The following is a 112,417-nucleotide window of genomic DNA, read 5'->3' as shown; positions in this document are numbered from 1 at the left end:
AGTCCCTGGCGGCGCACCTCGATGAAGGCCTCCCACGGTTGTGGGGGGCCTTCACGCATGGTCCGGGCCGTCACGCATGGGCCGTCGGAGCTCGCCCTGCGCGCTCCTCAGAACGTGACGTCCGAGCACGCGTAGAACGCGTTCGCCGTGTCGGCGATCGTCCACACGCCGAGGATGATGTGGTGTCCGCTCTTGCCGGTCGGCAGGCTGCCGGTGTGCGAGAACGTGAACGGGGGGCGCTGTCCGTTGTAGGGGACCGTCAGGAACGGGGTGGTCTCCAGGTCCGCGCGGGTCAGCGCATGGTTCTGGTTCCAGCCGTTCTTGGTGACGAAGTACTTGAAGTCGGTCGTGGCGTGCGAGGCCGTGAACTGCCAGCGGAAGGTGTAGTTCTGACCGGACGCCACCCTCGTCGTCGGCCAAGCCGCGCCCGAGGGCGTCCTGGGCTGGTCGAGCTGGCCGAAGTTGGTGTGGTTCCCGGAGCAGATCCGGCCGTCGGCCGGTCCGGCGGCAGGGAAACCCTTGGGGCCCTCGACGCTCTGGGGCTCCCACTGGATGTCACCGCAGTTGGGGACGGTGCCGCCGTTGGCGGCGCACATCTTCTGCCGGCTGAGGGGCTGGTCGGTGTAGCCGTGTGCGGTGGCACCGCCCGTCGAGAGCGCGAAGGTACCCGCGGTGGCGAGGCCGAGCGCGGCCGCGTACACCTTGGTCGTCCTGCTCAGCCGTGCCTTGGCCGTCCGCATCTTGATCGTCTGCGTCTCTGCCGTCTGCGTCTTGGTCGTCCGTATGCGCATCCTGCTGCTCCTGGAGGACGTGGGGGAGGTTCTCGTGAGCTGTGCGCGTGCGATGTTCAGGTCTAGACCAAGTCCCAGATTATTGCCGGCAGTTGGCTGTGTCCATATCAAAAGACGGGTCCATCCCCACCGGGAGGCGTTTCCGGACAGCCCCTCACGCGGTGGCACTTGAGGACAGGCTCGTCACGCGGAGACCCCTGAGGACAGCCCCCTCACGACGACGCCTCCCCCCGCCCCGTGTAGAACGCCACCGTCAGGTCCTTCACCAACGCCTTGCGCTCGTAGTCGTCGAGCTCGACAAGCCCCCGTGTGGTCAGCCGCGTCACCGTGTCCTCGACCGAGTCGACGACCGAGGAGAGCACGGCGTCGCGGTGCTGCGCGTCCAGCGCCGCGATACGGCGGCGCCGCATCAGGGCGGCGACCTCGGGCGCGTACTCGATCCGGGTCGGCTGCGCCGAGAACACCTCCAGGCCGACGGGTGCCGTGTCCGCGGCGACCAGCCGGGTGAGTTCGTCGCCGACCGCGTCCGTGTTGCGCAGGGTCGCCGTGTCCCTGACGACGGCGGGCGGCATCTCGGCCGGGAGTTGCGAGAGCACCCGAGTGAGCGCCGCCTCCACACACTCGCGCAGATACCTGTGGTGGTCCTCCACCCCGAGCAACGCGCGCGCGGTGTCCTTGACGCGCCAGACGACGAGCACCACCACCCGCAGTTCGACCCCGTTCGCGTCGACCACGGACATCGGCTCGCTGCGCCAGTGCCGCAGCCGTACGTCGACCTGGTGGCGCAGCGCCAGCGGGTTGACCCACATCAGCCCGGTGCGCCGGACCGTGCCGCGATAGCGCCCGAACAGGTCGAGCACCCAGGCCCGCCCGGTCCCGCCGCGGGCGAGACCGCCGAAGCCGACCAGGCCGAGCGCGCCCGCCCCGGCGTACGCCGCCCACTGGGCGGGCCCGAGCCCGGCGCCCGCGTGCCCGGGCAGCTCCAGTGCGTGCACCACGGGAGGCGGTAGCGCGCCGGCCCACCATGTGGTGAGTGCACATCCGGCCACCCCGCACGCCCCGGCCAGCACTCCCGCCACTCCGGACAGCACCCGGGCGGGGCGCTCCACCAGCTCGGGGGCGACCTCCGGCACCGGGCGCGGGGGCCTGCCGGGCGCGGGCCGCCGGATCCGCGGCTGCTCGCCCGTGCCGCGCCGGCGGCCCACGACGGCGGGCGCGAGAGCCACCGGGACCCGCTCGGCATCGTCCCGGAAGAGCAGGTGGAGAGGGATCTCCGTGGTCGACTCGTTCTGGATCAGCCGCGCGGCCCGCGTACCGCCGCCCTCCGGAGTGCCCTCCGGCTTGCCGGGCCGGGACGAGCCCCCTTCGGACTCCGGGGTGGGTGAAGTCGTCGTACTCATACATGCCTCCAGGCCTCCGCGCGTGGACGTGGGATGACGAGGTGCGCCGGCAACGACGCGGTGCGCCGGGCGGGACGAGGTACGTCAGGAGAAGAGCCGCCGCCATGTCTCCGGCCCCGGAAAACCGTCCGCCGCCCCGCCCCGCCAGCCCTGGGAGCGCTGGAACGCCTCGACATTGCGCCGGTCCGCCTCGCCCCAGCGCGACCCGGGGTCCGCTGTGTAGTACGTGCCGAACCCCTTCTTGACCAGTTGCTTCCCGAGCTGAGTGACATGGACGTTGTCCGCCCCGGGCCGGAACATCGCGCGCCCCGGATAGCCGGGCACGCCGTGCGAAGAGGCGTCCGAGGACTGCGGGGCAGGATTCTCCGACGACTTCGGTCCGGAATCCGCCGACGACTTCGGTCCGGAATCCGCCGACGACTTCGGTCCGGAATCCGCCGACGACTTCGGTCCGGGGTTCCCGGCCGCGGCGGCCGGAATGTTCCTTCCCTTCCTCTCCACCAGGTACGACCACGTCCCGGGCCCCGGCAGCCCGTCCGCGTCCGCCCCGGCCCAGCCCTGCGCCCGCTGGAACGCCTGGGTGGCCCGCCGGTCCGCGTCCGACCAGCGCGGTCCCGGGCCCGTGGTGTAGAAGCGGCCCGCGCCCCGGTCCACGAGCATGCGGCCCAGCTGGGTGACGTACGCGTTGTCCGCGCCGGGCCCGAAGTACGCCGCCCCCGGGAAGCCGGTGGTCTTCGTACCCGGCGAGGACGCGCCCGGGGCGGACGGGCTCGCGCCGCTCGTCCCCTCCGCCAGCCCCTTGTAGCGGTAGGCCACATAGCGGTTTGAGTTTTTCCAGTACCGGTACGGGGTGGCCTGTCTGCGGCTGTGCGGCGGAGTCTGCTCGTACGCGAAGTAGTAGGTGTGCGTGTAGTCCGTCCAGCCGCCGAAAATGACGACGTGCGAGCCGTTCGCCGGGTTCGCCGCATTATGGAAGAGAAGGATGTCGCCCGGCTGCAGCTGATCGCGGGAAATCCGTACGCCGAAGGTGCCGAGGCTGCCCGTCCATTCGTTCCCCGGCAGGTTCCAGGCCATGGAGACGAAGCCCGAGCAGTCCTGCCGGTAACCGTCGGACCAGTACGCGGACACGCTGTACGGCACCTTCGCGGCGACCCAGGCCTTGGCCCGCTTGATGATCGCGGCCCGGGTGGTCGCGGGCGCTCTGACGGCGGACCCTGGCCTCACCTGCTTCCCCGCCGGACCGTGCAGCGGGGCCTTGCCGCCCTGCGGGGTGCCGGGCTCGTCACCTGCGGGGTTGCCCGGCCGGGCGGGCCCGTGCACGGCCGCGACCGCCGGCATCGACGGGCCCGCCGCGAGAACGGTGCCCGCCGCGGCGGCGAGGACGAGGGCCAGGGGGGTCCTTCCGAAGGAAAGCCGGGAATACGGCGTGACGCGCCGCCAGTGAACGCATCCGGGGCAGTCGCAGTCGCCCGCGGGCTCGAATTCCTCGAAGACCGGAGTCTCCATGCGATTCCCCTCACACTCCAGGTCGAAATGTCCGCGGTTCTGCACAGTCGTCAGTTTCTCAACTGTCCTCCGGTGTCGCATGTTGACGGTCCGAATGATGTACGGGGCGTCCCCGGCGCCCCGCCGGCACCTCCCTGACCAGGCCAGAAGGTCTCGGCGCGGTTCGGAGCACCGCTTCCGGTCGGGTAGAGTTCCCGGGTCAGCAGGCGCCGCTAGCTCAGTTGGTTAGAGCAGCTGACTCTTAATCAGCGGGTCCGGGGTTCGAGTCCCTGGCGGCGCACCGACACCGAAGGGGTCCTCGCAGCGGCGAGGGCCCCTTCGTCGTACCGACGCCCGCGACCTCCGCATAACCCGGGGCCCGCGATCCCGTCGTACCCCACGCCCGTCACCTCCGCCGCACGGCACCCGCCGCCTCCGCCGTAACGGTCGGCCCCGGCCTCTTGCAGCACGCGGGCGCACGCCCCATCCTCGTACACGCGTCCCAATTAGCGCGTATGACCGGTTAACACCGCGTTTCGCATCTTGCGATCAAGATGAACACCGTAGAACCCTGGGCTTCAAGGGACTGTCGATACTTGGCAGTTGGGGGTCCGGACCGGTTGCGGCCATGGGGGGTTGGGGGCCCCGTTCATGAAACGGATGCCGAGGGGGGCATCATGCAACCGGAAGGTCGTCGTTCCATGTCTATAGGGTGTTGATGATGTGGTAGCGCTGGCCAGCCAGTGAGGCGCCTGTGACGGTCAAGGGGGACCTGAGCGGGGGCTAAAGGAACCGACGAACACGCACCTGAGCGTGCGTGCGGGGGGATGACTCATGACGTCGACGCCGACGGGCGCCCGGCATAACTTCGACCCGTCAGAGACGACCCAGCTCCGCGTGCCGTCGCATCGGACGGGCGGCTTCCGCAGGATCAAGAAGAGCCTGCCGAGATACGACTACGAGCATTACAGCCGTCTCGCGGGACCCCTCACACAGCCGGATCCGAACAAGCCGTACAAGGTGCAGTACCGCTCGCTGCTGTCGCAGGAGCCGCACCGCCTGCGGGCCGCGCTCATGCTGGGCGCCGCGCCCCTGCTCTCGCTGATCCTGCTCGGCTGGCTGCTCCAGCCCGCGCACTGGACCGAACGCGACTATCCGGCCTATGACTTCCTGCCGGCGCTCGACATAGTCATGCTGGTCTCGATCGGTCTGATCGAGTTCTTCCGCTGCATGAACGTGCTGTCGAACGCGCACGCCACCCTGGTCGCCCGCGACCCCATCCCGGTGGTGCCCGAGACCGGCACGAGAGTCGCCTTCCTCACCTCCTTCGTGCCCGGCAAGGAGCCGCTGGAGATGGTGACGAAGACACTGGAAGCCGCGGTCAGGATCCGACACCGCGGCCTCATGCATGTCTGGCTCCTCGACGAGGGCGACGACCCCGCGGTGAAGACGGTCTGCGAGCGCCTCGGTGTGCACCACTTCACCCGCAAGGGCGTCGCGAAGTGGAACCAGGCCAAGGGCCCGCACCGCGCCAAGACCAAGCACGGCAACTACAACGCCTGGCTGGAAGCCCACGGCGACGAGTACGACTACTTCGCCTCGGTCGACACCGACCACGTGCCGCTGCCCAACTACCTGGAGCGGATGCTCGGCTTCTTCCGCGACCCGAACGTCGGCTTCGTGATCGGCCCCCAGGTCTACGGCAACTACGACAACCCGATCACCAAGGCCGCCGAGTCGCAGCAGTTCCTCTTCCACGCGCTGATCCAGCGGGCGGGAAACCGTTACGGCGCCCCGATGTTCGTGGGCACCTCCAACGCCGTACGCATCAAGGCGCTCAAGCAGATCGGCGGTCTGTACGACTCGATCACCGAGGACATGGCGACCGGCTTCGAGATGCACCGGCACAAGAACCCGGCGACGGGCAAGAAGTGGCGCTCGGTGTACACGCCGGACGTGCTCGCGGTCGGCGAGGGCCCGAACGCCTGGACGGACTTCTTCACCCAGCAGCTGCGCTGGTCGCGAGGGACGTACGAGACGATCCTCAAGCAGTACTGGAAGGGCTGGTACTCGCTGCCGCCGAGCAAGCTCTTCAACTACACAATGATGATCATCTTCTACCCGATGTCGGCCCTCAACTGGATCCTCGCGGCACTGAGTTGCGCGCTGTTCCTCGGCCTGGGCGCCTCGGGCGTGAACATCGACCCGACGGTCTGGCTGATGCTGTACGGCAACGCGTCCGCGCTGCAGATCGGCCTGTACATCTGGAACCGCCGCCACAACGTTTCCCCGCACGAGCCGGAGGGCTCGGGCGGCGTGGCGGGCATGGTGATGTCGGCGCTGTCGGCCCCCATCTACGCCCGCTCCCTGATGGACGCCGTGCTGCGCCGCAAGAGCAAGTTCGTGGTGACCCCCAAGGGCGATTCGGCCAGCCCCGACACGCTGTTCGGGACCTTCCGGATCCACCTGTTCTTCATCCTGGTCTTCGCCGCCTCGATCGCCGCGGGCTTCACGCTCGGGCACTCCCACCCCGCGATGATCATCTGGGCCTCGTTCGCCCTGCTGGTCACCGCGTCGCCGATCTTCGCCTGGCGCTGGGCGATGCGCCAGGCGAGGAAGAAGCCCGCGGCGCCGCCCGAGTCCGTCCCCGTTCCTCCGCAGGCCTCCGTGCCCCAGCAGGAGCAGCACGCGCCGCACGCGCCGCAGCACAAGCCCCGTTGGGCGGCGGCCGGGGGCAACGAACAGACCATGCAGATCACCCTTGGGGGAAGTAAGAAATGAAGGACGGTGCCCGCCGCCGCCGTGTCCGGCGCCTCGCGATAACGGGCGTGGTGGTGCTCGCGCTTGCCGGGATGAACGGGCCGTGGCTGTATCGCGTCGGCACGGAGAAGTACCACCAGTACACGATCAACAAGCCGGAGTACAAAGCGGCCAACGGCCACTGGGACATCGTCGATTTCCCCGAGGAATACCGGCTGAACACGATCCACGCGGCCCTGCTGCACACCGGCAAGGTCCTGCTGATCGCGGGCTCGGGCAACAACCAGGACAACTTCGACGCGAAGAAGTTCGACACGCGGATCTGGGACCCGGTCAAGGGGACCATCAAGAAGGTCCCGACGCCGAGCGACCTGTTCTGCACGGGGCATACACAGCTGTCCAACGGCAATCTGCTGATCGCGGGCGGCACGAAGCGCTACGAGAAGCTGAAGGGTGACGTCACCAAGGCCGGCGGCCTGATGATCATCCACAACGAGAACCCGGACGAGCCGATCACGCTGCCCGCGGGCACCAAGTTCACCGGCAAGTCGAACGGCAAGACGTTCGTGTCGAAGGACCCGGTGCTCGTCCCGCGCGCCAAGAAGGTCTTCGACAAGGCGACCGGCACGTTCCTGCGCAACGACCCCGGTCTCGGCCGTATCTACGTCGAGGCGCAGAAGAGCGGTCAGAAGTACGAGACGGGCACGCAGGACAACTACCGGGTCCAGGGCCTGACGGGCGCGGACGCGCGCAACACGTACGGCATCGCGCAGAAGCTCGCCCTCGACAAGAAGGACTTCCAGGGGATCCGGGACGCCTACGAGTTCGATCCGGTCGCCGAGAAGTACATCAAGGTCGACCCGATGAAGGAGGCCCGCTGGTACCCGACGCTGACCACCCTGTCGGACGGCAAGATCCTCTCACTGTCCGGCCTGGACGAGATAGGCCAGCTGGTCCCGGGCAAGAACGAGGTGTTCGACCCGAAGACCAGGAAGTGGACGTACACCAAGGGCATCCGGCAGTTCCCGACCTACCCGGCGATATCCCTGATGCAGAACGGCAAGCTGTTCTACTCGGGCTCGAACGCCGGTTACGGCCCCGACGACGTGGGCCGCGACCCCGGTGTCTGGGACCTGGACACCAACAAGTTCAGCAAGCTCAAGGGCCTGAGCGACCCGGCCCTGATGGAGACGTCCGGCACGGTGCTGCTGCCGCCCGCGCAGAACGAGAAGTACATGGTGATCGGCGGCGGCGGGGTCGGCGAGTCCAAGCTGTCCAGCAAGAAGACCCGGCTCATCGACCTGCTGGCGGACAAGGCGCGGTTCGTGGACGGGCCCGAGCTGGACAAGGGCACCCGCTACCCGCAGTCCTCGATCCTGCCCGACGACACCGTCCTGGTGTCCGGCGGCTCCGAGGACTACCGCGGACGCGGCGACTCCAACATCCTCGAGGCACGGATCTACCAGCCGAAGACCAACACCTTCGACCGGGTGGCCGACCCGCTGGTGGGCCGCAACTACCACTCGGGCTCGATCCTGCTGCCCGACGGCCGCGTGATGTTCTTCGGCTCCGACTCGCTCTACGCCGACAAGGCCAACACCAAGCCCGGCGTGTTCGAGCAGCGCATCGAGATCTACACCCCGCCGTACCTCTTCCGCGACGCGCGGCCCTCGCTCTCCGGCGGCCCGAAGACGATCGCCCGCGGCGCCTCGGCGACGTTCACCTCGGCGCACACCTCGAGTCTCAAGACGGCCCGGCTGATCCGGCCGAGCGCGTCCACCCACGTCACCGACGTCGACCAGAAGTCCATCGCGCTGGACTTCACGAAGACGAAGAACGGGATCACGGTGACGGTCCCGAAGAACCGCAATCTCGTCGGGTCCGGCTGGTACATGCTGTTCGTGACGGACGACCAGGGGACGCCGAGCAAGGCCCAGTGGGTCAGGGTGCCGTGATGCGTCGAGAGCGCCGTGATGCGTCGGGCGTTACGTGACTGGGGGCGCCCTCCGCTTCGAAGCGGAGGGCGCCCCCAGTCACATACGGGAAGCCGCTACCGGGACGCCTTCGCCAGCTTCAGCGCGTAGTCGGCCCACCATTCACCGGCCTTCGGCCCGCCCTTGCACTCGCCGTCCGACTCGCCGGGCCGCTTGACCCACAGGTAGGCGTCGACGAGCGGATCGGCGGTCTTGGTCGTCGGGGTCTCGCCCAGGGCGCGGCCCGGCGGGTTGCACCAGTTCTCGTCGGCCTTGCCGCCCGTGTACGGTCCGTTGCCGTTGCGGCTGGTGTCGATGACGAAGTGCTTGCCCCCGATCTTCGCGGACAGCTGCTTGCCGTACGCGATGGAGTCCTGCGTCGAGTAGAAGTTGGAGACGTTGACCGAGAAGCCGTCGGCCTGGTCGATGCCGGCCCACTTCAGCGGCTCGAAGATCTGGTCGGGGTGGCCCCAGCCCGCGTTGCCCGCGTCCACGTACACCTTGGTGTTCTTCAGGGCCTTCAACTTGGTGATGGCGCCCTTGATGAGGTCGTAGCGCTCCTCGTGGTACTGCTCCGGGGTGCACTGGTTGACCAGGTGCAGGATCGCGTCCGGTTCGAGTATCACCGTGGCGGGGCGGTCCTCGATGCCCTTGGCGACGCCGTCGATCCAGGCCCGGTAGGCGTTGCCGTCGGCCGCGCCGCCCTGCGAGAACTGGCCGCAGTCGCGGTGCGGGATGTTGTAAAGGACCAGGATGGCGGCGCGGTCGGCCTTCTCGGCGGCCTCGGTGAAGCCGCGCGCCTCCTGTTCGGGGTTCTCCGCGCCGATCCACTCGCCGGTCGGCTGCTGAGCGATCTTGCGGATCAGCTCGGCGTCGTCCTTCCGGCCCGCCTTCATATAGGTGGCGACCTGCTCGGCCGCGTTCCCCTCCGGATTGACCCAGAACGGGTCCGAATTCTTGGGCTGTTGTGTGACCTTGGACCCGGTACCGGGACCGTCGCCGTTGTCGCTGTCGCCCCCGGAGGAGAAACACCCCGCGAGCAGCAGTGTCGCCACCGCCACGGACGCCCGGGTCGCCGCCATAGTGGCGGAAAAGGTCACAGCCCCCCTCGTGCCGTACATCCAACTCCCCCTTGGGTGCACTGTCCTAAGTCTCAATCCTGACATACGTGTCGCGCGTCCCACGAGGTCGCCCGACCCTTGTCGGAGAGCTGTTACAGCCCTGGGGGATCGGAAGGATCGGGGTAGGGGACATGCACCTGGGCACCCGGGAAGCACAGCTGGCTGCGGCCCTGCTGGAGGCGTCGGACACCCTGTCCGACGGTTTCGGCGCCGAGCGGTATCTGCAGCGCCTGTCCGATCACTGCGTGGAGATCCTGGACGCGCGGGCCGCCGGGATCATGCTGATCGAGGGCGGCGAGGCGGTGTCGCTCGCGGTGAGCAGTCGCCAACAGGAGGCCGCGCTCGACCTGTTGGCCGTCCAGCAGCACGGCGGCCCCTGCCTCGACAGCTACGCCACCGGACGGCCCGTCCCGCCCGTCTCCGTCAGCGCCGCCCATGCCGCGTCCCGCTGGCCCGGCTTCACAAGGGCGGCGCTCCGCCACGACATCGCCGCGACCTTCGCGGTCCCGCTGCGCCGCCGCGAGACCCTGCTCGGCGCGCTCAACGTCTTCCTGCCCGAGCTCCCCGCGCCCGAGGACGACGGAAGCGTGCGCGTCGCCCAGCTCCTCGCCGACGCGGCGGCCGTCGGGCTGCAGAACCACCGGGTGTACGCGCAGTACCGGACGCTGGCCGAGCAGTTGCAGGTGGCCCTCTCCAGCCGCGTACGCGTCGAGCAGGCGAAGGGGATGCTCGCGGAGCGCTGGGACACGGGGGTCGACGAGGCGTTCATGGCGCTGCGCCGGTACGCGCGCCGGCACCGGCTGCCGCTGGACGAGGTCGCGACGAGGGTACTCGACGGCTCGGTGGACCGGGACGATCTGGGCGGCCATCTGCGGGAATGACAGAGAGCCACGAGTGGTCGACTTGGCGTGCATCACCCTCTAGGCCACGACGCCCATCCGTTCTAGAGTTGCCTCAAACGGCCCCAGCCCCCGGCCAGTTGCCTCCGCCCGCGCACTCCCGCGGAGCGGACCCCCAGACCTCCCGTGCCGGTCGCCGGGTTACTCCCGCAGCCCGTGCGCGCGCGGTTGAGGACCAGCCCGGTCGGCGGCTCCGGGGGGAGCGGGTCGTCGACCGGGCCCGGTGCGCTCCCCGTGAGCCTCACAGGCCGGTTCCCGTGCGCTACGCGGGCCTCACAGACCGGTTCCCGTGAGGTACGCCGACACGATCACGTTCGCCGTGTACGTGCGGCTCGCCACGTCGAAGGCGCCGCCGCAGGTGATGAGCCGCAGCTCGGCCCGCCCCGACTTCCGTACGCCGTACGCCTGTTGGGCGTCGAAGTTCTCGTGCGAGAGCACCTGGACGTCGTCCACGGTGAACTCGGCGACCGTACCGTCGTCGCGGATCACGCGGACGGTGTCGCCGCGCGTCGTCGAGCTGAGCTTGTAGAAGACCGCAGGCCGGGTCTCGGTGTCCACATGCCCCACGAACAGCGCGGTCCCGGCCGCCCCCGGCTTCGCCCCGGCGGCGTACCAGCCGACCACACCCGGCTGGTCGAACGGCGGCGGATCGATCGCGCCGTGCGCGTCGAGCCCGCGCGCCACGACGGGCGCCTGCACGCCCAGGGACGGGATGTCGACGCGCTGCGGCCGCGCGTTCCCGAGCGGCTTCAGCGCGGGCGGCAACCGCACCTCGGGCGGCCGTCCGACGGCCGCGATGTCCCCCGTGGTCGGCGCCGATATCCCCTGCCGTACGTCCGTCACCTCATGGCCCCACAGCCACAGCCCGAGCAGCAGCACCACCCAGGCGACACCGGTCATCAGGCGCCCGGAACCGGACGGGCGTTCGCGCTCGGCCATGTCACTCGCGGGAATCCCGGCCCCGGCGTGCGCTGCGCACCGCCACGGCCACGGCGGCCACGCCCGCGAGGACGAGGCCGATCACCGCCTGCAGGGTGCCTGGGCCGGTCGCCCGGGCATCCGCCGTGTCCGCGCCGTCCGCGGAGGCGAGGTGCGCGGTGCCGCCGCCGCCCGCGTGCACGGGCGCGACCGGCGAGGCGTTCCCGGACGCGTTCGCCTCGCCCTGCGGTACGACGACGATCGCGCCGTTGACCTTGCCGTCGGCGCCGTCGCAGCTGACCTTGACCTCGTACGTGCCGGGCGCGAGCGAGGTGGGCACGCGCGTCTCGCCGGTGAGCGCGCCGCCGCCCGGGCCCGTGAGCTGCGCGTCCGCGACGAAGGCGACCGAGTGCGCGGTGCCCGTCCGGCCCGTACAGCCGTTGGCCCGCAGTTGGATGTCGCTGCCGGGGGCGGGGGAGGCGGGCGACACGGATACGTCCGCGTCAGCCGCGTACGCCATCGGTGTGCACGCGGCCGCGACCACCGCCCCGGCACAGAGAGTGAGTCGCAATGAGCGCATCGTGAACCTCCAGATACTTGGAGGCTCCCCCCAGCGGGGCCTGCGCGCATCTCCAGAGGGGGTGCTACTGCTCCGTACGAGTACTGAATGGTTTATCCGCGTACTGAATGGTTCATCCGGGTGGAGAAGGTCCTCCTGGGGCACCTTCAGCAGCAAACCCTCAATGTGAGTACCACCGAGGCGGAAGACCCGGAACTGGCGAAGGCCAAGGAGACGCTGAGGCAGATCCAAGCGGACAAGGCCGAGGCCCGGCGGCTCCGCGCCGAGGATCTGTTGTCGCTGGCCGAGTTCGCACGGGAGATCAAGCGCCTTGAGGCGAAGGAAGAGCTCACCAGGGAGAGGGTCTCCGCCCTGTCCACGACGCCGGTGCGGGCAAGCTCCACTGCCATGCGCATCGTCCGCGATTGGGGGAACTACACCGTGGACATGAAGCGACAGGAAATCGAGCGAAGCATCGAAGCTGTAGTGATCAAACCAGCCGGCAAGGGAGGCTCGCAGCGAGGGATATTCCGACCCGAACTGATCGAGATCGTATGGAAGTGCTGACGTTGAACTCACCGGGGCGTTTCACGTGATCGCGGCGTCGCGACGAAGGCCCTGGTCCAGCCGACGGCCTTCACCCTGATGAATGAATACCATGGTCATCCCGTAGCCAGACAGGGCAGGAGTCCGCACCCATGACAGAGCGCAAGCCCATCGAATCGTGGCTCACCGACATGGACGGGGTGCTGATGCACGAGGGCGTCCCGGTGCCCGGCGCGGACGCTTTCATCAAAAAGCTCCGTGAGTCGGGTCGTCCGTTCCTGGTCCTCACGAACAACTCGATCTACACCGCGCGTGACCTCCACGCCCGGCTGAACCGGATCGGTCTCGACGTGCCGGCGGAGAACATCTGGACCTCTGCCCTGGCCACCGCCAGCTTCTTGGACAACCAGCATCCCGGCGGCACCGCCTACGTGATCGGCGAGGCCGGCCTGACCACAGCACTGCACGACGCCGGTTACGTGCTGACCGACTCCGCCCCCGATTTCGTGATCTTGGGTGAAACCCGGACGTATTCCTTCGAGGCTCTGACCAAGGCCATCCGATTGATCAACGACGGTGCCCGCTTCATCGCCACCAACCCGGACAACACCGGGCCCTCCGCAGAGGGCGTTCTCCCGGCGACCGGATCCGTCGCCGCGCTGATCACCAAGGCGACCGGCAAGGAGCCGTACTTCGTAGGCAAGCCGAATCCACTGATGATGCGGACCGGCCTGAACACCATCGGGGCGCATTCGGAGACCAGCGCCATGATCGGCGACCGGATGGACACGGACGTACTGGCCGGCCTGGAGGCCGGGATGGAGACCTTTCTCGTGCTCACCGGACTCACGACCAAAGCCGACGTCGATCGATACCCCTACCGGCCGACCAAGGTCGTGGATTCCATCGCGGATCTTGTCGACCTCGTTTGACCGCCACAGCACCACGGCCCGCTGCAGGAGCGGGCCGTGGTGCCTGTGAGGTTGAACATCAGCTGCCGGTGCGGTGGTCTTCCCGGACCCGGACGGCGAGCAGCGCCATCACCTCGCCGGGCTCGACGGTGAGGTCGAGCGAGTCGAGGACCGTGGTGTCGCCGTACGCGACGGACACGCGGTCGAAGCGGATGCCCATCATCCACCTCCGTTGAGGAGGGCGGGCAGTTCGGCGACCGACCCGAGCACAGACGTGGCCCCCGCCGCGCGCAGCGCCTCGTCCCCGTGCGCCCCGGTGAGCACCCCGGCCACGACCCCGGCCCCGGCCCGTACGCCGCTGAGCATGTCGTACGAGGTGTCGCCCACGACGGCGACCTGCCGTACGTCCTCCGCGGCCTTGGTCCGCAGGAACGCCTCCAGCACCATGTCGGGGTACGGCCGCCCGCGGCCCCCCGCGTCCGCCGGGCACAACGTGTGCGGCACGAGGTCACGCCAGCCCAGGGCGTCGAGGATGGCGTCCTGGGTGACCCGGGCGAACCCGGTGGTGAGCACCACCGTCCGGCCGCCGGCCGTGAGCTCCTCGATCGCCTCGCGGGCTCCGTCGACCGGGGCGATGTGCCCGCCGTCGACGAGTTCGCCGTATGCCTTCTCGAAGGCGGAGTTGGCCCGCTGGGCGCGCTGCTCGTCCCCGAACAGGTGCCGGAAGACGGAGATCTTGGACTCGCCCATGGTGGCCCGGACGTAGTCGAGCTTCTCGGCGTGGTCGGCGGATCCGGGCTCGACGCCCAGTTCCCCGGCGGCCGCGGCGAAGGCACGCTCGACGAGTCCGCCGTCGGCGACGGTGGTACCGGCCATGTCGAGCACGACAAGTCGTATGGGGGTCAACTCGCTCACCATCCCAGTTCGTCGGCGGTTGTCTCGGCGATGGCGGGCGAGCAGGTCATGCCGCGCCCGCCGGGCCCGGTGACCAGCCACACCCCGTCGCGCACGCGCTGCCGGTGCACGACCCGGCTCGGGTCCACGCACTGCGCGTACACGCCCGCCCAGCGGCGCCGGATCTTCGGCAGCGGCCGCCCGAGGAAGGACTCGACGACCTCGGTGAGGTGGTCGTAGGGGTCTTCGAGGGTGTCGAAGGCGAAGGGGTGCTCGTACTCGTGGGTGTCGCCGATGGTCAGCCCGCCGTCCGCGCGCTGCACCATGAGCAGCTGCATCCGGTGCGCGGCGGCGGTCGCGGACTGCGGCTGGTGCGCGTCGAGCGCGTCGAGGGCGGGGCTGCGGTATGCGGGGTAGTACCGGAAGCTGTCGGCGTCGGCGACGGATGTGGTGAGCGGTTCGCCCAGCGGATCGGTCTGCATCATCTGCAGCCGTACGCGCCGCACGGGCAGCTCGGGCCCCGCCAGCTCCCGTACGAGACCGCCGAGCCAGGCCCCCGTGCACAGGACGACGACGTCACCGGTGTGCACATCGCCATGATCGTCGCGCACGGCGCCCTCACCGACGACGTCACGCACTTCGCGCCCGGGCAGGAAGGTGTAGTTCGGGGACTTCAACAGCTCGGCACGGAGGGCGAGCTGGGCGGTGCGCGGCTCGACGGCCGCGTCGCGCTCGCAGTACAGGGCGGCGTCGAACGCGCCCCGCAGCGCCGGGTTCACCGCGCGCGCCTCGTCCGCCGTGAGCAGCTTGTAGCCGCGGGCGGCGGCGTCCGGGCGGGCCAGGGCGGCCTCGGTGACGGCGAGTTCGAGGGCTCCCCGGACGGGGGTCAGCGACCCGTTGGCCCGGAAGCCGACCGCGGGCACGCGGGCTCCGATCTCCTCCCACAGCTCCCGCGCCCGCAGGGCGGTTTCCAGCTCCTCTCCTCCCGCGCGACCACTCACCCAGATCTGCCCGAAGTTGCGCAGCGAGGCCCCGCGGGCCTCCGCCTCACGCTCGATCTGTACGACCTCGTGGCCGCGCTCCACTGCGTGCCAGGCATGCAGGGTGCCCACCACTCCGGCTCCGACAACTATCACTCTCACGACGGCAACGCTCCTTGGGACGGGGGAATCGGACGGGTCCGGACAGCAACCAGATGGTGAACTGCCCGTCACGTTTGGGCTAGACCCGTTATTCGCTCGTTATAAAAAGAGGCGGGCCGCGAAAAACGCACCCGCCCGGAGCCGGCCTCGGAAGTGAGCCCTGTATCAGCCGGGGAGGTGAGTGGTGAACGAGAAGCGATCCCCCCGGTAGAGGGTCCGCACCCGTTCCAGCGGACGCCCCTCCGCGTCCCGCGAGACCCGGTGGATCAGCAGCATCGGCAGGGCGGGCGGGGTCCCGATGAGCAGCGCCTCGCGCGGGGTCGCGAGGACGGTCTCGATGCGCTCGTCGGCGGAGCCGAAGGCCATGCCTCGCTCTCGGAGGTAGGCGTAGAAGGAAGAATCGGGGTTGAAGTCGCTGTCGAGGCCGGGCACGCGGGCCACGGCGACGTACGTGCTCTCCAGCCCGACCCGCTCGTCGTCCGCGAGCAGGACGCGCTCCATGTGCCAGACGGGTTCACCGCGCGTGAGCCCGGTCTCGGCGGCGAGCGCCTCCGGGCAGGGGAACCGGTCGAGCGAGACGAGCGTACGGCCGGGGGTGCGCCCCTGCCGCCGTACGCCCTCGGTGTAACTGGCGAGCGAGAGCGGCTGCTCCAGCTTGGGCCCGGCGACCACGGTCCCCCGCCCCTGCCGCCGCAGCTTCCCTTCGAGCAGCAGCTCGCGCAGCGCCTGGCGCACGGTCTCACGGGCGACGTCGTACTTCTCGGCGAGGTCCCGCTCGGTGGGCAGGAGCCCCCCTTCGCCCAACTCCTCGATCAGCAGGGCGATGTGCGCCTTCACCGCGTAGTACTTCGGGATACGGCCGTGCTCCGGGATGCCGGAGCGGACGGGGGCGCCGGGGGCTTGGTCGTTCGGGTAGTCCACGGGGGGATCGTCGCAGATGGGGTTTCCGCTACGGGTTCCAGGTGCCGGCGGCGACGCTGTCAGCGGGCACGGCGCGCCCGGCGGGCTCACCGTCAGCGGAGGCGGCGCGCCCGGCGGGCTCGCGGTCAGCGGAGGCGGCGTGCCCGGCGGGCTCACCGTCAGCGGAGGCGGCGCGTCCGACGGGCGGCCCTCAGCGGAGGCGGCGCGCCCGACGGGCCGACCCTCAGCGGAAGCGGCGCGTCCGGCGGACTACGGCGAACAGGGCGGCGCCGGTGACGAAGAGCGCGAGGGCGGCTGTGACGCCGAGCGGGGGCGGGGTGCCGGGGCCCGTGCTGGCCAACTGGTCGGGGGCCGAGTCCTTGTCCCTGCCGCCACGGCCGCCGTCCGCACGCGCTTCCTGGCCACTCCCCTCGTCCCCTTTGCTCTTCTCACTCTCCTCGTTCTCTTCGCCGTCTACGTCCTCTACGTCCTCGATACGGAACCGGTAGTCGTTTGACTGCCCCACCCAGTCGCCGTCGTCCTTGTGCCGCTGCACGACGGCCGCGTTCGCGACCACGTCGTTCGGCGCGACGGCGTCGGAGGTCACGGCGAGCCGCACCTTCACGGTGAGCGTCCGCCCGGCCTCCACGGTGAACCCCGGGAACCCGTCGTCGAACGCGCCCACGTTCTCGGTCTGGTCGCTCGTCTCGAACGTCACCGGATGCGGCCGCTCCCCCTCGTAGAACTCCAGCCGCGCCTGCTCCGGCCGCAACACCCGCTTCTCGTCCACGAGCACGACGATCGGGTGAATCGCACCGCAGGCGTGCGCCGTGGTGTTGGTGAGGTCGATGTACCAGGTCCGGAAGTCATCGCCGGTGTCGTAGGCGGCGGGGCCACCGTGGATCCGGGTCTCGATGGGGAAGTCCTGGTTGTCGGGGGCGGCGCAGGCGGGGCTGGGGCTGGGGCTGGTGGGGACGGTGAGCGCGTGGGCGGGGGGTGGTGTGAGGACGGCGGCGGTCACGGCGAGAGGGAGGGGGAGGAACGTACGCAGTCGCATGAGGGGCCTTGCCGATCGAGGGCGGTCGAGGGCGATCGAGGACGGTGGTAATCGGGATCGGGACCGGAAGCGTCAGGCGCTATTGGGCAACGGCGCTTGTGACGCTGCCACGCCCTGGCGACGACGTACGGCCGCCACGCCCGCCGTACGCCCCGTTCAGCCCTGGAGTTCCTCATTCTTAGCCCGTCCGGAGATTCTCAACCCGTTCGGCGTTTGAGGACGAGCGCGAAGCGCGACAGCGGGGGTCTGGGGGCGGCAGCCCCCAGGTACGGGACGGGCAGGGGCGGAGGGGGCGAAAAACCCTCGCCAGCCGAACCCCGCTTCAGCCCTCACCCCGCCCGAACAACGGCGCCAACAACAACTGGGCGGCCCCCTCCGCAACCCCCCGAGCCCCGCCGGGAGCGACCCGCACCGGCACCACCGACGCCACCCCTTCCCGAAGGGCCCGCTCCTCCAGCACCGCGCCGACCCCCCGGACAAACGCCTCCTGATGGGCCGCCACCGTCCGCCCACCCAACAGCACAAGATCGATATCCAGCAGCCCCACCAGATTCGCCGCGCCCGCGCCCAGCACCCGCGCCGCCTCCTCCACGGCCCCCCGCCCCACCGCATCCAGACACAGCACCTCGATGCACCCCCGGTTCCCGCACCCGCACACCGGCCCGTCCAGCTGGATGACCTGATGCCCGAACTCCCCCGCCCCGGTCCGGGCCCCCCGATGCACGCCCCCACCGATCACGAGCCCGGCCCCCAGCCCCGTACCGAGGTGCAGATACGCGAAGGACCCTCCGACAGCCCCGGCCGAGCCGGCCGAGGCCGACCCGGCGGAGCCGCCGCCCCCCACCGCCACCCCCAGCGCGGCCGCATTCGTGTCCTTGTCCACCACCACCGGCACCCCGAGCCGCCCCGCCAGCGCGTCCCGCAGCGGAAACCCGTCCCACTCGGGAAACCCGGTGACCCGGTGCAACACCCCCCGCGCGTGATCAAGAGGCCCCGGCAGCGCGACCCCCACCCCGAGCACGGACGCCACCCCCGCGGTCAGGGACTCCACCTCCCCGACGGCCCCTTCCACCACCGCCTCGGCCCCGGCCCCCAGCCCGAGCCGCGCACTCCGCTCGGCGACCACGGCCCCCGTGAGATCGCAGAGGACCGCCGTCAGCTCGTCCCGGTCGAGGTGGAGGCCGACCGCGTGACCGGCCTCGGGGACGAGGCGGAGCACCGTACGGGGCTTGCCGCCCGTGGAGGCGCGGCGTCCCGCCTCCGCCGCGAGGCCGTCGGCGCGCAGCCGGGCGGTGATCTTGCTGACGGCCTGCGGGGTCAGCCCGGTGCGCTCGGCGAGTTCGAGCCGGCTGATGCCGGACGGCCCGGCCGTGCGCAGCAGATCGAGCACAAGGGCGGCGTTGTGGCTGCGCAGGGCGAGCAGGTTCACACCGGCGCCCGGCGCGACACCTCCGGCGGTTCCCCTGACCGCAGGGGTTCCCCCGACGGCTCCGGCACTTCCCCTGGCCGCGGCGGCACTCCCGGAGATGCCGCCTGAAGCACCTCCGGAGATGCCGCCGGAGCCACCTCCGGAGATCCCCCCAGTCATCCCGGCCCCGCCCGCACTGGTCCTGTTCACGTACGCCATTGTCCCCCGCGCTTGCACTTTGGCAACAGCGTTGCGAAAGTAGGACTCATGACTGGTACTCCCCTCCGTGTGGGCCTCGTCGGCTACGGCCTCGCGGGCTCCGTCTTCCACGCCCCGCTGATCGCCGCGACCGAGGGGCTGACCCTCGACACGGTCGTCACGTCCAGCCCGGAGCGGCAGGAGCAGGCCCGCGCCGAGTTCGGCGACGGCCTCCGGGTCGCCGCGACGCCCGACGAGCTGCTGGCGCGCGCCGACGAGCTGGACCTGATCGTCATCGCCTCCCCGAACAAGACCCACGTCCCGATCGCGACGGCCGCCCTCAAGGCGGGCCTCCCGGTCGTGGTCGACAAGCCCCTCGCCGGTACGGCGGCGGAGGCCCGCGAGCTGGCCGCCCTGGCCGACGAACGCGGCCTTCTCCTCTCCGTCTTCCAGAACCGCCGCTGGGACAACGATTTCCTGACCCTCCGCAAGCTCCTCGACGAGGGCGAGCTCGGCGACGCCTACCGCTTCGAGTCCCGCTTCGAGCGCTGGCGCCCGCAGCTCAAGGGCGGCTGGCGCGAGTCCGGCGACCCGGCAGAGGTCGGAGGTCTGCTGTACGACCTCGGCAGCCATGTCGTCGACCAGGCGCTCGTCCTCTTCGGCCCCGCGACCTCGGTGTACGCCGAGTCGGACATCCGCCGCCCGGGCGCGCAGACCGACGACGACACCTTCATCGCGATCACGCACGAGAACGGGGTCCGCTCCCACCTCTACGTCTCCGCGACGACCGCCCAACTCGGTCCGCGCTTGCGGGTCCTGGGCTCGCGGGCCGGTTACGTGAAGTACGGCCTCGACCCGCAGGAGGCCGACCTGCGCGAGGGCAAGCGCCCCGGCACGACGGCCGAGTGGGGCGTCGAGCCCGAGTCCCTGTGGGGCCGCGTCGGCTCTGGCGAGTCCCCGCTCACGGGCGGCGGTCGCCCCGAGCCCACGCTCCCGGGCGCGTACCCCGCGTACTACGCGGCCGTCGCCGCCGCCCTCCGCGACGGCGGCCCGAACCCGGTCACCGCGCTCGAGGCCGCGGCCGCCCTCGACGTCCTGGAGGCGGCCCGCCGCTCCGTCCACGAGGGAATGGTGGTGTCCCTGTGAACGCGCCGGAGATCGCCGAACTGGAGGAGCAGGAGCGCCGTCTGACGCTCCCTCACTTCACGCACGACGACGCCTGGGCCCTCGGCACGCTCCTCGTCGAGCTCGCCCGCGAGCGCCGCGCCCCCGTCGCGATCGACATCCGCCGCGGCGGCCAGCAGCTCTTCCACGCGGCGCTGCCCGGCTCGACCCCGGACAACGACGCCTGGATCGACCGCAAGCGCCGCGTCGTGGAGCGCTACGGCTGCTCCTCGCTCCTGGTCGGCTCCCGCTTCCGCGCCAAGGGCACGACGTTCGAGGACTCCTCGCGCCTCGACCCCGACGCCTACGCGGCGCACGGCGGCGCGTTCCCGATCGCCGTCGATGGCGCGGGCGTCATCGGCACGGTGGTGGTGTCCGGCCTGCCGCAGGTGGAGGACCACGCGATGGTGGTGGAGGCGCTGGAGCGCTTCCTGGCCGATTGACTTGCTCCTCGGGCTGAAGCCCGAGGATTCTGGCCTTCTCGTCCGTTGCTGTGCCGCTACGCGGCACAGGGTTCGGGCGGGAATCCGTGGCTTCCTGTTTCTTCGCGCTGTGCCGGGACGAGTCCTGGTCTTACCGGCGCTCCGCAGGCTGTCACCGCCCGTCCGGCGGCCGTTTTGACGTTCTTCGCGGCATTGTGGTCCCGGTCGTGGACGGTGCCGCAGGCGGTGCAGGTCCATTCCCGGACGTTCAGGGGCTTGGGGCCGTCTTTGATACCGCAGGCCGAGCAGGTCTGGGAGGTCGGCTCGAACCGGCCGATCTTGACCAGGGTCCGCCCGTACCGGGCCGCCTTGTACTCCAGCATGTTCACGAACGCCGACCATCCGGCGTCATGGACACTCCTGGCCAGCCTGGTGCGCGCGAGTCCTTGGACCGCCAGGTCCTCCACGCCGATCGCTTGGTTGTCGCGGATCAGCTGAGTGGAGAGCTGGTGGTGAAACTCGCGGCGGGCATCGGCCACCTTCGCGTGGGCGCGGGCGACCTTCAGACGGGCCTTCTCCCGGTTCTTCGATCCCTTCTGCTTGCGGGACAGCTCCCGCTGGGCCTTCTTCAGTTTCTTCTCCGCCCGGCGCAGAAACCGAGGAGAGTCGATCTTCGTCCCGTCGGAGAGGACGGCGAAGTGGGTCAGGCCCAGGTCGATGCCGACCGTCTGGTCGGTGCCGGGCATCCGGGCGGCGTCCGCGCCCGGGTCGGTGTCAACGACGAACGAGGCGAAGTACCGTCCGGCCGCGTCCTTGACCACGGTGACCGAGGAGGGCCGCGCGGGCAAGGTCCTCGACCACTTCACCTTCACCGCGCCGATCTTCGGGAGGTTCAGCCTCCCGGAACCAGTGATCGACCAGCGGGCATTGGCCGTGAAGCGGATCGACTGACGGCTGTCCTTGCGGGACTTGAAGCGGGGCGCACCGGTCTTCGCGCCCTTACGCTCGCCCTTGAGGGAGGCGAAGAAGTTCTTGTAGGCGGTCTCCGCGTCGCGCAGGGACTGCTGGAGGACGACCGCGGAGACCTCGCCCAGCCAGGACCGCTCGGGTGTCTGCTTGGCCTGGGTGATCAGCTTCTGGGACAGCACACCCGCCGTGGGGAAGGGTTCGCCCGCCCCGCGGGCGTCCTCGCGGGCGCGCACGGCATCGTTGTACACGACGCGGGCGCACCCGAACGCCCTGGCCAGCGCGAGGCGTTGGCCAGGTTCCGGGTACAGCCTGAAGGCGTACCGAAGCTGCATGCGGTGATCGTACGAACGAGCGCCGCCCGCTACCAGAGGGAACGTATGAACGGTCGGTACTCCCTTGAAACCAGGCAGGACAGAGCGGGCCGAACGGGGGAGGCGTTGCCCGGCCTCTCCGGATCGGACCCCGTGACGCTCCGCGCCGGCCGTGGTGGCGCCTGCGCTCTCATGCTCCGCAGGACAGCACCCGTGACGCTCCGCGCCACAGTCACAGATTCGCTTCACCACCGGCCTGAAGGCCGATGCACTGCGAATGAATCCCGGTAGCACCGACGGGTCAGGCGGGACTAGGCGGGATTAACGGGAGGTTCCCTCCGGTTGAGGGTGTCGTACCAGACGGCGATCATGGAACGACATCCGCCCGGAGGGACCCGAACCCATGAGCACCGCCCTGAAGGAAGCAGTCGGCCGGTACGGCATCTGGAGCGTCGGACTCCGCTCGGAGGAGCCGGCCCGGCGCACCGACATCGCCGAGGCCGCCGCCGAGCTCGAGGACCTCGGCTACGGCGCCGTCTGGCTGGGCGGCAACAGCGCCGCCCCGAACGCCGTGCCCCTGCTCGAAGCCACCTCACGCCTGGCCGTCGGCACCAGCATCCAGAGCATCTGGCAGTACGACGCCGACGCGAGCGCGGCGGCCTTCGCCGAGGTGGAGTCGGCCCACCCCGGCCGCTTCGTGCTCGGCCTCGGGGTGAGCCACGCCAAGCGCGAGAGCCAGTACCGCCGCCCGTACTCGGCCCTGGTCGCCTACCTGGACGCGCTGGACGCGGCCGGAGTCCCCGCCGGGCGACGGGTCCTGGGGGCGCAGGGCCCGAAGACCCTGGAGCTGTCCCGTGACCGGGCGGCGGGCGCGATCCCCTACCTCGTCACCCCCGAGCACACCGCCCGGGCCCGCGAGATCCTGGGCGAAGCCCCGTTGCTGGCACCGGAGTTCAAGGTCATCCTCGAGACCGACCCGACCCGCGCCCGCGCCCTGGCCCGCGAGGCCCTCGCCTTCTACCTCACCCTCCCCAACTACACCAACAGCTTCCTGCGCCTCGGCTTCACCGAGGAGGACCTGGACGCCGGCGGCAGCGACCGCCTGATCGATGCGCTGTACGCGTGGGGCGGCGAGGACCGGATCCGTGACCGGATCAATGCCTTCTTCGAGGCGGGCGCGGACCATGTGGCTATCCAGGTGGTGGACGGCGGAGACAGGGACGACCTGCCGCGCGAAGCGTGGCGCCGGCTCGCGTCACTGCTGACGTGACCGGCGCGAGACGTGACGCCGGCTCGCGTCACTGCCGACGTGACCGGTCCGCCCTCCCGGCGGACCACTCACGCGTCCTTGAGCTCCTGCCGCTGCCGCCCCAGCCCCTCGACTTCCAGCTCGACAACATCCCCGGCCTTCAAGTACGGCTTCGGCTCGGGCTGCCCGAGCGCGACCCCCGCCGGCGTACCGGTGTTGATGACGTCACCGGGGTACAGGGTCATGAACTGGCTGACGTACCGCACGACTTCCGCGACCGGGAAGATCTGCTCGGCGGTCGTGCCGTCCTGCTTCAGCTCGCCGTTGACCCAGAGCCTGAGGGCGAGGTTCTGCGGGTCGGGCACCTCGTCGGCGGTCACCAGCCACGGCCCCAAGGGGTTGAACGTCTCGCAGTTCTTGCCCTTGTCCCAGGTGCCGCCGCGCTCGATCTGGAACTCCCGCTCGGAGACGTCGTGCGCCACCGCGTACCCGGCGACGTGCGCGAGCGCCTCCGCGTGGGACTCCAGGTAGCGGGCCGTACGGCCGATGACGACCGCCAGCTCCACCTCCCAGTCGGTCTTTACCGACCCGCGCGGCACGAGCACCGTGTCGTTCGGCCCGACCACGGTGTCCGCCGCCTTGAAGAAGATCACCGGCTCTGCGGGCGGCTCGGCGCCGGTCTCGCGGGCGTGGTCGTGGTAGTTCAGCCCGATGCACACGACCTTGCCGATGCGGGCGAGCGGCGGCCCGACGCGCAGCCCGGCCGCGTCCAGCGCGGGCAGCTCGCCACCCTCGGCGGCGGAACGGATCCGGCCGAGCGCCGCGTCGTCGGCGAGCACTGCCCCGTCGATGTCCGGGACAATGCCCGACAGATCCCGGAGCGTCCCCTCGGCGTCGAGCAGCGCGGGCCGCTCCGCCCCCGCCGTACCGACTCGCAGCAGCTTCATGATCAGAACTCCCTCGATCGCGGGCGGTCGACCGCTGGATACGGCCGGAGTGCGGCCGGCGCGCAGCCATCGGAGGACTGGTCGATCCTCCAAGCGCGGCGTCCAGTCCGCAAGACCCTGTTCACGGACTGGACCGGTAGCCCTCGTTCAGGAGGCCTGCACGGGTCCGGGGTGCACGGGTCCGGGGTGCACGGGTCCGGGGTGCACGGGTCCGGGGTGCACGGGTCCGGGGCAGAGCAGGGCCAGCTCCACCACGCTCCACGTCGCGTGGGCAGGCTGCCCCATAAGGTGGCTGATCATGGACTCCACCGCCCAGTACCAACGCGGCAGCGAGCTGTTGCGTCAAGGCCGCCGCGAGGAAGCGAAGCGATGGCTCGTACCGCTGGCCGAGGCCGGGCATCCGGAGGCGGTGCGCGAACTCGCCTGGACGGCGAGCGGCCTCGCGTACACGGACCCCGGCTACGAGGCGGAGGCCGAGCACTGGCTCCGCCGCGAGGCCGAGGTACGGCGGGACCCCGACTGGCTGGTCACGCTGGCACAGGAGATGCGCCGCTGGGCCTCGGGACGAGTGGCCGAGGCCGAGGACCTAGTGGCCGGGATGGCACGCTCGGGCAGCGCACGGGCCGCCGGCCAACTGGGCTACTGGAGACGGCGGGACGGCGCCCTGGAAGCCGCCATGGACTGGTACCGCCTCGCGATCGAGCTGGGCCACCGCTTCGCCTGGCGGGACCTCGGCTGGTGTCTGGTGGCACTCGGCCGCCACGCGGAAGCGGAGGCGCTGTACCGCTCGCACGCCGAAGCGGGCGATGTGGTCGCCCAGCACGAACTCACGGTGCTGCTGCACGCCCGGGGAAGGGGACCGGCGCCGAGGCGGCCCCAGCTCTAGTCTTCACTCGGGTACTTGCGGCCTTGCGGCGAGCGCTAGCGGGGCCGCATGGACCGCAGCTTCCCCCACACCACGAGCCGGTACTTGGACGAGTACTCGGGGGTGCAGGTGGTGAGCGTGATGTAGTACGCGGGCTCGCCGTACCCGTACGACGGCCGCACCCCGCTGCGCGGCACGCTGCGGATGACCCCACCGTCCCCCGCCGAGGTCTGCGGAAGGGTCTTGTCGACGGCGTACGTGTAGACCGCGCCCTTGGTCTCCACCGTGATCGTGTCGCCGCGCCGGAGCCGGTTGATGTACCGGAAGGGTTCACCGTGGGTGTTCCGGTGCCCGGCGACCGCGAAGTTCCCTGCCTGGCCCGGCTGTTGGGTGCCCTGGTAATGACCGACGTACCCCTTGTTGAGGACGCTCGGCTTGCTGATGCCCTCGGCGACGGGGACGCGGAGGGAGAGGCGGGGGATGGTGAGGATGGCGTAGGCCTGGGAGAGGTCGGGGCGGGCGCGCGGCGTGCCGGTGGTGTCGGTAGTGCCGGTGGTTTCGCCCTGCCGCCGCTGACCGGTGGGGCTCGAAGCCTCCCGCCCGTCAGAGCCATCCGAACTCCCAGCGCTCTCTTCGCCGTTCACCCCCTCCGCCACCGACGGACTCCCCCACTCACGCTCCAGCGCCAGCACCTTGCGCTCGGCGTTGTGCTGGGCCTGCCGGTTGGTCCACCACAACTGGTGCACGACGAGGAGCAGCAGCACCACCCCGACGGTGACCAGCGCCTCGGCCCCGCTCCACACCGCACGCCGGTACGCGGCCCGCCGCCGCCGAGTGCCATGGTGCACGATCCCCGGAGCCCGCATCCGTACGCCTCCTTCGCCGGGCGCACGATAAGGGCCACCGCTTCAGGTCACCAGCCCCGTACACGCCCGTACGCAGCCGAGGGGACTGGAACTGGGCGCCCCTCACCCCTCTGGCCTGCAGGTCTCTCTCCTTACCGCCCCGGCGGCAGTACGGTGTCCCCCATGCGCCCCGACACGCCTGCCGAGCACGTCGACCACAACGCCGAAGCAGCACGCCTGGAGCGGACTGCCGGCCTCTACCCCGAGGACGCCGAGGCCCTGCTGCTGCAGGCCGCGGCCCACCTGGAACTGTCCGGCGACCGCCCCGCCGCGACGACCCTCTACGACCGCCTGCTGTCCTCACCCGACAGCCTGGAGAACCCCCACCTGGTACGGGCCCTGAAGGCGTCGAACCTCTGGGAGTACGGCCACGAGGCGGAGGCCGGGGCGATCATCGAAGGCATCCGGGGCGCATCCCCGCGCGACCCGGCCCCCTGGGTGATCGTGGCGGAGGCCCTGGAGTCCCACGACGAACTGGAACAGGCGCAGGAAACCTTCACCGAGGCCGCAACCCTCCTCCTGACGGACGCACCCGAGCCCCCCTACGCCACCCGCCCCCTCCTCTTCGGCCGCCACCGGGTCCGCCGCATGCTGGGCGCACCCCACGACGCCTGGGACACCCTGGCGGACACCCTCCACTCATCCCCCATCTCCCTGGACGAACTCCACGACCCGAAGAGGGTCTGGTCCCTGGGCTCGGACAACCCGGCAGAACTCCAGGCGGAAATCACCCGCCTACGAGCAGAGCTGGGCACATACAGGGAGGCGCTCTCCCGCCCGTTTCCGGTGGCGGTCCTGCACTGGCCGGCAGAGGAACTGACGGAGCTGGTAGCGGCGTACCCGTCGCTGTCCTCGGAGTACCCGTCCCACGAGACCCACCTGTCGACGATAGAGGCATCCCTCCGGGAACTGTCCGCCTCCGGCACCCCAAACCTCGGCATCGTGACAGGCACGGTCCCGTCCTACGAAGCCTTCGCCGCCTCGGAGGCATCGTCCCCGGCCGACGCCACCTTGCTACCGCAGTACGCGACGACGCTGGCGGCGCGGGGGCGGGCGGTCACCTGGCCGCCGCAGCGGGGGGCGGCTTGTTGGTGTGGGGCGAGGCGGGTTTATGGGGAGTGTCACGGTACGGAGGCCTGAACACCGCGAGCGGGCGGCTGCCTGAAAAAGATCATCTTTCGGCACAAGACCTTCGATTGTCAGTGGCTGCTGTTAGAACTGATCCCTATAGGCACGAGAAATCGTGCGGGGAGAACCCACGCTGGATCGAAGGGGAGCGGCAGTGGCGGAATCGGGGGACTTGGCGCAGCCGGTCGCGGGAGTCTACGAACAGCTCATCACCGAGGGCCTGCACAATCGGATGGGGGAGCTCGAAGCCGCAGGCTGGAAAGCCATCGACGCAGAGGTCAGCGCGGAGTCCTCACCACACGTGCTGGCACGCCACGTCGGCGAGGCCGTCGGGCGACGGTTGAGTCAACTGCCGCCCGACAAGCGCGTGGCCGTCGCTAACCAGATCATGCAGTCGCTGGCCACCAGTGCCCCCGATCCGGATGTCGACGATGTCGTCGGCACCATCGCAGACGGCCCTCGGCAGCTGCTGGCGCTCGCCGAACAGGAAGCGCCTGGCGTCCACGCGATTCGGCCCCTCACGCCCCTCTCCGAAACCGCGTTGATCACCAACGCTCCGGACGATCCCAGCCTGGGCGCGGAGTTGAGGGCGGAGCTCGCCACGGCAGACCGCATCGACCTGCTGTGCGCGTTCGTGAAGTGGTACGGCATACGGGTCCTTGAGGACTCCCTACGCGCGGCGAAGAAGCGCGGCGTTCCGATCCGCGTCATCACGACCACCTACATCGGCGCCACCGATCGATATGCCTTGGACCGCCTGGTCCGCGAGTTCGGCGCCGAGGTCAAGGTCAACTACGAGATCCGGTCGACGCGCCTGCATGCGAAGGCCTGGTTGTTCCGGCGCAACACCGGCTTCGACACGGCTTACGTGGGCAGTTCCAACCTGTCGAAGGCTGCGCTCCTCGACGGTCTGGAGTGGAACGTACGGCTGTCGGCCGTCGCCACCCCCAGGGTGCTCGAAAAGTTCGAGGCGACGTTTGACTCGTACTGGGACGACGCGGCTTTCGAGCCGTACGACCCCGACGATGACGGAGATCGCCTCGCCGACGCACTCGCCCAGGCGGGAGGCAACGGAGCGAGCAATGAGCTCAAAATCAATCTCTCCGGGCTTGAAGTGCATCCTTTCCCGCATCAGCGGGACATGCTGGAGCGCCTCCGTGTCGAGCGAGAGATACGCGGCCATCACGAGAACCTCCTCGTCGCAGCGACCGGGACCGGCAAGACCGTCATGGCGGCCCTGGATTACCGCAGCCTGCGTGATCGGCGCGGCGGCGAGCTCCCTCGCCTGCTCTTCGTGGCACACCGCAAGGAGATCCTGAAGCAGTCCTTGCGGACCTATCGCGAGGTACTCGACGACGCGTCCTTCGGCGAACTGCTCTACAACGGCGAGGAGCCTCGCGATTGGACACATGTCTTTGCCAGCGTCCAGTCCCTCAAGCTGCAACAGCTGGAACAGCTCGATCCAGGCCACTTCAACGTCATCGTCATCGACGAGTTCCACCACGCCACAGCAGATACGTATCGGCAAGTCATCAGGCACTTCAAACCCTCCGAGTTGCTCGGCCTCACCGCTACCCCGGAGAGGATGGACGGGTACAACGTCCAGGACGAGTTCTTCGGGGGCCGCATCGCTGCCGAGATGCGGCTGTGGGAAGCCCTTGAGAATGACCTGCTGTGCCCTTTCCACTACTTCGGAATCCCGGACGGCACGGATCTATCCCAGCTCAAATGGCGTGCAGGCTCCTACGACCGGGACCAACTCGGCAATCTCTACACGGCCAGCCACGCACGGGCTCGTATCGTCATCAAGCAGGTGAAGGACAAGATCTCCAACCCGGGTGCCATGCGCGCCTTGGGCTTCTGCGTGACCAAAGCTCACGCGCACTTCATGGCCGACCGCTTCCGAGACGCAGGGTTCCTGGCAGCAGCGCTCGACAGTGAATCGAGCCCTGCAGAGCGCGAACGAACGTTGGATGACCTCGAGGCCGGCAGGATCCAGGTGATCTTCTCCGTCGACCTGTTCAACGAAGGCCTGGACATCCCCGACGTAGACACGCTGATTCTCCTACGCCCCACGAACAGTGCGACGGTATTCCTCCAGCAGTTGGGGCGCGGGCTGCGTCGTACGCCTAACAAGCCGGTGCTGACCGTGCTCGACTTCATCGGTACGCACCGGGCGGAGTTTCGCTTCGAGGAGCAGTTCCGCGCGCTGACCAACCTCTCCCGCAATCGCCTGGTCGACAGCATCGAGCGTGACTTCCCGCAACTTCCCTCCGGCTGCCAGATCATTCTGGAGGGCAAGTCCAAGGACCTCGTCCTCGACAACATCCGTACGCAGCTCAGCGCCACCATCAACACGATAGCGAAAGAGGTCAGGGACTACAGGACGCCCAAGCTCGCGGCTTACCTGCACGAGAGCAGGCGGGACATCAAGGAGCTCTACAAGGGCGACAACTCGTGGACGAAGGTCTTGCGCAAAGCAGGGGTCATCAAGGAATCCCCGATGTTGGGCGAAGCGGAGCTCCTCAAGCGCGTCCACGCCTTTCTGCATGTGGACGATCCTGAGCGAGCCCAGGCTTATCTGCGGCTCCTGGCTGACGACGCCCCTGATTACGATTCCCTGGCCCCGACCGAGCAGGCATACGCCCGCATGCTCTTCTTCAACCTGTGGGACAAGGCGGGCGGCTTCTCCAGCTACCGGGATGGCCTGGAATCACTCCGCGCGCAACGCATGGTCCGAGAGGAACTGCAGCAGGTTCTGGCGTACGTCCTCGACCGGACCGACCACTTCCCCATCCCTCTGGACGGACCGCTCGGCCACCTCCCGCTGAAGATCCACAGCGCCTACAACCGCTCCGAGGCGCTCTCTGCCCTCGGAGTGGCGCACCTGGGTGGGCAGATGCCCGGGGTCTTCAGCCAAGGAGTGAGCTGGATCGAGGAGATCATGACCGACGCCCTCCTTATCACCTTGGAGAAGAACGAGAGGGATTTCTCCCCCAGCGTCCGCTACAAGGACTTTGCCATCAGCCCCACCCGCTTCCACTGGGAGTCGCAGAGCAACACTCCCGAAAACTCCCCGACCGGCCTTCGCTACCAACGGCACGCAGAGCAAGGCAGCAACATCCTGCTGTTCCTGCGCCGCTACAAGCGAAACGTCATTGGCAAGTCCGAGCCCTGGATATTCCTGGGCCCTGCGAAGTACGTGAAGCACACCGGCAGCAAGCCGATGGCGATCACCTGGGACTTGGAGCAAGAACTCCCCGCCGATGTGTGGTCGTACTCGGCAGCCATCACGGCAGGATGAGTTCGCCCGTACGTGTAGGGCACCTCGGGTCTCCGCCTCGAAGTGCGTCTGAGCTCGGTCGAGCACCTCGACCGCGCCACGACCATGTTCCCGGAGTCAATGCAGGAGGTCGGTGATGTCGGCGACGGCCCGTGGTGACGCTCGTTACCCTGACTCCCATGATTCGCGCAGTGGTCTTCGACGTCGGTGAATGTCTGGTGGACGAGACCCGTGAGTACGGGACTTGGGCCGACTGGCTGGGCGTGCCTCGGCAGACGTTTCACGCGATGTTCGGCGCTGTCATTGCCCAAGGCCGGGACTACCGCGAGACGTTTCAGGAGTTCCGGCCGGGCTTCGATCTCTATGAGGAGCGCGAGAAGCGGGCTGCTGCCGGGCAGGCTGAGACGTTTGGAGAGGACGACCTATATGAGGACGTCCGGCCGGCTCTCACCGAGCTGCGGGCCGATGGGCTGTGGCTCGGAATCGCGGGAAATCAGACAGTGCGAGCTGGACGCGTCCTCCGGTCGCTCTTCTCCGATGACGTCGATCTGATCGGCACGTCGGACGACTGGGGTGCCAGTAAGCCCGACCCGGAGTTCTTCAAGCGCGTCGCCGACGCGGTGCCCTTCAGGAGCGACGAGATCCTCTACGTCGGGGACCGCTGCGACAACGACATCCGACCTGCCATCGAGGCCGGGATGCATACCGCGCTCGTACGCCGCGGTCCGTGGGCCACGATTCAGTGGAGCTCCCCCGAGGCTCGGGAGCTGCCGACCTTTCGTGTCGGCAGCCTCCTCGAACTGTCCGGGCTCATCATTGACTTCAACGGCTCAGGGCGCTGACGGTCGTCGACCACCCATAGAGTCGGTCGTCGAGATCTCGTACGCAGCGCTCGTGCTGGTGCGGCGCGAGGGCACGTCGCACCTCGCGGACACGGTCCATGCCCGTGGCGTACCACGTAAGGGCCAGTTGATCGAGCGCCCTCCCCGCGTACTCACACGCTTGCTTCGGGTTCCCGGAAGCGGCCTCGACAGCGGCCAGGTCGCCGAGCACGACGCTGCGCTGTTTGTCCTCCGTCGTCGGCATGTCGTCGAGTACGCCCAGCAAGGTGGCGCGTGCTTGAGGAAGGTGTCCGGCGATCAGCTGCGTGTTGCCCTTGAACGCCGCCAATCGGGCCGGGGAGAACCAGTCCATCCACACAGGCGAGGGATGCTCGTTACCGGTGGCGAGGACATCCTCGGCGTGTCCGATCAGGTGCAGCGCGGTACGAGTGTTGCCGCACCGCGTCTCACACTCCGCTTCGACGGCGTCGAGCCAGGCAATGAACTCGGCGGAGGCGGGTGCGCGGCGGGCATACGTGCGTGCCGCGGTCACTCGCTCCAGCGCCGCTTCGTGGTCGCCCGCCCAGCCCGGGAGGAACGCCATGTGAGCGATGATCGCCGAGCCGAGCAGCGGGTCGTCGGCTTCGCCCGCAGCTTGGAGAGCCAACAGAAGTGTGTCGCTCGCGTTGCTCGGTTCACGGCGGTCGAAGAAGTCGATTCGCCCGGCTAGGAGGTACGACTCGGCAAGCGCGGTGGCGACTGTCCGACGAGTGGAACCCGTCGTCTCCGGTAGCAGTGCGCATCCCAGTGTCGCGTGGGCGAGTACGGCAGGATGGAGCTTGGCGGGAGCGACGGACCAGTAGAGCCGACGGTGCGACCGCGTCACAGCCTCGAAGTCCGACCCCACGGTGGCTGGTTGCTGCGCCATAGCGACAGCATGACCAGGTACGGCCGCGAGCCCGACGGCAGCCGCACCGCCTGCCACGAGGGCGCGGCGGATGCTGTCGGGCTGCGTGCCATCGGACCCCCAAGGAGGGGTAAAGCCGAGCGACTCCAGGCTCTGGCCCAGCAAGTGGGCCAGTACGCGCTGGCAGTCCGGTTGCGGCCACGGAGGACTGTCCGACTCCCAGCGCCGGACCTGACGTACGCCGATCGACAACCCGCGAATGCCGATCTGTTTGGCGGCTTTGGACAGGGCATCGGCCAAGTCCTGTTGGGAATTGAAGCCCGCGGCCACGCGAGCTGCCTTCAATCGGACGTTGCCTGTGGGACGGGACATGAATAGGCACCTCCTCGAAGAGACTGCGCTGCCTGCCCACACTAAGTCCGATGTACAGCCCCTCGTCGCCCATAGGCGCCAAAAAAGCCCTTCCAATGTCCCATTGAAGGCCCTTTGAAGTCCTCGAATGGGATGAGGGATGCGTGCAAGCTAACCCTCACCAGCCGACCACTGATGACGAGAGGTGTACGCCATGGACGCAGCGCAGCAAGCACCGGAGAAGGCAGTTGCAGAGTGGCTCACAAGGGAGCACCCCGTGCCGTCTCAGGTATGGGCGGAATGGGCCTCGTACGGCGTCGCGTTGCTGCCTCTCGGGAAGCGGTTCGCCGCGGTCCGGATGACCGTGGATGTCGTCCACGCTGCGGTGGATTCTGACGACTTGGTCAAAGTGGCTGCGGTTCTCGACGAGTTACTCGGTGGCCCCGTCGTCTTTGACCGTCGAGTCGTCGGTGTGACGTACTACGCCCTGATCCAGTGGAGTTCCTGTCTCATCTGGGGCCACGACGAGATCGCGCCCTGCCTTGGGCAGGGCATCTACCTAGGGGTTCCGCGTCTTGACCGCCGTAAGCCACCCGGCACGTACTGGGTGGTGGCGCCGCGGTATCCCGGCGATCTGTGCACACCAGAAGCTGTGGCCGCCTTGGTTGAGGCCGGCCGACGGCGGCTCGTTCAGTCCGCGGAGTTGTGACTACGCGGCAGCGAAGCTGTCGCGCCGTAGAAGCGGGTAGCGGCTGGACTTCGCTTACCGGGTACCCAAGGCCGCCCGGATTCCCCCAGTGTGGCGGTTCCGGAGTGAGCGTCAAGAGCGCCCTTCGGGCGTCGGCTGCGCCGATTCCGCTTCGCTTCACTCTTGACTCTCACCCCTCCACCGCGGGGTGCTCTTGGCCGGGCGGCCCGAAGGGGGGCGGCGGGGGAAGCGGGATGGGTGCTTCTCGACGCTGCCGGGTGTCGGGGGTTTGCGGCATCGGAGACGCGCTCGGCTGTCCGCGCACGCCGGGTTGGCTTGGCGGCAGTCGGCTCGTGGGTAGGCGCGGTCACCTGTCGGTTGCGTGGCCGGGGCTTGGCGGCTGACGGTCCGGGGTTGGCCAGCCTCCGGAGGGAGACGGTTGGGGTGGAGTTCCCCGTTCCGGGATAGATCATTCGGATGGTTGAAATGCGGCATTGAGCTGGGCGTATCACTCTCCGTGAGCGATAATGGGGGAGTCGGACCGCTGAGTGATGGGTGAGGTTCGGCGCTCTCATGGGGGACGGGGGTGAGCGCGATGGCTGTTGCGGTGGAGTCCGAGGTTGATGTGCCGTCCGGGGTGACGGATGAGTGGGTCGCCGAATTGCGGGAGTGCGCGCCTTCGGTGGAGACCGTGGGGCTGCTGGTCGAGTTGGCTGGTGAGGGGCTTTCGGCGCGAGGGCGGATTGATGCCCTGGGCGCGTTCGAGCGGCACATCGCTTGGCTGCAGGGGCTGCAGGTCGAGTTGTTGGCGGCCATTGGGGAGTATGTGGAGTCCGGGTCGGATGCTGCTTCTGTTGGTGAGGACTTCGATACTCGGCAGTTGCGGGAGTGGGACTCCACGAGTGATGAAGTCGCTTGTGCGTTGCGGCTGGCCAGTGACACCGGTTCGCGGAGGCTCGTTGTGGCCCAGCAGTTGTGCTCGCGGTATCCGGCGACTCTGGCGCTGCTCAAGAGCGGGGACATCTCCTATCTGCAGGCACAGGCGATGACGGAGTTGTGTGCGGTCCTTGAGCCGGCGACGGCCGGGCAGGTTGAGGCCGTCATGCTCACGAAGATGCCGGCACTGGCTGTGGGACAGACACGGGCCGCGCTGCGTAGGCAGATCCACAAGGCCGATCCGGACGGAGCTGAGGAGCGTCATCGGCGGCGGAAGCAGGATCGGGAGACGGTCTGCTATCCACAAGACGACGGGATGGCTCTGTTCGGCGCCGTGTTGCCTGCTCAGCAGGCTGCGCAGATGGAGCAGGCCGTCGATGCGCACGCGGCCACCTTCGACAACGACGGGCGGACCCTGGCGCAGAAGCGTGCCGATGCGTTGTACGACCTTGTCGTCAATCGGGCTGGTGCGGTGGCGGATTGTGGCGTTCCGGCGCGTGGGCGGGCTTCCGCCGTCGTACAGGTCACCGTGCCCCTCGATGTTCTGGTCGGCGCCGATGACGGGCCCGCTGACCTGAAGGGGTACGGGCCGATCACTGCGGGGCAGGCCCGTGAGATCGCGTTTGCGCCGGGGACCATCTGGCGGCGGCTCATCACGGATCCTGGCAGCGGGCTGCTCGTGAAGGCCGATCCGACGACCTACAGGCCGACGGCCGATGCCGAGCGGCAGGTGATTGCCCGCGATCAGTACTGCGCGTTTCCCAGTTGCCGTATGCCTGCCCATCGTTGCGATGTCGATCACGTACGACCGTTTGATCACGAGCGTCCCGAGGCGGGCGGGCTGACGGTTCCGGAGAATCTGCAGCCGTTGTGTCGGCGCCATCATCGGCTGAAGACACACCATCCGGGATGGAAGGTGGCGCGGGATCCGCGTACGGGGATTGCCCGTTGGACCAGCCCGACGGGGCACACGTACAGCAATGCGCCGCCCGTCTATCGGGAGTGAGGGGTGTGGTTGCCATTCGCCGCCTGATCAGCGATGCGTGAAGTGTGCGCTGGACGAATGCAGGGCTCTCGTGCGCGTCCCTAAGAGCGCGAAAGAGGCCGTGATCACTGTGGGCGGCGGCGAGGCCTGGCGCTCCTTCGTGCGGGCTTTCAAGAACCAGCCGTCCTGGAGCAGGCACGCGCAGGATGACCACTTGTAGGGCACACCCCGTAGAACACAGGACATCGAGGAGCACGATCGTGAGCGCTCAACACTCGGAAACACCGGTTCATGCGTCATTGCCGCTGAGGACCATCGGCGATATTCGAGCTGCCCTACGTTCCGGGCACGGTTTCCCCGGCGACCGGGAGTCCTTCGAAGCGGATCTTCAGCGGGCGCTGGAGACATCGTCGGCGACAGACCTGAACGCGGTGGCTGCGGTGATCGTCGACTACCGCGGCAGGATCCGCCTCTACCAGGACCCCGGCTTCGACATCGCAGTGCAGGAAGGCATTGACCTCACGGCACGTCTGAAGCAGGAGAACCAGGACCAGTGAGCGGTGTGATCGCGGTTGTGACCACGTAGCCGCCCAGCGGGCGAAAGGGCTCGGCGCCGAGCAGGCCCTGGAGGTACTGCGGCAGGAGCTGGAGCAGGTGCCTCGGCTCGGGGTGCTGCTAGGCGTAGATCTGGTCCATGCTGTCCCCAGAGATGTCGGTGCGGGCGCTTGATCTCGCGGTTGATCCGTTCCAGCGGGTTGGTGGGCTGGATCTTCTTCCAGTGTCGGTCCGGGAAGCCGGCGAAGGCGGTCAGGTCGTCCTTGGCCTCGATCAGCATCTGCTTGACCATGGGGAAGTGTGGGCCGAGCATGTCGGCGACGTGTCCAGGTCGAAACGGACCGCCTGGGCGGTGGGCCAGTCGAGACCAGTTCAGTCGGACGTTGGGCGCACGATCAGGCAGACGAACCCCAAGACGTCCCGGTAGACGCGCAGCCATTCGTTGCGGTGGGTAGTGGCTACGCCGAGCGCATGGGAACTGTCCGGATCGGCGGGGTGGTCCAAAGCCCATGCGGCCAGCGACCCCGTCCAGGCCCACTCGTAGTCGTCAAGCTCCTGGCGTGTGCTGATGTGCCCGTAAACGGGTGTCCACCCATCAGCAATGACGCGGTCCATAGTGGTCGGCAGGTCGATGACGTCCCCGAACATCTCAACGGCCTCGGGGGAGGGCTCGCTCGCCCAGAATCCGTCACCGATCAGGACGCGTCCCCCGGGAGCCAGGTGCTTGCGTGCCGCCGTCAGGGTGGCCAGCAGGCCACCGAAGGCGTGCGTGGCCCCGACGCTGAACACCAGGTCGAACGCGTGGGAGGCGGCGAAGCCTGCGGCGTCCTCGTGGTGGAGGACGAGGCGCTCGTGAACGCCGAGGATGCGCCCGGCCTTACGAGCATGCGCCAACGAGCTCTCAGAGATATCGACGCCCTCGGCCCGCAACTGCGGATGCATGGTCAGGGCACGCAGGAGCCACTCTCCGCCGCCACAGCCGAGGTCGAGTACGCGCTCGTCGCCGCGTGGGATGGCACGTTCCAGTAGTCGGCGCACCGAGTCGTCGTCGAGCGGGGCCGCAATCGGATGATCCGCATGGGCAAGCCGAGAGATCTCTTCACGGTTCACCGCCGGAGCCTGACACGGCCAGAGACTGCACGCACCTGCTTTTCTTCCAGAGGCGGGACGCTGCGCAGGCAGCCACCGATCCGCAGGTATTGACCATTGCTCAGGCTGGGGCGGGGCCACGGGTGGAGGGGGAGCTCCCCGTTCGCCCGCCGTCGTGTCGAAGGCGGGCAGGAGGCTATCGGGTGCCTTGCGCGGCGTCGTCCTGCGGTAGGCCGTGACTCCCGGGGCGTACCTGCTCGTGACCTTGCGGACGGCGGGGCTCGGGTCTTTGAGGTGTGCGTTGGAGGGCTGTGACGGCCGTGGGCTCGGAGTGAGCGAATTGCCTGCCAGTTCGGCGGCCGTCATGCGGACCTTGGGGGCAGGGTCGGTGGTCAGGCGGGGGTCAGCCGGGCCAGGACTGGAGTGCGTCGGAGGTGCAGGTCTCGACCTTGCAGCGTCGCAGGACAGGGCGGGGAGGGCCCTGATTCACACCTGGGTGCAGTGCTCGTGCTCAGGTACTCAGGCTGTGTGTGGCAGTCGACCGTCGGCCATCGGGTAGCCGATTTCCTCGGCCGCTTCGATGGCGTCCTTGATCGACGCCGACGCGTTGAGCCTCGTGATCAGCGAAGCGTCGAGAGGGCGTAGGGCGTACAGGTCGCGTACGGCCTCGATGTCGATCGTCCTCTCGTAGTAGTCCTCTGCGAAGGAGTGGTAGGCCTCGGGGGTCGGGGACAGCAGGAGCTCGAAGAGGTAGTTCGAGCCGTCGGGGTCCTCGTGTCCTTCGGGGAAGGCGATCTCCCCCGCCTTCCAGGTGTCGTCCTCCAGCTCTCGCCACAGGCATACCGTCACCACGGGAGTTCCCTGCTCGTCCACGAACGCCGGTTCCTGGACGTAGTGCTGGAAGATCTTTGGTACCGAGTCCAGGACGCCCGGCCACGGTTCCGGGACGTCGTGGTGGCGGTACGGGGTTAGGGGGGACTCGTGGTCGAAGCCGCGGATGTACGCGCCGGTGGGGGCGAAGACTATGTCGTACTCGTCGCCGGAGCCGTTGCGCATCGAGGCCAGTTCCTCGGTCTCCGACCAGGTGGAGTTGAACGAGAAGTAGCGCTCGCCGTCGGGGTTCAGGATCGCCTCCGCCATGGCCAGCGAGCGGCAAAGACTCTTCAGAGACTCAATGGCAGGTAGGGCTCTGGCTACTTCTTGAACTGTCATGCGGACATTCTGGAGGAGACCGCCGTCGGCAACGAGACCCGCGAGATGGCCGCGGCGGCTCTCCCCGGATCTCGTAGAGGTGCTGGCCGAGGTCATCTCAGTAGCACCTGTCGAGAGCCTCGACGAGGCTGCGGAGTTCGCGCGCTCGCCGTCGGGACATCGCCAGCATCACTGTTTCGAGATACTCGCGGGCCTGCCATGGGTCGCCGCAACAGGCCCACTCTGTGCAGCCGCCGCTGTCGTAGTCCCACAGGCGTCGATTCGGCTGGTGGACGAAGCTTCTCCAGCGCACCATGGCTTCCCCGATCGAGCCGGGCCACAGGCGCTGCTTCTGATGCTCGATCCGTCGAACTTCAGCAAGTGCTGCTGCGGACAGACCGTGGATGGTCGTGATGTCGTCGTGCGTCCGAGGCCGGCGCGGAAGCTCGGCACGGACGCGGCCGGGCCGTTTACGCGGCATAGGCCTTTCTGGTGATCGTCATGCTGGTCATCTTCCCACCAGCGGGCGTCATCCGACCAGACAGGGGCCGACCGAGTGCCGCTGATAGCCGGGAGCAGCCCCGCGTGATGCCAGAGCGGCGCGAACGCGCTCCGGACACCGGCGAGTTGCCGAGGCGCTCTGGGAACTCCCCTCCAGGACAACACGTTGAACGGGCGATCAAGAGCCCGCTGCCACCGCACGCGTGCCGTGGGTCCGCCAGGACGACGAGAAGGGAATCGGCATATGGACGACATCTTCGGGGAGATCATCGAGGAGATCGCGGAGGAGACGGCCGAAGAGGTCGGCGGCGAGGTCCTAGAAGAGGTTGTGGAAGGACTCTTCGACTGACAAGGCCTCCCAGGGGTGCGGCGCCGACACGACCGGCGCCGCAATCCGCTCGGACGAAGGTGGTGTCGCGGCAGGGGGGTTGGGCCACCGTCGAGGGCGTTCGCGAACGGCGGGCGTCCTGGGCTGAGTCGCGGCGCATGGGCCGCCCGTGATCTTGTGTGCGAAGCCTTCGGTGCGGTACAGTCGATCTTGAGCGCGGCACCCAAGTGCGGGTGACACGCGATGCGTTGGTGGTCCAAGGAAAGACGCCCCGCTTCCTGCGGGGAAATGCAGGTGCAAGGCCTGCCCGGCGCTCTGAAAGGACCCCGTCCCTGGTCTGCCAGGGGCGGGGTTCTCTGCGTGTGCGGGCCATGACGTCTTCCAGTCCGCCCCCCAGGCCGCCACCCAGGCTGCTCGAGCGAGGCGTTTGCGGCGAACGGACGGGGTGCGAGGACTTGTTGACCGGGGTGCGTGAAGCCGTCCGTCGGCACCCTTGCTAGTGAAGCGCCCTGACCGCTGGGGCCATCCGATGACCGGCCCCGGAGTCGCGGGCGGCCCCAAGGCCCCAACGCCTCGCCGGCCCACATCCGTTGTGGAGCGCAGGTCAGCGCGGGATCAGTGAACCGTCTCCCGTGACCGTCAGGTGTGCCTGGTGGCCGCCCGGCGAGCAGTTGCGGCCGTTGGGATAGATGAGTTGCGGCGTGACACTGATGGGGCGGTCGAGCACGGTGGCGCCCTGCTGGTTCGTGAACACCAGCGTGACGTGTATGGGCTTTCCTGGGAGGTCATCTACCACCGCGAAGCCAGGCCAGATAAAGGGCTCGGGGGTTTGAGGGGGGCTGACTGCCGGGTTTTCTGTGGCAGTCGGGGATTCCGTGGTCATCACCGGGTTCCCCGGGGTCAGCGGTTCTGGCGGTTCTTCCGACCAGGTCTCCCGAAGCTGGAGCGTGCGCTGCCGGCATATGCCGTCCCAGCAGGCCGTGAGGGTCGCGTCGGCCACCCTGTTCGCCAGTTCCGGGTCGACCTCGACCCGGAACCCTGAGGGTGCGTCCCTCAGGGTGCAGATATGGGTGTCCCCCACAAATCCCGCGCACCCGGTCAGCAGCGCCAGAGCCGCCAGGGGTATCGCCCGTCCGACCTTGTGGCTCACGCTGGCTCCTCGGCAACCCTCTGCGTCTTGATCACGGCGACTCATGCTGGCACGACAGCTGCACCACGCCGCTCGACTTGGCCCACTCGACTCCACACCGCCACATTTGATTCGCGGCGGGCGGTGATCGGCCCTGCCCTGCCCCGCGTTAGCCTCGGATCATTCGACACACTCACCAACAGAACAGACGCAGCAGCGGGAGGCAGTGATGGCGAAGGTTCCGTCCGCGGCGGTGGCCGCCAGTGGGCTCATCGGTGGGTACGGCGTGGCCCGCTGGACCAAGAAGCGGCAGCTGGGCGGCGTCGTACTCGCCGCCGCCGGGGCCGCGGCCGCGCAGCAGTGGAAGCAGCGGGCCGGAGGAAAGGCCGCCGGGGTCCTGTCCGCCGCGTACGTCGCCGCCTTCGCCGGGTCCCACCCGCTGGCCAAGAAGGTGGGCGCCTGGCCCGCCGTGTTCGGCGTCGCGGGAGCCGTCGCGCTCGCCTCCTGGGCGGTGGCCGACCGCCGGGGCTGAGGGGCGGCAGCGGCAGCGGGCGCCGATACGGCGGGTGCATGCCTTTGCCCGCCGCTGGCAGGTGACGGGGCTGCTCGCCGAGCTTCACGACCGGCTGTGCGACCGCGTCCGGGAGAAGGCGGGCCGCGCGGTGGACCCGACGGCCGCGATCGTGGACTCGCAGTCGGTGCGGGCAGCGGCGAACATCCCGCGTTCGACGTCCGGCCGGGACGGCGGGACGAAGGTGGGCGGACGCAAGCGGCACCTGGTGGTGGACTGCCTCGGCTTGGTCCTGGCCGTCGCGGTGACCGCGGCGAGCGTGCAGGACCCGGACGCCGCCGTGCCCCTGCCTGAGCGGCTGCGCGCGATGATTTTCTCCATCCGCCTGGTGTGGGCGGACGGCGGCTATGCCGGCAGCCTGGTCGGCTGGGCGGCCGAGAAGCTGCGCGGCCCGTCGCGGCACCAGTGACCGCGCCAGCGCGCTCTGCGCCGGCTCGGCGACTGCGGAAGGCGGCTCGGCCAGCACCTCGGCCACCGCATCCACCAGCCGCTGAAGAGCGCGTTCCGCCTCGCCGAGCGCAGCAACTCACCTGTGACCGCCCGTTGTTGACTCCTCCTCGCTCGGCTGGCAGGGCCTTACGGCGCCCCGAATCTTGACCTATGATCACGTCGCCAACCGGCCCCTGGCCGCCCGCCTGGAGGTCGCGCCCACGACCGTCAGCCTCATGGTCGGCGAGCTGAGCGGGAAGGGAATCCTGGAACGGCGGGAGGATCCGACCGACCGGCGGCGCCGCATCGTGAGCATCACCGATGCCAAACGGCCGTCCATCTCAGCGTGGTTGTCGCGCGGAGCCACCTCCTGGCGCCGTGCGCTGGAACCGCTGACCCCCGATCAGCGGCAGCTGGTCATCGACACCCTGCGCGCCTACGAGGCTGCCGCGGCCGGACCCGAAGCCGCCGCCGATTCCCCTCCGGAACCCTGAAACGCCCGCCGATACGCATACGGACTCGTCCCCACCACCCGCTTGAACCGCTCCCGGAACGCCGTCGGTGAGCCGAAGCCCGCCTGGGTCGCGATGCGTTCGACCGGATACGTGGTGGTCTCCAGGAGGTATTGGGCGCGCCGCACCCGCGCCCGGTGCAGCCACTGGAGGGGCGTCGTGCCGGTCTGTTCGCGGAAGCGGCGGTTGAGCGTACGGGTGCTCATGCCGGCGTGGGTGGCGATGTCCTCCAGGGTCAGGTCGTCGGCCGCGTTCTCCTCCAGCCAGGCGAGGAGGGGCTCCATGGTGGTCCCGGCCGGTACCGGTGGCTGGTCGTGGACGATGAACTGGGCCTGGCCGCCCTCTCGTTCGAGGGGCATGACGGACATCCGCGCGGTATGCGCGGCCACCGCCGAACCATGGTCCTTGCGGATCATGTGCAGGCACATGTCCATGGCCGCCGCCGCGCCCGCCGACGTCAGGAACTGGCCGTTGTCGACGTAGAGGACGTTCGGGTCGACGGTCACGGCCGGGTACATGGCCGCCAGGTCCTGGGCCGCGATCCAGTGGGTGGTCGCGCGCAGCCCGTCCAGCAGGCCGGTGGCGGCGAAGACGAAGGCGCCGACGCAGATCGAGGCGATCCGGGTGCCGTTCGCGGCCGCCGCGCGCACCGCCTCCGCGACGCCCGGCGGGAGCGGGACGGTCGGATCGGCGACGCCGGGCAGGATGATCGTGTCGGCCCCGGCCAGCGCCTCCAGGCCGTACGGGGCGCGCAGCGCGAACGGGCCCGCGTTCACCTCCTCGTCCGCCGAGGCCGAACAGACCCGGATCCGGTACGCCGCCCGGCCGTCCGGCAGCCGGGCCCAGCCGAAGGTGTCGATCGGGGCGGAGAGGTCGAACGGGATGACCTGGTCGAGCGCCAGTACGGCCACGGTGTGCATGGCTAGAGGGTAGGGGTGCGACGGGTTACGGTCAGCCCGTCAGCCGCTTCCAAGTCCCGGTGCCTCCAAGACATCCCGGTGACGCCATATGGCCACCCGCCCAAAGAGACCAGCAGCGAGAACCGTGGCGAGACCAGTGGCGAGACCAGTGGCGAGAATCCGTTGCCCCCTGGCAAAACCGCCACTTCTGCAAGATCCGCGGCTCCCCCTACCGTCACCCCGTGACCAAGTTCCTCCTCGCCGTCCACGTCATCGCCGCGATCGTCGCCATCGGGCCGGTCACGGTCGCCGCGAGCATGTTCCCGCCCACCGCGCGCAAGGTCCTCGCCGCAGCGGACGATGCGGACGCCCTCGCGACCACCCGGCTGCTGCACCGCATCTGCCGGGTGTACGCCACGATCGGTGTCGTCGTCCCCGTCTTCGGGTTCGCCACGGCGAGCACCATGGGTGTGCTCGGAGACACCTGGCTGATCGTCTCGATCGCGCTGACCGCGCTCGCGGCCGTGGTCCTCGCCGCGCTCGTGCTGCCCCGGCAGAGCGCGATCCTGGAGGGGACGGGAGACCACGCGGCCACCGTTCAACTCGCCATGTTCACCGGGATCTTCAACCTCCTCTGGGCCACCGTCACCATCCTCATGATCGTTCGCCCGGGCTCCACCACTGGGGCCTAGCGTCCCGGGACGGGGCTCCTCCCGGAACAGGGCTCCTCCCGAATGCGGGGCTTAGGATCCAGCCCATGTACGCACAGCAACAGCAGTCCGCGCCGGGGAACTACCTGGCCTTCGTGGAGCGCCAGTTGACGGCCGACGGATGTGCCACGCGATGGGAGGACTGGGCCGGGGTGCCCGTCCTGGTGGGGCGGCGGGCCGACTTCCGGATGCGCTGGATGGCGACCAGGCTGCACCTGTTCACGGTGGCCGCGGCGGTCCCGGAGATAACCGTCCCCACCATCTCGGCCTTCACCGACCAGGTCATGAAGTACGCCAAGGACACCAAGGGCGGCCTCCCCGTCGGCATGCAGAACGGAGTCGGCGCCTTTCCCGTGCTGGTCAGCGACCGGGCCGATCCGGCCGCCGTACGGTGGGCCGAGGAGCAGCAGCGCATCAAGTTCGCCTGCATGACCCGGCCGGTCGTGGTCGACAGCGCGCGCAACTACGTGGGGATGTACCGCGGCAAGCCGGCCCTCGGGCGCGTCTACGCCTCGTACTTCATCGAGAAGGGTTCGCGGTACTTCTACGGTCAGTGAGCCCCCAGGGGCGGCGGCCCCCTCCCGCCCCTACCCCGCACGTCACCAGCGGTGGGCCGGCATGAGGTCCTCGTCCGCCCAGTCCGCCCAGTCCGCCCTGAACTGCCGTACCACGGCTGTCACGACGAGCACCCCGGCCGCCGCCAGCAGCGTGAAGAATGCCCACGCCAAGGGCCACGCGTCCGCGAACCCGTCCGGTGGCCCGGGGTGTGTGCGCAGGGATACGTACAGCAACGCCGCCGGCGGTGCCGCCACCAGCAGCAACGGCCAGGCCAGCGCGTCCCGGTGGCCGAAGTAGGCGGCCAGGAGCAGCAGCGCGACGGCGAGGAGGACGACGCCGACGCCGGTCAGCGGGGTCGTCTCAAGGGTCGAGTCCTCTGTCTCGGGGCGGTTGCGCAGGTCCCAGGGGAGACAGAGGAGGTACGCCGTCGCGGAGAGGGCGGCGCCGAGCACGCGGGTCAGCCAGCGTTCCGGCCAAGCGCGTTCGCAAGGGGCGGAGCAGCTTCTCGGTCATGCGTACGAGGGTTCCCGCCCGGGCGGCGGACCGACAGAGTACGCGTACTCAGGTCCACATACTCAGCTCCGCGTACTCAGCCACGTACACAGCCCGGTACACAGCCGTGCCCGAAGCGCCGCCGGGCGCCGCCCCCCAGCCGCCCGCAGTCCCAGCCGCTCCCCATCCCCAGCAATCCCCAGCAATCCCCAACCGCCCCAGCCGCCCCCGCCGTCACCCCGCCGACGAGGACGACGCCGACGACGCGGCCGCCCCGCCCGGCGCCACCGACAGTGGCGTCGCGATGTCCTCCAGGGACCGTCGCTCGGCGTTCACCGCGAGGAACACGGCGACCAGGCCCGCCGCGCACATCAGGCCCGCGCCGATCTGGAAGGCGAGCACCGTGTCGCCGACCACACCGGACGAGGTGAGGTCGGCGAAGATCAGCGGCCCGCTGATGCCGCCGGCGGCGGTTCCGAGCGCGTAGAAGAAGGCGATGGCCATCGCCCGGGTCTCCATCGGGAAGACCTCCGAGACGGTCAGGTACGCGCTGGAGGCGCCCGCCGACGCGAAGAACAGCACGACGCACCAGCAGGCCGTCATCGTCACCGCGCTCAGCGAACCCCGGTCGAAGAGCCACGCGGTGCCGAAGAGCAGCACACCCGAGATCAGATAGGTCGAGGAGATCATCACCCGGCGGCCGACCGTGTCGAAGAGCTTGCCGAGCAGCAGGGGGCCGAGGAAGTTGCCGGCGGCGATGACGGCGAAGTAGTAACCGGTGCCGTCGGTGGGCACGTCGAAGAACGTGGTGAGGATGGCGCCGAAGCCGAAGGTGATCGCGTTGTAGAGGAAGGCCTGGCCGATGAAGAGGGCGAGGCCGAGCACGGCCCGTTTCGGATAGCGCCCGAAGACGGTCCTGGCGATGAGCCCGAAGCCGATGCTCTTGCGCTGCTGGATGGTGATCTCGCCCGCCGGGGGCGGCAGGGGCTCGCCCTTCTCCTGCTCGATCTCCCGCTCGACGGACGCGACGAGGCCTTCCGCCTCCTCACCCCGCCCATGAATGAACTGCCATCGCGGGCTCTCCGGCACTTGGCGCCTGACCAGCAGGATCACCAGTCCGAGGAGCACTCCGAGGGCGAAGGTGAGCCGCCAGCCGAGGTCCTTGGGGAAGATGTCCGTGTTCAGCATGACGATCGACAGCAGCGCGCCGCCGACCGCGCCCAGCCAGTAACTGCCGTTGATGATCAGGTCGACCCGGCCGCGGTACTGGGCGGGGATGAGCTCGTCGATCGCCGAGTTGATGGCCGCGTACTCACCGCCGATGCCGAAGCCGGTGAGGAACCGGAAGGTGAAGAACCACCAGGTGTCGAAGGACAGCGCGGTCAGCGCCGTCGCCGAGAGGTAGACGGCGAGGGTCACCATGAAGAGTCTTTTGCGGCCGTAGCGGTCGGTCAGCCAGCCGAAGAAGAGGGCACCCGCACAGGCACCCGCCACATAGAGCGCCGCCGCGGTACCGGTGACCTGGGCCGAGGAGATCGGCAGTCCGCTGCCCTCCTCGGAGAGCCGGCCGGCGATATTGCCGACCGTGGTGACCTCCAGACCGTCCAGGATCCAGACGGTTCCCAGGCCGATCACGATCATCCAGTGCCAGCGGGACCACGGCAGCCGGTCCAGACGGGCGGGTACGTCCGTCGTGACGGTTCCGGTGGCGGCGGGTACGGACTCCGGCGAGGCTGCTGCGGCCATGGACACGTCTCCCTTGAGCGAACCGGACCCTGCCCGGGTTTCCCCGCAGGGAGAGGGCAGGCCCTCAGCGTTCCCCCACCGGGAGCAACCAGCCTTCCGGCGTTCCCCCACCAGGAGCAGCCGGCCGCCCAGCGTTCCCCCACCCGGAGCAACCAGGCCCCGGCCTCCCGCCGCCGGGGGCGGCTACGCGCCGAACGCCCGCGACACGACGTAGATCAGCAGTCCGGCCAGCGAGCCCACCACCGTGCCGTTGATCCGGATGAACTGCAGGTCGCGGCCGATGTGCGCCTCGATCTTCCGGGTCGTGTGCTCGGCGTCCCAGCCCGCGACGGTGTCCGTGATGAGGGAGGTGATCTCCTTGCGGTACGTCGTCACGACGTACACCGCCGCGCCCTCGACCCAGCTGTCGACCTTGGCCTGGAGCTTGGGGTCCTGCGCCATCCGGGCCCCCAGGGACAGCAGCGAGGCCCGTACGCGCAGCCGCAGCTCGCTGCGCTCGTCCTCGGCGGCCGCCACGATCATCGACCGTACGGCCGTCCAGGCGGAGGCGATCAGCTCCTGGACCTCGCCGCGGCCGAGGACATCGACCTTCAGCCGCTCGACGCGGGCGCGTGTGTCGGTGTCGGACTGGAGGTCGCCCGCGAAGTCGGTGAGGAAGCGGTCGAGGGCGCCGCGGGCCGGGTGGGAGGGGGCGTCGCGCATCTCGGTGACGAAGCGGAGCAGCTCCTTGTACACGCGCTCGCCGACCTTCCTGTCGACGTAGCGGGGGGTCCAGCCGGGGGCGCCGCCCTGCACCGCGTCCAAGATCTCGTCGTCGTGCAGCACGAGCCAGTCGTGCGCACGCGCGACGATCAGGTCGACGACCCGCTTGTGGCCGCCGTCCGCGACGATCTTCTCCAGCATCTTGCCTATGCCGGGCGCGATCTCCTGGGCGTCCGCGCGACGCGTGATCGCCTCCCCGACCACCGCCTGCACGTCGGAGTCGCGCAGCACCGTCAGGGCGCCCCGCAGGGCGGCGGCCAGCTCGGCCGTCACGCGGTCCGCGTGCTCCGGTTCGGCGAGCCAGGCGCCCAGCCGGCTGCCGATGCCGACGGCGCGCAGCCGCTGTCGTACGACCTCCTCGGAGAGGAAGTTCTCCCCGACGAACTCGCCCAGCGAGATGCCCAGCTGGTCCTTCTTGGTGGGGATGATCGCGGTGTGCGGGATGGGCAGGCCGAGCGGGCGGCGGAAGAGGGCCGTGACCGCGAACCAGTCGGCCAACGCGCCGACCATGCCCGCCTCGGCGGCCGCGGCGACATAGCCCGCCCAAGGGCCGGCGCCCTCGTGGGCCCCCCACTTGGCGAGGACATACACCAGTGCGACGAAGAGCAGCAGACCGGTCGCCGTCGCCTTCATACGGCGGACACCGCGGCGCTTCTCCTCGTCGGCGGGGCTGAAGGCCGTCATCGCCCGGCTGTGCGGACCGGGGGCGGTCGCCGCGAGGTTCGCGGCGGCGCCCTGCCGGGTATCCCGCTCTACGTCGCTTGTTTCATCCCACTTCGTGCGTTCCATCCACTCCACCCGTTCGGTGACCCCGCTGTGCGCTCCGTACACATTGTCCCTTCCTGACCGACTCCTGGAACGGATCAGGAGTTCCCGGCGTCTGTTCGGACGGGGAATAGGCCACGAGGACCCGTTAGGGGTGCTGTCACTGCTCCTCCAACCCATGACGCATCATGGGGTCATCACATCGGAGCCTCGGGCTCCCATCGCTCGAGGAGACACGCACCGCATGACCATGCGTCACGCCGGGGGTGCGGGGCCCGCTGCGGAGCAGCCAATGTCCGCAGCCCCCGCAAGGCACGGCGCCATGCTGGCCGCGATCATCGCCGTGATCGTGGCCCTGTCCACCGCCATATACGTCGGCGTCTCGGCCGACCAGGGCGGCAGAGACCAGAACCATCTCGCCGGCGGCCGCACACCGCACAACTCGGCCGCCCCCGCCTCCACCGGCACCTGGGTCGGCGCCTGGTCGGCCTCCCCCTACGGAGGCGAGCCGAACACCGAGACGAACGGCATGGCCGGCCGCTCCGTGCGCAACGTCGTGCACGCGAGAGCGAGCGGAACGCAGGCCCGCGTCACGCTGTCCAACCTCTACGGGCAGCAGCCGCTGAGCATCACGCACGCGTCGATCGCCGTCGCCGTGACCGTGAACAACCCCGCCGCCGCGGCCGACACCATGCGCCGCCTCACCTTCGGCGGCAACACCTCGGTCATCATCCCGGCCGGAGAGCAGGTGATGAGCGACGCCGTACGCGTGCGGATCCCGTACGGCTCGGACGTCCTCGTGACCACGTACTCGCCCACACCGTCCGGCCCGGTCACCATCCACCCCCGCGCGCGCCAGATCTCGTACGTCGCCGAGGGCGACCTCACGGAGGACGTGAGCGGCCTGGCGTACACCACGCAGACCGAGCACTGGCGCTATCTGACCGCGCTCGACGTGCTGAGCGACGAATCGGTGGGCACCGTCGTCGTCATCGGCGACTCGCTCACCGACGGGATCACGTCCACGATCGGGGCCAACCACCGTTGGACCGACGTCCTTTCGGAGCGGCTGCGCGCCGCGGCCGGGTCGGACGACGTGCCGCGCTACAGCGTCGTCAACCAGGGGATCAGCGGGAATCAGATCCTGGCAGCCGGTCTGGGCCGGCCCGCCGAGAACCCGAGCGGGCTGTCGCGCTTCGGCCGTGACGTCCTCGGCCGTACGAACGTCAAGGCCGTCGTCCTCGACCTCGGCGTCAACGACATCCTGCGCAACCCGAACCAGGTCGCCCCCTCGACGATCACCAATGGGCTGCGGAAGCTGGTGCAACAGGCGCACGCCCGTGGACTGCGCGTCGTGGGAGCGACCCTGATGCCGTTTCAGGGACACCGGGGGTACACCGGTGCCCGGGAGGCCGTACGGCAGGCCATCAACGCGGAGATCCGGGACGGGAAGGTGTTCGACGCCGTGGTCGACTTCGATGCGGCGCTTCGGGATCCGTACAACCCGCGCCGTTTCCGGTCGGACTACGACTCGGGGGATCATCTGCACCCCAGTGACAAGGGGTACAAGCGGATGGCCGAGGTCTTCGACCTCGAGGATCTGAAGGGGGCGGCTCCGGCCGAGCTGTAACAGCCGGCCGGAAAGGCGGGAGTCGCGATGGGCGCCGCCGCGGGAGGTCACCGTGGGCGCCGCCGCGGAAGGTCACCGTGGGCGGCGCCGCGGAAGGTCACTGTGTGCGCCGCCGCGAGAAGTCACGGCGAGCCCCACCGCGGCAAGTCAGTAGTCGCCGTCGCGGCGCCTGTGCCGCTCCTCCCGGCGCTCCCTCTGCCGCTCGCGCCGCTCCTCGTGCCGTTCCCGGCGCTCCTCGTGGCGCTCGCGGATCATGTCGTGGTGGTCGCGGATCATCTCGTGGACGTCGGGCAAGTGGTCACGGCCGTCGACGTCGTCGCCCCGCGAGCCCTCCAACTCCCCTCGCGCCGCCTTCCGTTCGAGCTTCTCCTGGCGGCGCTCCTCCTTGATGCGGAGGCGCTGGGCGCGGGTCAGTTTGCGTTCGACGCCGACGCCGCCCCAGAAGGCGAAGCCCGTGACGATCACGCGGGGGGCGCCTGGCTCCCCGGGCTGCCCGTCCTCGCGCTGGTCGAAGCCGCCCATGATGCCGAAGCCGCGGACGACGACCTCGACGCCGGGCGGAACGACGATGTTCATGCCGCCCATGATGGCGACGCAGTTGATGACGACCTCGCGGTCCGCGAAGTTCGCCTCGCGCAGGTCGATCTCGCCGCCGCCCCAGAACGCGAAGGAGTTGAACCGCTTCGGCACCGTCCAGCGCCCCTTGCGCTGGAACCCGGCCATGATCGCGACACCCCACGAGGACGACCCCTCGCCGCCGACGATGCGCGACGCCCAACTCCCGCTCTCCGCAGGCTGCTTGACCATGGAGACAGGAGCCACCGCCGCCGCGCCCGGCAGATCGCGGGTGACGGGCGTCAGCTCGCCGTACGTGCGTGCCTTGTACGTCGCCTCCAACCGCTCCTCGAACTCCTCCATGTCGAGGCGGCCCTCCGCGAGGGCGTCTCTCAACTGTTCGGCGACTCGTTCACGATCGGCGTCGGAGGCGCGCAGCTCCGGGAGTTCGTCGGTCATGTACAGCAGCCTACGAGGTCCCCGCCGCCCGGGCTATGCGGCCCGCCACTTGGCTACGACACCGCTTTCTCGGCGTACATCGCGGCGATGACGGCCTCGATGTCCGGCTCCCGCACCGAGAGGTCCAGCAGCGGGTACTGCGCCGCGATCCGCGCCACGAGCGGAGCCGCCGACCGGTCCGCGGGGAAGGCCAGCCACTGCCGCGGCCCCTCCACCCGCACCACCCGCGCCGACTCCACCTCGATCGGCGGTAGCTCCCGCTCCAGGTCCACGACCAGGGTCCGCTCGCTCTCCCCCACCTCGTGCAGCCCGGTCAGCGGACCGTCGTACACCAGCCGCCCGTGGTCGATGACCATCACCCGCTTGCACAGGTGCTCGATGTCCTTCAGATCGTGCGTGGTGAGCAGCACCGTCGTACCGCGCTCGGCGTTCAGGTCCTTCAGGAATTCACGGACCCGCGCCTTGCTGATCACGTCGAGCCCGATCGTCGGCTCGTCGAGATAGAGCACCTCGGGGTCGTGCAGCAGCGCGGCCGCGATGTCGCCGCGCATCCGCTGCCCCAGGGAGAGCTGGCGCACGGGGACGTCCAACAGGTCATCGAGTTCGAGAAGTTCGACACAGCGGTCGAGGTTCTCGCGGTAACGCCCGTCCGGGATCCGGTACATGCGGTGCATCAGCCGGTAGGAGTCGATCAGCGGGAGGTCCCACCACAGGGTCGTACGCTGCCCGAACACCACCCCGATGCGCTGTGCGAGCCGGGTGCGTTCGCGGGACGGGTCGATGCCCGCGACGCGCAGCCGGCCGCCGCTGGGCGTGAGGATGCCGGTCAGTATCTTGATCGTGGTCGACTTCCCGGCACCGTTAGGGCCGATGTAGCCGACCATCTCGCCGCGCGGCACGGTGAAGGAGATGGAGTCCACCGCCCGCACCTGCCGCCGCTCACGGCGCAGGAAACCGGTCTTCTTGCGCACGTCGAAGACCTTCTCGACGCCGTCGAGCTCGATGAAATGACTGTCCATGACGTCACGGTCCGTGTCCACGTCGGCTAACTCCCCGTACTGCGATACGACCGAAGCCCCGCACGCCAGGCGAGACCCGCCAGCGTGCAGCAGCCCGCCGCCACCAGCGGCGGTGCGAAGGCGACCCACGTCGGCAGGTCGAGCGGATAGGGCCGACCCAGCACGTACAGCGCGGGCAGCCAGTTGACGAAGGCGATCGGGAAGACGAACGTCACCCCGCGCAGCAGGTCCTTGGCGAAGACGGTCGGCGGGTACTGCAGGAGCGTACCGCCGCCGTACGTAAAGGAGTTCTGCACCTCGGAGGCGTCCTGCGCGACGAACTGGAAGGCCGCGCCCGCCACGAACACGGCCCCGAAGATCGCGCCGCCGCTGAGCAGCATCAGCGGGATCATCAGCAGCTTCAGCGGGGTCCAGGAGAGGTCCAGTACGGCGACGGCGTACCCGAGGACCAGCACCCCCTGGGTGATCCGGCCCAGGCGGCGCAGCGCGAAGCGGTCCGCGGCGACCTGGGCGAGGACCGGCGCGGGGCGCACCAGGAGCGTGTCGAGCGTGCCGTCGCGCACCCGGCGCCCGAGCCGCTCCATCGAGCCGAGCGCGAGGTCGGCGAGCCCGAAGGCGGTGCCCGCGGCGCCGTACAGGAAGGCGACCTCGGGCAGGCTGTAGCCGCCGAGCGTGTCGACCTGCGAGAACATCAGCAGGATCGCGACGAAGTCGAGCGCGGTCGCCGCGAAGCTGCCGAAGGTGGTCATCGCGAAGGAGGCACGGTAGGCCGTCGTGGAGCGGATCCACATGGCGGCGATCATGCGGTAGGCGCGCACGCCGTCGCGTACGCGGGCGTACGCTCCCTGCTTGCCCTCGGGCCAGGAGGCCACCCGCGCCCGCTCATCCACCGTATCGACGGGGCTCCGTGAGCTACCCACCCTGCACCACCACCCTCCGTGTAGCCACCGACTGCATCAGCCGCCCGGCCGCGAGCAGCCCCACGGCCCAGGCCGCCTGGAAGGCGTACGTGCTCAGCGGGTCGGCGGTCCCGAGCAGCACGTCCACGGGCGCCTGGATCAGCGACGACCAGGGCAGGGCGCGTACGACCTCGCCGAGCGCCCCCGGGAAGACGTTCAGCGGCAGCAGCAGGCCCGAGCAGAAGAATCCCGCGATCCCGGCCAGCTGCGCCGCGCCCGCCCCGTCGAGAAGCCAGAACGCGGACAGCGCCACCAGGAAGCGGATCGCGAAGCTGACGACCACCCCGAGGAGGATCGCGACCAGGAACGCGAGCCAGGTCAACAGGTCGGCGGGCAGCGCCAGATCGAAGACGAGCGCGCCGAAGGCGAGCGGGACCACCCCGCGCCCCAGGAGGTGGAACAGCGCCCGGCCCGCGTCCTGGGCCAGCCACCACAGCTGGAGGTCGGCGGGCCGGTACAGGTCGATCGCGATGTCACCCGTACGGATTCTCTCGATCAGCTCCTCCTCGAAGCCGCCGCCCAGCACCGCCACCGTCATGAGCAGCGCCTGGCCGAGCCACACATAGGTGAGCGCCTGCGCCTGGTCGTAGCCGCCGAGATGCGGTTTTTCGTCCCACAGGGCGATGAAGATGTACGCCAGGATCAGCCCGAAGACGGTGTTGGTGAACACGCCTGCCGCGGTGGCGGTCCGATAGGTGGCGTAGCGCCGGAACCCGCCGACCGCGACGGCCGCGTACAACCGCGCTGTGCCCACAACACGTCCCTCTCCGCCTCGTTGAGCCAAAGCGCAGGATCCTAGCCCCGGGTTGACGCGGCCCGCCAGGCATTTTCCGGGCGCGACGCGTGCCGGGCTCAGGGAACGGAACGCTTGGTGCGAGAGTCTTCAACAAGGGGGCGCACAAGGCGTACGACGGCGCACGGGAACGCAGCAGGCGAAACAGGAGTCCGGCAACAACATGAGCGACGAGCCGCAGCCGCAGCAGAACAGCCAGGGCTGGGCAGCCAGGAACCCGGTAACCGGACCGGCACCAGGGCCGGGACCGCAGGGAGCACCGGCGACGGGACCGCAGGGAGCACCGGGCAGTCCCGGCGCGAAGCAGAAGCGGCAGCGCACCGGGGGGCGCCGGTTCATCCCGACCTGGCGGATGGTGCTCGGCTCGTTCCTCGGTGTGGTGCTGCTCCTGATCGGCCTCTTCGCGCTCGGCTACTACCTGGTGCAGATCCCGCCCGCCAACGCCGCCGCGACCAAGCAGAGCAATGTCTACCTGTACGCGGACGGCAGCCAGCTCGCCCGTGACGGCGAGATCAACCGGGAGATCGTGACGCTCGCCCAGATCTCCAAGGACGCCCAGCACGCCACGCTCGCCGCCGAAGACCGCGACTTCTACACGGAGTCGGCGGTCGACCCGCAGGCGATGATCCGCGCCGCCTGGAACACGGTCACCGGCAAGGGCAGGCAGTCCGGCTCGACGATCACCCAGCAGTACGTGAAGAACTACTACCTGGCCCAGGAGCAGACCGTCACGCGGAAGGTGAAGGAGTTCTTCATCTCCATCAAGCTCGACCGGGAGAAGAGCAAGGACGACATCCTCGAGGGCTACCTCAACACCAGCTACTACGGCCGCAACGCGTACGGCATCCAGGCCGCCGCCCAGGCCTACTTCGGCGTCGACGCCCAGGATCTGACGGCCGGCCAGGGCGCCTACCTCGCCGCGCTTCTCAACGCGCCCAGCGAGTACGACGTGATCGCGCACCCCGAGAACAAGTCGGCGGCCACCGCCCGCTGGAACTACGTCCTCGACGGCATGGTCAAGAAGGAGTGGCTGACCCAGCCGGAGCGGAACAGCGTCACGTTCCCGACGCCGAAGCAGGCCAAGGGCTCGGCCGGGATGTCGGGCCAGCGCGGCTACCTGGTGCAGGCCGTCAAGGACTATCTGACGTCGAACGAGATCATCGACGAGGACACCCTCGCCACGGGCGGCTACCGCATCACCACCACGCTCCAGAAGCCCCGGCAGGACGCGTTCATCGAGGCCGTCAATGACCAGGTGATGGACAAGCTCGACAAGAAGAACCGCAAGGTCGACAACTACGTCCGCGCGGGCGGCGTCGCCATCGACCCGTCCAACGGCAAGGTCGTCGCGATGTACGGCGGCATCGACTACACCAAGCAGTACGTCAACAACGCGACCCGCCGCGACTACCAGGTCGGCTCCACCTTCAAGCCGTTCGTCTTCGCCTCGGCCGTGGAGAACGGCTCGCAGACCCAGGACGGCCGCACCATCACCCCGAACACGATCTACGACGGCACCAACAAGCGCCCCGTGCAAGGCTGGAACGGCGGCTACTACGCGCCCGAGAACGAGGACGAGGTCTCGTACGCCGACATCACCGTGCGCACCGCCACCGACCGCTCCGTCAACGCGGTGTACGCGCAGATGGCCGTCGACGTCGGCGGCGACAAGGTCCAGCAGACGGCGCGGGACCTCGGCATCCCCGCCGACACCCCCGACCTGACCGCCTCCCCCTCCATCGCGCTCGGCCCGGCCACTGCCAGCGTCCTCGACATGGCGGAGGCGTACGCCACGCTCGCGAATCACGGCAAGCACGGCACGTACACCCTCGTCGAGGAGATCACCAAGAAGAGCACGACGGAGGTGACGCTGCCGTCCCAGGAGACCGAGCAGGCGGTGTCCCGCGAGGCCGCGGACACCACGACCGCCATCCTGCAGAGCGTCGTCGAGGGCGGCACCGGCACGGCCGCGCTGGCCGCCGACCGGCCCGCCGCGGGCAAGACCGGCACCGCCGAGGAGGACACGGCCGCCTGGTTCGCGGGCTACACCCCCGACCTCGCCACCGTCGTCGCCGTCATGGGCCAGGACCCCGACACGGGCGCCCACAAGTCCCTGTACGGCGCCCTCGGCGAGTCCCGCATCAACGGCGGCGGCTACCCCGCCCAGATCTGGGCCCAGTTCACGAAGGCCGCCCTCAAGGGCACCACCCCGGCGTACTTCGACCTCCAACTCCAGTCGGGCGCCGAGGAAGAGGAACCGGAACCCCCGACCGTCGACGACACCGTCCCGCCCACGGACGGCGAGGACATCGGGGGCGCCACGACACCCGGCGAGGACATCGAGGGCCAGACGCAGGGCCAGACCGAAGGCCAGGACGAGGGCCAGACGCAGGGCCAGACCGAAGGCCAGGACCAGGGTCAGACCCTGGGCCAGACCGAAGGCCGGGACGGGAGCACGACAGACGGCGGCACCACCGACGGCACCACCACAGGCGGCACCACGGCGGACGGCGGCACCACCGAGGGCACCACGACCGGGGGCGATACGACAGGCGACCCGACGGGCGGCTGGACGGGCGGCCGCCCGGGCGGCGGGACGGACGGCGGGACGACGGGGACGACCGAGGGGACGGACGGCTGATCAGTGGCCGGAGGTGACCTTCAGCCCCACCACGGCCACCAGCAGCAGACACACGAAGAAGATCCGGGCGGCGGTCGCCGGCTCACCGAGCACGACCATGCCGAGCACCGCCGCACCGGCCGCACCGATGCCGACCCAGACGCCGTAGGCGGTACCGATCGGGAGCGACTTGGCGGCGTACGACAGAAGAACCATGCTCGCGACGATGCCCGCACCCGTGAGGACGCTCGGCACCAGCCGAGTGAATCCGTCCGTGTACTTCATCCCGACCGACCAGCCGACTTCGAGCAGACCGGCGACGACCAACAGAACCCAGGCCATGAGAGGCACCTCCGAGAGACGGGATGGACCGGGGTGCGTCGTCTTTTCGTACGTGCTCTTACGTCCCGGTACGGCGCGTCTCGTCGGGGTCCTTCAAAGGTAGCAAAAGGACGGCAAAAGGGGCCGGTGACGATGGTCACCAGCCCCTCTGGCCTGCGATTTACAGGTACGTACGGCTGCTACAGATACAGACCGGTCGAGTCCTCGGACCCCTCGAACCGGTCCGCGGCCACCGCGTGCAGATCCCGCTCGCGCATCAGCACGTACGCGATCCCGCGCACCTCGACCTCGGCGCGGTCCTCGGGGTCGTACAGGACGCGGTCGCCCGGCTCCACCGTCCGCACGTTCTGACCGACCGCGACGACCTCGGCCCAGGCGAGGCGCCGGCCGACGGCCGCCGTCGCGGGGATCAGGATGCCGCCGCCGGACCGCCGCTCGCCCTCGGCGGCGTCCTGCCGCACCAGCACGCGGTCGTGCAGCATGCGGATGGGCAACTTGTCGTGGTGGGGGGTGCTGTGCTTGTCCCGATTCGCGCTCACGTCCCGAACCTACCTGCCTCAGCCGCTCGCGTACGCGGCCGGGTCAGCCCTTGCGTCGCCGTGAGCCCACGACGAACAGCCCGACGACCCCTGCCACGACCAGCGCCACCGGCACGATGCGCTCGAGCCGCGGCGTGCCCTCCTCGGTGACGAGCTGGCCCTTCACGTCGCTGACGACACGGTTGACGCCGACATACGCCCGCCCCAGCGTGTGGTCGATGTTGGAGACGACCTTGGCCTTGGCATCTCCGACGACGGTCTTCGGGTGCACGCGCACGCCGATCTCGTCGAGCGTCTCGGCGAGGGTTTCGCGGCGGCGCTTGATGTCCGCCTCGATCTGCGCCGGCGACCTGGTATCCGACGTTCTCGACCTATCCGACACCGCGCTGCCTCCGTGGTCGTGTTCTGACTCTGTGCCACCGACAGTCTGTCAGCTCGGACCGCACCGCACCCCTCGGCACCCCCATTACGCTCATCCATAGCCCTATCCCTTCGCACCCCCACCCCCATCCCATCCCCGGCCACGTGAGGTACCGATCCGATGAGCGAGCGACTGCAGCCCGGCGACACCGCCCCCGCCTTCACCCTGCCCGACGCCGACGGCAACGAGATCTCCCTCGCCGACCACAAGGGCCGCAAGGTCATCGTCTACTTCTACCCGGCCGCCCTGACCCCCGGCTGCACCAAGCAGGCCTGCGACTTCACGGACAACCTCGACCTGCTCGCGGACGCCGGCTACGACGTCATCGGCGTCTCCCCCGACAAGCCCGAGAAGCTCGCCAAGTTCCGCGAGAAGGAGTCCCTGAAGGTCACCCTGGTCGGCGACCCGGACAACAAGGTCATCGAGGCGTACGGCGCCTACGGCGAGAAGAAGAACTACGGCAAGACCTACGTCGGCGTCATCCGCTCCACGGTGATCGTGGACGAGGAGGGCAAGGTCGAACGAGCGCTGTACAACGTGCGGGCGACGGGCCACGTAGCCAAGATCATCAAGGACCTCGATATCTAGGCAGGCGCGGTTGGGCGGGCGGCCCGCAAGGGACACGAAACCCCCCGTACACTGAACGGCACTGAGCGACACAAGCAGGCGAAGTATCCGTTTTGGGCGGTCGTGGCGAAATAGGCGATACGCGCGGGTTTTAGGTGCCCGTGGGAGAAATCCCGTGTGGGTTCGAGTCCCACCGACCGCACAGCTGCGAGCGAAGGCCCGGTCCGGCCATCACGGACCGGGCCTTCGCATCTACGGATTCCCGAGGCAACGGGCTCAGCCGAGAAGATCCCTCACCACAGGGACGAGCGCCCGAAACGCCTTCCCCCGGTGGCTGATCGCGTTCTTCTCCTCGGGGGCCAGTTCCGCGCAGGTGCGGGTCTCTCCCTCCGGCTGGAGGATCGGGTCGTAGCCGAAGCCGTTCGTGCCGGACGGAGTGTGGCGCAGGACGCCCCGGAGCCGGCCCTCCACCACCCGCTCCGTGCCGTCCGGCAGGGCGAGGGCGGCCGCGCAGGCGAAGTGGGCACCCCGGTGAGCCTCGTCGATGTCGGCGAGTTGGGCGAGGAGGAGATCCAGGTTGGCCTTGTCGTCGCCGTGCTTGCCTGCCCAGCGGGCGGAGAAGATGCCGGGGGCGCCGTTCAGGACGTCCACGCAGAGGCCGGAGTCGTCGGCGACGGCGGGCAGGCCCGTGGCCTGGGCCAGGGCGTGGGCCTTGAGGAGGGCGTTCTCGGCGAAGGTGACGCCGGTTTCCTTGACGTCGGGGATGTCGGGGTAGGCGTCCGCGCCGACGAGGTCGTGGGTGAGACCTGCGTCGGCGAGGATCGCCTTCAGCTCGTTGATCTTTCCGGCGTTGCGGGTGGCGAGGATCAGGCGGGTCATGCCGTCCAGTATCGCCACTGGCCCGGCGTCCCTTTGCCGCCACTGCCCGACGTGCCTGGATCGCCGCTACCCCGACGTCCCTTTGCCGCCACTGCCCGACGTGCCTGGATCGCCGCTACCCCGACGTCCCTTTGCCGCCACTGCCCGACGTGCCTGGATCGCCGCTACCCCGACGTCCCTTTGCCGCCGCTGCCCGACGTGCCTGGATCGCCGCCGCCCCGACGTCCCTTTGCCGCCGCTGCCCGACGTGCCTGGATCGCCGCTGCCCCGACGTCGGCGTGCCTGTACCGCCACTGCCCCGGCGGCCCTTTACCGCTGCTGTCCAGCGTGCCTGTATCGCCGCCGCCCCGACGTTCATTCATCGCCGTTGGCGCCGAGGCACCTCTGTCGGCTCAGCCCTCGGGGCGCCTCTGCCGCCTCAGGCCCCGAGGTGCCTCTATGGCCTCAGCCCCGAGGCACCTCTATCGCCTCAGCCCTCGAGGTGCCCCTGTCGCCTCAGCCCCGACGTGCCCTTTACGACGTGCACACCTTCGTCAGCTCCCCGGCCGCGTCCGTGACCGGGCTGATGTCGGGGGTCTCGTCGCCGTTCTTGATGGCCGTACGGACGTTGGAGACGGCCTCGTTGAGGTCGTCGACCGCCTTGTTGACGTCGGCGTTGTCCGTCTTGTCGCCGATCTTGTCGAGGTTCTGCTCGATCGAGTTGAGGGCGTCGTCGGTCTGCGTCGGATCGTTCGCCGCGTTCTCGACCGCCTGCTGGAGGTCGGCGACGCTGTCGGCGATCGAGTCGGCGGTCTGGACGCAGTCCAGGGCCTTGTTGACCGCGTCGCAGCCGACGGCGGCGGGCAGGGCGATGAGTGCGACGGCGACGGCTATCGCGGCGGTGCGGCGGCGGTTACGGTGGCGCGCGGCCATGGAACGGTCCCTCCCGAATGGGGCTTGATCATCATGTGGCGACCCCGTGACGTGGTCGACGGGGCGCACGGCTGGACCGTACGCCCGTACCTCTGAGAACGCGAAGAGTTACCGCGCGGTTGCCTCGGCGGACGCCTCAAGGGCCGCGCGCTGGATCTCCGTCAGTTCGTCGCAGCCCGCGACGGCGAGGTCGAGGAGCGCGTTCAGTTCCTTGCGGTCGAAGGGCTCCGCCTCGGCCGTGCCCTGCACCTCGACGAAGCGGCCGTCGCCGGTGCAGACGACGTTCATGTCGGTGTCGGCCTTCACGTCCTCCTCGTAGCAGAGGTCGAGGAGGGGGACTCCGCCGACGATGCCCACAGAGACCGCCGAGACCGTGCCGGTCAGCGGTTTGCGGCCGGGCTTGACCAGCTTCTTGCCCTGGGCCCAGGTGACGGCGTCGGCGAGGGCGACGTACGCGCCGGTGATGGCCGCCGTGCGCGTGCCGCCGTCGGCCTGGAGGACGTCGCAGTCGAGGACGATGGTGTTCTCGCCGAGCGCCTTGTAGTCGATGACCGCGCGCAGGGAGCGGCCGATGAGGCGGCTGATCTCGTGCGTACGGCCGCCGATCTTGCCGCGTACGGATTCGCGGTCGCCACGGGTGTTGGTGGCGCGCGGCAGCATGGAGTACTCGGCAGTGACCCAGCCCTCGCCGCTGCCCTTGCGCCAGCGCGGGACGCCTTCGGTGACGGAGGCGGTGCAGAAGACCTTGGTGTCGCCGAAGGAGATGAGGACGGAGCCCTCGGCGTGCTTGCTCCAGCCACGCTGGATGGTGATGGGGCGCAGCTGTTCGGGGGTGCGGCCGTCGATGCGAGACATGGCGACGAGCCTAGCCGCATACGGCCTGGGCCCTGTCGCCGGTAACGGAAGCAGCCCCTCAGCGGTGAGACACGGGGCCCGAGGGGCGGCGAACGTCCGAGGATCGGGGAGCGCCCGAAGGCCGGGGAGTCCCCGAAGGCTGGGGAAAGCCCGAGGCCCGGGAAGCCCTGTGACTCACATCATGTCTTCGATCTCCCCGGCGATCGGGTCCGCGTCCGTGCCGATGACGACCTGGATCGCGGTGCCCATCTTCACGACTCCGTGGGCGCCGGCGGCCTTCAGGGCGGCTTCGTCGACCAGTGAGGGGTCGTTGACCTCGGTGCGCAGGCGGGTGATGCAGCCCTCGATCTCTTCGATGTTGTCGATGCCGCCGAGCCCGGCGACGATCTTCTCAGCCTTGGTGGCCATGTCCTACTCCCTGATCCGAACCGCTTTGTCGCAGTAACCCACAGTTGGCCCAGCTTCGCGAGCGGTCACCTCGTACCTACCGATTGACGGTGTTCACGACGGGCGACCGACCGGTCGGGACTGGTCTATACCAGTAGCCGGGGAGTCGCCAAACCGGTGTGAGCCCTGGGCATCGGGAGCCCTCGGACCACCCCGGCCCGAGCCCGTTCGTCACGACCAAGGGTTCTTCGTCACGACCTCAACCACTTCCAGCCACTTTTTCCGGCTATGGCCATGCCCGTACAATTGCGCGGGTTCCTTATCCAGCCTTCACCGTGCTAGAACAGGTCTACACCACTGAGTGGTGTAGACCTGCGGACTGCCCCGGGTCGGGGCGCGCCGTCGCGGTCCATCGGAGACGCCGCCGTCCCACCTTCCCTGTCCCCGGGCGGCGCCTTGCCTACTGGAGGAAGTTGTGTCCACGGCCAGCGCCGCTCCCGCGGCCGGCAAGAAGAAGGGCGCCGGCGCGATGGCTGTTCTGCAGCGCATCGGCCGCAGCCTGATGCTGCCGGTCGCCGTCCTGCCCGCCGCCGCGCTTCTGGTGCGCCTCGGCAACGCCGACATGCTCGGGCGCCCTTCCTTCCCCACGTTCCTCACCAAGATCGCCGGCTTCATGGCGGCCGGCGGCAACGCGATCCTCGACAACATGGCGCTGCTGTTCGCCGTGGGCATCGCGATCGGCTTCGCGAAGAAGTCGGACGGCTCGACGGCGCTGGCGGCCGTGGTCGGCTACCTGGTCTTCAAGAACGTGCTCGCCACGTTCACCGACAAGAATCTGCCGCAGGTCGCCACGGCCGTCGACGGCAAGGTGGTCATGGTGGACGCACCCGTGGACGCCAAGGTCCTCGGCGGTGTGGTGATGGGCATCGTGGTCGCGCTGATCTACCAGCGCTTCTACCGCACCAAGCTGCCCGACTGGGCGGGCTTCTTCGGCGGCCGCCGTCTCGTCCCCATCCTCGCCGCCTTCGCGGGCCTGGTCATCGGCATCGTCTTCGGCTACATCTGGCCGGTCCTCGGCACGGGGCTGCACAACTTCGGTGAGTGGCTGGTCGGATCGGGCGCCGTCGGCGCGGGCATCTTCGGTGTCTTCAACCGCGCGCTGATCCCGATCGGCATGCACCACCTGCTGAACTCCTTCCCGTGGCTGCAGGCGGGCGAATACCACGGCAAGAGCGGTGACATCGCGCGCTTCCTGGCCGGTGACCCGAGCGCCGGCCAGTTCATGACCGGCTTCTTCCCGATCATGATGTTCGCGCTCCCGGCCGCCTGCCTCGCGATCGTGCACTGTGCCCGCCCCGAGCGCCGCCAGGTCGTCGGCGGCATGATGTTCTCGCTCGCGCTGACCTCCTTCGTCACGGGCGTCACCGAGCCGATCGAGTTCACGTTCATGTTCATCGCGCCGGTCCTGTACGCCGTCCACGCGCTGCTCACCGGCGTCTCCATGGCGCTGACCTGGGCCCTCGGCATGAAGGACGGCTTCGGCTTCTCGGCCGGCGTGATCGACTTCGGCCTGAACTACGGCATCGCGACCAACCCATTGGGCCTGGTCCTGGTGGGCCTGTGCTTCGCGGCGGTCTACTACGCCGTCTTCCGCTTCGCCATCACCCGGTTCAACCTTCCGACCCCGGGCCGCGAGTCCGACGAGGAACTCGCGGAACTCCAGAAGGCAGAGGCCAAGTAGGCCCGCGTACGTCAGTGAGGGCCCCCGGAGATCCGGGGGCCCTCTCTTCATGTACGGGCTGTGGACGTCGTACGGGTTCTAGACCTCGTACGACCTCCGCGGCACCGCCAGCTCCGCGGGCCCCGTGTACACCGCGCGGGCGTCCGCCAGGTTGATCTGGGGGTCCGTCCACGGGGGGATGTGGGTGAGCAGCAGGCGGCGGGCGCCGGCGCGGGCGGCGGACTCGCCTGCCTCGCGGCCGTTGAGGTGGAGGTTCGGGATGTCCTCCTTGCCGTGGGTGAACGCGGCCTCGCACAGGAACAGGTCCGTGTCGCGGGCGAGTTCGTCCAGGGCCGTGGTCACGCCCGTGTCTCCGGAGTACGTGAGCGACTTTCCGCCGTGCTCCACGCGGATGCCGTACGCCTCCACGGGGTGACTCACCCGCTCCGTGTGCACGGTGAACGCGCCGATCTCGAACGTGCCCGGCTTGACCGTGTGAAAGTCGAAGACCTCGCTCATCGAGGAGGCGGAAGGGGTGTCGGCGTAGGCCGTGGTCAGGCGCTGTTCGGTGCCTTCGGGGCCGTAGACCGGGATCGGGTCGCAGCGGCCGCCTTCGTGCCGGTAGTAGCGCGCCACGAAATAGGCGAGCATGTCGATGCAGTGGTCGGCGTGCAGATGGCTGAGGAAGATCGCGTCGAGGTCGTAGAGACCGCAGTGGCGCTGCAACTCGCCCAGGGCGCCGTTGCCCATGTCGAGGAGCAGCCGGAAGCCGTCGGCCTCTACGAGGTAGCTCGAGCAGGCCGATTCCGCGGACGGGAACGACCCCGAGCAGCCGACGACGGTGAGCTTCATAAGAGCTGGAACCTCCGCGCTGGCAGGAAGTGCAGAGAGTAGATGCGGGGTGCAGATACTCGGATGCAGGTACGGGTACGGGGGTCGTGCGGTCCGTCGAGCGTAAGGCGCGAAAGGGCGGGTCGCTCCTCCACCAGCGGCTGTTGTGGGCGAACTCACCTGTGGTGTCACCGGTTCGGATGGACGTGGGGTGGGCCGGGCCGTCCGGGCGGAGGTGGGTGGGGGGCGGCTGCGAAAGCGCGCCGGTAACGTCGTCGGTATGGACACGTCCTGGTGGCTCGCGCTGGCGGCGGTGGTGCTGCTCGCGTTGGTCGCCGTGCTGGTGGACGGCTGGGGGCGCCTGGGGCGCCGGCCGGGCGGGCGACTGCGTCCACCAGGGCGGGTGGGGGTGCGGCGGCGGGGGGCGCCTCGGCCGCGGGCCGCGGAGATCTGGTGGGCGAACGTTCCCTACGAGGCCGGGGGGCGGCCGGGGGCCAAGGAACGGCCCTGTCTGGTGCTGGCCGTGCGGGGGAATCTTGCCACCGTCGCGAAGATCACCAGCAAGTACCACGATGAGCGGGCCGGGGTGATTCCGTTGCCGCCGGGAGCCGTGGGGGATGCCCATGGGCGGGCCAGCTTCCTTGAGACGGATGAGCTGCGGGAGGTTGCTGTGTGGGACTTCCGCCGGAGGGTGGGGGTGGTGGATCCGGTGTTGTGGGATCAGGTGCGGCATCTGGCGGGCTGAGGCCGGGGAGCGAGGCTGGGGCGGAGCGTTCTTTGGCCCCCTCCGCCCCTACCCTCCCCATCGTCCCTGGGGGCTGTCGCCCCCAGACCCCCGCTGTCGCGCTGAACGCGCTCGTCCTCAAACGCCGGACGGGCTCAGGTCACGCCCAGAGCTGTCCCTGCAGCGTCTCGATCGCCGCCTCTGTCGTGGCGGCCGTGTAGACGCCGGTCGAGAGGTACTTCCAGCCGCCGTCGGCGACGATGAAGACGATGTCGGCGGGTTCGCCCGCCTTGACCGCCTTGTTGCCGACGCCGATCGCGGCGTGCAGGGCGGCCCCCGTGGAGACGCCCGCGAAGATGCCCTCCTGCTGGAGGAGTTCCCGGGTGCGGGTGACCGCGTCCGCCGAGCCGACCGAGAAACGGGACGTCAGGACGGACGCGTCGTACAGCTCCGGGACGAAGCCCTCGTCGAGGTTGCGCAGGCCGTACACCAGGTCGTCGTAGCGCGGCTCCGCGGCGACGATCTTGATGTCGGGCTTCTGCTCGCGGAGGTAGCGGCCGACGCCCATCAGGGTGCCGGTGGTGCCGAGCCCCGCCACGAAGTGGGTGATCGAGGGGAGGTCGGCGAGGATCTCGGGCCCGGTCGTCGCGTAGTGCGCGCCCGCGTTGTCCGGGTTGCCGTACTGGTAGAGCATCACCCAGTCCGGGTGCTCGGCCGACAGCTCCTTGGCCACGCGTACGGCGGTGTTGGAGCCGCCCGCGGCGGGGCTGGAGATGATCTCCGCGCCCCACATGGCGAGCAGGTCACGGCGTTCCTGCGAGGTGTTCTCGGGCATTACGCACACCATGCGGTAGCCCTTGAGCTTCGCGGCCATGGCGAGGGAGATGCCGGTGTTGCCGGACGTCGGCTCCAGGATCGTGCAGCCGGGCGTCAGCCGGCCGTCCTTCTCCGCCTGTTCGATCATGTGCAGGGCGGGGCGGTCCTTGACGGAGCCGGTCGGGTTGCGGTCCTCCAGCTTCGCCCAGATGCGGACGTCCGCGGACGGCGAGAGCCGCGGCAGGCACACCAGAGGGGTGTTGCCCACCGCGGCGAGCGGGGAGTCGTAGCGCATAGGAGATCAGCGGCCTATCAGGCCATGCCGCCGGCGACGGCCGGCAGGATCGTGACGTTGTCGCCGTCGGTCAGCTTGGTGTTGATGCCGTCGAGGAAGCGGACGTCCTCGTCGTTCAGGTAGACGTTGACGAAGCGGCGCAGCTGGCCTTCGTCGACGATGCGAGCCTGGATGCCCGTATGGCGGGTGTCGAGGTCGGCGAACAGCTCGGCGAGGGTCTCCCCGGCTCCCTCGACGGCCTTCTGACCGTCGGTGTAGGTGCGAAGGATCGTGGGGATGCGGACCTCGATGGCCATGGCTCAGGGCTCCTGTCGGGAGGAAAGTCAGGTCGGACAGCGCGCGGCAGCGCGGAAAAGCAAGGGGTACGCCAACGTCGGCGCCGCGGCCCACGGCCGTACGGCGGCAGGATCAGCACGTACAGATGGCGCTCTGCAGCCTGCACAGGTCGACGTGCAGCCGCGCCACGAGCAGCATGCCCGGCGTCTTGTCGCTCACGTCGTGGGAAACCATGGGCTCATCGTATCGATTCCCTGCTGGGGCCCCGGAGTGTGATCTCACAGTTCGGACCGTTTTCGACCGGAGTTCGAGATCAGTACGCCTCTACGACCTTGATCTCCTCCTCCGTCACCTCACCCTCCACGATCCGGTACGAGCGGAACTGGAAGGGGCCCGCGCCGTCCCCGTCCGCCGTCGAGACCAGGACGTAGTGCGCGCCGGGCTCGTTCGCGTAGGAGATGTCCGTGCGGGAGGGGTACGCCTCGGTCGCCGTGTGGGAGTGGTAGATGACGACCGGTTCCTCGTCGCGGTCGTCCATCTCCCGGTACAGCTTCAGCAGGTCGCCGGAGTCGAACTCGTAGAACGTGGGCGAGCGGGCGGCGTTCAGCATCGGGATGAAGCGCTCGGGGCGGCCTTCGCCCACCGGGCCGGCGACCACGCCGCACGCCTCGTCGGGGTGGTCCTGACGCGCGTGGGCGACGATCTGGTCGAACAGGGCCTGGGTGATGGTCAGCATGGTGGTCAGGATAAGCAGGAAATCAAAAGGGGCCGCGCGCAGCGCGTCAGGTAGGGCGGTGGTGGGCGACGGGCGGGCCGTCCCGTACCGAGGGGTGGTACGGGACAGCCCACATGCTGAGCTAGGAGGCCCAGCCGGCCTGTGCCGAGTGGCCCGGCCGGCGTTCACCGAGTGGTTCGGCCGGCCTTGGCCAACTGGTTCAGCCGACCTTCTCGAACTCCGGCTCGCGGCGCTCGGTGATCTCCGGGTTGCGCGACTTCAGCACGGCCCAGCCGATGCCGAGCAGGACCGCCCATCCGGCCATCACATACAGGCAGATACGAGAGTCGGCGTCGTATGCGATGAGGCCGGTGACGAAGAGCAGGAACGCGATGGCCACGTAGCTGCACTTCGAGCCGCCCGGCGCGGGGAACGAGGAAGCGGGCAGCCGACCCGCGTCGACCGCGCGGCGGTAGAGGACGTGGCTGACCAGGATCATCAGCCAGGTCCAGATGCCGGCCGCGGTGGCGACGGAGACGACGTAGCCGAAGGCCTTCTCCGGGACGATGTAGTTCAGGATCACGCCGATGCCCATGAAGAGCACGGAGACGGTGATGCCGAAGGCAGGGGTCTTGGTCTTCGACAGCTTGCTGAAGACCTTCGGGGCCTCGCCGTTGTCCGCGAGGGTACGGAGCATACGGCCCGTGGAGTACATGCCGGAGTTACAGGACGACAGGGCCGCGGTCAGCACGACGAAGTTGACGATGGCCGCACCCGCCGGGATGCCGATTTTCGCGAAGGCCGCGACGAACGGGCTGACGCCTGGTGCGAACTCCGTCCACTTCACGACGCAGAGGATGACCGTGAGGGCACCGACGTAGAAGAGCGCGATGCGCCAGGGCAGGGTGTTGATCGCCTTGGGGAGCGTCTTCTCGGGGTTCTCGGACTCGCCCGCGGTGACGCCGACGAGCTCGACGGCGAGGTAGGCGAACATGACGCCCTGCAGGGTCATCAGCGAGGAGCCGATGCCCTTGGGGAAGAAGCCGTCGAAAGCCCAGAGGTTGGACACGGCGGCGGTGTCACCGGCGGAGCTGAAGCCGAAGGTGAGCACGCCGAGACCGACCACGATCATGCCGATCAGCGCCGTCACCTTGACCATCGAGAACCAGAACTCGATCTCACCGAACAGCTTGACCGAGATCAGGTTGGCCGCGAACAGAACGATCAGGAAGACCAGGGCCGTGACCCATTGCGGGATCGACGGGAACCAGTAATTGACGTAGATCGCGGCGGCCGTCAGCTCGGCCATGCCGGTCACCACCCACATCAGCCAGTACGTCCAGCCGGTGAAGTAGCCGAAGAACGGGCCGAGGAACTCGCGGGAGTACTCCGCGAAGGAGCCCGAGACGGGGCGGTAGAGCAGGAGCTCGCCGAGCGCCCGCATGATGAAGAAGATGATCACGCCCGCGATGGCGTACATGAAAATGAGGCTGGGTCCGGCCTTGGCGATGTTCGCCCCGGCTCCCAGGAAGAGGCCGACGCCGATGGCGCCGCCGATGGCGATCATCTGAACCTGGCGGCTGCCGAGCCCGCGCTCGTACCCCTCTTCGGGGGCGTCGCCGACCACGGCCTCACTGCCGGCACGGTTCTGGTCGTGCTTACCGACCTGCGACGAGGTCATGTGTGGTGCGCCTTTCTCCAGCCGATCCGAGCCAGTAGTTCCATGGCTTCGGATCGGGTTCCGATCCCCCCGGATAGGTGGAGCTTTCTGCCCTGCCCCGGCGGTCTGCCGGTCGGTGGCGCACCCGACCGGACGTGGGTGGTGTCCTGTCGGGCGGTCGTGAAGATCTATCACGGCCGCAATGTTGATCGGCTTGGGCTGATGTAAGGCATGCCACAGGAAGAAGCGGACAAAAAGTAATCGGGGGTGCATAGCGGGCCAGATCGGTGATGCGATCGTTATCCGGAATTGAGCGTCCGCTAAGCGAACGTGATCCATCACCGCATCGACGCGCGGATGACGACCCGCTGTACGGATACGGCATCGACGCACGGATGTGAGACTCGACGCACGAAGGCCTCACCGACGCACGGATGCTGACTCCGCGCACGAAGACGCACGAAGGCCCACGAAGAAGACATACGAAGATGCGCGAAGACGTACGAAGCCATGCGAAGCCGGAGCGAAGACGTACGAACACGTCATCGGCGTACGGACTACGGCATCAGCGTCTCGACCAGCGTCTCCTGGAGCCCGCCCAGCCACAGATACGCCATCACCATCGGCTTGCGCGGATCCTCGTCCGGGAGCCGGTAGAGGAGGTCGGTGTCCTGCTCGTCGACGACGTCGAGCCGGGAGCCGATCGCCAGGCGCAGGTCGTTGAGGGCGCGCAGCCACTGCTCCGACTGTTCCGCGGTCAGCTTGAGGACGGCGCCGCCGTCACCGCCGAGCGTCAGGGCATCGAGCGAGCGGATGACCGCGAGGGCGTTCTCGCGCTTGCCCGCGCGCAGGTCGTTCTCGGTGAAGCGGCGGAACTCCGCGGAGTGCGCCCGCTGCTCCTCGGCCTCCTCGGCGGTGGTCACCTCGCCGGCGGGGGCGCTGTACGCGTCGGGGAACAGACGTTGCAGCACAGGGTCGGCGGGCGGCTCGCTGGGGCCCTCCGCGAACAGCTCGGCGAGCGGGTCCGCGGGCGCGTTCTCGGCGGGGCCGGGACCGATGAGCTCCAGGAGCTGGACGGCGAGGGAGCGGATGATGGAGATCTCGACCTCGTCGAGCGCGACGGCCGCGCCGCCGCCGGGGAGCGGTTCGAAGTGTCCTGGCATGGAGTGAGTTCGCTACTTCCGGTCCTGCGTCGATGTGCGGGCTGTGCGAGCTATTTCCGGTCCTGCTGAAGGGTGGCCCACAGACCGTAGCCGTGCATGGCCTGTACGTCGCGTTCCATCTCCTCGCGCGTCCCGCTGGAGACGACCGCCCGGCCCTTGTGATGGACGTCGAGCATGAGCTTGGTGGCCTTGTCCTTGGTGTAGCCGAAGTACGTCTGGAAGACATACGTCACGTAGCTCATGAGGTTGACCGGGTCGTTGTGGACGATCGTCACCCAGGGGACGTCGGGCTCGGGTACGGCGGAGGCCTCCTCCGCCGACTCGGTCTTTTCGATCTCTAGGGGTGCGGGAGCCGTCACACCGCCCATGCTGCCACCAGAGGGGGGCACCCGCACAAACGGGCCCCGCCGATTCACCGAGTCCCGGCGCCCACCTCCATAAATCGTCAGAGTGACGAGATGGGAGTACGATCAGTCGACATGAACACAGCGGACGACCTTGGGCTGCCGGTGGACGTTCCCTCGACGGCGCTCTTCACTGATCACTACGAGTTGACGATGCTGCAGGCCGCCCTCGCGGCAGGCACCGCCGACCGGCGCTCGGTCTTCGAGGTCTTCACCCGCCGGCTGCCGGAGGGGCGGCGGTACGGCGTCGTGGCCGGCACCGGGCGGGTACTGGACGCCGTCGAGAACTTCCGCTTCGACGCGGACGTACTCGGCTTTCTGCGCGAGCGCCGGGTCGTCGACGAGCCGACCCTGGAGTGGCTCGCCTCGTACCGGTTCACGGGCGACATCTGGGGCTACCCCGAGGGCGAGGTGTACTTCCCGGGCTCGCCGATCGTGCGGGTCGAGGGGTCCTTCGCGCAGTGCGTGCTGCTGGAGACCGTGATCCTGTCGATCCTCAACCACGACTCGGCGATCGCGGCCGCCGCCTCCCGGATGTCCTCCGCCGCGGGCAACCGGCCGCTGGTCGAGATGGGTGCCCGGCGCACACACGAGCTGTCCGCGGTCGCCGCCGCGCGGGCCGCGTACGTCGGCGGGTTCGCGACCACCTCCGACCTGGCCGCCGGTTTCCGCTACGGGATTCCGACCGTGGGTACGTCCGCGCACGCCTTCACCCTGCTGCACGACCGCGAGCGGGACGCCTTCCAGGCCCAGGTGACCTCGCTCGGCCGGGGCACGACGCTGCTCGTGGACACGTACGACGTCGCCGAGGCGGTCCGGACGGCCGTCGAGGTCGCCGGGGCCGACCTCGGCGCGGTCCGCATCGACTCCGGTGACCTGCTGCTCGTCGCGCACCGGGTGCGGCAGCAGCTGGACGAGCTGGGCGCGACCAAGACGAAGATCATCGTGACCTCGGACCTGGACGAGTACGCGATCGCCTCCCTGGCGGCGGCGCCCGTGGACTCGTACGGCGTCGGCACCCAGCTGGTGACGGGATCCGGCCATCCCACCTGCTCCATGGTCTACAAGCTGGTCGCCCGCGCCGAGTCGGCGGACCCGAAGGCTCCGCTGGTGCCCGTGGCCAAGAAGTCCACCGGGGGCAAGACGTCCATCGGCGGGCGCAAGTGGGCCGCGCGGCGCCTCGACGAGCACGGGGTCGCCGAGGCCGAGGTGATCGGCACCGGTCCCGTCCCCGGTGGGCTGGCCGACCGGCAGCTCCTGGCCGAGCTCGTCAAGGGCGGCCAGGTCGTCGCCCGCGAGCCCCTCGACGTCGTACGCGACCGGCACGCGGCGGCCCGTGCCAACCTGCCGCTGTCGGCCACCCAGCTCTCGCGCGGGGAGCCGGTGATTCCTACGGAGTACGTCTGATACGCCCGGGCCATACGTCTCCCGCGTCTCATACGTCCCCTGCGCCCGAGCCGTGGACGACGAGGCATGAACGCACGGTGAGCGGGAATGCAACGGCAGCGTGCATGCGCGTTTCCCGTCGCAGCCAGATGCCCCCTCCCGCACCGCACTTGAAGTCTCTAGGCTCGGTAGTTCACCGGCCGGGCCCGCACCCCCCACCGGAATCCATAGCCGAAGGACACCGACCATGCGCCGCGCCTTGATCGTCGTAGACGTGCAGAACGATTTCTGCGAGGGGGGCAGCCTCGCGGTGGCCGGGGGTGCCGATGTGGCCGCCGCGATCACGGAGCTGATCGGGCAGGCACCCGCCGGTTACCGCCATGTCGTCGCCACCCGGGACCTGCACATCGCTCCCGGGGGCCACTTCGCGGACAACCCCGACTACGTCCACTCCTGGCCCGCGCACTGCGTGGCCGGTACGGAGGGTGTGGGCTTCCATCCGAACTTCGCCCCGGCCGTCGCCTCCGGCGCGGTCGACGCCGTCTTCGACAAGGGCGCGTACGCGGCGGCGTACAGCGGCTTCGAGGGCGCTGACGAGAACGGTGTCTCGCTGGCCGACTGGCTGCGGGCCCGCCACATCGACGAGGTGGACGTGGTCGGCATCGCCACGGACCACTGCGTGCGCGCCACCGCACTGGACGCGGCGCGCGAGGGGTTCCGCACCCACGTCCTCCTCGACCTGACGGCGGGAGTGGCCGAGGAGACGACGGAGCGGGCCCTGGAGGAGCTGCGGGCGGCGGGCGTGGAGCTCACGGGCAAGCCTGTCGTCTAGGGCCTGAAGGCGCGTTACGGCTGGGCTGTGCAGCGTTACGGCTGGGCCGCCGGGCGTCTCAGGAGCGCCCTGATCGGGTGCCACAGCTCCTGGGAGAGCTCCGCGACACCGTTGTCAGGGGCCGTACGCCATATGAGGCCGTCGGGGTGGTGCAGGACCGCGGTGATCTCGTCGGGGGTGGGGGGCGCCGCGTTGCCGCGGAGGTAGACCGCGCGCAGGCCCAGGTTGCGCAGGCGAGTCAGGGCGCGGGCCCGGTTCCGCGCCAGGACCAGGACGCGTACGCAGCCGCCGCCCGGGCCCGGCGACGGGCTGGGCAGGTTCAGCGCCACCACCACGCTGCCGTCGGGCAGCTTGCAGAAACCTCCTGCGGCCATGAAAATTCACACCCCCGTGCGCACCGGTGTCAATAAGAGAACCACAGGACGCACCTAAACACGATCGGCGGCAACCCGCCAGAGGGTTGCCGCCGATACGTGTCTGACCTGCGGAAATGTCGACTACTTCACCGCGGGGCCAACCTGGAGCGAGATCGTCGAGCCATCGATGGCCTCGTGCACGATCTTGATCTTGGTGTTGGTGTCAGTGATCTTGACACCGGCCCGCGGGTTGCTCTCGTCGTAGTAGGTGCTGGTGTGGTCGTTGAAGACCGGCACGCCCTTCGACGACGGGATCCTGGTCGCGACATCCGCGTTGTGCAGCGTCATGCCGTCCGTGCGGTAGAGGCTGAACGGCGAGTCGTACGCCTGGATGCGGTTACGCATCAGCCTGCCGTCGGACCACTTCAGCGGCGCCGGGTGCGAGTCGACCGGGAGGACGAGACCGGCGCCGGGGTGGGCGCTGGTGTTGTTGTCCGCCTGGGAGGTGTCCCACTTCCAGATCAACAGGCCGTTCTGGTACGGGTAGTGCTCCACCCAGTCCGGACGGGTCGTCGCGAAGCCGAAGTTGTACGGGCCGGTCTTCAGCGTCTTGTCGTAGGACACGTACTGGCGGTTCTCCGCGAGGTAGTACTGCGCGTAGTCCTTGGTGAAGGACGCGCCGATGCGGGAGAAGCCGGTGGCCGTCCACGCCGCGTCCGCGCTCTCGGCGTCGTCGGAGAACACCGCCGAACCGTCCGCGGTCACCGCGATCTGGTCGGCCGCGAAGCCCTTCTGGGCCACGCCGCCGTCGGTGGCGTAGCGGAAACGGAGGCCGATCTTCTTGCCCGCGTAGGCGTCGAGCGGGAACGACAGCTTCTTGTAGCCGTCGACCGTGCCGGTGAGGGCGGGCTTGTCGCCGCCGTCGCGCGGGATGGCGGCGCCGTCCACCGTGCCGTCGGCCGGCGTCCAGTTGGCGCCGTTGTCGGTCGAGACCTCGGTGTAGAGGTAGTCGTAGCCCGCCTCGATGTCGTACCAGCCGTCGAGGGTCAGCGTCGCCGACGACTTGCCCGTGAGGTCCACGGAACGGGTCAGCGTGTTCTTGAGGTTGTCGCCGCTGCCGCTCCACCACTGGGTGGAACCCTGCGCCGGGGTGACGACCTCGGTGGTGACCGCCTTGTCCGGCAGCGAGACCACGAGGGCCTGCTTGTTCCTGGTGTTGTACTCGGCGACACCCAGCTTGTGCTGCGACTCCGTCGCGGCCTTCGCCGAGTCGTAGTTGAGCCAGCCGAGCTGGAGCTTGTCCCAGGCGGTGAAGTCGCCGGGCAGATCGCCTATGGAGTCCTTGCCGGTGCCGAGCCAGGAGCCGGAGGACATCAGCGTCCAGAAGCCGGTGGAGTTCTCGCCGCCGGCGGTGTCGTAGTGGTCCGGCAGGCCGAGGTCGTGGCCGTACTCGTGGGCGAAGACGCCGAGTCCGCCGTTCTCCGGCTGGATGGTGTAGTCGCCGACCCAGATGCCGGTGTCGCCGATCTGGGCGCCGCCGAGCTTGTTGTCCGCCGGGCCCGTGGAGCCCGCGTCGGTGCCGAACGCGTACCAGCGGTGGGCCCAGATCGCGTCCTCGCCCTGTACGCCGCCGCCGGCCGACTCGTCCTCGCCGGCGTGCACGACCTGGAAGTGGTCGATGTAGCCGTCGGCCTCGTTGAAGTCGCCGTCGCCGTCGAAGTCGTAGCGGTCCCACAGGTCGAACTCGGCCAGCTCCGCCTTGATGGCCGCGTCCGTCTTCCCGGCCGCCTTCTGCTGGGCGACCCACGCGGTGACGCCGTCGCTGACGACGTTCCACACGCTCGGGCAGTTGGTCTGACCGCATGCGTTGTTGCCGTAACGGGCCTCGTTGTAAGGGACCTTGACCCAGTCGGCGACCCCGCCGTCGACCGAGTAGCGGCCCGAGGACTGCTTCTCGTAGAACTTCTTCATCGACTCGACGTTCTTGCCGGTGCCGAAGTACAGGTCCTGGAAGTGCTTCTGGTTGTAATCCGCCTGCCAGGCCGTACTGTTGTCCTGGCTGCGGTCCGGCTGGGCTATCCGGTTGTGCAGCGGGCCAGCCGTGCCGCCGTACTTGCTGTCGATCTGGTCGCCGAACTCGACCAGGATCGTGAAGATCTTGTCGGTCTTCTCGCGGCCCAGCTCCACGTACTTGCTGTGGCCCTTCGTGCTCTCGAGCTGCACGACCTGCGAGCCGTCGCGCTTCTTGACCTGCGCGTCACCGGATATGACCTGGTTCAGGGCTTCCTGCCGCTGCGCGGCCTGGGTCTTGCTGAGCGGGCCGTCGAGGTCGTGATCGACATGGTCCCCGGCCGGGTGCGGATCGTGGCGCTCCACGGCCGCCGACGACGGTGCGTCATCGGCACTCGCCACGGCGAACGTCGAGAGCGTGGCGGTGGCCGCCGCGAGAGCGACGCCCACCGCGGTCGCTCTGAACGTCCATGGTCTGCTGGTCACTTGATGTCCTCCCCCGCGTGCGCTCACGCGGATGGGAGTCCTTGGTCATGGATGTCCGCGCGCGTATACGCGATTCAAGTGACGACATTTGACCGGAGTTACCGGGGAAAAGACAGACCTTGACTTGAACCTGGCAAGTGCACTACACGGGGCGGCCGTTCACCGCAAGGACACCGCGCATATCCCTCAACGGGCGCGCTCGCATGTCCACTTGGTGGACGCAGTGACTCCGTGCGCCCCCTGTGCTCCGGCACCGTGGGTAAGGTCACGCTTACCGGTCGTTCCCCTCGGGCATGCAGGCGAATAGAGTCGATTGGCGGAACGCCGGGAGTCGGCGGAAAGCCAAGCCGACACCGTTGTCTCACCCCCGATTCTTATCCGCACCCTCCCCCATCGAGAGGCACGGGGGGAGTACCCCCAAGGACACGATTGCCATGCCTCGTCCGACCGCCGCACAGCTCGCCTACGGTTCCTGCACCGTGATCTTCTCCACCCTCGCCATGCTGCTGCTGTCTCAGACGAGTTCGGGCCTGGGGATCGCGCTGATCACCCTCTCGGCACTCGCTCTCGGGCTGCTCGTCGCCATGACGGTGCCGCTGCCACAGCCGACACCGGCTCCGACGGCGGCCGCTATGCCCAGGACACCGGAGCCGCCCGCCGCCGCAGCACCCGTACCGGTCTCCGTCGCCGCGGTGGCCTCCGAGCCCGTACGCGAGCCGACGGCTTCCTGAACGACGGCATCCTGAACAACGGCTTCGTGCACAACGGTTTTCTGCACAACGGCTTCGAGCACAACGGCTTTCTGAAGCACCACGGCGGGCCCGTGTTTCCACGGACCCGCCGACTGCTGCCGCCCCGCCGCACCGGCTGCGGCAGCCGTCTCAACCGGTGCTGACTGAACTGGTGCTGACCACCACCGTCTTGGCCGCCTTGTCGTGCAGCCCCTGTTTGTAGGGCTTGTCGAAGAAGCTCCAACCGCCCGAGATCGCGGTCCAGATACACGCGCAGCAGAACGCGAACGGCAGCCACAGGACCGCCGCGCGGACCAGCATCGTCTGCACCGAGGGCGTGGAGCCGTTTTCGAGATTGGCCACCCGCAGATTGAACAGCTTCTTGCCGAGCGTCTGTCCCGACCTGCTCATCAAGATGGTGTCGTACGCGATGTAGAGGACGGCGGCGACCACTTCGATGCCGAAGGAGTCGGCGAAGTCCATCCTCTCCGCGTCCGTCGTGTAGTACTGGCGGAAGCCGAACGCCCACGACAGCAGCCACACCACGATGCCCACCAGGATCATGTCGAGGATCCTCGCCAGCACCCGCTTGCCGCTGTCGGCGAGCGGCGGCATACCGGCGAGCGGATCGCCGCCGTAGGGGCCGCCGGGGCCGTAGGGACCGCCACCTCCTCCGGAGGGGGGCGGCTGCTCACCGCCGTTCGGCGGGGGCTGGCCGCCGTACGGCGAGCCGCCGCTCGGAGGCGGCGGGCCACTGTCGTACGGGGAACCGCCGCCCTCGGCAGGTGGCGGCTGCTTCTTGAACGGGTCTTCGTCCGGGGGCCGGCCGGAGTCGGGGGGCGGCGGTTCGCTGCTCATGGCCCGAGTCGACCGCGAACCCCCCGGCTCCGCATCCGGCGAGCGGCCGTCCGGGGGACCCGGTCCGCTCTGCCTTCGCCCTGTCTTCGCTCTGTCTGCGCCCGAGTCTTCGCTCGTGTCTTCGCTCGTGTCTTCGCTAGGCCGAGGACGCTACGAAGGTGTGGGCGGCCTTGTCGTGCCAGCACTGGCGCCACGGCTTGTCGAACAGGCACCACAGCACGCCGACGACACCGACGCCGAGCAGGCCGGGAACGCTGTAGACGAGCCAGCGGCCCAGCGCCAGACCAAAGGCCGGCGGCTCGTGGCCCTCGATGTCGCGCACTTCGATGCCGCACAGCTTCTTGCCGAGGGTGCGGCCCCACTTGGCGGTGGGCAGCGCGTCGTAGAGGACGCCGAACACGAGCAGGACCGCGAGGATGATGCCGAAGCAGGTGGCGGTCGTGCCGTCGATCAGCCAGACCGTGACCTTCTCGCCGGACAGCTTGGCCGCGTCGATCTTCGCGTTGATATGGTCGATCGCCTTGGTGCCCAGCGGTACGGCGGCCACGGCGGTGACCCCGGCGAGCACGACGGTGTCCACGAGCCGTGCGGCCAGCCGCTTGCCCAGGCCCGCGGGGCGCGCCGCCGCCTGCCGCCGCGCGGCCGCCTGGAACACGTCGTCGACCGGCGGCTTCCATGGCGCCACCGGCTGCCCCTCGTCGGACGCCCCCGCGAGCCGGTGCACCTGCTGGGCCCAGGAGGGCTGTCCGCCGCCGGGGCCCGTGGACATGGGGGTGGGGTCGGCGGGCTGCTGCTGAGGGAAGGACGGGGTGCCGGCGCCGGGGGCCTGCGCGGCGGCGGCCTGGGCCGCGTGCCCGGCGGCGGGAGCGCCGGGCACGCCAGGAGTACCGGTAGCACCAGGGGAACCGGGGATACCCGGCGCGCCGGATGCGCCCGTGCTTCCGCTCTGCTGCTCCGTGCGCGGGGAGCGCGCACGGAAGGCCATGGTGCCGTCGGAGGGGGCGGGGTCCTGGGCGCTGGGAGCGGGTGTGTCCGGGCCACCGGCTCCGGCGGCGCCACCCGCGTTGTCCGCCCCCGCGGGCCGCACCGGACCCGTGGGACGGCGGAACACCACGGTGCCGCCCGACACCGGGGGCTGCTGGCCGCTGCCGGAGTCCGCGGGCGGGATGGTCGCCGTGCCGTCCGTGCGGGAGGCCGCGCCATCGGGCTGGACGATCGGGTCGGCAGGCTGGGAGGCGCGGGGAATGCGCGGGTCGGCACCCGGCGGGGCGCCCCAGGACACCCGGCGGTCCTGTTCGCCGCCGAAGCCGGACTGCTGGGAGCGGTCGGCGCCCCACGCGGTGGCGGGCTCGGGCCGGCTGCCGTGCTGGGCATCGGCGGGCGACACCGGGGGCTGCGGGTCCTCGTCGAAGAAGTGGGGACCCGTTTCCTCGGCGGGAGCGGGCGCCGGTGCGGGCACACGCGCGGGGCGTGCGCCGGGCGGGGGCGCGAGCGGTTCGCCGTCGGACGGCGCCGGACGGCTCGTACCCGGTACCCAGGCGGCACCGTTCCAGTACCGGACATATCCAGGAATGGACGGGTCCGGGTAATACCCTTCGCGGGGCCTGTCGTCACCGGGGGCCGGGGTTGGGGCGCTCATGTCCGTCGTCCCGTATCTGCTCGGGGGCTTTTTAGGGGTTCCACATCTATCAGACCGCGCACAACCCTGGGCGCCTCCGGCCGCACCACCCCCCTTACGAGCTTGGTCCAGGCATCTCTTTCGGCCGATCACCCGAAAAAATTCTCCGAACCCGCGTAATGCTGCTCGGCCAACGCGCTCTCCACTCGTACGGGCCCGCCCACAGGGTCCCCGTACGACGAAAGGAAGCGCACCGACATGCACTCCATGGTGGAACGCGAACTCGAGGTCAAGCTCGTCCTGTCGCCCGAGCGCAGCATCCCCGTCCCGGCGCGGCTCAGTTACCGCACCGACGATCCGTACGCCGTCCACATCACCTTCCACATCAGCTCCGAGCATCCCGTCCACTGGACCTTCGCCCGCGAACTGCTCGTCGAGGGGGTGTTCCGGCCGTGCGGGCACGGCGACGTGCGGGTGTGGCCGACGAACGTCGCCGGCCGCACCGTCGTCCTGATGGCGCTGACATCGCCCGACGGAGACGCCCTGCTCGAAGCGCCTGCCGCACAGGTGTCCGCCTGGCTGGAGCGCACCCTGCGGGCGGTCTCGCCGGGCTCTGAGGTCGAGCAGCTCGGCATCGACGACGGCCTCGCCGAGCTGCTCACTCCGCTCCCGGCCGACGACCTGTGGCTGCGCGACCCGTGGCCGTCGGACGAGTCGAAGGGCGGTGAGTGATCTCCGCAGCGCTCTGCCAGGTGTGTCAGAAGAGCTTGCCCGGGTTCAGGATGCCCAGCGGGTCGAACGTCGTCTTGATCGCCCGCTGCATCTCCACTCCCACCGGGCCGATCTCGCGCGCCAGCCACTCCTTCTTCAGGACGCCCACGCCGTGCTCGCCGGTGATCGTGCCGCCGAGTTCGAGGCCGAGGGCCATGATCTCGTCGAAGGACTCGCGGGCGCGCCGGGACTCGTCGGGGTCGGACGCGTCGAAGCAGACGGTGGGGTGTGTGTTGCCGTCGCCCGCGTGCGCGCAGACCCCGATGGTCAGGGCGTACTTCTCGGCGACGCGCTCGATCCCTTCGAGCATGTCGCCGAGCCGGGAGCGCGGCACGCACACGTCGTCGATCATCGTCGTGCCCTTGACCGCTTCGAGCGCGGTGAGCGACAACCGCCGCGCCTGGAGGAGGAGTTCGGACTCGGCCGTGTCCTCCGCCGGGACGACCTGGGTGGCGCCCGCGGCCTCGCACAGCGCGCCGACCGCCGCGAGGTCGGCGGCCGGGTCGTGCGTGTCGAACGCGGCGAGGAGCAGGGCCTCGGTGGTCTCCGGGAGGCCCATGTGGGCCATGTCGTTGACGGCCTTGACCGTCGTACGGTCCATGAGTTCCAGGAGGGACGGTACGTGCCCGCCCTCCATGATCCGGCACACGGCGTCGCAGGCGGCGCGCACCGACGCGAACTCGGCGGCCAGCACCAGCTGCTGGGGCGGCTGCGGCTTCAGGGCCAGGATCGCCCGTACGACGATGCCGAGCGAGCCCTCCGATCCCACGAACAGGCGGGTGAGGTCGTACCCGGCGACTCCCTTGGCGGTCCGGCGCCCGGTGGACATGAGGCGGCCGTCGGCGAGGACGACGTCGAGGCCGAGGACGTACTCGGCCGTGACCCCGTACTTCACGCAGCACAGGCCGCCGGAGGCCGTGCCGATGTTGCCGCCGATCGTGCACATCTCCCAGCTGGAGGGGTCCGGCGGGTAGTACAGGCCGTGTTCGCCCACGGCGCGGGAGAGCGTGGCGTTGATGACGCCCGGTTCGACGACGGCGATGCGGTCGACCGGGTTGATCTCCAGGATCCGGTCCATCTTCGTCAGGGACAGCACGATGCAGCCGTCGGAGGCGTTGGCGGCGCCCGACAGGCCGGTGCGGGCGCCCTGCGGGACGACCGGCACGCGCAGCTCGGTCGCGGTGCGCATGACGTGCTGGACCTGCTCGACGGTGCGCGGGAGCACGACCACCGCCGGGGTGCCGGACGGACAGAAACTGGCCATGTCGTTGGCGTAGGAGACCGTGACGTCGGGGTCGACGACGACGGCTTCGGTGGGCAGACCGCTCAGCAGACGGTCGACGAGGTTGCCGGTGACTGCCGCGTCTTCATCGCGCGGCGCTTCGATACGGCTCATGATCACAGGTTCGCACCCGGGGCCATCGGTGTGAACCCCGTCTGCATGCGGCTTGGGATGCCGGGATGTGGTCGTAGTACTGCAGCACAGTGAGCGGATGCAGACAGAAGAGCGACAGCCGGTCCTGACCGGGCTGCAGCCCCAGGAGCCCTCCGGGCGGCGGCCGCGGCTCTCCCCCGTCGCCCAGCGCGCGCTGATCGGCGTGGTCGTGGGCGGGATCGTCCTCGGCGGTGTGCTGGTGCTGCTGCCGACGCGGGAGGCCGTGCCGCCGGCGCCCGCGCCGGGTTCGCCGGCCCGGGCGAAGACGGCGGTGGCTGCCGGGGCGCCCGTCGCGCTGCGCGATCTGGCGGCGCTCATCGCGGACCGCAAGGCCCATCTGCGGGCCCATCCGCGCGACGAGCAGGCGTGGGCGGTGCTCGGCAGCGCGTATGTGGAGCGGGCGCGGCGGACCGCGACGCCCGCGTACTACCCGAAGGCCGAGAAGGCGCTGCTCAATTCGCTGAGGAGCAACCCCATGGGGAACGCGGCGGCGCTCGACGGCCTGGCGGCGCTGGCCAACGCGCGGGGCGACTTCCGGACGGCGAAGAAATGGGGCGAGACGGCGCTGAAGGAGGCGCCGGAGCGGTGGACGACGTATCCGCTGCTGATCGACGCCTACACCGGCCTCGGGGACTACAAGGCCACCCGCAAGGCCCTCGAGAAGCTGCAGAAGCTGCGCTCTGGCCCTGCGGTGAAGGCACGCGCCTCGCGCGTCTACTGGAACCTCGGCTGGCGCGAGGACGCGGCGGCCTCGATCGCGGACGCGGTGGTGGGCGCGGCGACGCCCACTGAGCAGGCGGTCTTTCTGCAGCAGGCCGGTGACCTGGCGTGGGAGCGCGGGGACGCACGGCGGTCGCTGCGCTACTTCGAGGCCGCGCTGCGCGCCGACCCCGACGAGCACGGCGCCCGCGCCGGGCAGGGGCGCGCGCTGGCGGCGCTCGGGCGCACGTCGGAGGCGCTGCGCGCGTACCGGACGGCGCTCGCCAAGCGGCCCGCGCCGCGGTACGCGCTGGAGTTGGGCGAGCTGTACCAGCGACTGGGGCTCGACGGGGAGGCGCGTGCGCAGTACGACCTGCTGCGGGAGCGGGTGCGGCAGGAGAACGCCAGGGGTGTGGACGACGAGCTGATCCTCGGGCTCCTCGAGGCGGACCACGGTGACCCGTTGGTGGCGGTGGAGCGGCTGCGCGCCGAGTGGAAGCGGCATCCCGGCATTCCCGTCGCGGACGCGCTGGGCTGGGCGCTGCACAGGGCCGGGAACAACGAGGAAGCGATCACGTTCGCCATGAAGACCATGGACAAGGAGCACGGGGGCACCGTGCGCAGTGCGCTGTACGTCTACCACCGGGGCCAGATCGAACGCGACCTGGGGCTCACCGGACCGGCCCGCCGTCACCTGACCGAGGCGCTCCGGATCAACCCGTACTTCTCGCCCTTGCTCGCCCCCGCGGCCCACGAGGCGCTGTCGGTCCTGGGCGAGCCACCCGAGGAGGCCCCGCCCGCGCCGCCCACGACGCCCGCGCCGGTGGTGACGCCCACGACGCCCGCGCCGGTGGTGACGCCCGTGACGCCCGCGCCGGCACCGGCCCCGAGGAGCTCGGCGCCACGCTGACCGCCGCCGGTCCTGGGGGCGTCCCCCCGTGGCCCCCGGGACCGGACAGGCGACTCGGCCGCCTACAGGTTGCCGCGCTTCTCCTGCTCGCGTTCGATCGCCTCGAAGAGAGCCTTGAAGTTGCCCTTGCCGAAGCCCATCGAGCCGTGCCGTTCGATGATCTCGAAGAAGACGGTCGGACGGTCCTGGACCGGCTTGGTGAAGATCTGCAGCAGATAGCCGTCCTCGTCGCGGTCGGCGAGGATCTTCAGCTCGCGCAGCGTCTCGACGGGCACGCGCGTGTCGCCGACCCACTCGCCGAGGGTGTCGTAGTACGAGTCCGGGGTGTCGAGGAACTGGACTCCGGCCGCGCGCATGGTGCGTACGGTCTCGACGATGTCGTTCGTGTTGAGCGCGATGTGCTGGACGCCCGCGCCGCCGTAGAACTCCAGGTACTCGTCGATCTGGGACTTCTTCTTGGCGACGGCGGGCTCGTTGATCGGGAACTTGACCTTGAGCGTGCCGTCGGCGACGACCTTCGACATCAGCGCGCTGTACTCGGTCGCGATGTCGTCGCCCACGAACTCCTTCATGTTCGTGAAGCCCATGACCTTGTTGTAGAAGCCGACCCATTCGTTCATGTGGCCGAGTTCGACGTTGCCCACGCAGTGGTCGATGGCCTGGAAGGTGCGGTGGGCGGGGGGCTCGACGATCGGGGCGGCGGCCACGAAGCCGGGGAGGTAGGGGCCCTCGTAGCCCGTGCGCTCGACGAGCGTGTGGCGGGTCTGGCCGTACGTGGCGATCTCCGCGAGGACGACCGTGCCGTACTCGTCCTTGATCTCGTACGGCTCGGCGAGCGAGCGGGCGCCGTGCTCGACGGCGTACGCGTACGCACGGCGCGCGTCCGGGACCTCGATGGCGAGGTCGACGACGCCGTCGCCGTGCGCGGCCACGTGCTCGGCGAGGAAGTGGCCCCAGGGGGTGGCGGCCTTGATCACGGAGGTGAGGACGAAGCGCGCCGAGCCGTTCTCGAGGACGTACGACGCCGTCTCGCGGCTGCCGTTCTCCGGTCCGGAGTAGGCCACGAGTCGCATGCCGAAGGCGGTGGAGTAGTAGTGCGCGGCCTGCTTGGCGTTGCCGACGGCGAAGACGACCGCGTCCATTCCCTTGACCGGGAAGGGGTCTGCCTGCCGCGCGGTGTCGGGGGTGTGGTGTGTGGTCTGCGTCATGGCGGCAGCCTCGCTCTCTCCCACAAGGTGCGCAATAGTTTGCTTCTTCACTGGTCAATATGATCAGCGGGGCGCGCGTACTGGCGGGCGTTCTGTACAGGATGACCATCTGGGAGGACCCATGGCGATCGATCATCTGGACGGCAGACTCATTGTCCTGCTCGCCGAGGAACCCCGCATCGGCGTCCTGGAGATGTCCCGGCGGCTCGGGGTCGCGCGCGGCACGGTGCAGGCCCGACTGGACCGGCTTCAGTCGAACGGAGTCATCCGGGGGTTCGGGCCGCAGGTGGATCCCGCGGCGCTCGGCTATCCCGTCACCGCCTTCGCCACCCTGCAGATCCGGCAGGGGCAAGGCCCGGACGTACGGGGCCACTTGGCGAGCGTGCCCGAGGTCCTTGAGCTGCTCACCACGACCGGCACCGGGGACATGCTGTGCCGGCTGGTGGCCCGCTCGAACGCCGATCTCCAACGGGTGATCGACCGGGTTGTCGGTTTTGATGGAATCGTCCGGGCCTCCACGGCGATCGTCATGGAGAATCCCGTTCCGCTGCGGATCATCCCGTTGGTGGAGCAGGCGGCGACCGAGCACTGACGATGACCGGGGTGAGGTGGCGTGAACTTCTGGGAGTACCTGAGCGGCCGCCACCAGCAGCTGCTCGCGGAGGCCTACCAGCACGCCAGCGCGGTCTTCCAGTGCATGGTCGTCGCGACGGCCATCGGCGTCCTGATCGGTGCCGTCACCTACCGCAGCGAGTGGGCCGGCAACCTCGCCACGGTCACCACCTCCACCATCCTGACCATCCCCTCGCTCGCCATGATCGGTCTGCTGATCCCGATCGTGGGCCTGGGCGTACCGCCGACGGTGACCGCGCTGACGCTGTACGGGCTGCTGCCGATCGTGCGCAACGCGATCGTGGGTCTGCGCGGGGTCGATCCCTCGCTGGTCGACGCGGCGCGCGGTATCGGGATGTCCCGCCTCGCGTGCCTCGTGCGCGTCGAGCTGCCGCTGGCCTGGCCGCCGATCCTCACCGGCATCCGGATCTCCACCCAGATGCTGATGGGCATCGCGGCGATCGCGGCGTACGCCTCCGGACCCGGCCTCGGCAACGAGATCTTCCGCGGCATCGCCTCCCTGGGCAGCAAGAACGCGCTCAACCAGGTACTCGCGGGCACGCTCGGGATCATCGTCCTGGCGCTGCTGTTCGACGCCGTGTACGTCGCCCTCGGGCGGTTGACGATTCCGAGGGGGATTCGTGTCTGAGGCGGGTACCACCGGAAGCGCCGGTGCCGGCGCGCCCCGTACGACGGGTGGCGCGACGTCCGGTACGACGGCGTCCGGCACGTCGGCTTCCGGCACGACGGCTTCCGGCACGACGGGTGCCACGATCCAGCTGGAGAACCTCACCAAGCGCTATCCGGGCAGCAAGGAGCCCGCCGTGGACAGCGTCAACATGGAGATCAACGCGGGAGAACTGGTCGCCTTCGTGGGCCCGTCCGGGTGCGGGAAGTCCACGACCCTGAAGATGATCAACCGGTTGATCGAGCCGACGGGCGGCCGCATCCGCATCGGCGGCGAGGACGTCACCGACATGGACCCGGTGAAGCTGCGCCGTCATGTCGGGTACGCGATCCAGTCGTCCGGGCTCTTCCCGCACATGACGGTCGGCCAGAACATCGCCCTCGTACCGAAGATGCTCGGCTGGTCCAAGTCGAGGATCACATCGCGGGTCGAGGAGATGCTCGATCTCGTCGGGCTCGATCCGGGCGAGTTCCACGGCCGCTATCCGCGCCAGCTCTCCGGCGGCCAGCAGCAACGCGTGGGCGTGGCAAGGGCGTTGGCGGCCGACCCGCCCGTCCTGCTCATGGACGAACCCTTCGGCGCGGTGGACCCGATCACCCGGGACCACCTCCAGGACGAGCTGATCCGGCTCCAGCACGAACTGCACAAGACGATCGTCTTCGTCACCCACGACTTCGACGAGGCGATCAAGCTCGGCGACCGGATCGCGGTCCTGCGCGAGCGCTCGCACATCGCGCAGTTCGACACGCCGGAGGCGATCCTCACCAACCCGGCCGACGACTTCGTGTCGGGGTTCGTGGGCGCGGGCGCCGCCCTGAAGCGGCTCAACCTCAGCCGCGTACGGGATGTGGAGGTCACCGACTATCCGACGGTGACCTTGGACGACCCGCTTCAGCAGATCTTCAACAAGCTCCGCACCAGCGGTACGAACGAGATCCTGCTGCTCGACAGGCGCGGCCGCCCCTACAAGTGGCTGCGCCGCGGCGACCTCATGCGGGCCAGGGGCTCACTGGCCCGGGCGGGCACGCTGGTCCACGACACGGTGACCAGGGACGCGACCTTGCGGGACGCGCTGGAGGCGGTCCTCACGGACGCCACGGGCCGGGTCGCGGTCACCGGGCGGCGCGGCGAGTACATCGGGGTCGTCGACATGGAGACGCTGTTGAACTCCGTGCACGAACTCCTGGAGCTCGACCGGCTGGAGGCGATGGAGCACCAGCATGAGCTGGAGGAGACGCGGGCCCAGCAGACCCACTTCGAGCAGGAAGGCGACGGAGGGGAGAAGAAGGCGTGAGCACACCGCCTCAGGATCAGCGGCCCGAGGGCGAGCACGAGGTCAAAGGTCTCGCCTTCCGGGACAACGGCGCCGGTGAGGGCGTGGGTGTCGGTGAGAGCGTGGGCTCCGGTGAGGGGAAGGCCGCGGGCCCGGGCGAGGCCGGGGCCCTGGGCGAGGCCGAGGACGAGGTCCCGCCGGCCGCCGTCGCGCTCAAGCCCCGGATCGGCTGGCAGAAGCTGACCTTCCTGCCCGCCGTGCTGGTGGCCGTTCTGCTGGCCACCTGGCTGTGGTTCCAGCAGGCGGACCTCGACGTGATCTCCGAGAACGCGCTGTCGGGCGGACGGGTGTCCAAGGCCCTGTGGCAGCACATCCAACTGACCGTGATCTCGACCTTCTTCGTGCTGATCATCGCCATCCCGCTGGGCATCCTGCTCACCCGCAAGGCGTTCCGGAAGCTGACCCCCGTCGCGATGACCATCGCCAACATGGGGCAGGCCACCCCCGCGATCGGCCTCCTCGCGCTCCTGGTCATCTGGCTCGGCACCGGCCAGAAGTCGGCCCTGATCGGCATCACCATCTACGCCATCCTGCCGGTCCTCGCCAACACGATCGCGGGCCTGAAGGCCAACGACCCCACGCTCCTGGAGGCGGCACGGGGCATCGGCATGTCCCCCCTCGCGATTCTCGGACGCGTCGAACTCCCGCTGGCCGTCCCGCTGATCCTCGCGGGTGTGCGGACGGCCCTCGTCCTGAACGTGGGCACGGCGACCCTCGCCACCTTCGGCGGCGGAGGCGGTCTCGGCGTCCTCATCACCACCGGCATCACCACCCAGCGCATGCCCGTCCTGGTCCTCGGCTCGGTCCTCACGGTGACGCTGGCGCTGCTGGTGGACTGGCTCGCGTCGCTGGCGGAACTGCTGATGAGGCCACGGGGGTTGGAGGTGGAGTCGTGAGGGGTACGGGTACGGGTGCGGGTCCGAGGACGGGGACGGGGACGGGGACGGTCGGCAGGCTTACGGGTACGGGTCCGGGTCCGGGGATGGGGACGGTCGGCAGGCGTACGGGTACGGGTGTGAGGGCGGCCGGCAGGCGTACGTGTCTGATGCTGGCCGGAGTGCTCGTCGTGGGGTCCGGCTGCGGGTTGACCAGCGGCTCCCCCATGGTGGACGACGTCAAGCCCGGCTTGATCGGGCAGGGTCTGCCGCTCAAGGGCGCCAATCTCACCGTGACGTCCAAGGAGTTCACCGAGCAGCTGATCCTCGGCGCGATCATGGGCATCGCGTTCCAGGCGGCCGGTGCGCATGTGCTCGACCGCACCGGCATCCAGGGGTCGATCGGCACGCGCGAGGCCGTCAAGAGCGGGCAAGCCGACGCCAACTACGAGTACACGGGCACGGCCTGGATCACGTACCTCGGCAACAGCACGCCCATTCCCGACCCGCAGAAGCAGTGGCAGGCGGTGCACGACGCCGACCTGAAGAACGGCCTGACCTGGCTGCCGCCATCCACCCTCAACAACACGTACGCCCTCGCCATGAACCAGGCCAACTACAAGAAGTACGGCACGAAGACGCTCTCCGACGTGGCGGCGCTGTCGAAGTCGGACCCGGGCGCGGTCACGCTGTGCGTGGAGAACGAGTTCGCCAACCGGGCGGACGGACTGCCGGGCATGGAGAAGGCGTACGGCATGAGTCTGCCCGCGAAGAACATCACGCAGATGGACACCGGGATCATCTACACCCAGGTGGCGAAGGGCAGTTGCACGTACGGGGAGGTGTTCACCACCGACGGCCGCATCAAGTCGATGAACCTGGAGCTGATGGCCGACAACAAGAAGTTCTTCCCCAACTACAACGCGGCGCCCGCGGTCAACTCCGAGGCCCTGAAGAAGTATCCGGCGATCGCCGAGGTCATCAACCCCGTGACGAAGAAGCTGAACAACACGGTGGCGCAGGAGCTGAACGCGAAGGTGGATGTGCAGGGGCAGGATCCGCATCAGGTGGCGCTGGACTGGATGGTGGCGGAGGGGTTGGTCAAGGAGGGGTAGGGCGTGGGGCTCTACGGCGTAGGGCGTGGGGCGGTAGGGCAATAAGCGCAGGGGTCAAGTCCATGCATCAGTGATTCACCCTGGCGCATCATGACGCGGTCTCTTCCCCGGCCTCCGCTGGCAGCACCCTCTGGACATCGGCGACTGAACACCACCGAGTTGCCGAGGCGACTCCACCGGCCGGCTCAGCAGCTCGGAACCGAACCCTTCCCCTTCTCCAGGGACACCAGGGCGTCCACGGCCCCCTTCAGGCTGGTCACCGGAATCAGCCGCAGCCCCTGGGGGAGTTCCGACTTCGCGTCGGAGCACTCCGCCTTCGGGACCAGGAAGACCGTCGCGCCGTCGCGACGGGCGGCCTGGGTCTTGAGGGCGACACCCCCGACCGCACCGACGTTGCCGTCGGCGTCGATCGTCCCCGTACCGGCGATGGTGCGGCCCCCCGTGAGGTCACCGCCGCTGCCGTCGCCGTCCAGCTCGTCGACGATGCCGAGCGAGAAGAGCAGCCCGGCGCTGGGCCCGCCGACGTCGGCGAGGTTCAGGGTCACCTTCACGCCGTCCTTCTCGTCGAGGTACGAGAGCGCCGCCTCGGTGGCCGTGTCCTGGGACTCCTTCATCTGCGCTTCGTTGTGCTGCTCGATCTCCTTGAGGGTGTCCCCGCTCGGGTAGACCGAGTCGCGCGGCAGCACGGCCTGGTCCTTGGCGAACCAGGCGCTGAGCACATCGCCGAAGGAGACTCGCGCGTCCGGGCCGGTGGCCTCGATCGTCGTCATCCGCAGCTGTCCGCTGGTCTCCCGCGTGGGCGCTCCGGTGATCGTGATCACCTGGTCACCCTTGTTCTCACCGAGAACGTTCGCCGTCATGCCGGGCTGCGCCACGGAGAACGGCAACGGCGCGAACACCGCCGTGGCCAGCAGAGCCACAACGGGAACAGCGCAGACGGCGACGGCCTTGGGGCGCGTGAGACGAGAGAGCACGGGATCAATCTAACGTCACGGCCAGCCTCGACGACCGTGCAGGTACACGTAGCTGTGGGCACAGCGGCGCGTAGCTGCGGGCATGCGTGCGTGCGTAGCTGTGGGCACAGCGGCCCGTAGCTGTGGGCAATCGTGCCGCTGGGGCGATGGGGGTCCCCCGCTCGAGCGAAGCCGAGAGTGGGGGAGGGTGGGCACAGCGGCACCCTGCAAGCGCCGGCAAGCAAACCCACCCCGACGCCAGCCCCCACGCCGGGACCCGGTTCAGCCGACGCCAGCCCCCACGCCGGGACCCGGTTCAGCCGACGCCCCCGCAGGGACCCGGTTCAGCCGCGTCAGCGCAACGCATCCGCAACCTCCCGAGCCGCATCCACCACCCGACGCCCCACCCTCTCCGGCACGGAGTCCGCGAGCATGACAACCCCCACGCTGCCCTCAACCCCCGTCACCCCCAGCAGCGGCGCCGCAGCCCCACTGGCCCCCGCCTCCAACTCCCCATGCGTGAGCGTGTACCCGGGCTCCCCCGCCGGCGCCCGCCGGGCGGCGAGGATCGCGCGCCCCGCGGCCCCCCGGTCCAGCGGATGCCGGAACCCCGCGCGATAGGCGACGTGGTAATCCGTCCACGTCGGCTCGACCACGGCGACGGCGAGCGCCTCGGCCCCGTCGACCAACGTGAGATGGGCGGTTGCCCCTATGTCCTCGGCCAGCGCACGCAACGCGGGCAGCGCGGCCTCCCGTACGAGCGGATGCACCTGGCGGCCAAGCCGCAGCACCCCGAGCCCGACCCGGGCGCGGCCACCCAGATCACGGCGTACGAGTGCGTGCTGCTCCAACGTGGCGAGCAACCGGTACACCACAGTCCGGTTGACACCGAGCTTGTTCGAGAGCTCGGTGACGGTCAGCCCGTGGTCCGTGTCGGCGAGCAGCTTGAGGACGCGCAGTCCCCGGTCGAGCGTCTGAGAGGTCTCCGCGGTCACGACGCCCACTCCTTAGTGGTGAGGTCGACGGCCCCCTCGTGGCGGTTACGCCACCGAGTCCCGTCGGCGACGCGCTTCAGAGGCCGCCGGTCGGCTGACGACCCGGGGTCTTCCCGGGCGGAGTCGCTTCACGGCTGCGCTCCGCGGCGGCGCTGCCACGGGGCGTGTGCGTAGCGGGACAGTAGCGAGCCGGTCCGCTCAGCGGAAGTCTCCGTCCAGAATCCGGGCAGCGACTGGTACGAACTCGCCCTCGCCGCCACCCCTTTGTCCCGGTACGCCCGGCGCTCGCCCCACGGCGTGCGTCACCTGTGCCACGTGTGCACACACGCACACGCGCGGGGAACCAGGGAGCGCACAGCACCCAGTACAGGCCCAGCGCCCAGCGTCACCGCATCCGGGTAGCCCACTCCTGCACCTTGGCGATCCGCTGCCGCAGCTGCCCCGCCGTCGCCTCCGCGCTCGGCGGACCACCGCACACGCGCCGCAGCTCGGTGTGGATCACGCCGTGCGGCTTACCGCTCTGGTGGACGTACGCGCCGACCATGGTGTTGAGCTGTTTCCTCAGCTCAAGGAGTTCCTTGTGGGTGACCACGGGCCGCCGGTCGGCCGGCAGCTCCAGCAGGTCGGCCTCCTCGTCCGGCTTCTTGCGGCTGTGCGCGATCTGCCGGGCCTGCCGCTTCTGCAGCAGCAACTGCACCTGCTCGGGTTCGAGGAGCCCCGGAATCCCGAGGTAGTCCTGCTCCTCCTCGCTTCCGGGGTGGGCCTGCATCCCGAACTCGGCGCCGTCGTAAAGGACGCGGTCGAAGACGGCCTCGGACTCCAGGGCCTCGAAGGAGAACTGCTCCTGCTCACCGGTGTCCTCGTCCTGCTCCCGGTTCGCCTCCTCCATCTCCTTCTCGGACTCGGCGTACGGGTCCTCCTCGCCCTCCTTCTTGGGCTTGTCGAGGGCGTGGTCGCGCTCGATCTCCATCTCGTTGGCGAAGGTGAGGAGATCCGGGACGGTCGGCAGGAACACCGAGGCGGTCTCGCCGCGCCGCCGGGACCGCACGAAGCGCCCGACGGCCTGTGCGAAGAAGAGGGGCGTCGAGATGGTGGTGGCGTACACCCCGACCGCGAGCCGGGGCACGTCGACGCCCTCGGACACCATGCGGACGGCGACCATCCAACGGTCGTCGTTGTGGCTGAACTCGTCGATACGGTCCGAGGCGCCGGCGTCGTCGGACAAGACGACGGTCGCCTTGGTGCCGGTGATCTCGCGGATGAGCTTGGCGTAGGCGCGGGCCGAGTCCTGGTCGGAGGCGATGACGAGGGCACCGGCGTCCGGAATGCCCTTGCGTACCTCGGTCAGCCGCTGGTCGGCGGCGCGCAGCACGCTCGGCATCCACTCGCCGCGCGGGTCGAGGGCGGTGCGCCAGGCCTGCGAGACGGCGTCCTTGGTCATCGGCTCCCCGAGCCGGGCCTCGATCTCGTCCCCCGCCTTCGTCCGCCACCGCATGTTGCCGCTGTAGGAGAGGAAGATGACGGGCCGCACGACACCGTCGCCCAGCGCGCTGCCGTACCCGTACGTGTAATCCGCGGCGGACCGCCGGATCCCGTCGTTCCCCTCCTCGTACGTGACGAAGGGGATGGGATTGGTGTCGGACCGGAAGGGCGTACCGGTGAGTGCGAGCCGCCGGGTGGCGGGCTCGAAGGCTTCGAGGCAGGCCTCGCCCCACGACTTCGAGTCACCGGCGTGATGGATCTCGTCGAGAATGACCAGGGTCTTCCGCTGCTCGACGCGGTTGCGGTGCAGCATGGGCCGCACACCGACACCGGCGTACGTCACGGCGACGCCGTGGTACTCCCGGCCGAGCGGTCCCGCGCTGTACTCGGGGTCCAGCTTGATCCCCAGCCGCGCGGCCGCCTCCGCCCACTGCTTCTTCAGGTGCTCGGTCGGCGCGACCACGGTCACCTGCTGCACGACGTGGTGGTGCAGCAGCCAGGACGCGAGCGTCAGCGCGAACGTCGTCTTACCGGCGCCGGGCGTGGCAACGGCCAGGAAGTCGCGCGGCTGCTCCTGGATGTACTTCTCCATCGCCCCCTGCTGCCAGGCACGCAGCTTGCTGGCGGTGCCCCAGGGGGCGCGGCCGGGGAAGGCGGGAGAGAGGTGATGTGAGGAGGGGGCACTGAGGGTAGGGGCGGGCCCGGAGGGCCCTCCGTTGAGGGTGGTGGCGGGCGACGGGCGGGCGGTAGTCACGGTCTCCGTGGGGGGTTGAGCGGCTCGGCTACGTATGACAACCGGGCCACCCTACCGGCGCCCCGGATGCGCCAACGCCCGGACGCCGCCGGGTCACCCATGGATGGGACTCAGCTCACATCGGCTACTCGGCCAAGCCCCGCAGAGCCTCGGAGATCGCCTGGCCCACTTGGCGGTCTGCTCCTTGGCGGCCTTGCGGACCAACGCCTCGTGAGCCGTCCTGGCCAGGTAGTCGTCCACAGCTCTCAGCAGCCCCCGCCAACGCCACCCCCGCCATCGGCAGAAACACGGCCGCGAAGGCGGCGGGGTGGGAGCCGCCGGCCGAAGCGGTGGCGGCGTGGGCGACCGTGCCGCCGCCCAGCGCCGCGAAGGCCGCGCCGCCCACGGCGAGCAGCAGCACATTGGACAGACCGTCGGGGATCTGCAGCGCGGCGGAGTTGGCCCCGGCCTCCTTAGGCGCCGAGAGGCGGAGCAGCAGCACGCTGGTGGAGGCGATCACCAGCCCCATGCCGAAGCAGCCGGAACCCCAGGCGACGGCGACGATCCACACGGGCACGGCGTGGATCAGCACGCCGGGCACGGTGGCGATGGCCGCCGCGACCATCACCATCCCGAGGAGCATGAGCCGCTCCCGGTACGGCTCCGTCCTGGGCCGTGACTGAACGTACGACCCAGCTCCACGAGCGCGGTCCCGACGCTCAGCGCCTGGCAGGGCCGACTCAGGACACCCTCTCGGCCTCGGCCGGGACGGTCGTGGCAGCACGCGCTTCGAGGGCTGTCATGCTCGCCAGCGTAAGGGGCACAACCGCCTCTGGCTCCTGTCCCTGGACGGTGATCGATTCGGCCTTTGGTTGTACGCCCCTTCGTGAACCCGTTGCTCGTACGTCTCTCTTCATGAGCCCTCCGCTCGTACGCCCCCTGTCATGAACGGCGTATGGCAGTCCCGTTGCGGCACCCCGGCACCCCTTGAGCCCTCCGGTCGCCCGCGCCTACGGTCAACCCATCAGGTCAGCGACGGGTGCCCTCGTTCCGCACCTGAGTCTGGCCGTGTGCCCGAGTGGCTTAGGGACTCGCCTGCAAAGCGAGTTACGCGGGTTCGATTCCCGCCACGGCCTCAACTGCCTTGAACAGGCAAAACGAAGGGGCGGCACCCCAGAAGGGGGGCCGCCCTTTTGGTCGTCCGTCTCGGGACCAGTGCCGCCTTGGCGAGCCGCTCGACGGTGACGCCACCGTGAAGGGCGAACTCGTCGTACTCGCCACGCCCGTGGTCCTCCATGGCCTTGTACGCGGCCTTCCCGGCGCCCCTGAGGAAACTCTCGAACGAGAGTGAATCGTCCATGCCAGGACGGTAGCGGCGCCTGTACTACAGGTGCGATCGGATTCAGAGACTGGCCCCCATCGAACCAGCGCTAGGCATGCGGTCGGTGCGGACTCGTGTTGAGCTGACGTAACCACGAGGCAGCCCGGCAGGTCGGAGCCACGGCGGCGGCTCTCCGAAGAGCTCATCTCATGTGGTGAGTCTTCGGTAGCAGACGAGGGTGCAGGCGATGGCTGTGAGGCCAGGAAGAGGCCGGCTTTGCGTTCGTGGCCGCGATGGAGTCTGCGGCAGCCTGCGAGCCAGGCCGTTGGGCATGATGCGTTCGATGGTCCAGCGGTGCCGGGCCTGCCCCAGAGTTCCGGCGCGATCCTCATACGGTCTACGCCCATCTCTGGGAAGCGGCGCCGGTCTGCCCCATGTGGCGGGACGTCTCCGACCACGCCGCGCCCTGACCTGTGATCATCCCGGCTGGCGCTGCAGTTGGCACCGGAGCTGATCCGACGCATCAGCGTTCTGCGGCTGTGGGCGTCACACAGGCGTCTCTCCATGTGACAGGGCGGCCGAGTAGTTTCTCAGCGCTTGCTCTGTCGCCGATGTCGAGATGGTTGCGCACCAGGGTGGAAGAGCAAGTCTGGCCGTCGTATTCGACGGCTCCGACGGCTTCGACGGTGAATCCGTTACTTGCGCCCATGCGTTTGAGCGTGTCGACATCGCCGCGACCGCCTTTCCCAAAGCGGAAGTTGTCACCCACGACCACGACGGATGCGCGCAACCTTTCGGCGATGACCTTCGAGGCGAACGCCTCGGCTGTGGTGTTCGCGAGCAGATCGGTGAAGGGCAGGACGAAGACGACGTCAATGCCGAGACACGTCGCTTGCCGTGAGGTCTGTTGCCATGAGCTCCCCTGCAGCAAAGGTCGAGAACGTTCTGGATGGTGCCGGGTCGTCCGGCCCGGGGCTCAAATGCCCCGGGCCGGAGCGGTCGGTCAGGCACGGCGTTCTTACGGCCGACCAGTCCCTTCCTTCCTCTGGTTGCCGATGTAGCCCTCGTGGACGTCCTGGCCGCGGGCGTAGTCGGGCTGGAAGCGGACGCTGGCGTAGTGCGAAGCCTTCTCCGCCTCCTGCGCTCGCTTGCCCAGTTCCGCCGTGTCGCCGAAGCCGAGCACGTCGCGGGCCAGCTGAGTGAGCGGCCCGTCGACCTGGTACTCGGTGCGCTGCAAGGTGAGCATGTTGATCAGGTACAGCGGTGTGCCGTTGAACTTCTCGAACATCTCGTGACGCGTGCCCCACTCGGTGAGGAAGCGCTCGCTGATCTGCCGGAAGATCTTGATCCGGTCGCGGGCGGTGATCTCGGCACCGCGCAGCGCCTGCTCGAGCTTGGGGCCGATGTAGGGGTCGTCCAGCTCGCGCTTGGTCGGCTGGATGACGATACCGCGGCCGCAGAAGTCGATCAGCTTGTTGACCATGTCGTGCTGGTTCTCGAGGTAGTGGGCCCGGCCGAAATCGATGTAGATGTTGTTCGGCTTGAACAGTCCACCCGGGGTCTCGAATCCGGTCTCCTCGGCCGCGAGCATGAACGCGCGGCAGGTCTCGCGGAACCGGATGAGTTCGGCGAGCTGTGCCTTCACCACCGGCTGCGAGCTGGTACCCAGGGACTGAGTGATCAGCAGTGCGAGACCGACCATGAGTTCGGCGTGTATGCACTGCCGGATCTGGGTTTCCAGGTGCACCCAGTCGAACTGCCGCTGCGGGTACCACTTGGAGTGGTCGGGGTTGCCGATGTGCTGGACCTGCGGCCAAGGGATCAGTACGTCGTCGAAGTAGACCATCCCGTCGAGCTCGTCACCGATGGTGGCCAGCGGACGGTCGTAGGGGTCGGCGTCGGGCTGGGCCCGCGATTCCCGGGCGACCACGGTCACACCCGGGGTGGCCACCGGCACCATCGCGTAAATGGTCTGTTCGGGCGTCTGGCCCGGCCGCCACAGGTTGCCGACCAGGAGGTTGTTGACGAAGGGGATCGAGGTGCCGATGGCCTTCCAGCCACGGACGACGATGCCCTCGTCGTTCTCCTCGATGATGCTCAGCATGGGGGTTTCGGCCAGCGCGTCGTCGCGGCCGCGGTCGTACTGCACGTCGACGAACATGGGCGAGATCGCGAGGTCCTTCGAGGTGACCTCCTCCCACTGGCGCTGGATGTTGCCCGTCAGGTCGCGGCGGGGGCCGGTGAAGCGGGAGTTCTCGGCCCACGGCTCCTGGTCGTCGACCTGGGTGAACATGACGACGTTCATTCCGGCCGGCGGACGGGTGAAGATGCCGCCCTTGAAGTGCCGGAACAGGAACTCGGCGTACTTGCGGCGGCGGACAGCGTCCTCCTTCGACCGCGGCAGGAACCAGTGCATCGACTGACGCTTGCCGTCCTCGTCGATGAACGTCGTGATGTCCTGGTGCTCGGGGTCCAGGTGCAAGTCGTAGTACTCCGCGATCGCCTGGGCGTATCCGCGGGTCTTGGGGTGCGTGGTGACGTCTTCGATGAGCTCGCCGCCGACGTAGACCTTGCGGCCGTCGCGCAGCGACTCCAGGTATTCCTTGCCGGTCCTCATGGTGTCTCTCCCGTGGTGGTGCGGTTCATTTGACGGTGGAAGGTGGCGGCGTCCCAGTAGTCCTCGCTGCCACGGATCAGCTCTCCCCCCAGGAGCAACACGTGCACGCCGCGCAGTGACAGACGCTGGCCGCGGGCGGCGAGGGGGCCCATCGGCGCCTGCAGCGTGGCAGTGAGCAGATAGGTGATCGCGACCGGTCCGTTCGGATCGGTGATCTGGGTCTGCGGTTGCCAGTGGGCGTCGGGAAACCACTGGAAGAAGCGACGCAGTCCGTCGGCGATGGCCTCCGGTCCCTGCCGGGAGCTGCCCTGCGCGATCTCCTCGTGCGTGGCCCCGGCGTCATACAGTCGCGCGGCGGCGAGCGGGTCGTGGTGGTTGTAGGCCTCGTACAGGCGGGCCGGCAGACCGGTCAGCTTCATGCCGCGGCCTCTGTCATCGTCAGCAACTCCTCGATGTCCACGCTGCGTTGGTAGCGCCCCTGCCCGTACAGCAGTGGACGGCGGGAGTCGGGCGCCAGGACGGCCCGCACCTGGCCCATGACGACCAAGTGGCTGCCCACGGTCCGTGCCTCGGTCACCTCGCAGTCGAAGGTCACCAGCGAATTGCGCAATACCGGCGACGTCACTTCGGCCGGCAGCTGGCTACTTGCGACGACGTGGTCATCGACGTATTTCACTGCCCCGGCACGTGAGCACAGCTGTGACACGGGGAGTTGGTCCTGGCTGAGCAGATTGACCCCGAATCTGCTCTCGCGGTGGATGTCCGCAGCGGTGACAGTGCGAGCGTTGACACACACCAGCACCGTCGGCGGCTCCATGCACACCGGATTGAACGCACTGACAGTCATGCCCCAGGCACGACCGTCATGACGTGTGGTCACCACGGTCACGCTGCCGACCACACGGCCCATCGCCGCCCGGAACGTATCGGGATCCGCCTTCGTCTCCAACGCCCACGGTGCGACGTCGGCCCCCACGTCATCATCCCCGCACAGGTCGCCGGGGGTATTTCCTGATTCGGTCATCGGATCTCTCCAAACCGGCGACGGCACAAGAGCCACCGCCAAGGAGGGGAAAACCTGCCGCAGTTTCGGCCGTGAAAGCCGCACCGCTCGGTCCGGACGCTATGATCCGCGCAACTTATCCGTCAAATAGATATATTGAATTTGCAGTATTTCCACCACGAATATATGGGCTGGTCAGGGATTATGAACCTACGGAACGTGGATCTGAATCTGCTCGTGGCACTGGATGCCTTGCTGGCCGAGCGCAACGTCAGCCGCGCGGGCCGACGACTCGGCCTCAGTCAGCCCGCGACCAGCTCGTCACTCGCCCGCCTCAGGAAGATGTTCGGGGACCCGCTCCTGGTGCGGCGGGGCAGGGAATTCACCCTCACCGCCGAGGCGGAGCGACTGGTGCAACCCGTACGGGAGATCCTCGACCTGATCGAGCGGACCATCGAGCAGCGTCCCGAATTCGACCCGAGCACGGACATGCGCACCTTCTCCATCAGCGCGTCCGACTACGCGACGTTGGTATTGCTGAGCCCCTTCGTCCGGGCGGCGGCCGCCGAAGCCCCAGGCGTGACGATTCACGTCCTCCCCAGATCGAGAGATCCACGGCAACTGCTGCACACCGACGAGGCCGATCTCGTCATCGAACCAAGGGAGCTCCTCGGAGACACCGACTTCCCGTCGTATCCACTGTTCAGCGACCAATGGCTGTGCGCGGTCGACGCCGCCAATCCGGTCGGCTCGGCGCAGCAGATAACGCTGGACGAATACCTGCGTCTCCCGCACCTCGTGTACAGCATCGGACCGGACCGGCAACTCGACTTCGCCGACCAGCGCCTCGCCCAGCTCGGCATCCCACGACGGATCGAGTTCACTGTGGAGAGTTTTCTCCTCGTGCCCTTCCTGATCCGAGGAACATCTCTGGCCAGCCTCGTCCTCGAGCGGGCGGCTCGTCAGCTCGCCGCCGCGGCAACCGGCATCCGGCTCCTGCCACCGCCGCTCCCCCTGCCCGACATCCACGAGACGATGTACTGGCATCCCCGTCATACGACCGACCCGGCACACCGCTGGCTTCGCGAACGCTTGCTCGCCTCCGCGAGCGACCTCGGCGGCATGAACGGACTTCCTTCGGACGGAACCTGACTGCAATCGGCGGCTTGCTTGATCGATCAGCTGCCGCTGTCCGAGGTCTGCCCACCTGGCCGCCAAATGAGGTCGTCGGCCTGCCTCGCGATGTCGGTCCGCACGGCGTCCACCATGTGTTGATACCGGGCGGCCATGGCAGTTGTCGACCACCCCATGAGACCCATGACGGCCCGCTCGGGAAAACCGAGGATCAGCAAAACGGTCGCAGCCGTGTGGCGTGCGTCGTGCAGACGCCCGTCCCGGACCTTCGCCTCTGCCAGAAGAGCCTTCCACTCGGCCCAGTCCCGGTGCGCGTGAGCCACGCCTTGACCGTCCAGGGCTTGCCCGGCTTGCGCACAGTCTTAGTGTCACGCTGCCGCTCCCTTTCGTGGGGGGCGGGCCGGTCCGCGTTCCAGGAGCGGCGCGGGTTACGCGTACAGCGTGCCGCTCGCCTGGTCCTCGAATATCTCCGGCCAGTAGCGCCAGCCGTCGTCGCCGGGGAGGGACGGGGTGGGGTCGCAGGCGACCAGGTCGACCGTGGCGAGGGTCTGGGTCATGGTGGCGCCGAGCTGTTCGTAGGCGTCGCTGATGCCGTGGGTCGCGTCGAGCGTCTTCTCGCGGTGGAGCAGCCAGAGGGTGAACGCCAAGGTGGAGATGTCGGCGTTGAGGGGGCGCAGGGTGAGGTCGGGCTCGCTCCAGGCGAGGATCGTGCCCGTGGTGCCGTCGACCACGAGGCTCGTGTCCTCCAGGAGGTAGCCGAGGCGTATCAGGCGGTCCGCGGACGTGGGGAGTTCGTCGGCGGAGAACGCGTCGGGCCGCTCGTCCGCGTAGTACTCGGTGAGGGCCGGCAGCGGCACCTCTGTGTCCAGCTGGAAGAGGAGGCCGTCCTCGGGCAGGCCCGTCTCCCGCAGGAAACGGCGTGTCGGTTCGTGTGTCAGCGCGGGCCCGAAGTCGACGTCCTCGAAGCGCATGATCACGCCCGTGCCGAACTCCTCGTCCAGCAGCCGCTTCGGGAGGTCGAGGACGAGTCCCTCGCCGGGACCCGCGATCCGGGCGAGCGGGCGGATCAGCGCGGCCATCCGCCAGTACGCCGGCACGTCCTTGCCCACGCCCGACGCGTAGACGGCAGCCAGGCGGTCCGACGCCTCCGTGACCGCTTTCGGGCCGAAGTGGCCGAGCCTGCTGAACTGGCCCCCGGCACCCGTCAGTTCCTCCGTGGCCGCCGCGGAGCGCAGCAGGGCCTCCAGGGACGGGGCCAGGGGGGACAGGTCCGCCAAAGTGGGGTTCCGGTAGACGTACGCCGTGGAGATCTCGCCCGTCTCACCGTCCAGGACGATCGACTCCAGGTCCCTGTCCAGGTGCCGCAACGCTCCTATGACGAGCTGGTCCCGCAGCTCCCCGGCGAGCTTGTCGGCGTCGCCGGCCAGGTCCGCAAGCCTGCGCAGCCCGTGCTCGCGCAGCGCGTCGAACCCCAGCAGCGCGCCGTCGGACGGCAGTCCGGACCCCGTCAGCCACCGCCGCGTCTCCCCGTGCGTGACATACGGATCCAGGTCGTCGTCGGTCAGTGTGATCGCGCCGCCGACATCGGTGTCAGTCGTGCTCATCGTTCCCCCGTGCATGTGAATGCTTCTGCTTCCCCCGTGCAGGAACACCGCGGCGTCCCACGGCAGTTCCCCACTGACCGAGAACGATACGCGGCACCACTGACAACGCCGGAAACGGACGGGAACAGGCCACCCGCGGACAGGAAACAGCCTGGACCCGGGCTTCGTGAAACCGGCCCTGCGCGGCGCCCGCCGAGCTCGGCCGACACATGCGCCGCCGACAGCTCGGCCGACGTACACGCCGCCGGCGGCTCAGCGGTCGTGCGGCGCGCTCACGCCCCCGTCACCACGGCCGCCTGCGGGCGGATCGGGAGGCGGTTGACCGGCCGTCCCGTCGCCGCCCGTACGGCGGACGCGACCGCCGCGGGGGACGTCACGACCGGCACCGCGCTGACCGCCTTCGCGCCGAAGGGGGCGACGACATCGCGCTCCTCGACCAGTTTGACGATGCGGATGTCCGGCGCGTCCAGGGAGGTGGGCAGGCTGTATCCGATGAGGTCGGGGTGGCGGACCAGGCCGCGGGCCGTGCGCAGGTTCTCGGTCAGCGCGGCGCCGACGCCCTGAGTGACGCCCGCCTCGATACGGGCGGCGAGCTGCGCCGGGTTGAGCACCCGGCCGACGTCCTGGGCGAGCGCCAGTTCCACGACCCGCACCGAGCCCAGCTCGACGTCGACATCGACCACCGCGCGGATCGCGCAGAAGGCGAGGCCCACGAACGCGTCGCCCTGTCCGGCCGCGTCCAGCGGTTCCGTCGGATGCGGGCGGCACTGGGCCGTGGCCCACAGCTCCTTGCCGTCCATCGCCTCCGTGACGGTCGTCGACAGCACACCGTCGTACGACGTGATCTTGCCGTCGGTGATCTGGAGCAGCTCCGTGGACATACCGAACTTGTGCGCCAAGGGCTGCAGCAGCTGCGTACGGACCATTTTCGCCGCGCGTTCGACGGCTCCGCCCGACACCCACGTGTGGCGGCCCCGGCAACTCGCGCCCGCCGGGGGCTGGTCGGTGTCCACCGGCGCCACGTGCACCTCGTCGATGCCGAGCGTCTCCTGGACGATCTGCCGGGCCAGCGTGGCGAAGCCCTGGCCGGTCTCCACGGCCGCGCAGAGCACGGTGGCGACACCGTCATGGACCTTCACCGTGGCCGTCGAGACCTCGTCCGCGCCCTCGGCGCCGAGCATGTGGACCATGCCGAGGCCGTAGCCGACGCCACGGCGTACGGCACCGGGTTCGCCCGCGCCTTCGGGGCCTCCGGGGAGCAGCCACTCGTCCTCGGGCGTGTCCTTAGGGAGCGCGGGAAGCGGGTAATCCCGTACGGCTTCCAGCAGTTCGGCGACCGGGGCCGGGCAGGTCACCGTCTGGCCCGTCGGCAGCACGTCGCCCGTGGCCATCGCGTTGCGCAGGCGCAGCTCCGCCGGGTCGATGCCCAGCTTCTTGGCCAGCTTGTCCATCTGGGCTTCGTAGGCGGCGCACACCTGCATGGCGCCCTCGCCGCGTACGTGGCCGGAGGGCGGGTTGTTGGTGCGTACGGCCCAGCCCTCGATGAAGGCGTTCGGGATGACGTAGGGGCCGCAGGCGAAGGAGACTGCGGCGGCCAGCGACTCGGAGGACGTGTCCGCGTAAGCGCCCGCGTCCAGGAGGATCTGCGCCTCGACCTTCACCAACTTGCCCTCGGCGTCCGCGTGGTGACGGTAGCGCAGGAGCGTGGGGTGCCGGTGGGCGTGGCCCAGGAAGGACTCTTCGCGCGTTGCGGTGAGTTTCACCGGGCAGCCGGTCTTCAGGGCCAGCAGGCCGAGCGGGAGCTGGAAGCCCTGGTCCTCGCGGTCGGCGGTGGCACCGGGAACACCGGTGACGACGACCTTCACGCGCTCGGGCTCCAGGCCGTAGCAGGCGGCCGCCGTGTCGCGGTCGGTGTGCGGGTCGGTGGAGGCGATGTAGAGCTCGACCCCGCCGTCGGGGCGGGGCACGGCGAGACCGGCCTCCGCGCCGATCGGGGCGGGGTCCTGGCGGCCGATGCGGTACTGGCCCTCGACGACGATCTCGCCCGCCGCCTCCGGGTCGCCGTGGCGCAGCGGGATGTGGCGGATCAGGTTGCCGTCGGGGTGCAGGGGCTCGGCCTCGAAGGCCAGCTCCGGGTCGGTCACCGCGTCGAGTACTTCGTACTCGACGATGACGGCGGCCGCGGCCATCCGCGCGGTGTCCGGGTGGTCGGCGGCGACGGCCGCGATGGGCTCCCCGTGGTGGCGTACGACCTCGGAGGCGAACACCGGGCGGTCCGCCCTGCCGCGTCCGTGCAGCGCCCGGCCGGGCACGTCCTCGTGGGTGATCACCGCGCGGACGCCGGGCATCTCGCGCGCGTGGCTGGTGTCGATGGACACGATGCGCGCGTGCGGGTGGGGCGACCTGAGCACGGCGGCCCACAGCAGGCCCTCGGCCCACAGGTCGGCCGCGTACGGGAAGGTGCCCTCCGTCTTGGCACGGGCCTCCGCGGCGGGCAGCGACGCGCCGAGCCCGTGCGGCAGGGGCTCGGGGCCGGTCTCGGGCGCCGCCGGTGTCGCGGTCGCGGCTTCGTTGGTCACGCCTGGCCTCCGTCCTGGCCGTACGGCTGCTCATGCGGCGCTTGGGGGTCGTACAGGGGAGTCTCGGCGTAGGCGGCCGGGTTGACGCCTCCCGCACCCGGGCCGGCCTGGTGCGGGATGCGCGCCTCCCCCGGGTCCGGCGTGGACTCGGCGGCCGCCGTGGTGTGCGCCTCGCGTTCGGCGACGACCTCGCGCACGGCCTCCAGGACGCCGCGGTAGCCGGAGCAGCGGCACAGGTTGCCGCACAGCGCCTGGCGGGTCTCCAGCTCGGTCGGCGCCGGGTTGCCCTCAAGGAGGTCGTGCACGGTCATCGCCATGCCCGGTACGCAGAAACCGCACTGCACGGCGCCGCACTTGGCCAGCGCCCGCTGCACGTCGGAGGGCTGCCCGCCGGCGGCCAGGCCCTCGACGGTGCGCACCTCGCTGCCGGCGGCCGTGACGGCGGGCACCAGGCAGGACGCCACGAGCCGGCCGTCCACCTGCACGTTGCAGGCGCCGCACTCGCCCTGCGAGCAGCCGTCCTTGGCGCCCGCGAGGCCGAGCCGCTCGCGCAGCACGTAGAGCAGCGATTCGGCGATCCAGGCGTCGGTCACGGGGCGGTCGGCGCCGTTGACGCGCAGGACGTACGAGGCGAGGGGGTGTTCGTCGTTCGAGGACGAGGCGGGAGCGTCCGTGCCCGCGTCCCGGTCCGCGTCCTGCCCCGCCTCGGAAGCGGGGTCCGGCTCAGAGGCCTCGGAGGCGTCGGCGGCCTCCGGTTCGTGTGCCTCCGGAGCCTCTGCAGCCGCCTGCGCGGGCTCGGCGACCGGCCCGGAAGGCTCGTGAGCGGGCTCGGCGGCCTGCTGGGCGGCCTGCGCGGGCGATTCCGCAGCCGCCGGCGCCGACGGCTCCGCGGGAGCCTCAGCGGCCGCTTCGAGCGGCTCGGCGGTCCACGCCTGCCCGATGGACTCCGTCGCCCAGGGGGCGGCCGCGCCGCCGGGGAGCGTGGCGGGCGGTGTGCCGCCCCACTGCTCGACGAGAGCCGACGTAGTGAACTCGCCCGATTCGTCCGGAAGATCACCACCGGCCACCGGAATCGACCACTGCCCGGTCACGTCATGTCCGGGAGCGTTGCCCGGCTGCGCGGCCTCGCTGAAGTCCCACTGCCCGGTGACTCCCGGCTGGTACGAGAACCCGTCGTGCGCGCTCTGCTGAGCCCGGGGTTCGGCCTGCGGCGCGGCATTCCGGTCCGGCCACTGGACGGCGTCGGCGGGCATGGCCCAGGTCCCGGTGGCCGCCGGGTCCGTCGCGGCGGGCGCCGTGGGCGCGACCGTGATCTGCGGGGGCACATACCCGTGCCCGGGCGCCGCGAGCGGGCTGTCCCGCTCGGCGAAGAGGGCGTCGATGCCCCCTTCGGGGAGCTTGACGAAGGCGGTGGCGCCGTCGTCGTAGTCGCCCTGGGGCAGCGGATCCCACCGGCCGCCGCTCTGTGGAGCGCCCTCTCCGTGCTGGTCGTCGGTCACGACAGTGCCCTCCCCAGTGCTCGTCGGGCCAGCGCGGCGACGGTGCGCCGCAGGTGCAGTACGGCGGGCGGAAGCTGTTGTACGGAGCCGTCCTCGGCGGGGACGGGGTCGGGGATGCAGGCCGCGGCGACGTACTCCCCGAAGGCATGGAGCGCCTCGGGCACCAGCGTCCGCTCGCCGTCCCAGTCGATCAGCTGGGCGACCCACGCCTCGGCGTCCAGCGGCCGCAGCGGCATCGGCGCTATGGCCCCGACGGCGCACCGCACTCCGCGCCGGGCGGGGTCCAGGACGAGCGCCACGGACGCGACCGCGCGCCCGGGTCCGGTACGTCCCGTCGCCTTCAGGAAGACCTGCGGCGCGTGCAGCAGCGGCACGCGCACGTAGCCGATGAGTTCGCCGCCGCGGAGCATCTCCACGCCCGCGAGCAGGTGCGAGACCGGGATCTCACGGCGGGCTCCGCCCGGGCCCGCGATGATCAACGCGGCCTCCAGGGCGGCCAGTACGGGCAGCGCGTCCCCCGTAGGGGCGGCCGACGCGATGTTGCCGCCGAGGGTTCCCGCGTTGCGGATCTGCGGCGGTCCGGCCGCGCGCGCGGCGGCGGCGAGGGCCGGGATGAGGGCCGCGAAGTCGGGGCGCCCCATGCGGGCGTGCGTGAGGCTCGCGCCGAGCAGCGCGTGGCCGTCCTGGTACTGCCAGCCGCGGATCTCGCTGATCCGGCCGAGGCCGACGAGTGCGGCGGGCCGCAGCTGTCCGGAGTTGACCGCGGCCATGAGGTCGGTGCCGCCGGCCACGGGAACGGCGGCGGGCATGGCGGCCAGAGCCGCCACCGCCTCGTCGAGCGAGGCGGGCAGCGTCACGGCCTGCGCCGCCTGCGGTGCGTGCGTGGTCAAACCGGCTGCCCCTTCCCGCTGCCCCACCTGGTCCCACCTGTGCTGCCGTACGGTACGTGCTGACAGGGCGGACGTGGCAACTCTGGCACATCTTCCCGGACCCCTGACGCGGGGGTCCGCTAGGAGGCATTCGCCCCCCTCACCAGGGAGATGGTCCGTTTTAGTACGGCATCGCCAGTGCGCGCGAATTGCCACTCTTCGGTGACCCTTGGGTGTCTTTTCCCTTGTGGGGGCCACGGTGACAGGGCGAGCACCGCGGGACACGCCCGTCAGGAGTCACCTCACACGTTTGGCGGCGCCCCCTCGATCGGGCGTCCGAGGCTTCCTGTCATTCCTTCGGGGGCCGGTCGCTTCTGCCACGGAAGCGGCCCCGCGGGCGGGCGATAGGCCACTCCCAGCGCGTCAAGTCGCTTGTAGTGGGCGGTCATCCGCCGTTCGAAGTCCGCGAAGTCCCGTTCGGCGGGGGCGGGCAGAGCGCTCCAGGCGACCTCGGCGAAGGCGGCGAGCCGCGGGAACGTCTGGTAGTCCACGCGCGACGGATCCTCCATCACCTCGGTCCACACATTGGCCTGGGCACCGAGGACGTGATGCGCCTGGTCCTCGGTCAACTGGGGTGGAACCGGCTCGAAACGGTAGACATCCTCCAGGGTGCGCACGTACCCGATGGGCACGGGCTCGTCCGCGCCGCCGTCCTGACGGTGGTCCAGGTACACCTGCTGCTCCGGGCACATGACGACGTCGTGACCGCTCCGCGCCGCCGTGATGCCGCCCGCGTATCCGCGCCACGAGGACACCGCGGCGCCGTCCGCGAGGCCGCCCTCCAGGATCTCGTCCCAGCCGATGAGCCGGCGGCCGCGCGCCGTGAGCCAGGTGTCGAAGTGCCGTACGAACCACGACTGGAGTCCGTCCTCGCCGGCGAGGCCCAGTTCCCTGATGCGCGCCTGGGCGGCCGGGGACTTCCGCCACTGGTCCTTGGCGCACTCGTCGCCGCCGATGTGAATGAACGTCGAGGGGAACAGTTCCAGGACTTCCTCGAACACCCCCTCGTAGAACCGCAGTGTGCCGTCGGTGGGGGCGAGCACGTTCTTCGAGACGCCCCAGTCGTCCCAGACCGAGAGGGAGCTCGTGTCGACGACATCACCGTTGCCGAGTTCCGGATAGGCGGCGATGGCCGCCTGGCTGTGCCCGGGGACGTCGATCTCGGGGACGACGGTGATATGCCGCTCGGCCGCGTACGCCACGATCTCGCGGATGTCGTCCTGCGTGTAGAAACCGCCGTGCGGCTTCTCCTCCCACAGGGGAGAGGCCCGGTGACCGCGTCTGGTGCGCGCCCGCCAGGATCCGACCTCGGTGAGCCGCGGGTACCGCTCGATCTCCAGACGCCAGCCCTGGTCGTCCGTGAGGTGGAAGTGGAAGACGTTGAGTTTGTGGGCGGCCATGAGATCCAGGTAGCGCAGAACGCCGTCCTTGGGCATGAAGTGCCGTGCCACGTCGAGCATGAGTCCGCGCCAGCCGAAGCGAGGTGCGTCCTCGATGATCTGGTGCGCAATTCCATAGGTGAGTCCGGGGCATACGGGGGCGCGCCGAAACGCGTCGGGACCGAGGAGCTGACGCAGCGTCTGGGCGCCCCAGAACACCCCCGCCGGACCGCCGCCGCGGATCTCGGCTCCCCAGCCGACGACGACCGAGAGTTTGTACGCCTCCGGCTCCAGTTCGCCGTCCAGGCACAGTCGCAGGGAATTGCCGCCGTCCTTCGGACCGGGTGTCAGAGGCAGCCCCAGGGCCGACCCCAGGGTGGAGCGCAGCCAGCGTTCCGTGGTCCTCGTACCAGGTCCGGCCCACAAGGTCGTGTCCTCGTCGAACACGACACCGCAGCACATGGGGCCCTCGACGGCGCGTGGCGCCGGAATCAGTTCCATCACGTGAGTCCTCAATCCTTGACCGCTCCGCCCAGCGCCGATACCAGCCGGCGTTGCACGAGCACGAAGAAGACCAGGACCGGAACGGTCATCACCGTCGACGCGGCCATCACGCCTCCCCAGTCCGGCTCATCGGGCTTGTAGAACACCAGGAGTGCCATCGGAAGTGTGGACTGCGAAGTGTCGCTGATGATGAACGATTTCGCGAACAGGAAGGCGTTCCAGGCCGATATGAAGGAGAACACGCTCGTCGCCACCGGACCGGGCAGTACGAGCGGGAAAAGGATCTGCCACAGGAATCGTGCCCGGCTCGCCCCGTCGAGGTACGCGGCCTCCTCCAGTGCCTCCGGAACGGCCTTCACAAAACCCCGGAGCATCCAGATCGCGAACGGCAGCGAGAAGGCGATGTGGGGCAGGATGAGCGAGCCCAGTGTGTTGAGCTGCCCGAGGTCCCGCATCAGGAAGAACAAGGGGATCGTCAGGGCTTCCACGGGCACCGTCTGGGCGACCAGAAACGTGATCAACAGGGTGGTCCGGAACCGGAGGCGGAATCGCGTCACCGCCGTCGCCGCGAGAAACGCGATCAGCGCCGAGGCGACGACCACGGAGCACGCCACGACAAGGCTGTTGAGGAACTACCGGCCGAATTCCTGCTGCCCGAAGACGCGCCGGAAGGAATCCGGGGAGGGCGAAAGCGTCCAGGGGCGGGGCTCGGCCGACTCGACCTCTCCGGCCGGTTTGAAGGCGCTGAGCACCATCCAGTAGAGGGGGAAGGCGACCACGGCCGCGATCAGCAGCGCGGAGGCCTCGGCGGCGAGCCGCCCCGGACGCCGTACGAAACCCTGCACAACACCCGGCACAACGCCCCGTACAAGTTTCACAGTTCCTCCCCCTGCCTGCGCAGCAGCCGCAGATCCACAGGGTGACTGTCGGCAGAACTCCGTGCAACGGTCAGCTCAGCCGTCGGCGGCCTTCCCGCCGGCCTGCTCGCGGTCTGCGCGCGCGCCGTCGCGTATCCCCGCCGCGAACAGCGTTCCGATCAACGCGAGCAGGAACCACACGAACCCACCGAAGAACAGCACCTCCCACTGCCTGTCACCCGCGTCCCCGAGCGCCAGCAGGAGTACGCCGCCGAAGAGCGCGCCCGCCGCGACGAGGTGTACGCGCACCAGGACGTCCGGCACGAACACCTCGCGCAGGAACCGCTCCCCGTACCACCAGCGCACCCAGCGCCGGGCGCCGGCGAGGAGCAGGCAGCCGGTGATCGGCACGGCGAACACGGCCATCCACAGCGGCAGGGGGTTGCCGAAGTAGGCGGGCCCCGCGAGCAGCATGGTGCAGACGCCGACCGCGACTCACCACGGGGTGAGGGCCACCGCGGCCCGCATGCTCGCCTCGCGGCCCCCGCCGCTGTACAGCCGCTCGTTCGCTGCGCGTATCTCGCCGAACCGCGACCGCCACGTCAGTCCCGCCCGCCGAGGGCCCATCACGATCAGAATGATCCACACGAATGAGGCGGTGCGCAGCACCTGGAAGGTGGTCTCCAGCCCGTCCGGCCAGTCCCCCACCAGCGGCAGGGTGCTGAAGAAGACGAGGAACAAGACCAGTACCACGATCGTCCACGGGCGCGGCCGCGCCGGCATCAGGAGCGCCCTGCGGCCCCCGAGTTCCTTCGCCCGCTTCAGCTCCGTGCGGGCTTCGCCGCCCCGACCGCCCACCTTGTTGAGGGCCACCCCCAGCGCCCGGTGCGACGCCGCCTCCTTCGGTGCCAGCCGGACGGCGGCGCGTGCCGAGGCCACGGCCGCGTCCCACCGCCCCAGCAGCAGATCCGCGTCGGCGAGCGCGACCCACCCCTGCCAGCCGTCCGGCGCCAGCCCCACCGCCCGCTCTGCCAGCGGTAGCGCCGCCTCCGGATCGCGCAGTTCCACCAGCACCAGCGCGGCCAGGCTCAACTCCTCCGCGCTCTCCGGCTCCGCCCGATCCACCAGCGCCCGGGCCTCGCGGTACTTCCTCGCGTACGCCAGTTCCCGCGCCCGCAGCAACGAATCCATGCCCCACCCCTACGTACGGACAAGCAGGTACGACAAGGCCGCGGCGCCCCGCACCGGGGCGCCGCGGCCTTGCTCGGTCTACGCGGCGTACTGCGCCGAGGGGCGCGACGGCGTTACTTCTTGTCGCCGCCCTTGCCGTCCTTGCCCTTGTCGCCGCCGGCGCCCATGGACTCGTAGATCTCCTTGCACATGGGGCACACGGGGTACTTCTTCGGGTCGCGGCCCGGGACCCACACCTTGCCGCAGAGGGCCACGACGGGCGTCCCGTCGAGGGCGCTCGCCATGATCTTGTCCTTCTGGACGTAGTGGGCGAAGCGCTCGTGGTCCCCGTCGCCGTGCGACACCTGCGGCGTCGGCTCGACGAGGGTCCCCGTCCCCGCGCCTCGCTGGGGCTGGGTCTCAGGCTCAAGAGTGCTCATGACGCCAAGGGTACTGGGGGTCACCCGCTTCAGTTGAGAGAAGGGTCGTCCGGGTACGTCGCCACCATCGCGAGCTCGTTGCGCTGGCGGCGCAGGACCTCGCGCCAGAGGCGTTCGGGGGACGGGGAGGAGACGTCTCCGGGTTCGGATTCGACGACGTACCAGGCGCCCTCGACGAGTTCGTCCTCCAGCTGGCCGGGGCCCCAGCCCGCGTATCCCGCGAAGATGCGCAGGGAGCCGAGGGCCGAGGCGAGGAGTTCTGGCGGGGCCTCCAGGTCGACGAGACCGATCGCGCCGTGGACGCGCCGCCAGCCGAGGGGTGCGCCTTCACTGGACGCGCCGCCCGGGATGACCGCGACGCCCAGCGCCGAGTCCAGCGACACCGGGCCGCCCTGGAAGACGACGCCGGGTTCGCCTGTCAGGTCCGCCCAGGCCTCCAGGATGTCGCCGACGTCCACCGGGGTCGGGCGGTTGAGGACGACACCGAGCGAGCCCTCCTCGTCGTGGTCGAGGAGCAGCACCACAGCGCGGTCGAAGTTCGGGTCCGCCAGGGCGGGCGTGGCCACGAGCAGCCGCCCTGTGAGCGAGGACACCTCGGTCATGCCAGACATGATCCCGCATCTTCGCCATGAGCGGGGAGCCAATACCCGTAACCCCGCGAATGCAGCTCGGGCGCAGAGAAGCACCCCCCGCGCGCACTCCCGTACCGGTGACCCCGTGTGCCCGATTCGGCACGGTTCGTGTTGTGGCAAAGCTATGACGTTGCTGAGCCGCCCTTGGGCTTACTGAGGGGGGGTAGGCGGCCATTACGCTTCTCCTCGGCTCCCGCAACATGGGCATGCCACGACTCACACCTGCCCAACTCACCGGAACGCGAGATACATGACCGTCAACGACGATGTCCTGCTTGTCCACGGCGGAACCCCGCTTGAGGGCGAGATCCGTGTCCGCGGTGCGAAGAATCTCGTACCCAAGGCCATGGTCGCCGCCCTGTTGGGCAGCGCGCCGAGCCGGCTGCGCAATGTTCCCGACATCCGCGACGTGCGCGTCGTCCGCGGGCTGCTGCAGCTGCACGGCGTGACGGTGCGTCCGGGTGAGGAGCCGGGCGAGCTGGTGCTCGACCCGTCGCACGTCGAGAGCGCGAACGTCGCCGACATCGACGCCCACGCGGGTTCGAGCCGTATCCCGATCCTCTTCTGCGGCCCGCTCCTGCACCGCCTCGGGCACGCGTTCATCCCGGGCCTCGGCGGCTGCGACATCGGCGGCCGGCCGATCGACTTCCACTTCGAGGTGCTGCGGCAGTTCGGCGCGAGGATCGAGAAGCGGGCGGACGGCCAGTACCTGGAGGCCCCGCAGCGGCTGCGCGGCACCAAGATCCGGCTGCCGTACCCGTCCGTCGGCGCCACCGAGCAGGTGCTGCTGACGGCCGTTCTGGCGGAGGGCGTCACCGAGCTCGCCAACGCCGCCGTGGAGCCCGAGATCGAGGACCTCATCTGCGTTCTGCAGAAGATGGGCGCGATCATCGCCATGGACACCGACCGGACGATCCGCATCACGGGTGTCGACTCGCTCGGCGGCTACACCCACGCGGCCATCCCGGACCGCCTGGAGGCCGCCTCCTGGGCGTCCGCGGCGCTGGCGACCGAGGGCAACATCTACGTCCGCGGCGCCCAGCAGCGGTCGATGATGACGTTCCTGAACACCTACCGCAAGGTGGGCGGCGCCTTCGAGATCGACGACGAGGGCATCCGCTTCTGGCACCCGGGCAGCCAGCTGAAGTCGATCGCCCTGGAGACGGACGTCCACCCCGGTTTCCAGACCGACTGGCAGCAGCCGCTGGTCGTCGCCCTGACGCAGGCGACGGGCCTGTCGATCATCCACGAGACGGTGTACGAGTCCCGCCTCGGCTTCACCTCCGCGCTCAACCAGATGGGCGCGCACATCCAGCTCTACCGCGAGTGCCTCGGCGGCTCGAACTGCCGCTTCGGCCAGCGCAACTTCCTGCACTCCGCGGTCGTTTCGGGCCCCACCAAGCTGCAGGGCGCCGACCTGGTCATCCCCGACCTGCGCGGCGGCTTCTCATACCTCATCGCGGCGCTGGCGGCCCAGGGCACGTCCCGGGTGCACGGCATCGACCTCATCAACCGCGGCTACGAGAACTTCATGGAGAAGTTGGTTGAGCTTGGGGCGAAGGTCGAACTGCCGGGGAAGGCTCTCGGCTAGCCGCAGCAGCCTTCCCCCTCCGGGCCGGAGCACCGGTCTCGGCTGGGGGTCCGGGGGTTATCCCCCGGATAGACACAGCATGGAGAAGTTGGTTGAGCTTGGGGCAAAGGTCGAACTGCCGGGGAAGGCTCTCGGCTAGCCGCAGCAGCCTTCCCCCTCCGGGCCGGAGCACCGGTCTCGGCTGGGGGTCCGGGGGTTATCCCCCGGATAGACACAGCATGGAGAAGTTGGTTGAGCTTGGGGCAAAGGTCGAACTGCCGGGGAAGGCTCTCGGCTAGCCGCAGCAGCCTTCCCGCTCCGGCCCGGAGCACCGGTCTCGGCTGGGGGTCCGGGGGTTATCCCCCGGATAGACACAGCATGGAGAAGTTGGTTGAGCTTGGGGCAAAGGTCGAACTGCCGGGGAAGGCTCTCGGCTGAGCCACTCGTCGCGACGACGCACGGACGCCGCTGCGTACGACGATGGGGCGGCCCCCTGTGAAGGGGCCGCCCCTTGGCGTTATCGCGTCCTCGTACGCGTCCCGTGGCGTACAGGCACGTACAGGAGGGGCTTACTTGCCCTTGGCGGCTTCCTTGAGCTTGCTGCCCGCGGAGACCTTCACGCTGTAGCCGGCCGGGATCTGGATCGGGTCGCCGGTCTGCGGGTTACGCGCGGTACGAGCGGCACGGTGGGTGCGCTCGAAGGTCAGGAAGCCGGGGATGGTGACCTTCTCGTCGCCCTTGGCGACGATCTCGCCGACGGTCTCGGCGAACGCGGCCAGAACGGCGTCGGCGTCCTTGCGGGTCACCTCGGCGCGGTCGGCCAGCGCGGCCACCAGCTCACTGCGGTTCATGTTGTTACTCCCGTGTTCTTCTTGCTGTTGAGGCGTGCCTCGCGGCGGAGCCGCATATCGGGCACAGTGAAGCCGATGCTGCCAGGGTCCTCGGTCGGTCCCCGGACCCGGGTCCGTAGCCGGACCCTCGCGCCCGAAGACGCATCCTGCCCCCACCTGCGGCGGGAAAGCCAATCCGGCACCCCTGGGAGTCACACGGACACCCTTGGGAGTCACACGAAAAGGCCCGGAAAGCGGCCTGAGCCTGGCCGCCACCCTAAAGGCGGCCACAGGCCCGGGGCCCACGACGCGCCGGGCTCCCGGGCGGTCGTGGCACCCGTCACAGAGGCTTCACTGCCGCGTTCACATGCCGTTGTGGTCCGCCTCCGTCACACGCTGTTGTTGCCCGCCTCCGTCACCCCGGCCGCCCGCGCGGCATTGCGCACCGCTCCGGCGACCGCGCCCGCGACCTTGTCGTTGAAGACGCTCGGGATGATGTAGTTCGGGTTGAGCTCGTCCTCGGTGACCACGTCCGCGAGGGCGGTCGCCGCGGCCAGCATCATCTCCGTGTTGACCGTACGCGACTGGGCGTCCAGGAGGCCGCGGAAGACACCCGGGAAGACCAGGACGTTGTTGATCTGATTGGGGAAGTCGGAGCGGCCGGTGGCCACAACTGCCGCCGTCTGACGGGCGATTGCCGGGTCGACCTCGGGGTCGGGGTTCGCAAGCGCGAACACGATGGCGTCCTCGGCCATGGCGGCCACGTCGTCGCCGTCGAGCACGTTCGGGGCGGAGACGCCGATGAAGACGTCGGCGCCGCGGACGGCCTCCTTCAGGGTGCCCGTGAGGCCCTCGGGGTTGGTGTTGTCGGCGACCCAGCGCAGCGGCGAGTCGGACGCCGCGTCGACCAGGTCCGGGCGGTCCGCGTGCACGACGCCGTGGATGTCGGCGACGACGGCGTTCTTGACGCCCGCTGCGATCAGCAGCTTGAGGATGGCCGTACCGGCGGCTCCCGCGCCGGACATGACGACACGGATGTCGCCCATGGCCTTGCCCGCGACGCGCAGGGCGTTGGTCAGGGCGGCGAGGACGACGATGGCGGTGCCGTGCTGGTCGTCGTGGAAGACGGGGATGTCGAGGGCCTCGCGGAGGCGGGCCTCGATCTCGAAGCAGCGCGGCGCGGAGATGTCCTCCAGGTTGATGCCCGCGAAGCCGGGGGCGATGGCCTTCACGATCTCGACGATCGCGTCGGTGTCCTGGGTGTCCAGGCACAGCGGCCAGGCGTCGATGCCGGCGAAGCGCTTGAAGAGGGCCGCCTTGCCCTCCATGACGGGCAGGGCGGCCTTGGGGCCGATGTTGCCGAGGCCCAGCACCGCGGAGCCGTCCGTCACGACCGCAACGGAATTGCGCTTGATGGTGAGGCGGCGGGCGTCCTCGGGGTTCTCGGCGATCGCCATGCACACGCGGGCCACGCCCGGGGTGTAGATCATGGACAGGTCGTCACGGTTGCGGATCGGATGCTTCGACGCCATCTCGATCTTGCCGCCGAGGTGCATGAGGAACGTACGGTCGGAGACCTTGCCGAGTGTGAC

The 112,417-nt window shown here is 69.5% G+C and carries 105 protein-coding genes, 4 tRNA genes, 5 pseudogenes and 1 riboswitch (2 of these 115 cut by a window edge); of the genes and pseudogenes, 41 read left to right on the top strand and 73 right to left on the bottom strand.

Annotated elements, in window-relative coordinates; all coding sequences use genetic code 11:
• Nucleotides 1–16 (top strand) — tRNA-Lys (locus tag C4B68_RS25460); it begins 58 nt to the left of the window's first position.
• A gap of 91 nt (nt 17–107) precedes the next feature.
• Here the strand turns inward: C4B68_RS25460 and C4B68_RS25455 are convergent.
• From C4B68_RS25455 to C4B68_RS25445, 3 genes are all read right to left on the bottom strand, one after another.
• Nucleotides 108–740, bottom strand: a complete 633-nt coding sequence (locus tag C4B68_RS25455) for a lytic polysaccharide monooxygenase auxiliary activity family 9 protein (RefSeq protein ID WP_099499538.1) — start codon at nt 738–740, stop codon at nt 108–110.
• A gap of 263 nt (nt 741–1,003) precedes the next feature.
• Nucleotides 1,004–2,191, bottom strand: a complete 1,188-nt coding sequence (locus C4B68_RS25450) for an SPFH domain-containing protein (protein ID WP_099499473.1) — start codon at nt 2,189–2,191, stop codon at nt 1,004–1,006.
• An 84-nt stretch (nt 2,192–2,275) separates the two neighbouring features.
• Entirely contained in the window at nt 2,276–3,697 is a 1,422-nt protein-coding gene (locus C4B68_RS25445; RefSeq protein WP_099499474.1) for a peptidoglycan-binding protein, read from the bottom strand.
• 206 nt (nt 3,698–3,903) lie between these two features.
• On the opposite strand from C4B68_RS25445, the gene C4B68_RS25440 reads away from it, so the two are divergent.
• The 3 genes from C4B68_RS25440 to glxA all read left to right on the top strand — a co-directional run bounded on the left by C4B68_RS25440 (nt 3,904) and on the right by glxA (nt 8,391).
• A tRNA-Lys gene (locus C4B68_RS25440) sits at nt 3,904–3,977 on the top strand.
• Nucleotides 3,978–4,510: 533 nt separating this feature from the next.
• On the top strand, nt 4,511–6,457 hold the full coding sequence (locus C4B68_RS25435; RefSeq protein ID WP_099499475.1) for a glycosyltransferase family 2 protein: 1,947 nt from the start codon (nt 4,511–4,513) through the stop codon (nt 6,455–6,457).
• Nucleotides 6,454–8,391, top strand: a complete 1,938-nt coding sequence (gene glxA, locus C4B68_RS25430; RefSeq protein WP_099499476.1) for a radical copper oxidase GlxA — start codon at nt 6,454–6,456, stop codon at nt 8,389–8,391. The genes C4B68_RS25435 and glxA overlap by 4 nt, the downstream gene beginning before the upstream one ends.
• Nucleotides 8,392–8,486: 95 nt before the next feature.
• On the opposite strand, the gene C4B68_RS25425 is transcribed toward glxA, so the two are convergent.
• Nucleotides 8,487–9,530 carry a glycoside hydrolase family 6 protein gene (locus C4B68_RS25425; protein ID WP_099499477.1) on the bottom strand — a complete coding sequence of 348 codons (1,044 nt, stop codon included), beginning with the start codon at nt 9,528–9,530 and terminating at the stop codon, nt 8,487–8,489.
• 131 nt (nt 9,531–9,661) lie between these two features.
• Here C4B68_RS25425 and C4B68_RS25420 point away from each other — a divergent pair, with 131 nt between their 5' ends.
• Nucleotides 9,662–10,411, top strand: a complete 750-nt coding sequence (locus C4B68_RS25420) for a GAF and ANTAR domain-containing protein (RefSeq protein ID WP_099499478.1) — start codon at nt 9,662–9,664, stop codon at nt 10,409–10,411.
• Nucleotides 10,412–10,702: 291 nt separating this feature from the next.
• On the opposite strand, the gene C4B68_RS25415 is transcribed toward C4B68_RS25420, so the two are convergent.
• Together C4B68_RS25415 and C4B68_RS25410 are read right to left on the bottom strand one after the other, a co-directional pair.
• Nucleotides 10,703–11,368, bottom strand: coding sequence for a class F sortase (locus C4B68_RS25415; protein ID WP_099499479.1), 666 nt, complete (start codon nt 11,366–11,368; stop codon nt 10,703–10,705).
• 1 nt (nt 11,369) lies between these two features.
• Nucleotides 11,370–11,927 carry a hypothetical protein gene (locus C4B68_RS25410; protein ID WP_099499480.1) on the bottom strand — a complete coding sequence of 186 codons (558 nt, stop codon included), beginning with the start codon at nt 11,925–11,927 and terminating at the stop codon, nt 11,370–11,372.
• An 87-nt stretch (nt 11,928–12,014) separates the two neighbouring features.
• Between C4B68_RS25410 and C4B68_RS25405 the strand changes: the two genes are divergently transcribed.
• Entirely contained in the window at nt 12,015–12,473 is a 459-nt protein-coding gene (locus C4B68_RS25405; protein WP_143674257.1) for a hypothetical protein, read from the top strand.
• 131 nt (nt 12,474–12,604) lie between these two features.
• The gene (locus C4B68_RS25400; protein WP_099499482.1) at nt 12,605–13,384 is read left to right on the top strand and encodes an HAD-IIA family hydrolase; all 780 of its coding nucleotides are present in this window, start codon (nt 12,605–12,607) and stop codon (nt 13,382–13,384) included.
• A gap of 69 nt (nt 13,385–13,453) precedes the next feature.
• On the opposite strand, the pseudogene C4B68_RS25395 reads toward C4B68_RS25400, so the two are convergent.
• The 6 genes and pseudogenes from C4B68_RS25395 to C4B68_RS25365 all read right to left on the bottom strand — a co-directional run.
• A pseudogene (locus tag C4B68_RS25395) lies at nt 13,454–13,583 on the bottom strand (2-aminoethylphosphonate ABC transport system ATP-binding subunit PhnT); the annotation flags it as partial.
• Nucleotides 13,583–14,281, bottom strand: a complete 699-nt coding sequence (locus C4B68_RS25390) for a phosphonatase-like hydrolase (protein WP_099499483.1) — start codon at nt 14,279–14,281, stop codon at nt 13,583–13,585. The pseudogene C4B68_RS25395 and the gene C4B68_RS25390, both read right to left, overlap by 1 nt.
• Nucleotides 14,275–15,399, bottom strand: coding sequence for a TIGR03364 family FAD-dependent oxidoreductase (locus C4B68_RS25385; protein ID WP_099499484.1), 1,125 nt, complete (start codon nt 15,397–15,399; stop codon nt 14,275–14,277). The genes C4B68_RS25390 and C4B68_RS25385 overlap by 7 nt, the downstream gene beginning before the upstream one ends.
• A 165-nt stretch (nt 15,400–15,564) precedes the next feature.
• Nucleotides 15,565–16,320 (bottom strand): GntR family transcriptional regulator, encoded by a 756-nt coding sequence (locus tag C4B68_RS25380; protein WP_099499485.1) that lies wholly within the window; start codon nt 16,318–16,320, stop codon nt 15,565–15,567.
• Nucleotides 16,321–16,543: 223 nt separating this feature from the next.
• Nucleotides 16,544–17,356, bottom strand: a complete 813-nt coding sequence (locus tag C4B68_RS25370; protein WP_099499486.1) for a hypothetical protein — start codon at nt 17,354–17,356, stop codon at nt 16,544–16,546.
• 322 nt (nt 17,357–17,678) lie between these two features.
• On the bottom strand, nt 17,679–18,974 hold the full coding sequence (locus tag C4B68_RS25365) for an ROK family transcriptional regulator (RefSeq protein ID WP_240634465.1): 1,296 nt from the start codon (nt 18,972–18,974) through the stop codon (nt 17,679–17,681).
• 57 nt (nt 18,975–19,031) lie between these two features.
• On the opposite strand from C4B68_RS25365, the gene C4B68_RS25360 reads away from it, so the two are divergent.
• Both C4B68_RS25360 and C4B68_RS25355 read left to right on the top strand, forming a co-directional pair.
• Entirely contained in the window at nt 19,032–20,108 is a 1,077-nt protein-coding gene (locus C4B68_RS25360; protein ID WP_099499487.1) for a Gfo/Idh/MocA family oxidoreductase, read from the top strand.
• Complete coding sequence (locus C4B68_RS25355; RefSeq protein WP_104880013.1) at nt 20,105–20,569, top strand: heme-degrading domain-containing protein; 465 nt, start codon at nt 20,105–20,107, stop codon at nt 20,567–20,569. The genes C4B68_RS25360 and C4B68_RS25355 overlap by 4 nt, the downstream gene beginning before the upstream one ends.
• A 56-nt stretch (nt 20,570–20,625) precedes the next feature.
• On the opposite strand, the gene C4B68_RS25350 is transcribed toward C4B68_RS25355, so the two are convergent.
• The gene (locus tag C4B68_RS25350; protein WP_104880012.1) at nt 20,626–21,849 is read right to left on the bottom strand and encodes an RNA-guided endonuclease InsQ/TnpB family protein; all 1,224 of its coding nucleotides are present in this window, start codon (nt 21,847–21,849) and stop codon (nt 20,626–20,628) included.
• A gap of 382 nt (nt 21,850–22,231) precedes the next feature.
• Between C4B68_RS25350 and C4B68_RS25345 the strand changes: the two genes are divergently transcribed.
• Nucleotides 22,232–23,098 carry an LLM class F420-dependent oxidoreductase gene (locus tag C4B68_RS25345; RefSeq protein WP_099505333.1) on the top strand — a complete coding sequence of 289 codons (867 nt, stop codon included), beginning with the start codon at nt 22,232–22,234 and terminating at the stop codon, nt 23,096–23,098.
• Nucleotides 23,099–23,166: 68 nt separating this feature from the next.
• On the opposite strand, the gene C4B68_RS25340 is transcribed toward C4B68_RS25345, so the two are convergent.
• Both C4B68_RS25340 and C4B68_RS42065 read right to left on the bottom strand, forming a co-directional pair.
• Nucleotides 23,167–24,024, bottom strand: coding sequence for a fumarylacetoacetate hydrolase family protein (locus C4B68_RS25340; RefSeq protein WP_099505332.1), 858 nt, complete (start codon nt 24,022–24,024; stop codon nt 23,167–23,169).
• A 147-nt stretch (nt 24,025–24,171) separates the two neighbouring features.
• Complete coding sequence (locus C4B68_RS42065; protein ID WP_167459162.1) at nt 24,172–24,324, bottom strand: hypothetical protein; 153 nt, start codon at nt 24,322–24,324, stop codon at nt 24,172–24,174.
• On the opposite strand from C4B68_RS42065, the gene C4B68_RS25330 reads away from it, so the two are divergent.
• Nucleotides 24,323–24,910 (top strand): tetratricopeptide repeat protein, encoded by a 588-nt coding sequence (locus tag C4B68_RS25330; RefSeq protein ID WP_099505331.1) that lies wholly within the window; start codon nt 24,323–24,325, stop codon nt 24,908–24,910. The genes C4B68_RS42065 and C4B68_RS25330 overlap by 2 nt on opposite strands.
• Nucleotides 24,911–24,945: 35 nt before the next feature.
• Here the strand turns inward: C4B68_RS25330 and C4B68_RS25325 are convergent, their stop codons facing one another.
• On the bottom strand, nt 24,946–25,755 hold the full coding sequence (locus C4B68_RS25325; RefSeq protein WP_099505330.1) for a class E sortase: 810 nt from the start codon (nt 25,753–25,755) through the stop codon (nt 24,946–24,948).
• A gap of 162 nt (nt 25,756–25,917) precedes the next feature.
• Here C4B68_RS25325 and C4B68_RS25320 point away from each other — a divergent pair, with 162 nt between their 5' ends.
• From C4B68_RS25320 to C4B68_RS25310, 3 genes are all read left to right on the top strand, one after another.
• Entirely contained in the window at nt 25,918–26,934 is a 1,017-nt protein-coding gene (locus C4B68_RS25320) for a hypothetical protein (RefSeq protein WP_099505329.1), read from the top strand.
• 220 nt (nt 26,935–27,154) lie between these two features.
• On the top strand, nt 27,155–30,226 hold the full coding sequence (locus tag C4B68_RS25315) for a DEAD/DEAH box helicase (protein WP_167459325.1): 3,072 nt from the start codon (nt 27,155–27,157) through the stop codon (nt 30,224–30,226).
• A 158-nt stretch (nt 30,227–30,384) separates the two neighbouring features.
• Nucleotides 30,385–31,047, top strand: coding sequence for an HAD family hydrolase (locus C4B68_RS25310; protein WP_099505345.1), 663 nt, complete (start codon nt 30,385–30,387; stop codon nt 31,045–31,047).
• On the opposite strand, the gene C4B68_RS25305 is transcribed toward C4B68_RS25310, so the two are convergent.
• A complete protein-coding gene (locus C4B68_RS25305; protein WP_099505328.1) occupies nt 31,028–32,305 on the bottom strand; it encodes an NsdA family TPR-like regulatory protein in 1,278 nt (425 codons plus the stop codon). The two genes, C4B68_RS25310 and C4B68_RS25305, sit on opposite strands and share 20 nt — an antisense overlap.
• A 193-nt stretch (nt 32,306–32,498) precedes the next feature.
• Here C4B68_RS25305 and C4B68_RS25300 point away from each other — a divergent pair, with 193 nt between their 5' ends.
• The 3 genes from C4B68_RS25300 (at nt 32,499) to C4B68_RS25290 (ending at nt 35,450) form a co-directional block, all read left to right on the top strand.
• Nucleotides 32,499–32,993, top strand: a complete 495-nt coding sequence (locus C4B68_RS25300; RefSeq protein WP_099505344.1) for a hypothetical protein — start codon at nt 32,499–32,501, stop codon at nt 32,991–32,993.
• A gap of 574 nt (nt 32,994–33,567) precedes the next feature.
• Nucleotides 33,568–34,914 carry an HNH endonuclease signature motif containing protein gene (locus C4B68_RS25295; RefSeq protein WP_099505327.1) on the top strand — a complete coding sequence of 449 codons (1,347 nt, stop codon included), beginning with the start codon at nt 33,568–33,570 and terminating at the stop codon, nt 34,912–34,914.
• Between the two features lie 239 nt (nt 34,915–35,153).
• Nucleotides 35,154–35,450: a DUF6247 family protein gene (locus tag C4B68_RS25290; protein WP_099505326.1), complete on the top strand. Its 297-nt coding sequence runs from the start codon at nt 35,154–35,156 to the stop codon at nt 35,448–35,450.
• A 164-nt stretch (nt 35,451–35,614) separates the two neighbouring features.
• On the opposite strand, the pseudogene C4B68_RS25285 reads toward C4B68_RS25290, so the two are convergent.
• The 5 genes and pseudogenes from C4B68_RS25285 to C4B68_RS41410 form a co-directional block, all read right to left on the bottom strand.
• Nucleotides 35,615–35,805: pseudogene (locus C4B68_RS25285) on the bottom strand (transposase); the annotation flags it as partial.
• 15 nt (nt 35,806–35,820) lie between these two features.
• Nucleotides 35,821–36,558 (bottom strand): SAM-dependent methyltransferase, encoded by a 738-nt coding sequence (locus C4B68_RS25280; RefSeq protein ID WP_099505325.1) that lies wholly within the window; start codon nt 36,556–36,558, stop codon nt 35,821–35,823.
• A gap of 498 nt (nt 36,559–37,056) precedes the next feature.
• A complete protein-coding gene (locus tag C4B68_RS25275; RefSeq protein WP_240634464.1) occupies nt 37,057–37,677 on the bottom strand; it encodes a hypothetical protein in 621 nt (206 codons plus the stop codon).
• Between the two features lie 169 nt (nt 37,678–37,846).
• The gene (locus C4B68_RS25270; protein WP_240634463.1) at nt 37,847–38,209 is read right to left on the bottom strand and encodes a DUF4442 domain-containing protein; all 363 of its coding nucleotides are present in this window, start codon (nt 38,207–38,209) and stop codon (nt 37,847–37,849) included.
• 952 nt (nt 38,210–39,161) lie between these two features.
• Complete coding sequence (locus tag C4B68_RS41410) at nt 39,162–39,707, bottom strand: hypothetical protein (RefSeq protein ID WP_143674444.1); 546 nt, start codon at nt 39,705–39,707, stop codon at nt 39,162–39,164.
• 208 nt (nt 39,708–39,915) lie between these two features.
• Here C4B68_RS41410 and C4B68_RS25265 point away from each other — a divergent pair, with 208 nt between their 5' ends.
• The 3 genes from C4B68_RS25265 to C4B68_RS25255 all read left to right on the top strand — a co-directional run bounded on the left by C4B68_RS25265 (nt 39,916) and on the right by C4B68_RS25255 (nt 41,180).
• Nucleotides 39,916–40,218, top strand: a complete 303-nt coding sequence (locus C4B68_RS25265; protein ID WP_099505324.1) for a hypothetical protein — start codon at nt 39,916–39,918, stop codon at nt 40,216–40,218.
• A 34-nt stretch (nt 40,219–40,252) separates the two neighbouring features.
• The gene (locus C4B68_RS25260) at nt 40,253–40,666 is read left to right on the top strand and encodes a transposase (protein WP_167459161.1); all 414 of its coding nucleotides are present in this window, start codon (nt 40,253–40,255) and stop codon (nt 40,664–40,666) included.
• A 184-nt stretch (nt 40,667–40,850) separates the two neighbouring features.
• Entirely contained in the window at nt 40,851–41,180 is a 330-nt protein-coding gene (locus tag C4B68_RS25255; protein ID WP_306511522.1) for a MarR family winged helix-turn-helix transcriptional regulator, read from the top strand.
• Here C4B68_RS25255 and C4B68_RS25250 read toward each other — a convergent pair.
• Nucleotides 41,123–42,118 (bottom strand): GlxA family transcriptional regulator, encoded by a 996-nt coding sequence (locus C4B68_RS25250; RefSeq protein WP_099505322.1) that lies wholly within the window; start codon nt 42,116–42,118, stop codon nt 41,123–41,125. The two genes, C4B68_RS25255 and C4B68_RS25250, sit on opposite strands and share 58 nt — an antisense overlap.
• A gap of 221 nt (nt 42,119–42,339) precedes the next feature.
• Between C4B68_RS25250 and C4B68_RS25245 the strand changes: the two genes are divergently transcribed.
• Complete coding sequence (locus C4B68_RS25245; protein WP_099505321.1) at nt 42,340–42,789, top strand: hypothetical protein; 450 nt, start codon at nt 42,340–42,342, stop codon at nt 42,787–42,789.
• 65 nt (nt 42,790–42,854) lie between these two features.
• Nucleotides 42,855–43,364: a levansucrase gene (locus C4B68_RS25240; RefSeq protein ID WP_099505320.1), complete on the top strand. Its 510-nt coding sequence runs from the start codon at nt 42,855–42,857 to the stop codon at nt 43,362–43,364.
• A 42-nt stretch (nt 43,365–43,406) separates the two neighbouring features.
• On the opposite strand, the gene C4B68_RS25235 is transcribed toward C4B68_RS25240, so the two are convergent.
• From C4B68_RS25235 to C4B68_RS25225, 3 genes are all read right to left on the bottom strand, one after another.
• Nucleotides 43,407–43,817 (bottom strand): hypothetical protein, encoded by a 411-nt coding sequence (locus C4B68_RS25235; protein ID WP_306511521.1) that lies wholly within the window; start codon nt 43,815–43,817, stop codon nt 43,407–43,409.
• Between the two features lie 274 nt (nt 43,818–44,091).
• Nucleotides 44,092–45,603: an MFS transporter gene (locus tag C4B68_RS25230; RefSeq protein ID WP_099505319.1), complete on the bottom strand. Its 1,512-nt coding sequence runs from the start codon at nt 45,601–45,603 to the stop codon at nt 44,092–44,094.
• A 183-nt stretch (nt 45,604–45,786) separates the two neighbouring features.
• Nucleotides 45,787–47,154: a DUF445 domain-containing protein gene (locus C4B68_RS25225; protein WP_099505340.1), complete on the bottom strand. Its 1,368-nt coding sequence runs from the start codon at nt 47,152–47,154 to the stop codon at nt 45,787–45,789.
• Between the two features lie 268 nt (nt 47,155–47,422).
• Between C4B68_RS25225 and C4B68_RS25220 the strand changes: the two genes are divergently transcribed.
• Nucleotides 47,423–48,760, top strand: coding sequence for an SGNH/GDSL hydrolase family protein (locus C4B68_RS25220; protein ID WP_240634462.1), 1,338 nt, complete (start codon nt 47,423–47,425; stop codon nt 48,758–48,760).
• A gap of 147 nt (nt 48,761–48,907) precedes the next feature.
• Here C4B68_RS25220 and C4B68_RS25215 read toward each other — a convergent pair whose 3' ends face one another.
• From C4B68_RS25215 to C4B68_RS25200, 4 genes are read right to left on the bottom strand one after another with little or no spacing between them, the layout of a single operon-like run.
• The gene (locus C4B68_RS25215; RefSeq protein ID WP_099505318.1) at nt 48,908–49,774 is read right to left on the bottom strand and encodes a DUF1707 SHOCT-like domain-containing protein; all 867 of its coding nucleotides are present in this window, start codon (nt 49,772–49,774) and stop codon (nt 48,908–48,910) included.
• Between the two features lie 53 nt (nt 49,775–49,827).
• Complete coding sequence (locus C4B68_RS25210; RefSeq protein ID WP_099505338.1) at nt 49,828–50,793, bottom strand: ABC transporter ATP-binding protein; 966 nt, start codon at nt 50,791–50,793, stop codon at nt 49,828–49,830.
• A 26-nt stretch (nt 50,794–50,819) separates the two neighbouring features.
• Nucleotides 50,820–51,683, bottom strand: coding sequence for an ABC transporter permease (locus C4B68_RS25205; RefSeq protein ID WP_373682264.1), 864 nt, complete (start codon nt 51,681–51,683; stop codon nt 50,820–50,822).
• 22 nt (nt 51,684–51,705) lie between these two features.
• Nucleotides 51,706–52,506: an ABC transporter permease gene (locus tag C4B68_RS25200; RefSeq protein WP_099505317.1), complete on the bottom strand. Its 801-nt coding sequence runs from the start codon at nt 52,504–52,506 to the stop codon at nt 51,706–51,708.
• Between the two features lie 202 nt (nt 52,507–52,708).
• On the opposite strand from C4B68_RS25200, the gene C4B68_RS25195 reads away from it, so the two are divergent.
• Nucleotides 52,709–55,186: a transglycosylase domain-containing protein gene (locus tag C4B68_RS25195; RefSeq protein ID WP_099505316.1), complete on the top strand. Its 2,478-nt coding sequence runs from the start codon at nt 52,709–52,711 to the stop codon at nt 55,184–55,186.
• On the opposite strand, the gene sugE is transcribed toward C4B68_RS25195, so the two are convergent.
• The 3 genes from sugE to C4B68_RS25180 form a co-directional block, all read right to left on the bottom strand.
• Nucleotides 55,187–55,507 (bottom strand): quaternary ammonium compound efflux SMR transporter SugE, encoded by a 321-nt coding sequence (gene sugE, locus C4B68_RS25190; RefSeq protein WP_099505315.1) that lies wholly within the window; start codon nt 55,505–55,507, stop codon nt 55,187–55,189.
• 32 nt (nt 55,508–55,539) lie between these two features.
• Nucleotides 55,540–55,622, bottom strand: a riboswitch (guanidine-III (ykkC-III) riboswitch).
• Nucleotides 55,623–55,686: 64 nt separating this feature from the next.
• Complete coding sequence (locus tag C4B68_RS25185; RefSeq protein ID WP_187285621.1) at nt 55,687–55,989, bottom strand: GroES family chaperonin; 303 nt, start codon at nt 55,987–55,989, stop codon at nt 55,687–55,689.
• A gap of 100 nt (nt 55,990–56,089) precedes the next feature.
• The gene (locus C4B68_RS25180; protein ID WP_099505313.1) at nt 56,090–56,428 is read right to left on the bottom strand and encodes a DUF3618 domain-containing protein; all 339 of its coding nucleotides are present in this window, start codon (nt 56,426–56,428) and stop codon (nt 56,090–56,092) included.
• A gap of 159 nt (nt 56,429–56,587) precedes the next feature.
• Between C4B68_RS25180 and bcp the strand changes: the two genes are divergently transcribed.
• Nucleotides 56,588–57,055 carry a thioredoxin-dependent thiol peroxidase gene (gene bcp, locus C4B68_RS25175; RefSeq protein WP_099505312.1) on the top strand — a complete coding sequence of 156 codons (468 nt, stop codon included), beginning with the start codon at nt 56,588–56,590 and terminating at the stop codon, nt 57,053–57,055.
• Nucleotides 57,056–57,151: 96 nt separating this feature from the next.
• Nucleotides 57,152–57,236: transfer RNA gene (locus tag C4B68_RS25170), tRNA-Leu, on the top strand.
• Between the two features lie 74 nt (nt 57,237–57,310).
• Here the strand turns inward: C4B68_RS25170 and rdgB are convergent.
• From rdgB to C4B68_RS25150, 4 genes are all read right to left on the bottom strand, one after another.
• Nucleotides 57,311–57,913, bottom strand: a complete 603-nt coding sequence (rdgB, locus tag C4B68_RS25165; protein WP_099505336.1) for an RdgB/HAM1 family non-canonical purine NTP pyrophosphatase — start codon at nt 57,911–57,913, stop codon at nt 57,311–57,313.
• A 513-nt stretch (nt 57,914–58,426) separates the two neighbouring features.
• The gene (locus tag C4B68_RS25160; protein ID WP_099505311.1) at nt 58,427–58,825 is read right to left on the bottom strand and encodes a hypothetical protein; all 399 of its coding nucleotides are present in this window, start codon (nt 58,823–58,825) and stop codon (nt 58,427–58,429) included.
• A gap of 108 nt (nt 58,826–58,933) precedes the next feature.
• Nucleotides 58,934–59,680: a ribonuclease PH gene (gene rph / locus C4B68_RS25155; RefSeq protein ID WP_099505310.1), complete on the bottom strand. Its 747-nt coding sequence runs from the start codon at nt 59,678–59,680 to the stop codon at nt 58,934–58,936.
• Between the two features lie 174 nt (nt 59,681–59,854).
• The gene (locus tag C4B68_RS25150) at nt 59,855–60,088 is read right to left on the bottom strand and encodes a PTS sugar transporter subunit IIB (protein ID WP_099505309.1); all 234 of its coding nucleotides are present in this window, start codon (nt 60,086–60,088) and stop codon (nt 59,855–59,857) included.
• A gap of 454 nt (nt 60,089–60,542) precedes the next feature.
• Between C4B68_RS25150 and C4B68_RS25145 the strand changes: the two genes are divergently transcribed.
• Nucleotides 60,543–61,808, top strand: coding sequence for a PTS transporter subunit EIIC (locus tag C4B68_RS25145; protein WP_099505308.1), 1,266 nt, complete (start codon nt 60,543–60,545; stop codon nt 61,806–61,808).
• A gap of 78 nt (nt 61,809–61,886) precedes the next feature.
• Here C4B68_RS25145 and C4B68_RS25140 read toward each other — a convergent pair whose 3' ends face one another.
• Entirely contained in the window at nt 61,887–62,639 is a 753-nt protein-coding gene (locus C4B68_RS25140) for an MBL fold metallo-hydrolase (RefSeq protein ID WP_099505307.1), read from the bottom strand.
• 259 nt (nt 62,640–62,898) lie between these two features.
• On the opposite strand from C4B68_RS25140, the gene C4B68_RS25135 reads away from it, so the two are divergent.
• A complete protein-coding gene (locus tag C4B68_RS25135) occupies nt 62,899–63,363 on the top strand; it encodes a type II toxin-antitoxin system PemK/MazF family toxin (RefSeq protein WP_099505335.1) in 465 nt (154 codons plus the stop codon).
• Nucleotides 63,364–63,502: 139 nt separating this feature from the next.
• On the opposite strand, the gene C4B68_RS25130 is transcribed toward C4B68_RS25135, so the two are convergent.
• The 7 genes from C4B68_RS25130 to clpS all read right to left on the bottom strand — a co-directional run bounded on the left by C4B68_RS25130 (nt 63,503) and on the right by clpS (nt 68,635).
• A complete protein-coding gene (locus tag C4B68_RS25130) occupies nt 63,503–64,453 on the bottom strand; it encodes a PLP-dependent cysteine synthase family protein (protein WP_099505306.1) in 951 nt (316 codons plus the stop codon).
• Between the two features lie 17 nt (nt 64,454–64,470).
• On the bottom strand, nt 64,471–64,749 hold the full coding sequence (locus C4B68_RS25125) for a MoaD/ThiS family protein (RefSeq protein ID WP_099505305.1): 279 nt from the start codon (nt 64,747–64,749) through the stop codon (nt 64,471–64,473).
• 112 nt (nt 64,750–64,861) lie between these two features.
• Nucleotides 64,862–64,963, bottom strand: coding sequence for a putative leader peptide (locus C4B68_RS44435; protein WP_338059737.1), 102 nt, complete (start codon nt 64,961–64,963; stop codon nt 64,862–64,864).
• Between the two features lie 79 nt (nt 64,964–65,042).
• The gene (locus C4B68_RS25115) at nt 65,043–65,465 is read right to left on the bottom strand and encodes a M67 family metallopeptidase (protein ID WP_099505303.1); all 423 of its coding nucleotides are present in this window, start codon (nt 65,463–65,465) and stop codon (nt 65,043–65,045) included.
• A 199-nt stretch (nt 65,466–65,664) separates the two neighbouring features.
• Nucleotides 65,665–67,125: an amino acid permease gene (locus C4B68_RS25110; protein WP_180289357.1), complete on the bottom strand. Its 1,461-nt coding sequence runs from the start codon at nt 67,123–67,125 to the stop codon at nt 65,665–65,667.
• 536 nt (nt 67,126–67,661) lie between these two features.
• The gene (locus C4B68_RS25100; RefSeq protein WP_099505301.1) at nt 67,662–68,267 is read right to left on the bottom strand and encodes a DUF2017 domain-containing protein; all 606 of its coding nucleotides are present in this window, start codon (nt 68,265–68,267) and stop codon (nt 67,662–67,664) included.
• Nucleotides 68,268–68,317: 50 nt separating this feature from the next.
• A complete protein-coding gene (gene clpS / locus C4B68_RS25095; protein WP_099505300.1) occupies nt 68,318–68,635 on the bottom strand; it encodes an ATP-dependent Clp protease adapter ClpS in 318 nt (105 codons plus the stop codon).
• A gap of 111 nt (nt 68,636–68,746) precedes the next feature.
• On the opposite strand from clpS, the gene C4B68_RS25090 reads away from it, so the two are divergent.
• Both C4B68_RS25090 and C4B68_RS25085 read left to right on the top strand, forming a co-directional pair.
• A complete protein-coding gene (locus C4B68_RS25090; protein WP_099505299.1) occupies nt 68,747–70,078 on the top strand; it encodes a nicotinate phosphoribosyltransferase in 1,332 nt (443 codons plus the stop codon).
• 226 nt (nt 70,079–70,304) lie between these two features.
• A complete protein-coding gene (locus tag C4B68_RS25085) occupies nt 70,305–70,889 on the top strand; it encodes an isochorismatase family protein (RefSeq protein WP_099505298.1) in 585 nt (194 codons plus the stop codon).
• A gap of 35 nt (nt 70,890–70,924) precedes the next feature.
• Here C4B68_RS25085 and C4B68_RS25080 read toward each other — a convergent pair whose 3' ends face one another.
• A complete protein-coding gene (locus C4B68_RS25080; RefSeq protein WP_099505297.1) occupies nt 70,925–71,263 on the bottom strand; it encodes a hypothetical protein in 339 nt (112 codons plus the stop codon).
• A 123-nt stretch (nt 71,264–71,386) separates the two neighbouring features.
• A complete protein-coding gene (locus C4B68_RS25075; protein ID WP_099505296.1) occupies nt 71,387–73,741 on the bottom strand; it encodes an immune inhibitor A domain-containing protein in 2,355 nt (784 codons plus the stop codon).
• Between the two features lie 434 nt (nt 73,742–74,175).
• Here C4B68_RS25075 and C4B68_RS25070 point away from each other — a divergent pair, with 434 nt between their 5' ends.
• Complete coding sequence (locus tag C4B68_RS25070) at nt 74,176–74,472, top strand: hypothetical protein (RefSeq protein WP_099505295.1); 297 nt, start codon at nt 74,176–74,178, stop codon at nt 74,470–74,472.
• Nucleotides 74,473–74,622: 150 nt separating this feature from the next.
• On the opposite strand, the gene C4B68_RS25065 is transcribed toward C4B68_RS25070, so the two are convergent.
• Both C4B68_RS25065 and C4B68_RS25060 read right to left on the bottom strand, forming a co-directional pair.
• Nucleotides 74,623–75,330, bottom strand: a complete 708-nt coding sequence (locus C4B68_RS25065) for an RDD family protein (protein ID WP_099505294.1) — start codon at nt 75,328–75,330, stop codon at nt 74,623–74,625.
• 136 nt (nt 75,331–75,466) lie between these two features.
• A complete protein-coding gene (locus C4B68_RS25060; protein WP_099505293.1) occupies nt 75,467–76,969 on the bottom strand; it encodes an RDD family protein in 1,503 nt (500 codons plus the stop codon).
• A gap of 237 nt (nt 76,970–77,206) precedes the next feature.
• On the opposite strand from C4B68_RS25060, the gene C4B68_RS25055 reads away from it, so the two are divergent.
• Nucleotides 77,207–77,680: an SsgA family sporulation/cell division regulator gene (locus tag C4B68_RS25055; protein ID WP_099505292.1), complete on the top strand. Its 474-nt coding sequence runs from the start codon at nt 77,207–77,209 to the stop codon at nt 77,678–77,680.
• A gap of 25 nt (nt 77,681–77,705) precedes the next feature.
• Here C4B68_RS25055 and C4B68_RS25050 read toward each other — a convergent pair whose 3' ends face one another.
• Entirely contained in the window at nt 77,706–79,121 is a 1,416-nt protein-coding gene (locus C4B68_RS25050) for an FAD-binding oxidoreductase (protein ID WP_099505291.1), read from the bottom strand.
• 91 nt (nt 79,122–79,212) lie between these two features.
• Here C4B68_RS25050 and C4B68_RS25045 point away from each other — a divergent pair, with 91 nt between their 5' ends.
• Entirely contained in the window at nt 79,213–80,763 is a 1,551-nt protein-coding gene (locus C4B68_RS25045; RefSeq protein ID WP_099505290.1) for a tetratricopeptide repeat protein, read from the top strand.
• Between the two features lie 62 nt (nt 80,764–80,825).
• On the opposite strand, the gene hppD is transcribed toward C4B68_RS25045, so the two are convergent.
• Nucleotides 80,826–81,971, bottom strand: coding sequence for a 4-hydroxyphenylpyruvate dioxygenase (gene hppD, locus C4B68_RS25040; RefSeq protein ID WP_099505289.1), 1,146 nt, complete (start codon nt 81,969–81,971; stop codon nt 80,826–80,828).
• A gap of 121 nt (nt 81,972–82,092) precedes the next feature.
• On the opposite strand from hppD, the gene C4B68_RS25035 reads away from it, so the two are divergent.
• From C4B68_RS25035 to C4B68_RS25015, 5 genes are all read left to right on the top strand, one after another.
• The gene (locus C4B68_RS25035; RefSeq protein ID WP_099505288.1) at nt 82,093–82,563 is read left to right on the top strand and encodes an Lrp/AsnC family transcriptional regulator; all 471 of its coding nucleotides are present in this window, start codon (nt 82,093–82,095) and stop codon (nt 82,561–82,563) included.
• A 21-nt stretch (nt 82,564–82,584) separates the two neighbouring features.
• Nucleotides 82,585–83,232: an ABC transporter permease gene (locus tag C4B68_RS25030; protein WP_099505287.1), complete on the top strand. Its 648-nt coding sequence runs from the start codon at nt 82,585–82,587 to the stop codon at nt 83,230–83,232.
• 124 nt (nt 83,233–83,356) lie between these two features.
• Nucleotides 83,357–84,565, top strand: a complete 1,209-nt coding sequence (locus C4B68_RS25025) for a betaine/proline/choline family ABC transporter ATP-binding protein (protein WP_180289360.1) — start codon at nt 83,357–83,359, stop codon at nt 84,563–84,565.
• On the top strand, nt 84,562–85,500 hold the full coding sequence (locus tag C4B68_RS25020) for an ABC transporter permease (RefSeq protein ID WP_099505285.1): 939 nt from the start codon (nt 84,562–84,564) through the stop codon (nt 85,498–85,500). The genes C4B68_RS25025 and C4B68_RS25020 overlap by 4 nt, the downstream gene beginning before the upstream one ends.
• Before the next feature lie 149 nt (nt 85,501–85,649).
• Nucleotides 85,650–86,594, top strand: coding sequence for a glycine betaine ABC transporter substrate-binding protein (locus C4B68_RS25015; RefSeq protein WP_099505284.1), 945 nt, complete (start codon nt 85,650–85,652; stop codon nt 86,592–86,594).
• Between the two features lie 185 nt (nt 86,595–86,779).
• Here C4B68_RS25015 and C4B68_RS25010 read toward each other — a convergent pair whose 3' ends face one another.
• The 4 genes and pseudogenes from C4B68_RS25010 to C4B68_RS24985 all read right to left on the bottom strand — a co-directional run.
• Nucleotides 86,780–87,568, bottom strand: a complete 789-nt coding sequence (locus C4B68_RS25010; protein WP_099505283.1) for a S16 family serine protease — start codon at nt 87,566–87,568, stop codon at nt 86,780–86,782.
• Between the two features lie 332 nt (nt 87,569–87,900).
• Nucleotides 87,901–88,542: an IclR family transcriptional regulator gene (locus tag C4B68_RS25000; protein WP_099505281.1), complete on the bottom strand. Its 642-nt coding sequence runs from the start codon at nt 88,540–88,542 to the stop codon at nt 87,901–87,903.
• Between the two features lie 385 nt (nt 88,543–88,927).
• Nucleotides 88,928–90,778, bottom strand: a complete 1,851-nt coding sequence (locus C4B68_RS24995) for a DEAD/DEAH box helicase (protein WP_167459160.1) — start codon at nt 90,776–90,778, stop codon at nt 88,928–88,930.
• A gap of 250 nt (nt 90,779–91,028) precedes the next feature.
• A pseudogene (locus tag C4B68_RS24985) lies at nt 91,029–91,451 on the bottom strand (MFS transporter); the annotation flags it as partial.
• A gap of 370 nt (nt 91,452–91,821) precedes the next feature.
• Here C4B68_RS24985 and C4B68_RS24980 point away from each other — a divergent pair.
• Nucleotides 91,822–91,893 (top strand) — tRNA-Cys (locus tag C4B68_RS24980).
• Here the strand turns inward: C4B68_RS24980 and C4B68_RS24975 are convergent.
• From C4B68_RS24975 to C4B68_RS24950, 5 genes are all read right to left on the bottom strand, one after another.
• Entirely contained in the window at nt 91,893–92,117 is a 225-nt protein-coding gene (locus C4B68_RS24975) for a hypothetical protein (protein ID WP_099505279.1), read from the bottom strand. The two genes, C4B68_RS24980 and C4B68_RS24975, sit on opposite strands and share 1 nt — an antisense overlap.
• 484 nt (nt 92,118–92,601) lie before the next feature.
• Nucleotides 92,602–93,009: a hypothetical protein gene (locus C4B68_RS44815; protein WP_099505278.1), complete on the bottom strand. Its 408-nt coding sequence runs from the start codon at nt 93,007–93,009 to the stop codon at nt 92,602–92,604.
• A gap of 87 nt (nt 93,010–93,096) precedes the next feature.
• On the bottom strand, nt 93,097–94,695 hold the full coding sequence (locus C4B68_RS24960; RefSeq protein WP_099505277.1) for a 4-hydroxyphenylacetate 3-hydroxylase family protein: 1,599 nt from the start codon (nt 94,693–94,695) through the stop codon (nt 93,097–93,099).
• Nucleotides 94,692–95,114 carry a nuclear transport factor 2 family protein gene (locus C4B68_RS24955; RefSeq protein ID WP_099505276.1) on the bottom strand — a complete coding sequence of 141 codons (423 nt, stop codon included), beginning with the start codon at nt 95,112–95,114 and terminating at the stop codon, nt 94,692–94,694. The genes C4B68_RS24960 and C4B68_RS24955 overlap by 4 nt, the downstream gene beginning before the upstream one ends.
• A complete protein-coding gene (locus C4B68_RS24950; protein ID WP_143674441.1) occupies nt 95,111–95,755 on the bottom strand; it encodes a flavin reductase family protein in 645 nt (214 codons plus the stop codon). Before C4B68_RS24950 ends, C4B68_RS24955 begins: the two co-directional genes overlap by 4 nt.
• Before the next feature lie 162 nt (nt 95,756–95,917).
• Between C4B68_RS24950 and C4B68_RS24945 the strand changes: the two genes are divergently transcribed.
• Nucleotides 95,918–96,850, top strand: coding sequence for a LysR family transcriptional regulator (locus tag C4B68_RS24945; RefSeq protein WP_206337090.1), 933 nt, complete (start codon nt 95,918–95,920; stop codon nt 96,848–96,850).
• A gap of 26 nt (nt 96,851–96,876) precedes the next feature.
• Here C4B68_RS24945 and C4B68_RS24940 read toward each other — a convergent pair.
• From C4B68_RS24940 to C4B68_RS24890, 11 genes and pseudogenes are all read right to left on the bottom strand, one after another.
• Nucleotides 96,877–97,143 (bottom strand): annotated as a pseudogene (locus C4B68_RS24940) (tyrosine-type recombinase/integrase); the annotation flags it as partial.
• A gap of 117 nt (nt 97,144–97,260) precedes the next feature.
• Nucleotides 97,261–98,436 (bottom strand): SUKH-4 family immunity protein, encoded by a 1,176-nt coding sequence (locus tag C4B68_RS24935; protein ID WP_099505273.1) that lies wholly within the window; start codon nt 98,434–98,436, stop codon nt 97,261–97,263.
• A 272-nt stretch (nt 98,437–98,708) separates the two neighbouring features.
• Nucleotides 98,709–101,015 (bottom strand): xanthine dehydrogenase family protein molybdopterin-binding subunit, encoded by a 2,307-nt coding sequence (locus C4B68_RS24930; protein WP_099505272.1) that lies wholly within the window; start codon nt 101,013–101,015, stop codon nt 98,709–98,711.
• Complete coding sequence (locus tag C4B68_RS24925) at nt 101,012–102,514, bottom strand: (2Fe-2S)-binding protein (protein ID WP_099505271.1); 1,503 nt, start codon at nt 102,512–102,514, stop codon at nt 101,012–101,014. Before C4B68_RS24925 ends, C4B68_RS24930 begins: the two co-directional genes overlap by 4 nt.
• Nucleotides 102,511–103,404, bottom strand: coding sequence for an FAD binding domain-containing protein (locus C4B68_RS24920; RefSeq protein WP_099505270.1), 894 nt, complete (start codon nt 103,402–103,404; stop codon nt 102,511–102,513). Before C4B68_RS24920 ends, C4B68_RS24925 begins: the two co-directional genes overlap by 4 nt.
• Before the next feature lie 281 nt (nt 103,405–103,685).
• A complete protein-coding gene (locus C4B68_RS24915) occupies nt 103,686–105,323 on the bottom strand; it encodes a beta-N-acetylhexosaminidase (protein WP_099505269.1) in 1,638 nt (545 codons plus the stop codon).
• An 11-nt stretch (nt 105,324–105,334) separates the two neighbouring features.
• Nucleotides 105,335–106,171, bottom strand: a pseudogene (locus tag C4B68_RS24910) (carbohydrate ABC transporter permease).
• A 108-nt stretch (nt 106,172–106,279) separates the two neighbouring features.
• The gene (locus C4B68_RS24905) at nt 106,280–106,657 is read right to left on the bottom strand and encodes a hypothetical protein (RefSeq protein ID WP_099505268.1); all 378 of its coding nucleotides are present in this window, start codon (nt 106,655–106,657) and stop codon (nt 106,280–106,282) included.
• 21 nt (nt 106,658–106,678) lie between these two features.
• Nucleotides 106,679–107,374, bottom strand: coding sequence for a tetratricopeptide repeat protein (locus C4B68_RS24900; RefSeq protein WP_099505267.1), 696 nt, complete (start codon nt 107,372–107,374; stop codon nt 106,679–106,681).
• A 113-nt stretch (nt 107,375–107,487) separates the two neighbouring features.
• Nucleotides 107,488–107,793 (bottom strand): DUF3039 domain-containing protein, encoded by a 306-nt coding sequence (locus tag C4B68_RS24895; RefSeq protein WP_099505266.1) that lies wholly within the window; start codon nt 107,791–107,793, stop codon nt 107,488–107,490.
• A gap of 29 nt (nt 107,794–107,822) precedes the next feature.
• Nucleotides 107,823–108,395, bottom strand: a complete 573-nt coding sequence (locus C4B68_RS24890) for a YqgE/AlgH family protein (RefSeq protein ID WP_167459159.1) — start codon at nt 108,393–108,395, stop codon at nt 107,823–107,825.
• A gap of 280 nt (nt 108,396–108,675) precedes the next feature.
• Here C4B68_RS24890 and murA point away from each other — a divergent pair, with 280 nt between their 5' ends.
• Entirely contained in the window at nt 108,676–110,016 is a 1,341-nt protein-coding gene (murA, locus tag C4B68_RS24885) for a UDP-N-acetylglucosamine 1-carboxyvinyltransferase (protein ID WP_104880011.1), read from the top strand.
• Nucleotides 110,017–110,564: 548 nt separating this feature from the next.
• Here murA and C4B68_RS24880 read toward each other — a convergent pair.
• Together C4B68_RS24880 and C4B68_RS24875 are read right to left on the bottom strand one after the other, a co-directional pair.
• On the bottom strand, nt 110,565–110,846 hold the full coding sequence (locus C4B68_RS24880; protein ID WP_007382399.1) for an HU family DNA-binding protein: 282 nt from the start codon (nt 110,844–110,846) through the stop codon (nt 110,565–110,567).
• A 368-nt stretch (nt 110,847–111,214) separates the two neighbouring features.
• On the bottom strand, nt 111,215–112,417 hold the 3' portion of the coding sequence (locus C4B68_RS24875; protein ID WP_099504467.1) for an NAD-dependent malic enzyme. It continues 231 nt past the right edge of the window; 1,203 of the gene's 1,434 nt are visible here — the last part of the coding sequence; its start codon lies off the right edge, out of view; it ends in the stop codon at nt 111,215–111,217.

It is taken from the genome of Streptomyces dengpaensis, from assembly GCF_002946835.1.
GTDB lineage: Bacteria > Actinomycetota > Actinomycetes > Streptomycetales > Streptomycetaceae > Streptomyces > Streptomyces dengpaensis.
Note: the sequence above shows the minus strand (reverse complement) of the source record. Positions and strands in the feature narration are given on the sequence as shown.

Excerpts from the sequence above, each read along its gene's own strand:
- C4B68_RS25315 (WP_167459325.1), top strand. The coding sequence starts at position 27,155 with ATGGGGGAGCTCGAAGCCGCAGGCTGGAAAGCCATCGACGCAGAGGTC.
- C4B68_RS25330 (WP_099505331.1), top strand. The coding sequence starts at position 24,323 with ATGGACTCCACCGCCCAGTACCAACGCGGCAGCGAGCTGTTGCGTCAA.
- C4B68_RS25140 (WP_099505307.1), bottom strand. The coding sequence starts at position 62,639 with ATGAAGCTCACCGTCGTCGGCTGCTCGGGGTCGTTCCCGTCCGCGGAA.
- C4B68_RS25225 (WP_099505340.1), bottom strand. The coding sequence starts at position 47,154 with ATGGAACGCACGAAGTGGGATGAAACAAGCGACGTAGAGCGGGATACC.
- C4B68_RS25215 (WP_099505318.1), bottom strand. The coding sequence starts at position 49,774 with ATGACCGACGAACTCCCGGAGCTGCGCGCCTCCGACGCCGATCGTGAA.
- C4B68_RS25070 (WP_099505295.1), top strand. The coding sequence starts at position 74,176 with ATGCCTCGTCCGACCGCCGCACAGCTCGCCTACGGTTCCTGCACCGTG.
- C4B68_RS24960 (WP_099505277.1), bottom strand. The coding sequence starts at position 94,695 with ATGAGGACCGGCAAGGAATACCTGGAGTCGCTGCGCGACGGCCGCAAG.
- C4B68_RS25310 (WP_099505345.1), top strand. The coding sequence starts at position 30,385 with ATGATTCGCGCAGTGGTCTTCGACGTCGGTGAATGTCTGGTGGACGAG.
- C4B68_RS25275 (WP_240634464.1), bottom strand. The coding sequence starts at position 37,677 with ATGGCGGAGGCGATCCTGAACCCCGACGGCGAGCGCTACTTCTCGTTC.
- C4B68_RS24890 (WP_167459159.1), bottom strand. The coding sequence starts at position 108,395 with ATGACCGAGGTGTCCTCGCTCACAGGGCGGCTGCTCGTGGCCACGCCC.
- C4B68_RS25415 (WP_099499479.1), bottom strand. The coding sequence starts at position 11,368 with ATGGCCGAGCGCGAACGCCCGTCCGGTTCCGGGCGCCTGATGACCGGT.
- C4B68_RS25060 (WP_099505293.1), bottom strand. The coding sequence starts at position 76,969 with ATGAGCGCCCCAACCCCGGCCCCCGGTGACGACAGGCCCCGCGAAGGG.
- C4B68_RS25160 (WP_099505311.1), bottom strand. The coding sequence starts at position 58,825 with ATGGCCGCGCGCCACCGTAACCGCCGCCGCACCGCCGCGATAGCCGTC.
- C4B68_RS25410 (WP_099499480.1), bottom strand. The coding sequence starts at position 11,927 with ATGCGCTCATTGCGACTCACTCTCTGTGCCGGGGCGGTGGTCGCGGCC.
- C4B68_RS25445 (WP_099499474.1), bottom strand. The coding sequence starts at position 3,697 with ATGGAGACTCCGGTCTTCGAGGAATTCGAGCCCGCGGGCGACTGCGAC.
- glxA (WP_099499476.1), top strand. The coding sequence starts at position 6,454 with ATGAAGGACGGTGCCCGCCGCCGCCGTGTCCGGCGCCTCGCGATAACG.
- C4B68_RS25320 (WP_099505329.1), top strand. The coding sequence starts at position 25,918 with ATGCGCCCCGACACGCCTGCCGAGCACGTCGACCACAACGCCGAAGCA.
- C4B68_RS25270 (WP_240634463.1), bottom strand. The coding sequence starts at position 38,209 with ATGCCGCGTAAACGGCCCGGCCGCGTCCGTGCCGAGCTTCCGCGCCGG.
- murA (WP_104880011.1), top strand. The coding sequence starts at position 108,676 with ATGACCGTCAACGACGATGTCCTGCTTGTCCACGGCGGAACCCCGCTT.
- C4B68_RS25185 (WP_187285621.1), bottom strand. The coding sequence starts at position 55,989 with ATGCTGCACGACCGCGTGCTGGTGCGGCAGGACGCCGCCGAGGGCGAG.
- C4B68_RS25045 (WP_099505290.1), top strand. The coding sequence starts at position 79,213 with ATGCAGACAGAAGAGCGACAGCCGGTCCTGACCGGGCTGCAGCCCCAG.
- C4B68_RS25110 (WP_180289357.1), bottom strand. The coding sequence starts at position 67,125 with ATGACCTCGTCGCAGGTCGGTAAGCACGACCAGAACCGTGCCGGCAGT.
- C4B68_RS25150 (WP_099505309.1), bottom strand. The coding sequence starts at position 60,088 with ATGGCCACCAAGGCTGAGAAGATCGTCGCCGGGCTCGGCGGCATCGAC.
- C4B68_RS44435 (WP_338059737.1), bottom strand. The coding sequence starts at position 64,963 with ATGGTTTCCCACGACGTGAGCGACAAGACGCCGGGCATGCTGCTCGTG.
- C4B68_RS25090 (WP_099505299.1), top strand. The coding sequence starts at position 68,747 with ATGAACACAGCGGACGACCTTGGGCTGCCGGTGGACGTTCCCTCGACG.
- C4B68_RS25195 (WP_099505316.1), top strand. The coding sequence starts at position 52,709 with ATGAGCGACGAGCCGCAGCCGCAGCAGAACAGCCAGGGCTGGGCAGCC.
- C4B68_RS25305 (WP_099505328.1), bottom strand. The coding sequence starts at position 32,305 with ATGTCCCGTCCCACAGGCAACGTCCGATTGAAGGCAGCTCGCGTGGCC.
- C4B68_RS24935 (WP_099505273.1), bottom strand. The coding sequence starts at position 98,436 with ATGAGCACGACTGACACCGATGTCGGCGGCGCGATCACACTGACCGAC.
- C4B68_RS24915 (WP_099505269.1), bottom strand. The coding sequence starts at position 105,323 with ATGGAACTGATTCCGGCGCCACGCGCCGTCGAGGGCCCCATGTGCTGC.
- C4B68_RS25220 (WP_240634462.1), top strand. The coding sequence starts at position 47,423 with ATGTCCGCAGCCCCCGCAAGGCACGGCGCCATGCTGGCCGCGATCATC.
- C4B68_RS24900 (WP_099505267.1), bottom strand. The coding sequence starts at position 107,374 with ATGGATTCGTTGCTGCGGGCGCGGGAACTGGCGTACGCGAGGAAGTAC.
- C4B68_RS25115 (WP_099505303.1), bottom strand. The coding sequence starts at position 65,465 with ATGCTGACCATCACCCAGGCCCTGTTCGACCAGATCGTCGCCCACGCG.
- C4B68_RS25135 (WP_099505335.1), top strand. The coding sequence starts at position 62,899 with ATGGACACGTCCTGGTGGCTCGCGCTGGCGGCGGTGGTGCTGCTCGCG.
- C4B68_RS25390 (WP_099499483.1), bottom strand. The coding sequence starts at position 14,281 with ATGGTGAGCGAGTTGACCCCCATACGACTTGTCGTGCTCGACATGGCC.
- C4B68_RS25035 (WP_099505288.1), top strand. The coding sequence starts at position 82,093 with ATGGCGATCGATCATCTGGACGGCAGACTCATTGTCCTGCTCGCCGAG.
- C4B68_RS24895 (WP_099505266.1), bottom strand. The coding sequence starts at position 107,793 with ATGAGCACTCTTGAGCCTGAGACCCAGCCCCAGCGAGGCGCGGGGACG.
- C4B68_RS25350 (WP_104880012.1), bottom strand. The coding sequence starts at position 21,849 with ATGCAGCTTCGGTACGCCTTCAGGCTGTACCCGGAACCTGGCCAACGC.
- C4B68_RS25130 (WP_099505306.1), bottom strand. The coding sequence starts at position 64,453 with ATGCGCTACGACTCCCCGCTCGCCGCGGTGGGCAACACCCCTCTGGTG.
- rdgB (WP_099505336.1), bottom strand. The coding sequence starts at position 57,913 with ATGACCCGCCTGATCCTCGCCACCCGCAACGCCGGAAAGATCAACGAG.
- C4B68_RS25265 (WP_099505324.1), top strand. The coding sequence starts at position 39,916 with ATGGCGAAGGTTCCGTCCGCGGCGGTGGCCGCCAGTGGGCTCATCGGT.
- C4B68_RS25435 (WP_099499475.1), top strand. The coding sequence starts at position 4,511 with ATGACGTCGACGCCGACGGGCGCCCGGCATAACTTCGACCCGTCAGAG.
- C4B68_RS25230 (WP_099505319.1), bottom strand. The coding sequence starts at position 45,603 with ATGGCCGCAGCAGCCTCGCCGGAGTCCGTACCCGCCGCCACCGGAACC.
- C4B68_RS25340 (WP_099505332.1), bottom strand. The coding sequence starts at position 24,024 with ATGAAGCTGCTGCGAGTCGGTACGGCGGGGGCGGAGCGGCCCGCGCTG.
- C4B68_RS24905 (WP_099505268.1), bottom strand. The coding sequence starts at position 106,657 with ATGCTGCTCGCGGGGCCCGCCTACTTCGGCAACCCCCTGCCGCTGTGG.
- bcp (WP_099505312.1), top strand. The coding sequence starts at position 56,588 with ATGAGCGAGCGACTGCAGCCCGGCGACACCGCCCCCGCCTTCACCCTG.
- C4B68_RS25370 (WP_099499486.1), bottom strand. The coding sequence starts at position 17,356 with ATGCGACTGCGTACGTTCCTCCCCCTCCCTCTCGCCGTGACCGCCGCC.
- C4B68_RS25295 (WP_099505327.1), top strand. The coding sequence starts at position 33,568 with ATGGCTGTTGCGGTGGAGTCCGAGGTTGATGTGCCGTCCGGGGTGACG.
- C4B68_RS25360 (WP_099499487.1), top strand. The coding sequence starts at position 19,032 with ATGACTGGTACTCCCCTCCGTGTGGGCCTCGTCGGCTACGGCCTCGCG.
- C4B68_RS25325 (WP_099505330.1), bottom strand. The coding sequence starts at position 25,755 with ATGCGGGCTCCGGGGATCGTGCACCATGGCACTCGGCGGCGGCGGGCC.
- C4B68_RS24975 (WP_099505279.1), bottom strand. The coding sequence starts at position 92,117 with ATGGACGATTCACTCTCGTTCGAGAGTTTCCTCAGGGGCGCCGGGAAG.
- C4B68_RS25085 (WP_099505298.1), top strand. The coding sequence starts at position 70,305 with ATGCGCCGCGCCTTGATCGTCGTAGACGTGCAGAACGATTTCTGCGAG.
- C4B68_RS25015 (WP_099505284.1), top strand. The coding sequence starts at position 85,650 with ATGCTGGCCGGAGTGCTCGTCGTGGGGTCCGGCTGCGGGTTGACCAGC.
- C4B68_RS25455 (WP_099499538.1), bottom strand. The coding sequence starts at position 740 with ATGCGGACGGCCAAGGCACGGCTGAGCAGGACGACCAAGGTGTACGCG.
- C4B68_RS24880 (WP_007382399.1), bottom strand. The coding sequence starts at position 110,846 with ATGAACCGCAGTGAGCTGGTGGCCGCGCTGGCCGACCGCGCCGAGGTG.
- clpS (WP_099505300.1), bottom strand. The coding sequence starts at position 68,635 with ATGGGCGGTGTGACGGCTCCCGCACCCCTAGAGATCGAAAAGACCGAG.
- C4B68_RS42065 (WP_167459162.1), bottom strand. The coding sequence starts at position 24,324 with ATGATCAGCCACCTTATGGGGCAGCCTGCCCACGCGACGTGGAGCGTG.
- C4B68_RS25450 (WP_099499473.1), bottom strand. The coding sequence starts at position 2,191 with ATGAGTACGACGACTTCACCCACCCCGGAGTCCGAAGGGGGCTCGTCC.
- C4B68_RS25345 (WP_099505333.1), top strand. The coding sequence starts at position 22,232 with ATGAGCACCGCCCTGAAGGAAGCAGTCGGCCGGTACGGCATCTGGAGC.
- C4B68_RS25405 (WP_143674257.1), top strand. The coding sequence starts at position 12,015 with ATGGTTTATCCGCGTACTGAATGGTTCATCCGGGTGGAGAAGGTCCTC.
- C4B68_RS25300 (WP_099505344.1), top strand. The coding sequence starts at position 32,499 with ATGGACGCAGCGCAGCAAGCACCGGAGAAGGCAGTTGCAGAGTGGCTC.
- rph (WP_099505310.1), bottom strand. The coding sequence starts at position 59,680 with ATGTCTCGCATCGACGGCCGCACCCCCGAACAGCTGCGCCCCATCACC.
- C4B68_RS25420 (WP_099499478.1), top strand. The coding sequence starts at position 9,662 with ATGCACCTGGGCACCCGGGAAGCACAGCTGGCTGCGGCCCTGCTGGAG.
- C4B68_RS25055 (WP_099505292.1), top strand. The coding sequence starts at position 77,207 with ATGCACTCCATGGTGGAACGCGAACTCGAGGTCAAGCTCGTCCTGTCG.
- C4B68_RS25100 (WP_099505301.1), bottom strand. The coding sequence starts at position 68,267 with ATGCCAGGACACTTCGAACCGCTCCCCGGCGGCGGCGCGGCCGTCGCG.
- C4B68_RS25065 (WP_099505294.1), bottom strand. The coding sequence starts at position 75,330 with ATGAGCAGCGAACCGCCGCCCCCCGACTCCGGCCGGCCCCCGGACGAA.
- hppD (WP_099505289.1), bottom strand. The coding sequence starts at position 81,971 with ATGACGCAGACCACACACCACACCCCCGACACCGCGCGGCAGGCAGAC.
- C4B68_RS25425 (WP_099499477.1), bottom strand. The coding sequence starts at position 9,530 with ATGTACGGCACGAGGGGGGCTGTGACCTTTTCCGCCACTATGGCGGCG.
- C4B68_RS25080 (WP_099505297.1), bottom strand. The coding sequence starts at position 71,263 with ATGGCCGCAGGAGGTTTCTGCAAGCTGCCCGACGGCAGCGTGGTGGTG.
- C4B68_RS25250 (WP_099505322.1), bottom strand. The coding sequence starts at position 42,118 with ATGCACACCGTGGCCGTACTGGCGCTCGACCAGGTCATCCCGTTCGAC.
- sugE (WP_099505315.1), bottom strand. The coding sequence starts at position 55,507 with ATGGCCTGGGTTCTGTTGGTCGTCGCCGGTCTGCTCGAAGTCGGCTGG.
- C4B68_RS25125 (WP_099505305.1), bottom strand. The coding sequence starts at position 64,749 with ATGGCCATCGAGGTCCGCATCCCCACGATCCTTCGCACCTACACCGAC.
- C4B68_RS25210 (WP_099505338.1), bottom strand. The coding sequence starts at position 50,793 with ATGGACAGTCATTTCATCGAGCTCGACGGCGTCGAGAAGGTCTTCGAC.
- C4B68_RS25240 (WP_099505320.1), top strand. The coding sequence starts at position 42,855 with ATGTACGCACAGCAACAGCAGTCCGCGCCGGGGAACTACCTGGCCTTC.
- C4B68_RS24955 (WP_099505276.1), bottom strand. The coding sequence starts at position 95,114 with ATGAAGCTGACCGGTCTGCCGGCCCGCCTGTACGAGGCCTACAACCAC.
- C4B68_RS25400 (WP_099499482.1), top strand. The coding sequence starts at position 12,605 with ATGACAGAGCGCAAGCCCATCGAATCGTGGCTCACCGACATGGACGGG.